The 113534-nt window shown below is 65.5% G+C and carries 103 protein-coding genes, 1 tRNA gene and 1 pseudogene (1 of these 105 running past the window's edge); 62 read left to right on the top strand and 43 right to left on the bottom strand.

What is annotated here, in order from left to right; translation table 11 throughout:
- Positions 1 to 1662, top strand: the 3' portion of a protein-coding gene (gene sppA / locus ABH900_RS04240; protein ID WP_429621613.1) for a signal peptide peptidase SppA. The gene continues 261 nt to the left of window position 1, outside the view; only the last 1662 of its 1923 coding nucleotides appear in the window; its start codon lies off the left edge, out of view; it ends in the stop codon at positions 1660 to 1662.
- Positions 1663 to 1815: 153 nt separating this feature from the next.
- On the opposite strand, the gene ABH900_RS04235 is transcribed toward sppA, so the two are convergent.
- A complete protein-coding gene (locus ABH900_RS04235; RefSeq protein ID WP_429621612.1) occupies positions 1816 to 2028 on the bottom strand; it encodes a hypothetical protein in 213 nt (70 codons plus the stop codon).
- A gap of 111 nt (positions 2029 to 2139) precedes the next feature.
- Between ABH900_RS04235 and ABH900_RS04230 the strand changes: the two genes are divergently transcribed.
- A complete protein-coding gene (locus ABH900_RS04230; RefSeq protein WP_429621610.1) occupies positions 2140 to 2916 on the top strand; it encodes an SDR family oxidoreductase in 777 nt (258 codons plus the stop codon).
- A gap of 96 nt (positions 2917 to 3012) precedes the next feature.
- Here ABH900_RS04230 and ABH900_RS04225 read toward each other — a convergent pair whose 3' ends face one another.
- The 9 genes from ABH900_RS04225 to ABH900_RS04185 all read right to left on the bottom strand — a co-directional run bounded on the left by ABH900_RS04225 (position 3013) and on the right by ABH900_RS04185 (position 12583).
- Complete coding sequence (locus tag ABH900_RS04225; protein ID WP_429621608.1) at positions 3013 to 3732, bottom strand: hypothetical protein; 720 nt, start codon at positions 3730 to 3732, stop codon at positions 3013 to 3015.
- A 34-nt stretch (positions 3733 to 3766) separates the two neighbouring features.
- Positions 3767 to 4456, bottom strand: a complete 690-nt coding sequence (locus ABH900_RS04220; protein ID WP_429621606.1) for a DUF4124 domain-containing protein — start codon at positions 4454 to 4456, stop codon at positions 3767 to 3769.
- A 43-nt stretch (positions 4457 to 4499) separates the two neighbouring features.
- Positions 4500 to 5090 carry a Sua5/YciO/YrdC/YwlC family protein gene (locus ABH900_RS04215; RefSeq protein WP_429621604.1) on the bottom strand — a complete coding sequence of 197 codons (591 nt, stop codon included), beginning with the start codon at positions 5088 to 5090 and terminating at the stop codon, positions 4500 to 4502.
- A gap of 148 nt (positions 5091 to 5238) precedes the next feature.
- Complete coding sequence (locus ABH900_RS04210) at positions 5239 to 7716, bottom strand: DNA topoisomerase I (RefSeq protein WP_429621602.1); 2478 nt, start codon at positions 7714 to 7716, stop codon at positions 5239 to 5241.
- A 192-nt stretch (positions 7717 to 7908) separates the two neighbouring features.
- Complete coding sequence (locus tag ABH900_RS04205; protein ID WP_429621600.1) at positions 7909 to 8841, bottom strand: RDD family protein; 933 nt, start codon at positions 8839 to 8841, stop codon at positions 7909 to 7911.
- 49 nt (positions 8842 to 8890) lie between these two features.
- Positions 8891 to 9655 carry a pilin gene (locus ABH900_RS04200; RefSeq protein WP_429621598.1) on the bottom strand — a complete coding sequence of 255 codons (765 nt, stop codon included), beginning with the start codon at positions 9653 to 9655 and terminating at the stop codon, positions 8891 to 8893.
- A 39-nt stretch (positions 9656 to 9694) separates the two neighbouring features.
- Positions 9695 to 10168 (bottom strand): DUF494 family protein, encoded by a 474-nt coding sequence (locus ABH900_RS04195; protein WP_005411195.1) that lies wholly within the window; start codon positions 10166 to 10168, stop codon positions 9695 to 9697.
- A 43-nt stretch (positions 10169 to 10211) separates the two neighbouring features.
- The gene (gene dprA, locus ABH900_RS04190; RefSeq protein WP_429621596.1) at positions 10212 to 11339 is read right to left on the bottom strand and encodes a DNA-processing protein DprA; all 1128 of its coding nucleotides are present in this window, start codon (positions 11337 to 11339) and stop codon (positions 10212 to 10214) included.
- 110 nt (positions 11340 to 11449) lie between these two features.
- Positions 11450 to 12583 (bottom strand): LysM peptidoglycan-binding domain-containing protein, encoded by a 1134-nt coding sequence (locus ABH900_RS04185; protein ID WP_429621594.1) that lies wholly within the window; start codon positions 12581 to 12583, stop codon positions 11450 to 11452.
- Positions 12584 to 12709: 126 nt separating this feature from the next.
- Here ABH900_RS04185 and def point away from each other — a divergent pair, with 126 nt between their 5' ends.
- From def to ABH900_RS04160, 5 genes are all read left to right on the top strand, one after another.
- Positions 12710 to 13222 (top strand): peptide deformylase, encoded by a 513-nt coding sequence (gene def / locus ABH900_RS04180; protein ID WP_429621592.1) that lies wholly within the window; start codon positions 12710 to 12712, stop codon positions 13220 to 13222.
- Between the two features lie 120 nt (positions 13223 to 13342).
- Positions 13343 to 14266: a methionyl-tRNA formyltransferase gene (gene fmt / locus ABH900_RS04175; protein ID WP_429621590.1), complete on the top strand. Its 924-nt coding sequence runs from the start codon at positions 13343 to 13345 to the stop codon at positions 14264 to 14266.
- Positions 14267 to 14269: 3 nt separating this feature from the next.
- A complete protein-coding gene (gene rsmB / locus ABH900_RS04170) occupies positions 14270 to 15601 on the top strand; it encodes a 16S rRNA (cytosine(967)-C(5))-methyltransferase RsmB (protein WP_429621588.1) in 1332 nt (443 codons plus the stop codon).
- Between the two features lie 23 nt (positions 15602 to 15624).
- Complete coding sequence (locus tag ABH900_RS04165) at positions 15625 to 17334, top strand: ArnT family glycosyltransferase (protein ID WP_429621586.1); 1710 nt, start codon at positions 15625 to 15627, stop codon at positions 17332 to 17334.
- Positions 17335 to 17485: 151 nt separating this feature from the next.
- Entirely contained in the window at positions 17486 to 18742 is a 1257-nt protein-coding gene (locus ABH900_RS04160; protein ID WP_429621982.1) for an O-antigen ligase family protein, read from the top strand.
- Between the two features lie 28 nt (positions 18743 to 18770).
- Here ABH900_RS04160 and ABH900_RS04155 read toward each other — a convergent pair whose 3' ends face one another.
- Entirely contained in the window at positions 18771 to 19577 is an 807-nt protein-coding gene (locus ABH900_RS04155) for a glycosyltransferase family 2 protein (RefSeq protein ID WP_429621585.1), read from the bottom strand.
- Between ABH900_RS04155 and ABH900_RS04150 the strand changes: the two genes are divergently transcribed.
- Positions 19576 to 20634, top strand: coding sequence for a CDP-glycerol glycerophosphotransferase family protein (locus ABH900_RS04150; protein WP_429621583.1), 1059 nt, complete (start codon positions 19576 to 19578; stop codon positions 20632 to 20634). The two genes, ABH900_RS04155 and ABH900_RS04150, sit on opposite strands and share 2 nt — an antisense overlap.
- Positions 20635 to 20734: 100 nt before the next feature.
- Here ABH900_RS04150 and ABH900_RS04145 read toward each other — a convergent pair whose 3' ends face one another.
- The 4 genes from ABH900_RS04145 to ABH900_RS04130 form a co-directional block, all read right to left on the bottom strand.
- Positions 20735 to 22273: a PH domain-containing protein gene (locus ABH900_RS04145; protein WP_429621581.1), complete on the bottom strand. Its 1539-nt coding sequence runs from the start codon at positions 22271 to 22273 to the stop codon at positions 20735 to 20737.
- Positions 22270 to 22770: a PH domain-containing protein gene (locus ABH900_RS04140; protein ID WP_429621579.1), complete on the bottom strand. Its 501-nt coding sequence runs from the start codon at positions 22768 to 22770 to the stop codon at positions 22270 to 22272. The genes ABH900_RS04145 and ABH900_RS04140 overlap by 4 nt, the downstream gene beginning before the upstream one ends.
- 75 nt (positions 22771 to 22845) lie before the next feature.
- Positions 22846 to 23979 (bottom strand): GTP cyclohydrolase II RibA, encoded by a 1134-nt coding sequence (ribA, locus tag ABH900_RS04135; protein WP_429621577.1) that lies wholly within the window; start codon positions 23977 to 23979, stop codon positions 22846 to 22848.
- Positions 23980 to 24052: 73 nt separating this feature from the next.
- On the bottom strand, positions 24053 to 24973 hold the full coding sequence (locus ABH900_RS04130) for a lauroyl acyltransferase (protein ID WP_429621575.1): 921 nt from the start codon (positions 24971 to 24973) through the stop codon (positions 24053 to 24055).
- A 62-nt stretch (positions 24974 to 25035) separates the two neighbouring features.
- Between ABH900_RS04130 and dtd the strand changes: the two genes are divergently transcribed.
- The 15 genes from dtd to ABH900_RS04055 all read left to right on the top strand — a co-directional run bounded on the left by dtd (position 25036) and on the right by ABH900_RS04055 (position 42047).
- Complete coding sequence (gene dtd, locus ABH900_RS04125; protein WP_429621573.1) at positions 25036 to 25476, top strand: D-aminoacyl-tRNA deacylase; 441 nt, start codon at positions 25036 to 25038, stop codon at positions 25474 to 25476.
- A 90-nt stretch (positions 25477 to 25566) separates the two neighbouring features.
- Positions 25567 to 27420 (top strand): RNA polymerase sigma factor RpoD, encoded by a 1854-nt coding sequence (gene rpoD / locus ABH900_RS04120; RefSeq protein ID WP_429621571.1) that lies wholly within the window; start codon positions 25567 to 25569, stop codon positions 27418 to 27420.
- Between the two features lie 578 nt (positions 27421 to 27998).
- A complete protein-coding gene (locus ABH900_RS04115) occupies positions 27999 to 28328 on the top strand; it encodes a hypothetical protein (RefSeq protein WP_429621569.1) in 330 nt (109 codons plus the stop codon).
- A 40-nt stretch (positions 28329 to 28368) separates the two neighbouring features.
- Positions 28369 to 28444, top strand: a tRNA-Ile gene (locus ABH900_RS04110).
- Positions 28445 to 28621: 177 nt separating this feature from the next.
- Positions 28622 to 29836 carry a tyrosine-type recombinase/integrase gene (locus tag ABH900_RS04105; protein WP_010481201.1) on the top strand — a complete coding sequence of 405 codons (1215 nt, stop codon included), beginning with the start codon at positions 28622 to 28624 and terminating at the stop codon, positions 29834 to 29836.
- 872 nt (positions 29837 to 30708) lie between these two features.
- On the top strand, positions 30709 to 31542 hold the full coding sequence (locus ABH900_RS04100) for a hypothetical protein (RefSeq protein ID WP_138927592.1): 834 nt from the start codon (positions 30709 to 30711) through the stop codon (positions 31540 to 31542).
- Between the two features lie 556 nt (positions 31543 to 32098).
- Positions 32099 to 32635, top strand: a complete 537-nt coding sequence (locus ABH900_RS04095; RefSeq protein WP_429621566.1) for an HNH endonuclease signature motif containing protein — start codon at positions 32099 to 32101, stop codon at positions 32633 to 32635.
- A 31-nt stretch (positions 32636 to 32666) separates the two neighbouring features.
- Entirely contained in the window at positions 32667 to 33146 is a 480-nt protein-coding gene (locus tag ABH900_RS04090) for a hypothetical protein (protein ID WP_429621564.1), read from the top strand.
- Positions 33147 to 33815: 669 nt separating this feature from the next.
- Complete coding sequence (locus tag ABH900_RS04085; protein WP_429621562.1) at positions 33816 to 34187, top strand: hypothetical protein; 372 nt, start codon at positions 33816 to 33818, stop codon at positions 34185 to 34187.
- A gap of 192 nt (positions 34188 to 34379) precedes the next feature.
- Positions 34380 to 36095 carry a transglycosylase SLT domain-containing protein gene (locus tag ABH900_RS04080; RefSeq protein WP_429621560.1) on the top strand — a complete coding sequence of 572 codons (1716 nt, stop codon included), beginning with the start codon at positions 34380 to 34382 and terminating at the stop codon, positions 36093 to 36095.
- 3 nt (positions 36096 to 36098) lie between these two features.
- On the top strand, positions 36099 to 38474 hold the full coding sequence (locus ABH900_RS04075) for a hypothetical protein (protein WP_429621558.1): 2376 nt from the start codon (positions 36099 to 36101) through the stop codon (positions 38472 to 38474).
- 255 nt (positions 38475 to 38729) lie between these two features.
- Complete coding sequence (locus ABH900_RS04070) at positions 38730 to 39389, top strand: hypothetical protein (RefSeq protein ID WP_429621556.1); 660 nt, start codon at positions 38730 to 38732, stop codon at positions 39387 to 39389.
- Between the two features lie 231 nt (positions 39390 to 39620).
- Positions 39621 to 39914: a DUF5681 domain-containing protein gene (locus ABH900_RS04065; RefSeq protein ID WP_429621554.1), complete on the top strand. Its 294-nt coding sequence runs from the start codon at positions 39621 to 39623 to the stop codon at positions 39912 to 39914.
- A 508-nt stretch (positions 39915 to 40422) separates the two neighbouring features.
- A complete protein-coding gene (locus ABH900_RS04060) occupies positions 40423 to 41205 on the top strand; it encodes a HipA family kinase (protein ID WP_429621552.1) in 783 nt (260 codons plus the stop codon).
- The gene (locus ABH900_RS04055; protein WP_429621550.1) at positions 41202 to 42047 is read left to right on the top strand and encodes a DUF3037 domain-containing protein; all 846 of its coding nucleotides are present in this window, start codon (positions 41202 to 41204) and stop codon (positions 42045 to 42047) included. The genes ABH900_RS04060 and ABH900_RS04055 overlap by 4 nt, the downstream gene beginning before the upstream one ends.
- A gap of 182 nt (positions 42048 to 42229) precedes the next feature.
- On the opposite strand, the gene ABH900_RS04050 is transcribed toward ABH900_RS04055, so the two are convergent.
- The 3 genes and pseudogenes from ABH900_RS04050 to ABH900_RS04040 all read right to left on the bottom strand — a co-directional run bounded on the left by ABH900_RS04050 (position 42230) and on the right by ABH900_RS04040 (position 44381).
- Positions 42230 to 43159 carry a tyrosine-type recombinase/integrase gene (locus tag ABH900_RS04050; protein ID WP_429621548.1) on the bottom strand — a complete coding sequence of 310 codons (930 nt, stop codon included), beginning with the start codon at positions 43157 to 43159 and terminating at the stop codon, positions 42230 to 42232.
- A 23-nt stretch (positions 43160 to 43182) separates the two neighbouring features.
- Positions 43183 to 43329: pseudogene (locus ABH900_RS04045) on the bottom strand (helix-turn-helix domain-containing protein); the annotation flags it as partial.
- 62 nt (positions 43330 to 43391) lie between these two features.
- Entirely contained in the window at positions 43392 to 44381 is a 990-nt protein-coding gene (locus tag ABH900_RS04040; RefSeq protein WP_429621546.1) for a tyrosine-type recombinase/integrase, read from the bottom strand.
- 164 nt (positions 44382 to 44545) lie between these two features.
- Here ABH900_RS04040 and ABH900_RS04035 point away from each other — a divergent pair, with 164 nt between their 5' ends.
- Positions 44546 to 45436, top strand: a complete 891-nt coding sequence (locus ABH900_RS04035) for a hypothetical protein (RefSeq protein ID WP_429621544.1) — start codon at positions 44546 to 44548, stop codon at positions 45434 to 45436.
- 239 nt (positions 45437 to 45675) lie between these two features.
- On the opposite strand, the gene ABH900_RS04030 is transcribed toward ABH900_RS04035, so the two are convergent.
- A complete protein-coding gene (locus ABH900_RS04030) occupies positions 45676 to 46074 on the bottom strand; it encodes a DoxX family protein (protein ID WP_429621542.1) in 399 nt (132 codons plus the stop codon).
- Positions 46075 to 46191: 117 nt separating this feature from the next.
- On the opposite strand from ABH900_RS04030, the gene ABH900_RS04025 reads away from it, so the two are divergent.
- Together ABH900_RS04025 and ABH900_RS04020 are read left to right on the top strand one after the other, a co-directional pair.
- Entirely contained in the window at positions 46192 to 46611 is a 420-nt protein-coding gene (locus tag ABH900_RS04025) for an H-NS family nucleoid-associated regulatory protein (protein ID WP_429621981.1), read from the top strand.
- A gap of 49 nt (positions 46612 to 46660) precedes the next feature.
- On the top strand, positions 46661 to 47068 hold the full coding sequence (locus tag ABH900_RS04020; protein ID WP_429621540.1) for a hypothetical protein: 408 nt from the start codon (positions 46661 to 46663) through the stop codon (positions 47066 to 47068).
- A gap of 22 nt (positions 47069 to 47090) precedes the next feature.
- On the opposite strand, the gene ABH900_RS04015 is transcribed toward ABH900_RS04020, so the two are convergent.
- Entirely contained in the window at positions 47091 to 47732 is a 642-nt protein-coding gene (locus ABH900_RS04015) for a glutathione S-transferase family protein (RefSeq protein ID WP_429621539.1), read from the bottom strand.
- An 85-nt stretch (positions 47733 to 47817) separates the two neighbouring features.
- A complete protein-coding gene (locus ABH900_RS04010; RefSeq protein ID WP_429621537.1) occupies positions 47818 to 48621 on the bottom strand; it encodes a helix-turn-helix domain-containing protein in 804 nt (267 codons plus the stop codon).
- Between the two features lie 7 nt (positions 48622 to 48628).
- Between ABH900_RS04010 and ABH900_RS04005 the strand changes: the two genes are divergently transcribed.
- Entirely contained in the window at positions 48629 to 49579 is a 951-nt protein-coding gene (locus ABH900_RS04005) for a DMT family transporter (protein ID WP_429621535.1), read from the top strand.
- Positions 49580 to 49991: 412 nt separating this feature from the next.
- On the top strand, positions 49992 to 50444 hold the full coding sequence (locus tag ABH900_RS04000; protein ID WP_429621533.1) for a PA2169 family four-helix-bundle protein: 453 nt from the start codon (positions 49992 to 49994) through the stop codon (positions 50442 to 50444).
- Between the two features lie 91 nt (positions 50445 to 50535).
- On the opposite strand, the gene ABH900_RS03995 is transcribed toward ABH900_RS04000, so the two are convergent.
- Both ABH900_RS03995 and ABH900_RS03990 read right to left on the bottom strand, forming a co-directional pair.
- Positions 50536 to 51207, bottom strand: a complete 672-nt coding sequence (locus ABH900_RS03995; RefSeq protein ID WP_429621531.1) for a response regulator transcription factor — start codon at positions 51205 to 51207, stop codon at positions 50536 to 50538.
- Positions 51208 to 51521: 314 nt separating this feature from the next.
- Entirely contained in the window at positions 51522 to 51623 is a 102-nt protein-coding gene (locus ABH900_RS03990) for a class III lanthipeptide (RefSeq protein WP_429621529.1), read from the bottom strand.
- Positions 51624 to 52066: 443 nt separating this feature from the next.
- Here ABH900_RS03990 and lanKC point away from each other — a divergent pair, with 443 nt between their 5' ends.
- From lanKC to ABH900_RS03965, 5 genes are read left to right on the top strand one after another with little or no spacing between them, the layout of a single operon-like run.
- A complete protein-coding gene (gene lanKC, locus ABH900_RS03985; protein WP_429621527.1) occupies positions 52067 to 54787 on the top strand; it encodes a class III lanthionine synthetase LanKC in 2721 nt (906 codons plus the stop codon).
- Positions 54784 to 56427, top strand: coding sequence for an ABC transporter transmembrane domain-containing protein (locus tag ABH900_RS03980; protein WP_429621525.1), 1644 nt, complete (start codon positions 54784 to 54786; stop codon positions 56425 to 56427). The genes lanKC and ABH900_RS03980 overlap by 4 nt, the downstream gene beginning before the upstream one ends.
- A gap of 1 nt (position 56428) precedes the next feature.
- Positions 56429 to 57790, top strand: a complete 1362-nt coding sequence (locus ABH900_RS03975) for an ABC transporter permease (protein ID WP_429621523.1) — start codon at positions 56429 to 56431, stop codon at positions 57788 to 57790.
- Between the two features lie 10 nt (positions 57791 to 57800).
- Positions 57801 to 59015: an ABC transporter permease gene (locus ABH900_RS03970; RefSeq protein WP_429621521.1), complete on the top strand. Its 1215-nt coding sequence runs from the start codon at positions 57801 to 57803 to the stop codon at positions 59013 to 59015.
- 53 nt (positions 59016 to 59068) lie between these two features.
- Positions 59069 to 59764, top strand: coding sequence for an ABC transporter ATP-binding protein (locus tag ABH900_RS03965; RefSeq protein ID WP_429621519.1), 696 nt, complete (start codon positions 59069 to 59071; stop codon positions 59762 to 59764).
- A gap of 80 nt (positions 59765 to 59844) precedes the next feature.
- Here ABH900_RS03965 and ABH900_RS03960 read toward each other — a convergent pair whose 3' ends face one another.
- Positions 59845 to 63198 carry an autotransporter domain-containing protein gene (locus ABH900_RS03960; RefSeq protein ID WP_429621517.1) on the bottom strand — a complete coding sequence of 1118 codons (3354 nt, stop codon included), beginning with the start codon at positions 63196 to 63198 and terminating at the stop codon, positions 59845 to 59847.
- 186 nt (positions 63199 to 63384) lie between these two features.
- On the opposite strand from ABH900_RS03960, the gene ABH900_RS03955 reads away from it, so the two are divergent.
- From ABH900_RS03955 to ABH900_RS03945, 3 genes are all read left to right on the top strand, one after another.
- Complete coding sequence (locus tag ABH900_RS03955; protein WP_429621515.1) at positions 63385 to 63903, top strand: Rossmann fold nucleotide-binding protein; 519 nt, start codon at positions 63385 to 63387, stop codon at positions 63901 to 63903.
- A gap of 91 nt (positions 63904 to 63994) precedes the next feature.
- Positions 63995 to 64195: a hypothetical protein gene (locus tag ABH900_RS03950; protein WP_429621513.1), complete on the top strand. Its 201-nt coding sequence runs from the start codon at positions 63995 to 63997 to the stop codon at positions 64193 to 64195.
- Positions 64196 to 64271: 76 nt separating this feature from the next.
- Entirely contained in the window at positions 64272 to 64622 is a 351-nt protein-coding gene (locus ABH900_RS03945) for a VOC family protein (RefSeq protein ID WP_429621511.1), read from the top strand.
- Between the two features lie 15 nt (positions 64623 to 64637).
- Here the strand turns inward: ABH900_RS03945 and ABH900_RS03940 are convergent, their stop codons facing one another.
- On the bottom strand, positions 64638 to 65267 hold the full coding sequence (locus ABH900_RS03940; RefSeq protein ID WP_429621510.1) for a TetR/AcrR family transcriptional regulator: 630 nt from the start codon (positions 65265 to 65267) through the stop codon (positions 64638 to 64640).
- Between the two features lie 124 nt (positions 65268 to 65391).
- On the opposite strand from ABH900_RS03940, the gene ABH900_RS03935 reads away from it, so the two are divergent.
- On the top strand, positions 65392 to 66864 hold the full coding sequence (locus ABH900_RS03935; protein WP_429621508.1) for a DHA2 family efflux MFS transporter permease subunit: 1473 nt from the start codon (positions 65392 to 65394) through the stop codon (positions 66862 to 66864).
- Positions 66865 to 66875: 11 nt separating this feature from the next.
- On the opposite strand, the gene ABH900_RS03930 is transcribed toward ABH900_RS03935, so the two are convergent.
- Complete coding sequence (locus ABH900_RS03930) at positions 66876 to 67184, bottom strand: KGG domain-containing protein (RefSeq protein WP_429621506.1); 309 nt, start codon at positions 67182 to 67184, stop codon at positions 66876 to 66878.
- A gap of 160 nt (positions 67185 to 67344) precedes the next feature.
- Positions 67345 to 67809, bottom strand: a complete 465-nt coding sequence (locus ABH900_RS03925; protein WP_429621980.1) for a MarR family winged helix-turn-helix transcriptional regulator — start codon at positions 67807 to 67809, stop codon at positions 67345 to 67347.
- 49 nt (positions 67810 to 67858) lie between these two features.
- Between ABH900_RS03925 and ABH900_RS03920 the strand changes: the two genes are divergently transcribed.
- The 3 genes from ABH900_RS03920 to ABH900_RS03910 all read left to right on the top strand — a co-directional run bounded on the left by ABH900_RS03920 (position 67859) and on the right by ABH900_RS03910 (position 72506).
- The gene (locus ABH900_RS03920; protein ID WP_429621504.1) at positions 67859 to 68770 is read left to right on the top strand and encodes a S41 family peptidase; all 912 of its coding nucleotides are present in this window, start codon (positions 67859 to 67861) and stop codon (positions 68768 to 68770) included.
- A 98-nt stretch (positions 68771 to 68868) separates the two neighbouring features.
- Complete coding sequence (locus tag ABH900_RS03915) at positions 68869 to 69762, top strand: NAD-dependent epimerase/dehydratase family protein (RefSeq protein WP_429621502.1); 894 nt, start codon at positions 68869 to 68871, stop codon at positions 69760 to 69762.
- 212 nt (positions 69763 to 69974) lie between these two features.
- Positions 69975 to 72506: a methyl-accepting chemotaxis protein gene (locus ABH900_RS03910; protein WP_429621500.1), complete on the top strand. Its 2532-nt coding sequence runs from the start codon at positions 69975 to 69977 to the stop codon at positions 72504 to 72506.
- A gap of 92 nt (positions 72507 to 72598) precedes the next feature.
- Here the strand turns inward: ABH900_RS03910 and ABH900_RS03905 are convergent, their stop codons facing one another.
- Positions 72599 to 72985, bottom strand: coding sequence for a DUF2628 domain-containing protein (locus ABH900_RS03905; RefSeq protein WP_429621498.1), 387 nt, complete (start codon positions 72983 to 72985; stop codon positions 72599 to 72601).
- 217 nt (positions 72986 to 73202) lie between these two features.
- Here ABH900_RS03905 and ABH900_RS03900 point away from each other — a divergent pair, with 217 nt between their 5' ends.
- Positions 73203 to 73373: a hypothetical protein gene (locus tag ABH900_RS03900; RefSeq protein ID WP_429621496.1), complete on the top strand. Its 171-nt coding sequence runs from the start codon at positions 73203 to 73205 to the stop codon at positions 73371 to 73373.
- A 55-nt stretch (positions 73374 to 73428) separates the two neighbouring features.
- Here ABH900_RS03900 and ABH900_RS03895 read toward each other — a convergent pair whose 3' ends face one another.
- The gene (locus ABH900_RS03895; protein ID WP_429621494.1) at positions 73429 to 75474 is read right to left on the bottom strand and encodes a TonB-dependent receptor domain-containing protein; all 2046 of its coding nucleotides are present in this window, start codon (positions 75472 to 75474) and stop codon (positions 73429 to 73431) included.
- 494 nt (positions 75475 to 75968) lie between these two features.
- On the opposite strand from ABH900_RS03895, the gene mdoH reads away from it, so the two are divergent.
- The 5 genes from mdoH (at position 75969) to hemC (ending at position 81885) form a co-directional block, all read left to right on the top strand.
- The gene (mdoH, locus tag ABH900_RS03890) at positions 75969 to 77894 is read left to right on the top strand and encodes a glucans biosynthesis glucosyltransferase MdoH (RefSeq protein ID WP_429621492.1); all 1926 of its coding nucleotides are present in this window, start codon (positions 75969 to 75971) and stop codon (positions 77892 to 77894) included.
- Between the two features lie 50 nt (positions 77895 to 77944).
- On the top strand, positions 77945 to 78604 hold the full coding sequence (locus ABH900_RS03885; protein WP_429621490.1) for an alpha/beta hydrolase: 660 nt from the start codon (positions 77945 to 77947) through the stop codon (positions 78602 to 78604).
- Between the two features lie 3 nt (positions 78605 to 78607).
- Complete coding sequence (locus ABH900_RS03880; protein WP_429621488.1) at positions 78608 to 79651, top strand: sensor histidine kinase; 1044 nt, start codon at positions 78608 to 78610, stop codon at positions 79649 to 79651.
- A gap of 10 nt (positions 79652 to 79661) precedes the next feature.
- Positions 79662 to 80393: a LytR/AlgR family response regulator transcription factor gene (locus ABH900_RS03875; RefSeq protein WP_429621486.1), complete on the top strand. Its 732-nt coding sequence runs from the start codon at positions 79662 to 79664 to the stop codon at positions 80391 to 80393.
- 580 nt (positions 80394 to 80973) lie between these two features.
- Positions 80974 to 81885: a hydroxymethylbilane synthase gene (gene hemC / locus ABH900_RS03870; protein ID WP_429621484.1), complete on the top strand. Its 912-nt coding sequence runs from the start codon at positions 80974 to 80976 to the stop codon at positions 81883 to 81885.
- Positions 81886 to 81987: 102 nt separating this feature from the next.
- On the opposite strand, the gene ABH900_RS03865 is transcribed toward hemC, so the two are convergent.
- Positions 81988 to 82764 carry a DUF481 domain-containing protein gene (locus ABH900_RS03865; RefSeq protein WP_429621482.1) on the bottom strand — a complete coding sequence of 259 codons (777 nt, stop codon included), beginning with the start codon at positions 82762 to 82764 and terminating at the stop codon, positions 81988 to 81990.
- 106 nt (positions 82765 to 82870) lie between these two features.
- Positions 82871 to 83473, bottom strand: a complete 603-nt coding sequence (locus ABH900_RS03860; RefSeq protein WP_429621480.1) for a hypothetical protein — start codon at positions 83471 to 83473, stop codon at positions 82871 to 82873.
- A gap of 81 nt (positions 83474 to 83554) precedes the next feature.
- On the opposite strand from ABH900_RS03860, the gene ABH900_RS03855 reads away from it, so the two are divergent.
- Positions 83555 to 84526 (top strand): helix-turn-helix transcriptional regulator, encoded by a 972-nt coding sequence (locus ABH900_RS03855; protein WP_429621478.1) that lies wholly within the window; start codon positions 83555 to 83557, stop codon positions 84524 to 84526.
- Positions 84527 to 84554: 28 nt separating this feature from the next.
- Complete coding sequence (locus ABH900_RS03850; RefSeq protein ID WP_429621476.1) at positions 84555 to 85349, top strand: MetQ/NlpA family ABC transporter substrate-binding protein; 795 nt, start codon at positions 84555 to 84557, stop codon at positions 85347 to 85349.
- Between the two features lie 106 nt (positions 85350 to 85455).
- On the opposite strand, the gene glpK is transcribed toward ABH900_RS03850, so the two are convergent.
- From glpK to ABH900_RS03835, 3 genes are all read right to left on the bottom strand, one after another.
- Entirely contained in the window at positions 85456 to 86955 is a 1500-nt protein-coding gene (gene glpK / locus ABH900_RS03845) for a glycerol kinase GlpK (RefSeq protein ID WP_429621474.1), read from the bottom strand.
- 93 nt (positions 86956 to 87048) lie between these two features.
- Positions 87049 to 88530 carry a glycerol-3-phosphate dehydrogenase gene (gene glpD, locus ABH900_RS03840; protein ID WP_429621472.1) on the bottom strand — a complete coding sequence of 494 codons (1482 nt, stop codon included), beginning with the start codon at positions 88528 to 88530 and terminating at the stop codon, positions 87049 to 87051.
- Between the two features lie 151 nt (positions 88531 to 88681).
- Positions 88682 to 89317 carry an OmpW/AlkL family protein gene (locus ABH900_RS03835; protein WP_429621470.1) on the bottom strand — a complete coding sequence of 212 codons (636 nt, stop codon included), beginning with the start codon at positions 89315 to 89317 and terminating at the stop codon, positions 88682 to 88684.
- 186 nt (positions 89318 to 89503) lie between these two features.
- On the opposite strand from ABH900_RS03835, the gene ABH900_RS03830 reads away from it, so the two are divergent.
- From ABH900_RS03830 to lpdA, 3 genes are all read left to right on the top strand, one after another.
- Positions 89504 to 90019: a DNA-deoxyinosine glycosylase gene (locus ABH900_RS03830; RefSeq protein WP_429621468.1), complete on the top strand. Its 516-nt coding sequence runs from the start codon at positions 89504 to 89506 to the stop codon at positions 90017 to 90019.
- A 167-nt stretch (positions 90020 to 90186) separates the two neighbouring features.
- Positions 90187 to 91884, top strand: a complete 1698-nt coding sequence (gene aceF, locus ABH900_RS03825; protein WP_429621466.1) for a dihydrolipoyllysine-residue acetyltransferase — start codon at positions 90187 to 90189, stop codon at positions 91882 to 91884.
- 108 nt (positions 91885 to 91992) lie between these two features.
- Entirely contained in the window at positions 91993 to 93801 is a 1809-nt protein-coding gene (gene lpdA / locus ABH900_RS03820) for a dihydrolipoyl dehydrogenase (protein ID WP_429621464.1), read from the top strand.
- Between the two features lie 453 nt (positions 93802 to 94254).
- Here lpdA and ABH900_RS03815 read toward each other — a convergent pair whose 3' ends face one another.
- Positions 94255 to 95073, bottom strand: coding sequence for a hypothetical protein (locus ABH900_RS03815; RefSeq protein WP_429621462.1), 819 nt, complete (start codon positions 95071 to 95073; stop codon positions 94255 to 94257).
- 459 nt (positions 95074 to 95532) lie between these two features.
- Between ABH900_RS03815 and ABH900_RS03810 the strand changes: the two genes are divergently transcribed.
- From ABH900_RS03810 to ABH900_RS03770, 9 genes are all read left to right on the top strand, one after another.
- The gene (locus ABH900_RS03810; RefSeq protein ID WP_014648497.1) at positions 95533 to 95898 is read left to right on the top strand and encodes a hypothetical protein; all 366 of its coding nucleotides are present in this window, start codon (positions 95533 to 95535) and stop codon (positions 95896 to 95898) included.
- A gap of 30 nt (positions 95899 to 95928) precedes the next feature.
- Positions 95929 to 96729 carry a F0F1 ATP synthase subunit A gene (gene atpB / locus ABH900_RS03805; RefSeq protein WP_429621460.1) on the top strand — a complete coding sequence of 267 codons (801 nt, stop codon included), beginning with the start codon at positions 95929 to 95931 and terminating at the stop codon, positions 96727 to 96729.
- A 73-nt stretch (positions 96730 to 96802) separates the two neighbouring features.
- Positions 96803 to 97108 carry a F0F1 ATP synthase subunit C gene (gene atpE / locus ABH900_RS03800; RefSeq protein ID WP_005411133.1) on the top strand — a complete coding sequence of 102 codons (306 nt, stop codon included), beginning with the start codon at positions 96803 to 96805 and terminating at the stop codon, positions 97106 to 97108.
- A gap of 106 nt (positions 97109 to 97214) precedes the next feature.
- Entirely contained in the window at positions 97215 to 97685 is a 471-nt protein-coding gene (locus ABH900_RS03795; protein WP_429621979.1) for a F0F1 ATP synthase subunit B, read from the top strand.
- A 2-nt stretch (positions 97686 to 97687) separates the two neighbouring features.
- The gene (locus ABH900_RS03790; RefSeq protein WP_197605859.1) at positions 97688 to 98215 is read left to right on the top strand and encodes a F0F1 ATP synthase subunit delta; all 528 of its coding nucleotides are present in this window, start codon (positions 97688 to 97690) and stop codon (positions 98213 to 98215) included.
- 44 nt (positions 98216 to 98259) lie between these two features.
- A complete protein-coding gene (atpA, locus tag ABH900_RS03785) occupies positions 98260 to 99807 on the top strand; it encodes a F0F1 ATP synthase subunit alpha (protein WP_429621457.1) in 1548 nt (515 codons plus the stop codon).
- Between the two features lie 97 nt (positions 99808 to 99904).
- Complete coding sequence (atpG, locus tag ABH900_RS03780; protein ID WP_049435859.1) at positions 99905 to 100768, top strand: F0F1 ATP synthase subunit gamma; 864 nt, start codon at positions 99905 to 99907, stop codon at positions 100766 to 100768.
- Positions 100769 to 100806: 38 nt separating this feature from the next.
- Positions 100807 to 102213 (top strand): F0F1 ATP synthase subunit beta, encoded by a 1407-nt coding sequence (atpD, locus tag ABH900_RS03775; protein WP_032129045.1) that lies wholly within the window; start codon positions 100807 to 100809, stop codon positions 102211 to 102213.
- A 112-nt stretch (positions 102214 to 102325) separates the two neighbouring features.
- Positions 102326 to 102748 carry a F0F1 ATP synthase subunit epsilon gene (locus ABH900_RS03770; RefSeq protein ID WP_005411127.1) on the top strand — a complete coding sequence of 141 codons (423 nt, stop codon included), beginning with the start codon at positions 102326 to 102328 and terminating at the stop codon, positions 102746 to 102748.
- Between the two features lie 164 nt (positions 102749 to 102912).
- Here ABH900_RS03770 and ABH900_RS03765 read toward each other — a convergent pair whose 3' ends face one another.
- Positions 102913 to 103299 carry a GtrA family protein gene (locus tag ABH900_RS03765; protein ID WP_429621454.1) on the bottom strand — a complete coding sequence of 129 codons (387 nt, stop codon included), beginning with the start codon at positions 103297 to 103299 and terminating at the stop codon, positions 102913 to 102915.
- 81 nt (positions 103300 to 103380) lie between these two features.
- Between ABH900_RS03765 and glmU the strand changes: the two genes are divergently transcribed.
- Positions 103381 to 104748, top strand: coding sequence for a bifunctional UDP-N-acetylglucosamine diphosphorylase/glucosamine-1-phosphate N-acetyltransferase GlmU (gene glmU / locus ABH900_RS03760; protein WP_429621452.1), 1368 nt, complete (start codon positions 103381 to 103383; stop codon positions 104746 to 104748).
- Positions 104717 to 105250 (top strand): GNAT family N-acetyltransferase, encoded by a 534-nt coding sequence (locus tag ABH900_RS03755; RefSeq protein WP_429621450.1) that lies wholly within the window; start codon positions 104717 to 104719, stop codon positions 105248 to 105250. The genes glmU and ABH900_RS03755 overlap by 32 nt, the downstream gene beginning before the upstream one ends.
- Positions 105251 to 105387: 137 nt before the next feature.
- Here ABH900_RS03755 and ABH900_RS03750 read toward each other — a convergent pair whose 3' ends face one another.
- The 7 genes from ABH900_RS03750 to ABH900_RS03720 form a co-directional block, all read right to left on the bottom strand.
- Positions 105388 to 106749, bottom strand: a complete 1362-nt coding sequence (locus ABH900_RS03750; RefSeq protein ID WP_429621448.1) for a sensor histidine kinase — start codon at positions 106747 to 106749, stop codon at positions 105388 to 105390.
- Complete coding sequence (locus ABH900_RS03745; protein ID WP_429621446.1) at positions 106746 to 108092, bottom strand: sigma-54-dependent transcriptional regulator; 1347 nt, start codon at positions 108090 to 108092, stop codon at positions 106746 to 106748. The genes ABH900_RS03750 and ABH900_RS03745 overlap by 4 nt, the downstream gene beginning before the upstream one ends.
- A gap of 123 nt (positions 108093 to 108215) precedes the next feature.
- On the bottom strand, positions 108216 to 108590 hold the full coding sequence (locus tag ABH900_RS03740; RefSeq protein ID WP_429621978.1) for a PDZ domain-containing protein: 375 nt from the start codon (positions 108588 to 108590) through the stop codon (positions 108216 to 108218).
- Between the two features lie 16 nt (positions 108591 to 108606).
- The gene (locus ABH900_RS03735; protein WP_429621444.1) at positions 108607 to 109824 is read right to left on the bottom strand and encodes an ABC transporter permease; all 1218 of its coding nucleotides are present in this window, start codon (positions 109822 to 109824) and stop codon (positions 108607 to 108609) included.
- A 20-nt stretch (positions 109825 to 109844) separates the two neighbouring features.
- Positions 109845 to 111143: an ABC transporter permease gene (locus ABH900_RS03730; protein ID WP_429621442.1), complete on the bottom strand. Its 1299-nt coding sequence runs from the start codon at positions 111141 to 111143 to the stop codon at positions 109845 to 109847.
- Between the two features lie 10 nt (positions 111144 to 111153).
- Positions 111154 to 111876 carry an ABC transporter ATP-binding protein gene (locus tag ABH900_RS03725; RefSeq protein WP_429621440.1) on the bottom strand — a complete coding sequence of 241 codons (723 nt, stop codon included), beginning with the start codon at positions 111874 to 111876 and terminating at the stop codon, positions 111154 to 111156.
- Positions 111877 to 111910: 34 nt separating this feature from the next.
- On the bottom strand, positions 111911 to 113188 hold the full coding sequence (locus tag ABH900_RS03720) for an efflux RND transporter periplasmic adaptor subunit (RefSeq protein ID WP_429621438.1): 1278 nt from the start codon (positions 113186 to 113188) through the stop codon (positions 111911 to 111913).
- Positions 113189 to 113534: the final 346 nt, after the last annotated feature.

The following is a 113534-nucleotide window of genomic DNA, read 5'->3' as shown; positions in this document are numbered from 1 at the left end:
AGCCGTGCGCTGGCCAAGGCGGTGGGCGACAACGGTGCCGAAGAGATCCAGCTGCGTGACCTGCTGCGGGTGATCGAGTCGGCCAAGGAAGACAAGAAAATCGAGCGCGTGGTGCTGGAGCTGGACAAGCTGCAGCCGTCCGGCTTCGCCTCGCTGCGTGAAGTGGCCGCAGCGCTGCAGGATCTGCGTGCCTCCGGCAAGCAGCTGGTGGCCTACAGCGAGAGCATGGGCCAGTCGCAGTACCTGCTGGCCGCGCAGGCCGACGAGGTCTACCTGGACCCGATGGGGTCGGTGGTGCTTGAAGGCCTGGGCCGCTACCGCCAGTACTTCCGTACCGGCCTGCAGGACAAGCTGGGCGTGGACGTGCACCTGTTCAAGGTGGGCGAGTACAAGTCCGCCGCCGAGCCGTACGTGCTCGACGCCGCTTCGCCGGCCTCCAAGGAAGCCGACCTGTTCTGGATGAATGACGTGTGGCAGCGCTACCTGGGCGACATCGCCAAGGCCCGCCGTCTGGATCCGGCACAGTTGGCTGCCGGCATCGATACGCTGCCGGAAGGCATCGCCGCCGCCGGTGGTGACCTGGCCAAGTTCGCCCTGCAGCAGAAGCTGGTGACCGCGCTGAAGACCCGCGAGGAATTCGAGGATCTGATGATCGAGCGCGGCGTGGCCGACGAAGATGCCGATGGCGGTTTCCGCAACGTCGACTTCGGCCGCTACCTGTCCCTGCTCGATGCTCGTCGCAACCCGGTGGACTCGCGTCCGCAGGTGGCGGTGGTGGTGGCTGCCGGCGAGATCAGCGCTGGCGACCTGCCGGCCGGACGCATTGGTGGCGAATCGACCTCGGCGCTGCTGCGCGCCGCGCGCGACGACGACAACGTCAAGTCGGTGGTGCTGCGGGTGAATTCGCCGGGCGGTGAAGTGTTCGCTTCCGAGCAGATCCGTCGCGAAGTGGTGGCCCTGCAGGCTGCCGGCAAGCCGGTGGTGGTGTCGATGGGCGACCTGGCCGCCTCCGGTGGCTACTGGATCAGCATGAATGCCGACCGCATCTATGCCGATCCGTCGACCATCACCGGTTCGATCGGCATCTTCGGCATGATCCCGAACTTCAGCCGCGCGCTGGACAAGATCGGCGTGCACACCGACGGTGTCGGTACCACCCGCTTCGCTGGTGCCTTCGACGTCACCCGCCCGATGGACCCGGCCGTGGGCCAGGTCATCCAATCGGTGATCAACAAGGGCTACGCCGATTTCACCGGTCGCGTGGCTGATGCCCGCAAGAAGCCGGTAGAGGCCGTGGACGAGGTGGCCCGTGGCCGCGTGTGGAGTGGTGCGCAGGCCAAGGAACGTGGCCTGGTCGATGCCTTCGGTGGCCTGAAGGACGCCGTGGCCGATGCTGCCAGCCGCGCCAAGCTCGGCAAGGCCGACGCCTACCGCGTGCGTTACATCGAGAAGCCGGCCACGCCGTTCGCGCAGTTCGTCAGCGGTTTCGCCGGCAGCCGTGCTGGTGCCTGGATGCTGTCCGATTCGGGCATGGCGCGGATGGTGCTGGCACGCACGATGCCGGAAGTGGATACGCAGCTGCGCTTCGTCGAGAACGCGGCCCGGGAGAAGGGCAATGGTGCACCGGTGAAGGCACTGGCGTACTGCTTCTGCGGGTTCTGAGCGGAACGCCCATCCACGCATGGCGTGGATCTACTGGAAACGCCCGGCTTCGGCCGGGCGTTTTTTTGTCTGGTAGCGCCGGGCCATGCCCGGAGGATTCTGCCGGCCGCGCTACGTGCTCGCCGCGCATGGCGCGGCGCTACCGTTGCGGGGCTACTGCGTCGCGTCGGCCTCGGCCTTGCGCTCGTGTGCGGCGGCATCTTCCACGGTCTTCTGCGTGCTCTTGGCGCGGTCCAGCGGCTCATGCATGGCTCGGGCCATGGCCTGCGGCACCGGTGGCTTTTCCGGGTTCGGTGCCGGCGGACGCTGGCAGGCGGACAGCAGCACGGTGGCCAGCAGGGACGTGGACAGGATCAGGATGCGCATGGCGGCACTCCGTGATGGACGTGCGCGCAGTGTCGCATCCCGGGCAGGGGCCTGCCGTGAGCGCGTATCCTTGCCGCATCGGAACACGACGGGCGCAGCCCGGGAGAACACATGACCCAGCAACGGTGGCGCCTGGACGGCCAGACCGCCCTGATTACCGGCGCCAGCGCCGGCATCGGCCTGGCCATCGCGCATGAACTGGCCGGCTTTGGCGCTGACCTGATGATCGTCGGGCGCGATATCGACATGCTGGAGACGGCGCGCGACGAACTGCTGGACGTGTATCCGCAGATGCAGGTGCACGCGCTGGCCGCCGATGTCTCCGATGATGAGGATCGCCGGCAGATCCTGGACTGGGTGGAAGACCACAGCGATGGCCTGCACATCCTGGTCAACAATGCCGGTGGCAACATCACCAAGGCAGCCACAGAGTATTCCGAGGACGAATGGCGCGGGATCTTCGAGACCAACCTGTTCTCGGCGTTCGAGCTGTCGCGCTATGCGCATCCGCTGCTGGCCCGGCACGCGTCGTCGTCCATCGTCAATGTGGGCAGCGTGTCCGGCCTGACCCACGTGCGCAGTGGCGTGGTCTACGGCATGAGCAAGGCGGCGATGCATCAGATGACCCGCAACCTGGCCGTCGAATGGGCCGAGGACGGTATCCGGGTCAATGCGGTGGCGCCGTGGTACATCCGCACCCGTCGCACGTCCGGTCCGCTGTCGGACCCGGACTACTACGAGGAAGTGATCAATCGCACACCGATGCGTCGCATCGGCGAGCCCGAAGAAGTGGCAGCGGCGGTGGGTTTCCTGTGCCTGCCGGCAGCCAGCTATGTCACCGGCGAATGCATCGCGGTGGATGGTGGCTTCCTGCGCTACGGGTTCTGAGAGCCGCTTTTCGCCGGGCATGGCCCGGCGCTACCAGGACTGCGCAGGGCCATGCCCGGCCGAGGTCGAGTAGATCCACGCCATGCGTGGATGCGTTCATCCCGGCACCGGGCAATTGCTGGCCGCCAGCAGACCCTGCAACCGCTCGCGTTCACCCTGCGCATTCCCGTGGTTTTCCGGCGCGGCGAAGCGCTCGCGCCCGCGCGCATCGCGGAAGCGCTGCTGCCAGCTGCTGCAGCGCTGTGCTTCCGGCAGTTCTTCGCAGCGGTCGCGCACCACCTCGCAGCCGGCGGCATTGACCGGCGTGGCGCCGCCCAGGCCCTGTACGGTCATCAATTCGCAGCGCCCGGGGGCTGGTTCGTATTCGTGCAGGTAACCACCGCCCTGGCTGTCGGTGCACTGGAAGATCGGTGGCAGCGGCGGCTTTGGCGGAGCATTGCTGTCCGGCGCGGCATCGGCCCGGCGCGGCAACGTCGCACTGTCGAGGATCTGGTCGCCGCCTTCGCGTTGGACCATGCCCGCTTCCATAATCGTACGGCCTTCACCGGGGCGGCGAGCGCTGGGCGGTGGCGATGGGGCGGGGATGGCCAACGAGGTCTCCGCGGGTGCAGGTGCAGCGGCCGGCGGGGGTGTCGCCGGCGGTGCGCTGTTTGCTGCTGGAATCCGCACTACCTGCTGCTTGCTGCCGGCGGGGCAGGGCGTACGTTGCAGGGTGGGCACATCACTGCTGCTGGAGGTGCAGCGGTAGATCACCCCGTCGTCGGCCACCGCGTTGCCGGCGAACAGGCCCAGAGCCAGCCAGATCGGATTCTTCATGCGCACAGCGTACATGCCACGGCAGGTGCCGCGCTCAGCGTTCGCAGTCCCGCGACAGGCGGGCGTCGATGCCGCGCTGCTCGTTGCTGATGGCGGTGCGTTCGCTCTGCAGCGCACTGTTGTAGCGGCGATCCAGCTCCCAGCGGCGATCACGCAGGCGCGCGCAGACTTCCTGAGGCGGCAGCGCATGGCAGCTGTCGCGGACCAGCACACTGCCGGCCGGTACCTGCACGCCGACACCCACTGCAGGCGGTCGATAGCCAGCACCTTCACCGACCGGGCTTCCTACCGGCGTGCCGAAGGCCGGACGCGGACCGGGATGGACCGGGCCGTGGTGCCCGTGCGGCAACCAGACGCTGGTCCACAACGGCACCCAGCGCGGATTGCCTTCGTTGTTGTCGCTGGTGTAGCGCCGGCCGTCGTCGCTCACGCACTCATACAGCGGCTGCGGCGGCTGGATGTAGACGTGGCGGACCTCGCGTTCGCGGATGACCGGAGGTTCGCTGGGTTCCGCTGGCGTGGCATTGCTGCGCACCACGCGGGGCGCGGGATCACGCGGGCGCTGCAGGTCGCGCACTTCCTGGCGCCCGCTGTTGCAGGGCGTGTCCTGCAGGGCCACGGCGCCGTTGCTGGCCACGCAGCGGTACACGCGGACATCGTCGGCCGCTGGGGCGGTCCATGGCAACAGCAGGCACAGGCTCAGGGCGGCGCGCAGCGGGTTCATGGCAGCAGGGTGAGTGTTTGTCCGGGGCAGTGCAATCGTCCGCTCAGGAGCGCAGCACGTTGCCGCTGAGCGCGTCGCGGATCGGGGTGGGTTGGGCCAGGCCGCCGGTCTGGCCATCAAGCAGGCCATCGAGCAGGCGCAGCAGGCGCGGGTCCAGTTCGGCGCGGCTCCGTGCCGGCGGCTCACCAGCCAGGTTGGCGCTGGTGGAGACCAGCGGGCCACCCCAGGCACGGCACAGAGCCGCCACCAGCGGATGGGCACTGATGCGCACCGCAATGCCGCTGTGCTCGCCGGTGATCCAGCGCTGGGCGCGCGGACCGGCCGGCAGGATCCAGGTGTTGGCGCCCGGCCAACTGGCCAGCACTGCGCGCTGGCGGGCGTCGGGCAGGGCCTGCAGGCGTACCCAGCCTTCCAGCTGCGACAATTCGGCGGCGACCAGGATCATGCCTTTCTCGATCGGGCGCTGTTTCAGCCGCAGCACCATATGCACTGCTGCTTCATGCGAAGGATCGCAGCCCAGGCCCCAGACCGCTTCGGTGGGGTAGGCGATCACACCGCCGGCGCGGAGCGTGGCGACAGCAGAGTCCAGGGTGAGTTCTTTCATGGCGGCGACCGGCCCGGCGTGGGCCTCCATTATCCCCCTGCTGCGTGCAGAAGGGGTGGAGCGAAGCCTGCCGGTAGTGCCGGCCGCTGGCCGGCATCAGTGGTGGGTGCGGGCCGTTGGGGTGGGTGCGGACCGTTGGTCCGCACACCTCGGCACATCATCCACGCATGGCGTGGATCTACTTGGCCGCCTTCTTTACTGCCTTCTTGGCCGGCGCCTTCTTCGCGGCCGCCTTCTTCACCGCCTTCTTGGCAGGTGCCTTCTTGGCCGCAGCCTTCTTCGGCGCCGCTTCCTTCTTCACCGCCGCCTTCTTGGCCGGGGCCTTCTTCGCAGCGGCCTTCTTGGCACCGAAGCCCTTGCGTACCGGCTTGCCGGTTTCTTCCATCAACTGCTGCACTTCGGCCAGGGTCAGCGATGCCGGCTCGCGATCCTTGGGGATCTTGCCGTTCATCTTGCCGTCGCTGATGTAGGGGCCAAAGCGGCCGTTCAGCACCTGGATGTCGCTGCCTTCGAATTCCTTGATGATCCGATTGCGCGCGATCTCTTCCTTCTCTTCGATCAGGAACACGGCGCGGGCCAGATCGATGGTGTACGGGTCGTCTTCCTTCTTCAGCGAGGCATAGGTGCTGCCACGCTTGGCGAACGGGCCGAAACGACCGATGCCGACGCTGACCGGCTCGCCCTTGTCCTCACCCAGCGCGCGCGGCATCAGGAACAGCTCGAGCGCGTCTTCCAGGGTGATGGTGTGCATCGACTGGCCCGGGCGCAGCGAGGCGAACTTGGGCTTTTCCTCGGCGTCCTCGGCAGTGCTGCCGATGGCCGCGTACGGTCCGAAACGGCCCAGGCGCACGCTGACCGGCTTGCCGGTCTTGGGGTCGGTGCCCAGTTCGCGCGCACCACTGGCTTCGGCGCGGTCGACCGATTCCTTCTTGTCTTCGACCAGTTCCTTGAACGGTTCCCAGAAGCGCGACATCAGCGGGATCCATTCTTCCTCGCCACGCGAGACGGCATCGAGCTCGTCCTCGAGCTTGGCGGTGAAGTCGTAATCCACGTACCGGGTGAAGTGGCTGGACAGGAACTTGGACACTGCACGGCCGACATCGGACGGGCGGAAACTGCGGCCCTCCATCTCCACGTACTTGCGGAACAGCAGGGTCTGGATGATCGAGGCGTAGGTCGAGGGACGGCCGATGCCGTACTCTTCCAGCGCCTTCACCAGCGCCGCTTCGGTGAAGCGCGGCGGTGGCTGGGTGAAATGCTGTTCGGCCTGGATGCGCTCCAGCGGCACGCGGTCGCCGGGCTTCATCGCAGGCAGCTTGCGGCCTTCATCCTCGTCCTCGGCGCTCTTGTTGTCCTTGCCTTCCTCGTACACGGCCAGGAAGCCGGACACGACCACGGTGGTGCCGCTGGCGCGGAACACGTGCTCGTTGCCGGCGGACAGATCGACGCTGACGGTGTTGAGCGTGGCCGGGATCATCTGGCAGGCCACCGCACGCTTCCAGATCAGCTCGTACAACCGGCGCTCGTCGTCGGTCAGGAAGCGGGCCACCTGGGCGGGCGTGCGCAGGGCCGAGGTCGGGCGCACCGCTTCGTGTGCTTCCTGGGCGTTTTTCGACTTGGTCTGGTAGGTGTTGGGCTGGTCCGGCAGCGAGGCGATGCCGTAGTCACGGGCGATCACGTCGCGGATCTCGGCCAGCGCATCCTGCGACAGGTTCACCGAGTCGGTACGCATGTACGAGATCAGGCCGACCGTACCTTCGTCACCGATCGCCACGCCTTCATACAGCTTCTGCGCCACCTGCATGGTCTTGCGGGTGGTGAAGCCGAGCTTGCGCGAGGCTTCCTGCTGCAGGGTGGAGGTGGTGAACGGCGGCGCCGGGCGACGCTTGCGCTCCTTGCTGGCCACGTCGGTGACATGCAACGAACCCTGCGCGGCCTGCTGGATGCGCAGGCGGGCGGCTTCGGCGGTGTCGCCGTCGGTGATGGTGAACTGTTCGAACTTCTGCCCGTCCAGCTTGATCAGCTTGGCGTTGAAGTGCTGCGAGGGGTGTGCGCACTCGGCGGCGATCGACCAGTACTCGCGGGCGATGAAGGCTTCAATCTCTTCCTCGCGCTCGACGATCATGCGCAGCGCCGGGCTCTGCACGCGGCCGGCGGACAGACCGCGCTGGACCTTGCGCCACAGCACCGGCGACAGGTTGAAGCCGACCAGGTAGTCCAGCGCGCGGCGTGCCTGCTGGGCGTCGACCAGATCGCTGGCGATCTCGCGTGGCTGGCTGATGGCTTCCTTGATCGCGCGCGGGGTGATCTCGGTGAAGACCACGCGCTGCATGGGCTTGTCCTTGACCAGCCCACGTTCCTTCAGGATCTCGGCGATGTGCCAGCTGATCGCTTCACCCTCGCGATCCGGGTCGGTTGCCAGCAGGATGTCGTCGGCGCCCTTGGCGGCCTTGGCGATCGCATCGACGTGCTTTTCATTCTTTTCGATCACGTCGTAGTGCATGGCGAACCCGTTGTCCGGGTCGACCGCGCCTTCCTTCGGAATCAGGTCACGCACATGCCCATACGAGGCCAGGACGGTGTAGTCCTTGCCGAGGTATTTGTTGATCGTCTTGGCCTTGGCCGGCGATTCGACGATGAGCAGGTGCTTGGGCATGGCAGCAGTGTCTGTGGGTGAGCCGCGGGGGAAGGGCCGCTAGGGTGGAGCAAACGGCCGCATTAGTGAAGCGGCCACGGGCAAATCCATAAACTGAACGCCCGGTAGTGTGCCGGGCGTTCAGGTTTCACCTTATTAGAGGAATCACGCCCGGCCAGTTCGTGTCAAGCAGCCAGGCGTGAGGATGGAGGTTCAGGAGGCCATCTTGGCGATGAAGCCGACTGCGGCCACCAGCAGCACCAGGCCTGCCAGCGACAACAGGCCGGTCAGTACCAGGATCACGATGGTGACCGTGCCCAGCTCGCGGCGCTGCAGGTGCGGCTGGTCGGTGTAGGCCCAGCGGTCGACCACCAGGGTGTCGCAGATCATGTCGTGCAGACCCTGCTTGCGCTCGGTGAACGCGGCCATCAGGAAGCCGATGCCGAGGGTGAAGCTGCTCAGCAGCATGGCCCAGTAGCGACCGAAGGCGCGGCCCTTGGTCAGGCGGTCACCGTTGCTGCGCACGACCTTGATGCCGACCGCCATCTTGCCCAGCGTGGCGCCGCCCTGCGAGGCATGGAACCAGGTGTAGTACGCCACGCCGATCGCCAGGTTGATCAGCGCGCTGACCAGCTGCGCAACAATTTCGATGGAGGTCTCGCCACTGCCCACCGCGCCCATGCTGGCGCCGAGCACCACGCCCAGGATGGCGCCGATGATGCCGCCCGGAATGGCCAGCACGAAGTAGTCGATCATGTAGGCCGCCACACGCTTCCAGAAGCCGGCGTAGACCACTTCGCCGCCCATCACCGGCTGCGCATGGCCGCCGGCACCGGCCGCGGCCGGGGCGCTGTAGGGCGAGCTGCTGAGCGCGCCGGTACCGGGCAGTGGTGCGGTGCCATTGTCGATCGCGGCGTAGTCGCCACGCAGGTCGAAGCCGCCGCTGGCGGTCGACGTGCTGGCATCGGCCAGGGTCTGCAGACCGAGCTCGTCGACCACCTGGCGCAGCGCGGCCCACTGCGCCATGCCCTCGCGCCAGACCAGGGTGTCAAGGTTCAGTTGCCCGCGCTGGAAGCGCTGGCGGATCTCCTGGACCGGCAGCGGGCCCTGGCGTTGCTGTCCTTCGGCGTAATACCACTCGGTCATTGCATGTTCCCTGTTGGGTCGTCCTTGGAGGTTCCGTCGTGCCTGCGGCTCAGCCGCGGCACGACAGCGGCAGGTACTTGTCGTCGCTTTCGCCGCTGCATTCCCAGCGGCCGCTGTCGCGATCGTATTCCAGCCACAGCAGGTCGCCATCAAGAGGCTTGCCGGGCACGGCCAGCGTGGCCTCGATGCCGCAGTGGCCGTTGTTGAAGCGGCCGATGTTCACCGCCGACAGACCGCCCTGGGCGAAGTCGCCGGGGGCCGGGAAGCCGGCATCGTTGGCGCCGGGGCAGCGGCCCTCGTCATCGGCGAAATGCTGCACCTGGGTCTTCAGCGGCTGCAGCGCGTTGACCGCGGTGGCGACCTTGGCGCGCAGTGTGTAGTCGTTGTACGCAGGCAAGGCGATGGCCGCCAGGATGGCCATGACCGGCACCAGTACCAGCAACAGCCCGCCACCGATGATCGCGGTCAGGGCGCAACCGGAAAGCTTCTTCTTCGGCGGCGGCAACACGCCGGCCGATGCCGTGGAGGCATAGGGGGTGGACGGCGGCAGCACCGGCGGCTGCGGCGCAGGCGGTGCCACCGGTTCGGGTTCCGGCTCGTGTTCGGCTTCGATGGTCGGTACGGCAACGTCCAGTGCCGGTACGATCAGGCCGAGCTCATCCACGACTGTACGCAACGGCTGCCATTGCGGCAGGCCGTCGCGCCAGACCAGGGTGTCCAGGGAGATCTGGTTGTTGCGGAACAACTCGACCAACTGTTCCGCCGGCAGCGGGCCTTGCTGCCGGTTGCCTTCTGCATGGAACCACTCGCTCACGGGGACGCTCCTGAATGCGCTATGTCCCCAAGTGTAAGGTCAGTGCAGGGGTTCTGGCTCGTCCATGAACATCTGCGTCTCCATCCAGGCATAGGCCGCTTCGGAGCCGGGCTGGTTGAACAGCACCATCAGCACGACCCATTTAAGGTCGTCCAGGTCCAGCTCGTCCTGATCCAGGGCCATCGCCCGGTCCAGCACCAGTTCACGCTGGTCGGCGTCTAGGATGCCGTGCTGCTCCAGGTACAGCAGGAAACCGCGGCATTCGACGTCCAGCTTGTCCAGCTCGGGGCCGTGATAGACGCGCACGGGGCCATCGACCCGCGCCTGGGCCACGCTCGGCCGCTGTGCGGCCAGGGCATCGAGCCAGTCGAATGCCTTGTTGATCTCGGTGGGACTGAAACCGGCCTGGATCAGGCCGTTCTGTAGCGAGTCGCGGTCACGGATCAGGTCCGCATCTTCGCTGAAATAGTGTTCAAACAGGTACAGCAGTACGTCCAGGATGCTCTCTTTCATTGCCCCTCGGCCTGCGTCGCGCGACGCTGTGGAGGTGAAGAAACTAGGGAGTTCGACAGTAGCGGCCGTGTACGCACACCACGATTCCCGCCAGTTCCATGGCCAGCAGCATGGAGGACACCTGTGACGCCGTCAATCCACAGCGCGTGATCAGTGAATCCATACCGCTTGGGTTGTGGTCCAGGGCCCGCCACAAGCTCTGGTAGTCAGGGTCGTCGGCCCAGCGCGCCGGCAGGAGCGCTGGCGGTGCCTGTTCAGTGGGGGTGGCCAGGCGCGATTGCAAGCCCGGCAACTGCAGGCGAAGAGCAGGGGCAAGCAGCTCCAGCACCTCCTCCGGGCGTTCAACCAGCGCGGCACCTTCACGGATCAGCCGGTGGCAGCCTGCCGCGCGCGGGTTGAGCACCGAGCCGGGCAGCGCACAGACCTCGCGCCCGGCCTCGGCGGCCAGGCGTGCGGTGATCAGCGCCCCCGAGCGCTGTGCGGCCTCGACCACCACGGTGGCCAGCGATAGCCCGGCCACCAGTCGATTGCGCGCCGGGAAGTGGCCGGGGCGTGCCGGCGTGCCCGGCAGGTATTCGCTGAGCACGGCGCCTTCGGCGGCGACGCGCGCCTGCAGCCGGGCATGACTGTCTGGATAGGCCCGGTCGGGGCCGGTACCGATCACCGCCACCGTGCAGCCGCCGGCATCCAGCGTCGCCAGGTGGGCCGCCGCATCGATGCCGGCGGCCAGGCCGCTGGTCACGGCCAGCCCGGCTTCGACGAAGCAGCCGGCAAAGCGTGCGGCCAGTGCGCGCCCGCCCGGCGTTGGTGACCGGCTGCCGACCAGCGCCACGGAGGGGCGCCACGCCAGGCTGGGGTCTCCGGCCACGAACAACGCCAGTGGCGGATTGGGCACTTCCAGCAACGCGGGCGGGAAGGCCGGGTCGGTGCAGGCCAACAGGTGGTGGCGGTCGCCCTCCAGCCAGTGCAGGGCGGACGTCCAGGCGCGGGTATCGGGGCGTTCCAGGGCCGCGCACTGCTCCGGTGTGCAGCCGTGCGCACGCCAGTGGGCGATGCCTTGCGCGATGGCCGCGTCGGCCGATACCGCGCCCTGTAGCAGGGCCCGTCGTGGCGCCAGTGCGCCTCCTGCCATCAACAGGCGCAGCAGCGCCTCATGTGCATGTGTGGTCATTCCCCGACTATCGGCCGCAGACAACAAAGGCGCCCTAGGGCGCCTTCGTGTGTTGATGTCAGAGGAGTCCGAATCGGTGCGGCGATCGGCTGGGCTCTAACGGGTCGACGTTATTTCGCGTCCGGATGCAGCGCGTTGTAACCCACCCTCACCGGCTTCACGCCCTGCATCACCAGCGCGTAGCTGACGTTGTCGAAGGTGCGGAACACCATCGCGTGCGCGGCATATTCGTCCGGCAGCGAGACCCGGCCAGCGCCGGTGTTGAGCGAATCGTCCATGCGTGACGAGGTCGGGTACTTCATCCGGTGTGCGACATGGCGGCCCGGGCGCCACAGCGAGAACACGGTGCCGTTGTCCACGCCCTGCGTGCGGCCTGCCGAGATCGCGATCACATCGCGCGGGCCACCGGCGGTGAACATGTCGGTCACCGCCAGCACGCGCACGTCCACACCTTCGACACCCGCGGCGGGCACGTGGGGCACGAACTGCAGGTCGTACGGCTTGGCTTCGATCGGCACCAGGCGGTCGCCGGCGCGCACTTCACGGCCGCCGACATTCTTGTCCAGTACCAGCGTGGAAGCCTCGACCTGGCCGCCGGGGACCTGGGTGATGGTGCCGGTGGCGACCTGGGCCAGCTCGTAGCCCAGCACGCCACGGCGTGCGTTGGGCGCGTTGTAGGCTTTCCACAGGTTGCCGCTGCCCGGGGTGACGTCGCCGTTGGCGGTCAGGTCCTCGGTTGGCTTGGGCTGGGCATAGCGCACGGTCGGGCGCACCACGGCCCAGCGCTGGCCCACCTGGGCGTCGGCCAGGCGCACATAGACGGTATCGCCGCCGGATACGCGCAGGCGGCTGTCTTCCAGGCCGACCACGTAGGGCAGCTGTTTGACGCTGTCGACAACGCTCAGCTGCTTCAGGAACGGCTCGACTTGCGCCAGCGGAATGGCGTCGATCGGGGCTTCCTGGCGCGGGCCGGGCTTGGACGCCACGGTCACCCGGTCCAGATAGGCCAGGCTCAGCACGTCACCTGGATAGATCAGGTGCGGGTTGGCGATCTGTGGATTGGCTTGCCAGATCTCCGGCCACAGCCAGGGCTTCTGCAGGAAACGTGCGGCAATATCCCACAACGTGTCCCCTTTTCGGACCACATAGGTGTCCGGGTGCCCGCCATTCACTTCCACGGCGGTAGCATAGGCAGCCACGGTCAGCATCGCCGCGGCGACGACCGTACGAAAACGAAGCAACATAGGTGTGAAGCCCTGATTCCCCAACAGGTCAGCGCACTATAGTCCAGAAACCGGGGCGCAAGGCAAGCGTTGGAGCTAGAATCTGCGACGTATGCCGGCGTGCCGGCCCTTTATCCGGAAACAGCCATGGCCCTCCTCCCCATTCTCGAGTTCCCCGATCCGCGCCTGCGCACCAAGGCCGCGTCGATCGACGCCGCCGAAGTCACCACGCCGGTCTTCCAGGAACTGATCGACAACATGTTCCAGACCATGTACGACGCGCCGGGCATCGGCCTGGCCGCCACCCAGGTGGACGTGCACAAGCGCTTCATGGTCATCGACGTCAGTGAAGAAAAGAATGAACCGCATGTGTTCATCAACCCGGAAATCGTCGCCAAGGACGGGGGCCGGGTGTACCAGGAAGGCTGCCTGTCGGTGCCCGGCATCTTTGCCGATGTGACCCGCGCAGACACCATCACCGTGAAGTACCTGGACCGTAACGGCCAGGAACAGCAGATCGAGGCCGGCGAAGTGCTGGCGACCTGCATCCAGCACGAGATGGACCACCTGGACGGCAAGCTGTTCATCGATTACCTGTCGCCGCTCAAGCGCGAGATGGTCCGCAAGAAGCTGGCCAAGCAGCGCAAGCACGTGGCGTGATCGCCCATCCGGGCCGCCCTTTGGGTGGCCCGTGCCTGCGCAGCGCGCGCGGGCTGTACGGCGCCGGCCGACGGCGCCGTTTTCTTTCCTGCACGAATCCATCCTGCAAGTGGGGTAGCCATGAGGATTGTCTTTGCCGGTACGCCGGAATTCGCGGTGTCGTCGCTGCGTGCCGCGGCGCGCCACCACGAGGTCGTGGCCGTCTATACCCAGCCTGACCGCCCGGCCGGCCGTGGCCGTGGCCTGGCGCCGTCGCCGGTGAAGCTGGAGGCCGTGGCCCGTGGCATCCCGGTCTACCAGCCCGAATCGCTGAAGGACGAGAAGGCCCAGCAGCAGCTGCGCGACCTGCAACCGGACCTGATGGTGGTGGTGGCCTATGGCCTGATCCTGCCCAAGGCGGTACTGGCCATTCCGACCCACGGTTGCTGGAACGTGCACGGCTCGCTGTTGCCGCGCTGGCGTGGTGCCGCGCCGATCCAGCGTGCGATCCAGGCCGGCGACGTGAAGACCGGGGTGTGCCTGATGCAGATGGAAGCGGGCCTGGATACCGGCCCGGTGCTGCTGCACCAGGAGCTGCCGATCACTGCCACCGATACCGGTGGCCAGCTGCACGACAAGCTGGCCGAGTTGGGTGCACAGGTGCTGTCCGATGGCCTGGGCCTGCTGCGGGCCGGCATCAAGCCGATCGCACGGCCGCAGCCCGAGCAGGGCGTGACCTACGCGCACAAGCTGGACAAGGCCGAAGCGAAGCTGGACTGGGCGCAGGAAGCCGACGCGCTGGCGCGCACCGTGCGCGCGTTCAATCCGTGGCCGATCGCCGAAGCAACGCTGGCCGGTGAGCGGGTGCGCATCCATGGCGCGGTTGCGCTGGATCTGGCGCACGGGCTGGCGCCGGGTACGGTGCTGGCGGCCGGTCGTGACGGTATCGACATCGCCTGCGGTGAAGGCGCACTGCGCCTGCGTGTGCTGCAGCGTGAAGGCGGCAAGGCGATCACCGCGGCCGACTACCTCAATGCCCGCCGCGACCTGCGCGTGGGGGCATAAGCGGTGTCGAAGCAGAACGATTTCTCCGTTGCCAAGGCCGCGCCAGGCGCGGCTACGCGCATGCTGGCCGCCCGTGTGCTGGCGCAGGTGTTCACCCGTGGCCGTTCGCTGAAGGCGGAACTGGCCTGGGCGCTGCCCAAGCTGGCCGACAGTCGCGACCGTGCCTTGCTGGAAGCACTGTGCTTTGCCGTCCTGCGCCGCCGCAGCACCTATGACGCCGCATTGCTGTCGTGGATGCAGAAACCGCTGTCGGCGCGCGATGCCGACCTGCGCACGCTGCTGATGGTCGGCTTCGCCCAATTGGATGTGCTGGAACTGCCGGCCCATGCGGCGCTGTCGGCTACGGTCGACGCCGCGCGCGCGCTGGGCCGCGAACGCCAGGCCGGTCTGGTCAACGCGATCCTGCGCCGTGCGCAGCGCGAGGGCTTCCCGGAGCAGCCGGCACGCGATGCATTCCCGGAATGGCTGGCCGATGCCCTCGAGCACGATTGGCCGGCCCAGGCCGAGGCGATCTTCGCCGCCAGCCTGCAGCCGGCGCCGCTGTGGCTGCGTGCCAACCAGCAGCACGGTAGCCGTGACAAGGCGCTGGCTGCGTTGGCCGAGGCCGGCATCGTCGCCGAAGCCAGCCCGCTCAGCCCCGACGCGCTGCGCCTGGCCGCGCCCATCGCGGTGAACCAGCTGCCCGGTTTCGCTGATGGTGCGCTGTCGGTGCAGGACCTGTCGGCGCAGTGCGCGGCCGACGCGCTGGCACCGGCGGCTGGTTCGCGCGTTCTGGATGCCTGCGCGGCGCCCGGCGGCAAGTCGGCACACCTGTTGGAACGTGACCCGAGTCTGCGCCTGCTGGCGCTGGACATCGATGCCCGTCGCCTGGCGCGTGCCCGCGACACCTACACGCGTACCGGTGTGGGCGAGGCGGCGCAGACCCTGGTGGCCGACGCCAGTGACCCGGGGGCCTGGTGGGATGGCACGCCGTTCGATGCCATTCTGCTGGACGCGCCCTGCTCGGCCACCGGTGTGATCCGGCGCCAGCCGGACGTGATGTTCCATCGCCGCGCCGAGGACATCGAGGCGCTGGTCGGGGTCCAGGCCCGGCTGCTGGAAGCGTGCTGGTCGATGCTGCGCCCGGGTGGCGTGCTGCTGTACGCCACCTGTTCGATCCTGCGTGCCGAGAACATCGATCAGGTGCAGGCCTTCCTGAAGTGGCACCCGGACGCCGTGGCACAGCCGCTGGGCGACGCGTTCGGCCTTGATTGTGATGGTGTCGCACGCCAGCGACTGCCGGGTGACAACGGTGCTGACGGATTCTTCTACGCGCGTCTGTTAAAAACAGCCTGACCCCCGCTGCCGTTGCGAGTCCCATGCTGAAATCCCGCGCGTCGCGCGAGACGTGGTTGTTCGTGGTGATGGCCCTGCTGGTGCTGGGGGTCGGGCTTGGCCTTCGTGACCCGTGGCCATCGGACGAACCGCGCTTCGCGCTGGTGGCCAAGCAGATGATCGACAGCGGTCACTGGTTGTTCCCGCATCGGGGTACCGAGCTTTACTCGGACAAGCCGCCGATGCTGATGTGGTGGCAGGCCACGCTGTACAGCGTGGTCGGGCACTGGCGCGTGGCGTTCCTGCTGCCGTCGCTGCTGGCGGCATTGGGCACGCTGTGGTGCGTGGTGGACCTGGGCCGCCGCCTGTGGACGCGTCGGGTGGGGTTGCTTGCCGGCTGGGCGCTGCTGTTCGCGATGCAGTTCACCTTCCAGGCGAAGAAGGCGCAGATCGACCCGCTGCTGCTGCTGTTCATCACCCTGGCCAACTACGGCCTGCTGCGCCACCTGCTGCTGGGGCCCGCCTGGCGCTGGTGGTGGCTGGGCTGGTTCTTCGCCGGTATCGGCGTGATCACCAAGGGCGTGGGCCTGCTGGCGCTGCTGATGATCGTGCCGGCGGCGATCGCCGCGGCGCTGCGGTGGCCGCGGGTGGACCTGCACGCACGTGGCGCACGCTTCTGGCTGGCGCCGCTGGCGTTCGTGCTGGCGGTGGCGCTGTGGCTGGCGCCGATGCTGCTGGCCGGCCTGGCCACAGGTTCGGATGAATACCGGGCCTACATGGATGACATCCTGTTCCGGCAGACGGCGCAGCGCTATACGCATTCCTGGGATCACCACCAGCCCGGCTGGTACTTCCTGGCGACGATGCCGCTGATGTGGATCCCGGCGTTCCTGGCGCTGCCATGGGCGATCCCGGCCTGGCGTCGCCGGCTGCATCGCCGTGATGCGCGCTACCTGTTGCCGTTGGCCTGGTGGCTGCTGGTGGTGCTGTTCTTCTCGATTCCTGACGGCAAGCGCGATGTGTACATCCTGCCGGCGCTGCCGATGTTCTGCCTGGCGCTGGCGCCGTTGTTGCCGGGGTTGTTGAGGCGACGCGATGTGCAGGCCGTGGTGGGCCTGTTCACCGGCCTGCTGGCGCTGGGACTGGCAGTGGCTGGTGCACTGGCGGTGCTGGGTGACCCAGGCTTCGAGCTGCGGCTGACCCATGGCCGCGGGCTTGCCCCTGGCGCGGTCGATACGCTGGCCTGGACGATCCTGGCGATGGGCCTGTGGGGTGGGTTGAGCCTGCTGGCCTGCGGGCGCCGCAGGCACCTCGCTCTGGTATCCACCCTGACCGCAGTGTGGGTGCTGTACAGCCTGGTCGGCTATCCACTGCTGAACGATTCCAGTTCCGCCCGCGGGCTGATGCGTGCCGTCAGTGCGCGTATCGGCCCGGATGCCGAGCTGGGGTTGGTGGCATGGAAGGAGCAGCATCTGCTGCTGGCCGATCGCCCGGCGGCAACCTTTGGTTTCCAGACGCCCTGGGACGAGCAGCTATTGGCGGCCACGCGCTGGCAGCGGCTGCTGCCTGAACGCCGTTGGCTGCTGGTCCACGAGGACGCAATGCTGTCGTGCGTCGACCGTGGTCGTTCAGAACTGGCGGGCGTGGCCAACCGGCGGCGCTGGTGGCTGGTGCCGGCGTCGGCGGTGAAGGTGCCCTGTGTGGTCACCCGGGAGGAGCGGGAACGTGAACGGCGTTTGCAGGAACATGACTAGCCGCCACGATGTTCGCTTGTCCAGTCTGCCCAAGCGCGGCCAAAGGCAGTAAAACAGCAGGCTGGGAGCGGCCCCTCCGGCCGATCCCGTTCTTTCCGCAGATTTCAGCGATACTTCCGACGTGCCAGCTTCACCGGACAACCTGAACCTCCTGGCCGGCGACCCGCTGGGTGTTCCCGTCGGTGGGCGCCACCGGGCCGCGCACGCGTTGGCCCAGCTGGGCTTGTTCTGCCTGCCGGCACTGGTGCTGGCCATACCCATCAATCTTCTTCCGTATGGCGTGCTGCTGCTGTTCAGCACCCTGCTGGCGCCGGAGCTGCTATGGCGCGCGCGCGGCATGGCCGGGCAGCCGGTCAAGGTGCTGACCTGGATGATGCTGGCCGTGCTGGTGCTGGGTGTGCTGTCCGTGCTGTTGTTCGAACAGGGGCTGCGCGATGTCGACAACCGCTCGCGGTTCGTGGTGATTCCCTGGATCGCGCTGTGGGTCTGCGCGCTGCGCCCGGATCTTCGGTGGCTCTGGTATGGCGCGCTGACCGGCCTGTTGGCTACGTTCGCGATGTCGCTGTGGCAGGTGCTGGGCGGCGCGCCACGCGCGGAACTGTTCACCAACGCCATCGTGCTGGCCGACATCGTGATGGTGCTGATGGTACTACTGGTGTTCTGCCGCCCCTCGCGGCGCTGGTCGCTGGTGATTGTCGGGATGGCTGCCGGCTGCGGCACCATCGTGCTGACCGGGAGCCGTGGCGTGTTTGCCGCGCTGCTGGCATTGCTGGTGGTGCTGGCGCTGAGCCTGCGCTGGCGGACTGGCGCGGCGCGCCTGTCGGTTCTGGCCGGCATGCTGGCCATCGGCGCCACTCTGGTGCTGTCGGTGCCGGAGCTGCGCCACCAGGTCCGCCTGAGCGAACTGCACAGCGACGTGCAGCGGATGGAACAAGGTGACAGTGATTCCTCCGCCGGTGCCCGGGTGGAGCGCCTGCAGGTGGCCTGGCAGACCTTCCTGGATCACCCGTTGACGGGTGTGGGTATCGGACATTTCGACACGGCGATGCAGCGTGTACCGGTCTGCCGCGAGAATCCGGCTGAGGCGCGTTGCCACCTGGGGCATGCGCACAACGATGTGGCCGAATGGGCGGCCACGCAGGGCCTGCCGGGTGTAGCACTGCTGCTGGCGGTCTATGGCATCCCGCTGTGGCTGTTCGTGCGACTGCACCGACGCAGTGGACGGCCGACCTTCCGCGGGCCGGCCGCCGCCGGCATCATGCTGGTGATCACCTATGCCTTGTGCGGATTGACCCAATCGATGTTCGCCCACCAGATGACGGCCAGCTTCTACGTGACCCTGGTCGGCCTGCTGACCGGCCTGTCGATCGTCGAAGGTGCGCGTCATCGGGCACGCGGCGGCGGCTGATGCCCCACCGCCGGGTCATGCTCGGCGATCAGGTGTTCGGCGGGTCGGCCACTGCCTGGCCGTTGCCCAGCATCCACAGCATGATGGTCTTCTGGCGCACGTAGTTGGCGCGCACATAGGCGTAGACCAGCCCGTGCCAGCCGTCGCGGAATCCGCCGCGGAACAGGAAACCGCGCCAGAACCGCCAGGCCGGCGCCAACACCAGCTTGCCCAGCGTGGCGCGTTTGCCGCGGGCGAACTCGTGCTCGGCCATCATCCGCGCATACTTCTCGGTCTTGGCCAGCTGCTGCTGCAAAGACCGGTAGGGGTAGTGGACCAGGTCGCCGCGCAGGGTGCCGACGGTGCCGTCGACGCTGGCGGCCTCGTGGATCTCGCGCTTGCCACGCCAGCCGCCCTGGCGGCGGTCGAACAGGCGCATGACCCGGTCCGGGTAGGCATTGCCATGGCGCAGGAACCTGCCGAAATACTCCGAGAGGCGCGCGAAGCGGTAGCCAGCATGGCCGGCGAAGCCGCTGTCGCGGGCCTGCTCGATGGCGCTGCGCAGTTCCGCGCTGATGCGCTCATCGGCATCCAGGCACAACACCCAGTCATGGCGGGCCTGCTCGACGCAGAATGCCTTCTGGCTGCGGAAGCCCTCGAACGGACGCTGCAGGACGCGCGCGCCGGCGGCCTCGGCGATGGCCACGGTGGCATCGGTGGAATACGAGTCCACCACGATGATCTCGTCGCAGAAGGCCAGTGAGGCCAGGCAGTCGCCGATGCGGCCGGCCTCGTTGAACGCGATAATGCACGCCGAGATGCGAGGCCGTTCGATGGGAGCGGTCGAGGAGGACATGATGGCCGGGTACCTGTTGTTTGCGACGGAGCGCTATGCGCTGCCTATTCTCGCCCCGTTGGCGCAGGCCTTGCACGCCTCCGGGCAGGAGGTGGCCGCCTGGTTCGAGGATGGCGCGGCTGGCAGCACCCTGCCGGGGGTGCCCAACCTCGGCCTGAAACAGGCCCTGGCGATGCGTCCTCGCGCGGTGTTCAGTGCTGCCAACTGGGTGCCGACCTTCCTGTCCGGGGCCAAGGTGCAGCTGTTCCATGGCTTCAACGTGGAAAAGCGGGACAGTGCCCGCGGTCACTTCCGGGTACGTGGCATGTTCGACCTGTACTGCACGCAGGGGCCGGCCACGACCGCGCCGTTCCGTCAGATTGCCGCACTGCAGGGCCATTTCGCGGTGGCCGAGACCGGCTGGCCGAAGCTGGACCCGCTGTTCCGCGATGATGGTGGCGAGAGCGCTGCACTGCGGGCTGCGGCGGGTGGGCGTCCGGTGATCCTGTTCGGTTCGACCTTTACCGAACGCCTGAGCGCGGCGCCGCACCTGCATTCGCAGATTGCTGCCGACATCGCCGCCGGCGACCGTTACTGGCTGCTGACCCTGCATCCGAAGTGCCCGCCGGAACTGTTCGAGCGCTATCGCGCGCTGGCAGGGAGCAATGCGCGCTTCATCGAGCCGGAGCAGGTGATGGCTGCGCAGCGCTCCGCCGATGTGCTGGTGTCGGACACCTCGTCGATCGTTTCGGAGTTCATCGTCCAGCACAAGCCGGTGGTGACCTTCCGCAACCGCGTGCCGAAGCCGCACATGATCGACTTCGACGACCCGGCGCAGTTGCCGGCAATGCTGCAGCGCGCGCTGCACCCGGAGGCTGCGCTGCAGGCGGAGATCGTGCGCTATGCCGATGCCATCCACCCGTACCGTGATGGCCTGTCCAGCGAGCGGGTGATCACGGCCACCGAGGATTTCCTGTCCGGCGAGATGGGCGCGCTGCGGCGCAAGCCGTTCGGCAGCTGGATGCGCGACCTGCAGATCCGCAAGGACCTGGGGTATTGGGGGCCATCGCAGCGCTGATCGGGGGATGTAGCGCCGAGCCCATGCTCGGCTGTGGCAAGCCGAGCATGGGCTCGGCGCTACAGTAGATCCACGCCATGCGTGGATGCACGACCCCGATTCACCAGCGCAGCTTGCGCCCGGCCAGTGCCGTGGCCAGCTGCTCCATCACCTGCTGCGCCTGCGTCCGCGGCAGGTAGCGCAGGGTCAGTGCGACGTCACCGTGTGCGCCAGCGGTGTCCAGCTGCAGACTGCTGGTGCCGAGCAGCTTGTCCAGCGGTGAGCGCTGCAGCCGCAGCCCCTGCACCTTGTCCAGTTCGGCCCAGCGCCACCAGCGCTTCCACCAGCCGCCGCGCACGGCCACGTAGTGGTCATCCAGGAACCAGCCCATGCGCGCCATCTGCCGATGCGCGACCAGCAGCGCCACCGGCAGCCAGGCCAGCACGATCAGGCCCCACGGTCCCCAACGCCAATACGCGGCCGCGGCCAGCAGCGGCACCAGCAGCAGCGTGCCCAGGCACAGCCGCCACCTGCCGCGCTGGGGGATGGCCTCCCACTGCGCGGGCGGCCACTGCAGCTGCGGCAGCAGGTACTGCACCAGCTGTTCGCACTGCACTGCCGGGGCCAGCGGCGCCAGTTCACGCAGGGCGCGGTCCTCGTCGCGCGAGGGCCCACCGGCGGCACTGTCGATGCGCAGCTGGCGCAGGCCGAACCAGCGGTGCAGGGTGCTCTCGCGCAAGGTCCACGCCTGGATGCGGCGGCGCGCAACGCTGCTGCGGGTGCGGCTGAGCAGGCCGGCCGATACGGTCAGGCGGCGGTCCTGTTCGCTGAGGGTGAAGCCGTGATAGCGCAACAGGGTCAGCACCACCGACAGTGCGCGCAGCGCCAGCCAGCCCAGCAGCAGGGCTGCGGCCAGCAACAGGAAGGCGCCCGTCACGCCGGGATGCAGATGGCTGGCAAAGCCAAAAACCTCGCGTCCCCCACGCTGGATCGCATCGTCCATCACCGGCCGCGGCACGGTCTGGAACAGCACGCCAAAGGCGGCAATCGCCAATGCCCAGCCGCGGTTGGAGAGCAGCCCCATGCGCACCACGTCCCAGCTCGACAGGTGCAGCAGTACGTGTTCGGCGTCGGTCTCGGTGATCGAGGCGGTAGCGACGGCGCCGACCGCCTGCGGCGCCTGCCCGCGCTGGCGCACCAGTCGCTCCAGTGCCAGCGCCTGGTCCAGTTTCAGCACGCGCATCTCTGCTTCGGGGCGTACGCCACCGGCGGACTCCAGGCGCAGCTCGGCCACTCCGAACATGCGATGCAGCGGGTTCTGCCTGACCTCCACGTTGTGGATGCGGGCGAATGGAATCTCGCGACGATTGCGCGCCAGCAGGCCACTGCGCACCGTGATCGCATCATTGCCGATGCGGTAGCGGTAGCTGAGGTACTGCAGCACCGACACCAGCACCAGCACGGCAATCGCCGACAACGGAATCAGCTGCGCCCACATCGGATCACGGTCGCCGCGCTGGCCGAATACCAGCAGCGCCACCAGTGGCAGGAAATAGTGGCGCAGCTGCATCAGCAGTACGAACAGCCACGACCACGGGTGCAGGCGATGGTCCTCGCCACCGGCAGGCAGCGATGCAGGCAGGGGCGGCGGCAGGCTCACAGGGCGTCGGCGTCCTGGTCGAGCTGATGGGACAGGGTGTCGCGCAGGCGCTCGGCATCGGCCTCATCCAGCCCGCTCACGGTCACCGCGCTCATGCGGGTGCCGGCAGTGTGCACGATCAGCGTAGCCAGGCCGGCGCGGCGTTCCAGCGGACCGCGGCGCAGGTCAAGATGTTGGACGCGCGAAACGGGAATGCGCGTTTCCAGCTGCCACATCAGGTCGCGGCGCAGGCCCAGACCCTGCGCATCCAGCCGCCAGCGGGTGCGGGTCAAACGCCGATGGCCGAGCCATGCTCCGAAGGCGGTACCGATCAGCAGGCCGAGGGCGGCGGTCCACAGGCTGCCGGGCAGATCGAAGAACCAACTCGCTGCGGCCAGCGGCAGGCCGGGTACGAACAGGCCACCGAACGCGCCCTCCAGTGCGGCCAGGCGGGCGGCGCGTTGCGGCAGCGATTGCCAGGCTTCGGCGGGCGGGGTGGCAAGGACGTCTTCGGTCACGCGGGCTCCGTCAGGTGGCAGGGCGGGCGATGGCGGCCGTGGCCGCACCGCGCCGACGGTAGCAGGTCGGCTGCGTTACTGCGCAGCCTGGATCAGTGCGTCGACATCCAGCATGTGGCCTGCGCGATCGGCCTTGGTGCGCAGGTAGTGCTCGTTCTCGGCGGTGATCTCGCCGGTGACCGGAATGCAGTCCAGCACTTCGATGCCGGCATTGCGCAGGCGCTGTGCCTTGGTCGGGTTGTTGCTGAGCAGGGCCACGCGGCTGATGCCCAGGCCGTGCAGCATCGCCACCGCGCTGCCGTAGCGGCGCTCGTCGGCACCGAAGCCCAGCTGCGCATCGGCATCGATGGTGTCCAGGCCGTCGTGCTGGTAGCCGTAGGCGCGCATCTTGGCGGCAATGCCGGTGCCGCGGCCCTCCTGGTCCAGGTACAACAGCACGCCGCCGCCCAGCTCCTTGAGCTTGCGCAGCCCGCGTCGCAGCTGGTCGCCGCAGTCGCATTTGAGTGAACCGAACAGATCGCCGGTCAGGCACGAGGAATGCACGCGTACCGGAACCACCGACGACAGGTCCGGCTCGCCAACAATGATCGCCACCTGGTCGCGCTGGGCCACGCCACCACGGAACACCGCGAAGGTGGTCATGCCGACATCGCGCAGCGGCACCGGTGAACGCGCGACCAGTTCGTAGTCGTGCGCGGCGTGTGCCGCACCCTCGGCCAGATCGCACAGTGCCACCTCGGCCGCGCCGTCGAACGTGCTGTCACCGGCCTCAAGGCGCACTGCAACCATCGCCGGCAGCAGCAGGCCCAGACGGGCCAGTTCCACCGCGCCGGCATCGAAGGCGTCACCGGCGGTCCAACCCTCCGGCATCGGGCCCGGCTCGCGCAGATAACCCAGCGAGGGCAGGGTATCGAAGGCGACGTCCGCCAGCGGCAGACGTGCGCCCTGCGCGGCTTCCACGCCGAGTACGCGGGCGCGGGTGGCGGTCAGGAACAGGTAGTGGCGCTGGCGTGCGGCGCTGGCGAAGGCCGCGAAACTGCTGGCGGTGGCGCTGTCCAGCGCGATCACCGCCAGGCGCTGGCCCTGGCCATCGTGGAGCAGCACCGGGCGACCGGCACGCAGTTCGGCCACCGCACGTTCGCAGCGGATCGCGGCGGGGTCGCCGAACAGGGAAGAAGCAGACATGGCAGGACCGGGGGAGGCGGACATCGCAGTCTCTATGGGGGCGCCGGCGTCGTAATCAACGTGCTGCGGCGGTCGGTCGCAGGCGACCGGGCCGCCCTCAGTGCGGATGTTCCTCGGTGGCGTACGGGTCGTCCTCGCCGCTGCCGGGGGGGCGCAACGTATAGCGTTTGTAAGTCCACTGGTACTGCGACGGGTCGCGCCGCGCGATGCGCTCGATGCCGGCATTGAGCGCGGTGGCGGCCACCAGCGGGTCCGGGTCGGCCACGGCGGGATCGGTCGGCTCGATGTGCAGGGCGAACTCCATGTCCGGCCCGATGCGCTCGCACCAGCCGTACAGCACAGTGGCGCCGGTACGCTCGGCCAGGCGGTTGACCAGGGTCATGGTCAGCGCCTGTACGCCGAAGAAGGGCACGAACACGCCGTCGCCGGCCTTGGGCTGCTGGTCGGGGAGGATGCCGGTGGCGCCGCCCTCCTTGAGTACCTTGAACAGCTGGCGCACCGCCGGGCCCTCGGCGCGTACCTGCTGCACGTTCTGGCCGCCCCGCACCAACTGCAGGAAGGCGTCGCCGGCCTCGTCCTCCGGTGGCTTGTAGACGATGGCGATCTGCCCGCGCGAGGCCAGCCACTGGTTCAGCAGCTCCCAGTTGCCGAAGTGCGGGGCCGCCACGATCACACCCTTGCCGCTGGCCAGGGCCGCGTCGTACAGAGCCTCACCATGACGCTGCTTTAGGTGCAGGCGCAGGTTGTCGGCGGGGTCCTGGCTCCACAGGCGCAGGGTCTCGATGGCCTGCAGCGCGGTGGAGCGCAGCAGCTCGCGGTGCAGGTGGTCGCGTGCGGCGCCCTCCAGCTGCGGGTAGGCCAGCTCCAGGTTGCGGCGGGTGACGCGGCTCTCACGGGCATTGAGACGGACCCAGGCCCAGGCCAGGGCGTGCGCGACCCCCCGCAGCAGCGGCCAGGGCAGGCGGGCGAACAGGGTGGTGGCGCGGTAGGCCAGCCGGGCTTTGCGGTGCGGATTCATCGGCGCCAGTTTAGCCAAGGGCGCTGCTATCGTGGCTGGCCCTGTTCAATTGGAAGCTCGCGATGCTCGTCCTGATCCAGCGTGTCAGCCAGGCCGCCGTCCATGTTGACGAGGTGGCGGTGGGGCAGATCGGCCCCGGTCTGCTGGCCCTGGTCGGCATGGAGCCGGGCGACACCGAGGCACAGCTGCGGCGCATGGCCGAGCGCCTTCTGGGCTACCGGGTGTTCGCCGACGAGGCCGGGAAGATGAACCGGTCGCTGCGCGACACCGGCGGCGGCCTGCTGCTGGTCAGCCAGTTCACCCTGGCAGCGGATACCCGCTCGGGAATGCGGCCCAGCTTCACCACCGCCGCACCGCCGGACGAGGCTGAACGCGGGTTCAATCGATTTGTCGAGATCTGCCGCGAACATCACGCACCAGGGGTGGAAACCGGCCGCTTTGGTGCCCATATGGTCGTCAGCCTGGTCAATGACGGTCCCGTGACCTTCCTTCTCAGGCCCTGAGCCTGCGGGACCACCGCCCGGCAGGCAGGGCCCCGGGCTGGTATAATGCTACGTTCCCTATTTCTCCCCAGCCGGTGGCGCGAGCACTACATGGCCAACGAACGTCCTGCCCAATCCGAAATCAAGCAACTGATCAGCAAGGGCCTGGAACAGGGCTACCTGACCTACGCCGAAGTCAATGACCATCTGCCGGACGACATGGTCGACCCGGAACAGATCGAAGACATCATCGGCATGATCAACGGCATGGGCATTGATGTCCATGAAGTTGCGCCGGATGTGGAAACCCTGCTTCTCAACGACGGCAACACGGGCAACCGTGAGGTCGACGACACGGCGGCTGAAGAAGCGGCCGCCGCGCTGAGCGCGCTCGACACCGAAGGTGGCCGTACCACCGACCCGGTGCGCATGTACATGCGCGAAATGGGTACCGTCGAGCTGCTGACCCGCGAAGGCGAAATCGCCATCGCCAAGCGCATCGAGGAAGGCCTTTCGCAGGTGCAGGCCGCACTGGGCCAGTTCCCGGTCTCGGTCGAGTCGCTGCTGACCGATTATGAAGCCCACAAGGAAGGCAAGAAGCGCCTGGCCGAAGTGATTGTCGGCTTCAACGATCTGGCCGACGAAGTGCCTGCGCCGGCCGCCGTTGCCGCTGATGACAGCGACGATGCCGATGCCGACGAGGACGAGGACGAGGAAGATGATGTCGAGGGTGGCGAGGAAGAAGCCGCTCCGACCGGTCCGGACCCGGAGGAGGTCGCCGCGCGCATGCAGGCGCTGAGCGATGCCTTCAACGCCTTCAAGAAGGCGGCGACCAAGGGCGACAAGAAGAACCTGGGCCGCCTGCGCGAAGAGATGTCGGCGGTGTTCGTCACCCTGAAGCTGCCGCTGCCGCTGACCGACGTGCTGACCAAGCAGCTGCGCGACACCATGGCGTCGATCAAGGCCCATGAGCGCCGCGTGCTGAACCTGGCGACCGTCACCGCCCGCATGCCGCGCAAGGACTTCATCCGTTCCTGGGAAGGCAACCAGACCAACCTGGAGTGGGTGGAAGACGCACTGAAGCGCAAGCAGAAGTGGTCTTCGGCCCTGCGCGAAGTGAAGGACCAGATCGTCGCCGAACAGCAGGCGACGATCGACATCGAGAAGCTGACCCAGCTGGAACTGGACGACCTGAAGGAAATCAGTCGTGCCATGGCCTATGGCGAAGCCAAGGCGCGCAAGGCCAAGAAGGAAATGGTCGAGGCCAACCTGCGCCTGGTGATCTCGATCGCCAAGAAGTACACCAACCGTGGCCTGCAGTTCCTCGACCTGATCCAGGAAGGCAACATCGGCCTGATGAAGGCCGTGGACAAGTTCGAGTACCGTCGCGGTTACAAGTTCTCGACCTATGCCACCTGGTGGATCCGCCAGGCGATCACCCGCTCGATTGCCGACCAGGCACGCACCATCCGTATTCCGGTGCACATGATCGAGACGATCAACAAGTTGAACCGCATTTCCCGCCAGATGCTCCAGCAGTACGGCCGCGAGGCCACGCCGGAGGAGCTGGCCAAGGAAATGGACATGCCGGAAGACAAGATCCGCAAGGTGATGAAGATCGCCAAGGAGCCGATCTCGATGGAAACCCCGATCGGCGACGACGAGGATTCCCATCTGGGCGACTTCATCGAGGACACCAACGTGGAGTCCCCGATCGAGAACACCACCAACATCAACTTGTCTGAAACCGTGCGCGACGTGCTGGCCGGCCTCACCCCGAGGGAAGCCAAGGTGCTGCGCATGCGCTTCGGCATCGACATGAACACCGACCACACGCTGGAAGAAGTCGGCAAGCAGTTCGACGTGACCCGCGAGCGCATCCGCCAGATCGAAGCGAAGGCCCTGCGCAAGCTGCGTCACCCGAGCCGTTCGGAGCAGCTGCGCAGCTTCCTGGATATTGATTGATATCTGGCGGTTGTTGAAGCGTTGAGAGAAACCCCGCCTGGTGCGGGGTTTTTCTTTGGTGGGTGCCTGTGCTTTGCCCGCGCTTCTGTAGAGCCGAGCCATGCTCGGCTGCTGTTCGCGATGACGTATCCGGAAGATCTTCTCAACGAGTGTCGGTTGCTTGCCGCACCTTGTGACGCAACTGGCCTGAGGATTGTTGAGGACTGCGCTGCAGAGGAGGAGACCATCCAGCGGAAATCCCAAGTGGCTCAATGCTGTGAGCTTCCTGCTGTGTGTGATTGGCATGGGCCATGTCGCATTCGCCAATTGAAGCCACTACCTTCTTTTCCACACAGTCCTCCGCAGGTGCTCAACACACCGTCGTAGGCGGACTGTCTGCCGCAATAGCAGACAATCCAAGGTCAAGCCGCATCACTCGCCACCCTGGTGGGTCAGAGGGTCATTGACCGGGTGGCGCGCAGCCATACAAGACTCCGCAAGGGGAAAAGCTGCGGGCGGCCCTACGACCGTGTTGAAGCACCCGGTCGCCTCTCTCAACAAGAGGCGCAACAGGTTCGACGAATCGTAGGAGAGTGAGCATGGAGCTGATGGAGTTTGACGGTGGGTGCGGCAGGGATGAATCGGATACGCGTAGCTGTGACTTCCCACCGCTGTTGGACTGGGAAGATGTGAAGCGCGATGAGCACGAGGACCCACTGGGATTCGCCCGGCGAGCAACGATTGCGTTGCTGACGCAGTCGGGTACCGGACTGCTGGCGGGCTTCAGCGGCGGCAACCAGAAGGGGCTGGAAGAGGCCAGAAGGACGGTGGCGCTGTTCCAGGCCTACCTGCGGCGGCAGGCGTGGTTTGCGGACGCAGCGGAGAGGCGGTTGAGGCGTGTTTCCGAGGCTCTTGCTGCTGCCGGGTAGCCGATCAAGCGCGGGCTCCACTACACTGTGGTGCTGCGCCGGGCCTATAGCTCAACGGTTAGAGCAGGGGACTCATAATCCCTTGGTTCCAGGTTCGAATCCTGGTGGGCCCACCACATTGACGTCCAGCGAAGTCCGGGGATGTCCAAGAGTGCTAGCGGGATGGGGCTTTTAGGCTGCTTGACCGTCCATCGGCATCCGTTGGCATCCACTTGCATCCGCAAAAAAAGTGAGTCAGGCTGTGAGTCGAGGGTAGGTAATTCCCGACCCCGACTCACTGGCGGATGACTCACATGCTCACCGACACCAAAGTTCGCACACTTAAGCCCAAGGCAGCGGCCTACCGGATCGCTGACTCAAATGGGCTATGCATTGAGGTGCGTCCAACGGGGTCGAAGGCTTGGCGGTACCGCTATAGGTACGCCGGTAGGGCGAGCATCGTCACCCTCGACGAGTACCCCTCAATGTCGCTGCAGGCTGCTCGCGTCGAACGTGACCGTCTACGTGCGCTGCTGCGCGGCGGAGCCAATCCCGCTCAGGTGGCGAGGGCTGAGAAGGCAGCACAAGGAGAACGGGCCGCGAACACCTTTGGCGCCATCGGCCTGGAGTTGCTCGCCAAGCGAACAAAGGAAGGCCTTTCCCCTGGATCCGTTGTGCGCGAGCGTCGGCTGATCGAGAAGGATCTGGCTGGATTGGCGGATCTGCCTGTTGGGGACATCACTGCGCCGGTTCTGCTAGCTGCGCTTAGGAAGCTGGAACAGCGAGGCGTAGTCGAGACTGCACATCGGGCTAGAGCCCACGCCGGCCGAATCTTCCGCTACGCCATCGCTACGGGTCGTGCTGATCGGAATCCCGCTCAGGACCTCACAGGAGCGCTTGAGCAGCCTCAGACCAAGCACTTTGCCAGCGTGACCGACCCTGCCGTTATAGGCAGCCTTCTGCGCGCGCTGTGGGGCTACCAAGGGGCATTGGTCACACAGGCCGCGCTAAAGCTAGCCCCGATGCTATTTGTCCGTCCCGGGGAGTTGAGGCAGGCGAAGTGGGCCGACATCGACCTCGATGCGGCGGAGTGGCGCTACGTCACCAGCAAGACCAAGACTCCGCACATCGTTCCGCTCTCGAGCCAAGCCGTGGAAGTGCTTAGGGACCTGTACCCCTATACCAAGCGCAGCGAGTTCGTGTTTCCAGGGGTCCGTAGTGCCCAAAAGCCCATGAGCGAGAACACGCTGAACGCGGCGCTGCGGAATCTTGGATTCGACTCAGACACGATGGTGGGCCATGGCTTCCGAGCGATGGCAAGAACGGTGCTGGATGAAGTGCTTGGCTATCGCCCGGACTACATCGAGCATCAGTTGGCGCACGCCGTGAAGGACCCTCTTGGGCGTGCCTACAACCGAGCGACCCACCTGCCGGAGCGCAGGAAGATGATGCAGGCCTGGTCCGACTACCTTGACCAATTGCGGGTTGCAGAACCGAACGTGTTGGCCTTCACAGCCAAGCGCGCCTGACCGCCAGAGAAAGGCCTTTAAGGAGGGCCGGTCAAAGAAGCAAAGTCGCATAAACAAAGCGGCCGAGAAAGGGGCTGGAACCCCTAGCTCGGCCTACCACCACCGACTACTGGAGAGTCGATCATGGATAGCGTGAGTATAAGTGCTGCGTCCGAGAGAGCGCATAAAGATCCCAGCGGCCGTGAGCCGGCCATTCAGGCCCGCGACCCGATTGACGAACTCTTGGCAATGGGGGTGGCTCCCCGCTTGCTCATCTCTCATCAACTCGTTTGCATGGACTGGCTGGCCGTGCACCGTCGAGACAGGTTCTGCCTGTGCTACTACGACAGCGCAGGCGCAGTCGTAACGGAAATGATGGGCGCCGATCAGCTGCTCACTCGTGCACAGGAGATCGGTTGGCGGCCTGTCGAGGACCCGATGGGACCTGGTGCGGGTTGCCACCTATTCGAAGAGGCTTCGTACAATCTTCGGCGAGGCACTCACTGGTATGCGAATGCTCACGATGACACTGACGAAATGCTTCCCCTTGGCTTTCCTGAGGTCGCGCTGATAGCGGGACGAGAGCGTCAGCGTCGGCGCGACGCGGCAGCGGATAGACGCTTCAAGCGCACACAGCAGGAGGCTGCCAAGCGGGCGCGGGAGAAGGCAAGGCGAAGTCTCGAGAGGCTTGCGGAAGACCTGCTGCGTAATCCACCTGCTGACGGCCCCGAACTTAGATCATTGGCCCAGGCGAGACGCGCGGCCCGTAAGCTCATAGAAGACACTATCGCTAGCCTGAACAGCATTCGGTAGGATACCGGCGCGAGATTCTTCCGAATTGGTCAGTAATAGTCGAGCATCTGGCAATTCGGGAGTTGGCCCTGGAGAAGCAAATGACTGCTAAAGATCCATTCGATTTTCTGGACGCCAGCCCTGTCGAGTTCTTCGATGAAGGATCGTGGGACGACAGCAACTTGCTGACTCGACACTACGATCCTGATCTGGCCTTTGGCGCGGTGAAGACGTTGATCGAGGGTGCGAGGAAGGCGCTGGCTGGGGTTCCCTCTGAAGGAGTTCGTCCGATTCTTCGTTTCGGGGATATCCTGCTACAAGCTGGCGCATGCGAGGGTCTACTGAGGAACGAGCGCGATGAGACCTTGGAATGGACCCGAGAAGTAGCCTTAAAGGTGAGTCACCTTGATCTTCTCCCCCTAATCTTGGAACCCCTGAGAAGGAATTCGTTCCTTCTTCAGGACTCCGAATTGGGCTTCGAGCCCTTCGAAGTGACTCCTGAAAGATTTTGTGCTGCTTATGTCCTGAGGGCAACGTTCTCTGCGCTCGATTTCGGTTATACCGCTGGGCTGGATGATCTCCCGATCTGCTATCTGATGCAGGCATCGGCGGTCTACGGCTATCTAACTGTACTCGCCAGTGAGCCAGCTGATCCTGTCCGTCAGATCGTGGTCAACGACGCGAAGACCCAAAGCGCTCGCTCAATGGCCTGCAATCGATGGTCGAAAGACCCACATCGCGTGATGTGGGCATCCATCTTTTCTGAGTGGTCTCGATGGCGGGGTGACCGAAGCACCATGCCAAAGCCTTCAGATTTCCGGAGAGCCATGCAGCTTCGATTCCCCGATCTTGTCGATGGGACTCTAAAGAACAAGATGTCGCTTTGGGAGCGCCAGTTCCGTAACGATGCAAGCACAGTGTCACGCTACCCGTAGTGTGACCATTTAGCTAAACGGATAATCATAAATAGCTTCACCCGCCGCGCTAGCGGCCACACGGTGCAGCTAATGGATACACATGGACATCGGGATTTCCGGCCCTTCATTCCGGAATGCGCGAAGGTAGGAATTGGCCGATCTAAGGCTTATGAGCTGGCAAAGGCCGGTCTGCTTGAGACAGTCAGCATCGGCACACGTCGATTCGTCTACCTCGATAGCCTTTACACGCTACCCGCACGGCTCGCTGCGGCCTCCACGGAGGTCGCGGCGTGAACGGGTTCAATTTTTCCTGCCTTAATCGGGAGCAGTCGAGTCTTCTCGATGCCGCTGGGTGGACGGCTGGCTGCGCTCGTCCAGCCCCTACGCGGCGCGCCGTCAGGGAACTGGTAGAGCGTGGGCTCATAGAGGCTTACCCCGCCACGCATGAGGACGACCACGGATCGTACAAGGTGGTCGAGTACTACGTCCCGCAAGACGTTCAGCGCGCCTGGCAGACCTTGAACGCCTCAAGGGAGCAGGAGATTGAGTCAGAGGACCGGGAGGAGGGGCAGCTATGACGGAGCAGGCTATTGGTCAGCTTGTGCCACACGCCTCATCTGGCCTCCTTGTCAGCCTTTCCACCGGACGAATCTTTGACCCGGATGGACTAGAAGTAGGGATCCAGACTTCGGACACCTATGTGAGGGTGATACGGCGCCAGTCAGAGGCCCGTACCCCCGTGACTTGGTACGCGCACCGACTGGTATGGGAAGCCGCGAACGGACCCATCCCTGAAGGCATGCAGATCGATCATCTCGACTCCGACGCGGGTAACAACGCGCTGTCCAACCTAGACTTGGTGACCCCCCAGGAGAACCGCGCTAGGCAGGCTAAGAACAGTTTGGCGATGTACGGCTGCAGATCACCGTACTGCAAATTGACGCCTGACCAAGTCAGCGCAATACGCGATAGCGCAGAGAGCATTCCGTCAAAGGTATGGGTCAAGCGGCTCGGGATATCTCTCCGCACGGTGAACCAAGTTCGTAGCGGACAGACCTGGGCGCACCTCCCTGGCTCGCGCGCCGCGAAGGCACGTCGCAAGAAGCCCTAGTCGGGCTCATACCTATGCCCTTGGGGGGTGTATGCACAGCACAAGTGAGGGCCGCGCGCAGCGGTCTCCAGAGGGCGGCGCCCGCTATGGGCAGGCGTTACCCAAGAAGAACACTGAAAGGCGACGGCAGAAGCTCGTGGGGCGGTCGAAGGGCGCGCCATTCCTGATGCTTGAGCACAGGATTTCCGACTCGCCGGAGTTTGGTCAACTGTCCGGTAATGCCGTCAAGCTGTTGCTGGAGCTGGCCCGCCAATACCGACCAGGCAAGAACGGCGATTTGAGCATCCCGTGGTCGATGCTGTCCCTGAGGGGATGGAGAAGCAAGGCGACGGTTCAAGCAGCGAAGCTCGAGCTTCTCGTTGCCGGCTGGATCATCGAGACGAGGAAGGGGGGCAAGAACATGTGCAGCCTTTTCGCGCTGACCTACTACCCCGTCGATGAGTCTCCCAAGCACCTCGAGCCAGCTACGACCGTCGCGCCCCATTTGTGGAGGACTCAGCGCGATGGCTAGTCGCTATGTGGGCCAACTAGGTCGCTATGTGGGCCAACTGCAGAGGGCGTTAGCCCACATACAGACCTATGAGGTCGCTATCTGGGCCAGTCGAGTGGTTATCCACACCTCTTCGAGGTCGCTATGTGTACTCCCTTTTAGATATCTACCAAGCGGAGCGCGTTCTTCGTTGCTTCCAATGCTCCTGAAGCCTTGCTCTAGGGAGGGCGCCCCTTGAGCGGTCGAGCACAGTTCAAAGCTAGCCTAAAGCAGGTACGAGCATCGGAAATTCCAGGGCTGTCAAAGCCCTGGCTGGAAGGATCGATTAACGTGGACCGAGCTTCCAAGGCGCTTGCCGCTGCGTTCGGGTGCGGGCCATGCATGTCGCTGCCAACGCAAGCGACTTGGGTGGAGGTTCTGGCTGATGAAGACGGCTCAGTTGATCCAGCGGGGCTAGCCATTCACACCAGGGGGCGAGTAGTTCAGGACGCTCGGGGATATCTGCCCAAAAGTACCCGGGCACGCACCGCCGCTCTACGCTCCTTCAGAGCTGAAGACCGGCAAGCAGCTGAGGACTTCGATCAAGTTGCGAACATGCGTGCGGACGCGTGCGCCACGCGTGTTCGACGCGTGCGGCGCTGGGAGAACCACCGTTTTGCCGGAGCGTTGGTCATCCCAACTGTGAGGCCGGTGAAACCAGTGCTGCTGGCATTGTCCGACGCGTCGCTTGATGGCCCGCTTGAGGCATGGCTGATGGTCTACGCGGCACAGAGGATGGAGCTATGGCCCAAGGTTGAGCTCTATCTGACCGTAATGGGGCATACAGCCGAAGTGGCAAGGGCGGCGGCGGCCAAGCTTCTCGGCGTCGGGCGTAGCTACAAGGATGGCGCGCGCAGTTTCGGAGTTCGAGAGGCTACCTATCGGAAGCAAGTGTCTGCCGTCGAGGCCATTCTCTGGGACTGGCTCGAGCGGGCCAGTTATGCCCTGCTGGAGGAGCTCGGAGAGAGCACAGGATGGGATGTAGGCGTGGGAAGAATCTTGAATGTGACGGCGAGTGGCTAACCAGTAAACCCAGCTCTTTCCTCTGGGTTCCTTGTCCCGTGCGCATTTGCCCGGGAGCGATTTACACCCGCCAAACGCCATAAGTAATAGGGGCTCCACTACCCAAGGGCGGGCTCCTGGGCGGCGTCATCGAGTGGTGGCGCCGCCCATTCCCATCCGGCGTATGAGACGCCCTAGAAGCACAGGAAGCAAATGAACTCCTACATTAACAATTTCTTCGGCAGGGTCACGCCGAGATGGCAAGGTCTGTCCGAGAAGGACCAGGCGGCGGTTGCTCGCCAGAGCCTGCTATCCGCTGGACTTGCCATGCTCCGGCCGACCGGAGGCAACTTTGGCGCTGCATTGGCAAATGGCATCCAGGGTGGACTTCTCTCGGCGAACCAAGGCGTGAGCGATGCCGAGAACGCCCGCTACAAGGACGAAATCCTCGCTCGGACTCGCCAGGGCTTGCTGCGGAACGCGGCTATCGAAGAGGCTCAGCGAGGCGTACTTAACCCTGACGGATCGCTCAATGAGGGCTCATGGAGTCAGTGGGCAAGTGTCGACCCCGTTGGCGCCCAGGAGTTCCGGCAGAAGGTGAGTCCGAAGGCGAAATGGGAGCCGGGCCAGATCGGCTATCGCGACCCGAAGACGGGTAAAGAGGGGTTGCTGGATGTCATCCGCAACACCGAAACCCAAGAGTACCGGGATCTCCAAGGCAACATCATCAGTGAAGGCCTGCTTGGCTCAGGAGCCGCTGCACCGCAGTTGCCGAGTGCAGGTCTTCTGTCGCCGGATGCAGCGCGGCTGCAGATGCCCAGCGGGGGGCTGCTGGGTTCCGACCTCATTCCAGGCTTGGAGCAGGCGGTGATGCAGGTTGAGTCAGGCGGCAACCCGGCTGCCGTGTCGAGCAAGGGCGCGGTAGGCACTATGCAGACCATGCCTGGCACGTTGCGCGATCCGGGGTATGGCGTCGTTCCGGCCCGCGATCAATCCCCGGCAGAGCAGGAGCGTGTGGGCAAGGACTATCTTGGCGCCATGCTCCGCCAGTACGCAGACCCGCGTGCCGCGCTGGCCGCATACAACTGGGGTCCAGGCAACGTCGATAACGCCCTGCGTGCTGCGGGCGGAAACGTTGACGCCATGCTGGCGTCTGCTCCGGCAGAGACGCGTGCCTATGTCCCGAAGGTGCTTGCGCAGGCAGGCCAGGCGAGGCCGACGAGAACTGCTGGTCTGGAAGTTGGTTTCAGACCCGATCGTTCGGCTCGTCAGGCGGAGCGTCAAGCTCCGTCTGGCTACCGCTTTAGTGCCGATGGCTCACAGCTAGAGGCTATCCCTGGCGGCCCCGCAGACCGAAAGAACAATCCTGCCCCGGGGGATCTAGCTCAGGCGGAGCAGGCCCTGCGGAAAGAGTTCATCGCTCAGATCAAGGTCCCTCAGACGGTGGTCAACTCTTACGAGCAGATCGCGCAGGCCGCGAAGAATCCGTCTGCACAGAACGATCTTGCGTTGATCTTTTCTTACATGCGCATGCTTGATCCCACTTCGGTGGTTCGCGAGGGCGAGTTCGCGAATGCTCAGAACGCTGCTGGCGTTCCGGACCGCATTCGCAACGAGTACAACAGGCTCCGAGATGGTCAGCGGCTGAACCCTGAGCAGCGAACTGGCTTTGTTAACTCCGCCAAGGGGCTGCACGACCAAGCAAAGTCTCAGATCGACGCCTATCGAGAGCAGTACTCGGGCTTGGCGCGGGAATACAACTACGCGCCGGAGCGTGTAGTGGGTAGGTCCACTGCATCTGGTGGTGCAGCAGCACGTGGGGCCTCCGCAGTTCCCCCAGCGGCGGTGGACTTCCTTCGGAAAAACCCCAACATGCGTGCCGCCTTCGAGCAGAAGTACGGTGTTAGCGCAGATGACTACCTGAGGTAGCCAATGGAAAGAAATCCATTTGATCAGTTTGATGCCCCATCGGGTGCTTCTTCGACCGGGCAGAACGTCTTTGACCAGTTCGACCAGCCCGATGAGATCGTGACGCTCCCTGCCGTACAGGCCGCCAAACCCGATTTCAGCGAGGTAGCATCTAGCTGGGATAGCACCGCCGAGGTGCCAGGCAACGCCCTAGGTCGGTGGCTGGGCCAGTATGGCGGGCGCCAGGTCCTTCAAGGCGCTGGCGGCCTTCTCGGTGCCGTTGGCGGCGACGCTTTCAATCACTATGTCGTGGACCCGATTCGGCGCCGCCTGCACGAACCTACGGAAGAGGACATCGCTACGGGGCGGGACAGCTTCGTTCCGACTGCCCCGTATCGCCAGGTCGGCGAGCAGATTGCCGATGAGTTGGGCATGCAGCGGCCCCAGACAAAGGGGCAGCGCATTGTTTCAGACATCGGCGAAGGGCTGACCGGCACCGCACTCACCTTGGGCGCAGGCTCAGCGGCTAGCGGTGGCAGAGGGCTTGTCCAGACTGCCGGCGAGTTCTTTGCCGCAAATCCTGTCCTACAGACCGCTGCCACTGTGGCAGGCACAGGCGCTAGCTCAGCCGTTCGTGAGGCGGGTGGTGGTACTGGTGCACAGGTAGCCGCTGGGCTGGCTGGTGGCTTCGCCCCGGGCGTCGCGTCGGCGCTTCCTGGCATGCGTAGCGGCATCGTTCCTCAGGTTGTCGCGGATGCTACCCGTGGAGCGCTGAGGGGCCGCAATGCTTCGGGTGAGCGCGTGACCGCCCAAGACGTGGAAAGGGCGATTTCCGATTTCGCGGCAGCAGGTACTTCACCGAGTGTGGGCCAGGCAACGGGCGGGCGGTTTGCCCAGGCTACAGAGACCATCTTGGGCAACGTTGCTGGCGGTGCTGGTCCGATTGCGCGTCTTGAGCGCAACCAAGCGGATAACGCTAACGCGGCGATTGGTCAGTACGCGGCGGAACTCTCTCCACGCGGCCGAGCAATGAGTCCAGAGCAGGCAGGACGTACCATCCTAGAAGGAATTGAGGGGAAGAGCGCGGCCGCCTTCGTGCCCAAGACAGCCAAAAAGGCAGAAGAGCTTTACGGTCGAGTTTCGAAGCAAATTGCACCGGATGCACGGGTGCCTGTGGAGAACACGCAAAGGGCGCTGGCTGATCTGAACGCCTCCATTGAAGGAGCCCCCAACGTTGCGCGCCTATTCCAGAACGCTCGCATTCGAGGAATCGGCGGTGCATTGGACGAGGACATGAGCGGGATGGAGGCAGCACTGCAGCGCCCTGATGTACAGCGGCAAGCAGAGCAGCTGAAACAGCAGCTTGAGGGGCAGGCGCAGCGGGCAGCTGCGGAGAACGCGCGCCTTCAGTCACTGGGGTTGCGTGGCTCGCTTCCCGTTCTGACGCCTCAGCAGATCGACGAGCAGGTGGTGACCGCCGTATCTGGAATGGCCGACAACCAACTGCCGTATCAGGCGCTTACCAAGCTTCGCACGCTGGTTGGGCGGGAGCTCGATAACTACTCCTTGGCTGACAGCGTTCCCCGTGACAAGTGGAAGACGCTCTATGGCGCACTTACGAAGGATATGGAGGCCGCCGCCACGACACCCGAGGCGCGGCAGGCTTGGAGTCGGGCAAATGCCTATTACGCGGCGCGTAGCAATCGAATCGACGCCGTGGCGCATGTGGTGGATAAGAGCGGCGGACCGGAGGCTGTTTACAAGGCGGCGTTTGGCAACACCCGAGAGGGTGCGACCACGTTGCGAGCGGTGATGCAGTCGTTGCCAAAGGACGCCCAGCGTGAAGTATCGGCGTCCTTCATTCGCCGCATGGGTCGGGCCACCGGCAGTCAGCAGAATGCGGACAGTGACGTCTTCAGTATGGAGACGTTCCTAACCAACTGGGCAAACATGAGCCCAGAGGCGAAGCGGGTGTTGTTTGACCGGCACGGCCTCGGTTTCCGGCAAGACATGGACAGGATCGCCAGGATGACGGATCGAATTCGGCAGGGAAGTTCGGTGTTCCGCAATCCCTCAGGATCCGCTCGCCTGATCTCCCTGATAACTCAGTCGGCTGGCACTGCGAGCAGTGCTGGTAGCGCATTGGTGGCGGGTAGTCCGCTGCTGGCTGCAGGGATTGTCTCAGGCTCGATGGCGCTGGCTGGTGGCTTGAATGGATTGGCCCGCCTTATGACCAGCCCCGGCTTCGTCCGCTGGGTTGCGCAGAACGGCGAGAAGCCAATTGGTGAGCTGATACCGCAAGCGCGTTTGCTGCGGGAAATTGCAGAGCGGGAAGACAACCCGGATCTGGATGCGTTTGCAGATCGGCTTGAGGCTACGAGGCCACAGCGAAGCCCGTAAAGGCGAGCACTACCAAGCCCGCCAGTAGAACGGGGACTGCGATTAGCAAGCTGGCAAAGGCAAGGCCGTACAGGCCGCCCTTCCGTCCATCAGAAGCGCGGTTGCTTTCCAGCAGCTGCGGCAGGGGATAGCTCGTCTTTTTCCAGGCGTCCATTTCCCGTCCATCGGAGAGGTGTGGGATCAGGATACACCTGGCCCCGCTACTCAAACACTTAAGAAAATGAATGGGCACGGCAGGTGCCCAAGGGGTAAGTAATGGCAGGTTCGAGAGTTCCCGCGTTTTTCGTTGGGGCACGCAATCGCGTTGTTAACGGGGCGGTGCCGGGAAACGTCTTTGATGCACGTGGCAACTATATGGGCAACGGCGGCAGGGCGGCCATCGCCACCGGCCTCAAGTTGCTCGCAAACGCGTTTGTTCCCGGAACCGGTTTGCTGGTGGACCGAGGGCTATCCGGCTGGGTGAACCGAGGGGCTGACTACGGTATCGGTGGCCCAGTCATGGAGCAGGTTGATATCCCGGGTGCTCCCTTGTCGAGCCGAGCATTCACTGCGCCCACGCCTTCGCAGATGACAACGCAGAACCTGGGCCTCGGCGCGCAGCGTCCTGGCGGCAGCTGGTATGGCTACACGGGCGGAGCTGGCTCTATGGGGAGCTTCGGCAACACCCAGTTTGGCAATGGCATGGCAAGCATCGGCCAGTGGAACCCACAAAGCGCATGGGGCCAGCAGGTAGCGGCTCCTACAGGGTCGAACCTGGGGCTGGGCAACAACGTGGGCGGCTTCATTGGAGGCGGCTCAGGCGGCGGTAGCGGCCAAGCAACTGGAGGCGGCATGCCAGGCATCGTAGGCGGCCGATTCGCAGGCAGTAACCCCGTGGACTACAAGCGCAGTTTCATCACGACCAAGAAGGCTTAGGAGACCGGCCATGACTGCTCCCTTGTCACCCTCAGCGGTGAAGGGCATCGCTGCAGTGATGCTTCGAGCCAACGCGGGGCAACGCGTCTACCTAGGCGGTTTGGACGTCACCGAGATGGCCGCCAGGTTCCTCCAGCGACATGTCGAGGAGGTTGGTCTGGACGCAGCGGACAAGAGCTTCCGAAAGCACGGGTTCACATTGGTAACAACTGAAAACAATAGGTGAAGGCTATGGCGTTCAAGCCAGGACAATCGGGCAACCCGAGTGGCCGGCCCAAAGTGGATTTTGAGGTTCGGCAGCTGGCGCGAGAGTACGGCCGGGAGGCCATTGAGAAGCTGGTGGCGATCATGCGGGGCGATAACGCGGCCCTCGCCAAAGCGGCCAGTGAGGCGCTGCTGGATCGCGGCTATGGCAAGCCAGTCCAGTCAGTAGGGATAGACCCTGATTCGGAGCCGGTCCGAGCCATAACGGTGCAACTTGTACCTATGACAGCTGACAATGAGCCGGAGGGTGCTCGTGGCTGATGACCTAGAGGCAGTCTCTACTGTAGAAGCGGATAGCTCCCGTGAGTCTTGGGACGGCGTGACCTATGTTGTCTTCGCTGCCGAAAGGCAATGTCTGCCGGAGGACTTCGAGGGCAGGATGCAGGTAGCTACCGCTGCCATTGGAACCCCCTGGAGGGCGTACGACCTACACGATGGGCTATGCCCCGTCCTGAGCGGTGGCAACTGCCAATGCGGGCTGGTGAGCTATTTCAGCAATGGTCGATGGATTGCGGGGGTGGACATTTTTCACTGCGTCGTAGACCAGTATTCATTGCACTAGGATCCGCTACGCCAGCCCATTCATCCCCTTGAGATCTAGCATGAAGATTCCCTGGCGAGGTCCCATCTCATCTGCCCGCCCCACCAGGCTAACCGCAAGTCTTTGATTTTAAAGGATGCATCCTTAACCAACGTCACTGGTGGGAGCGGCTTGCTCCCGCTACAATCCGCCGCTAGGCCTGAGACGCGTGAACCGCAAGGACGTGGGATGCTAGAGACTGTGGAGGCCACTCGCTTTATCAAGGAGTTGGGTAGTGGTAGGAACCTGCCATGGCTTTTGGAGGCGGAGCGCGCGAACGGAGATGTTGTCGAGGTCGTCGCAAAGTTAGGCTCTGCTGAATGTGGAGTTGGTGGCTTAGTTCGAGAGGCATACAGCTCTATGCTTGCCGCCGATCTAGGCTTGCCGGTGTCCGAGCCCTTTGTTGTGAACCTAGGCTCGGATTTTGTGAGTGAACTTACGGCAATCCAGCAGGGAAGATGCGCTGGGCACCAGACCTGTTTTGGTTGTCAGTACGTCCCACACATGCTGCAAGTGCAACCGGGCTCGACTCTTCCTGGCTATCTGTTGGAGGCTGCTGGTCACACGCTGGCCTTTGACGCTGGAGTTCTGAATGCTGATCGCTTGATGTCTAAGCCAAACTGTCTGACTGACGGGAAATCGCTGCTTCTCATCGATCATGAACTCTCACTCAATCTGCACGGCCGTGGCTTCTTGTTTCACGATCCATGGACAGACGGTGCTCTTAATGTCATGACAAGTGGCCCCTCTACCCACCTCTTCTATAACGCAGTTCGATCTAACATCCCGATGAAGTCTCAATTCTTCGATTCTTTGGGCAACGTCGCGCCCTCTCGGGTTGAGGAGTATCGCTCTGCGATTCCCTCCGAATGGGACGTTGATGGCGTGTCGAAAGGAATTTCAGACTTCCTATTGGACCTCATTGGTAACGCGAAGGGTTTGGAGTCACAGATCAAGGCCATCACCTCATGAGCAGAGCGAAGTATTCAGCCATCGTCCTGCGATATGTACACGACGCGGTCTCGGCCGAGTTCGTCAACATTGGTCTTTTGTTTGTCTGTTCTGAGCAAAATGTGATCAGGTTCTCCGTGCTCCCGAGAACCAAGAGGGTCGTCGAGTTTTTCCCCGGCGCTAAAGCCAGAGTCATTCGAGCTGCGCTAAGGCAGGCCACAGCTTCGGCTAAGCCGTGGCTCAATCGTTCAGTCCAAGCATCAGGATTGCCTGACGAAAGGGCCGAAGCCCTCAGGGAAATGGCGTACGCGGTAGTTCCTAGAGATGACAGCGCACTGCAATGGTCGGAAGTCTTTCACGGACTGTCACATGATGCGTCTGCGACTTTTGACAGACTCTTCGAAAGGTTAGTGCTTAGGTATGAGGAAGGTGCTATACAGCATAAACGTACCGACGATCAGGTATGGCGAACCTTCAGCAAGGTGCTTGAGAAGCGAAACGTTTTTGGAAGATTGCAGGAATTTGAGGTATCCGCAGAGCTGGAGTCCGTAAAGTTCAAGCATGCTCTTAAGAATGGGAAGTGGCACCTGATGGAGCCAGTGTCCTTTGATCTTGCGTCTGCCGAAAGCATTACGGACAAGGCCAAGAGGCTGTTGGGCCAGATGACTCTGTTGAAGGGGAGTGACACTGACTTCCGCCTTTATTTCCTTGTGGGGCAGCCTGAGGGGGATGAGGGCCAAGAGGCATACGCGAAAGCGCTGAGGATCCTTGGGGAAATACCCTGCGAAAAGGTAATTTATCCCGAGTCCAAAGCTGAGGAATTTGCAGCCGACCTGGTTCGGGTCGCAGCTTCAGCGCACTGAGCGTGACGACGTCTCTGACCTAAAAGCGGCAGCGCCCTATAGATCGCGTCATCTCGTCAGCCGCTCGATGATGTCCAATGCGTTCGTCATGCTTAGGTGATGCGTTCGCAATGCGTTCGCATCGATTTCGGATGCGCTCGCACTGCCTCGGGGGGCAGAAATTGCACCCCATCCCCGATGCGCTAGGCCATCTTTCGGATAGCGTCTGACAGGTGTTCCGGCGATAGATGAGCATAGCGCCGGGTCATCGCCATAGAGCTGTGCCCGAGCACCTCCGACACCGTGTGCAGCGGCACCCCAGCTTGGACAAGCCATGAGGCGCATGTGTGCCTCAAGTCGTGCCAGCGGACGTGCTGCAGGCCACACGCCTCACGTGCCTTGGCCCACGAATCCCTGACCTGATCGTCTGAGGCGCCCAGCGGAAGCCGCGCCGCAATCCCTGCCACCTTCGGGTGCAGAGGCACCAGCTGGAGCGTCCGTGTCTTGCTGGTGCGGTCCAGATGGATGAACCCGCCGCGCACGTCGTGAGCCGTCAAGCGCAGCAGGTGCCCGCGTCGGATGCCCGTATACGCTGCCAACCGCACGTAGTCGCCCACCGCAGCATTCGGGCAAGCCCTCGCCAGCGCCTCGACCTGATCGAGCGTAAGGAACGTTTCACGGGGCTTCTCCGGCAGTAGTCCGATAGCGGCGGGTCGTTCTAGCCACCCCCACTCGCGCCACGCCATCCGGCTGATCTGCCGCAGGATGCGCCCCTTGTGGTTGACCGTGGCCGGAGCCTTGCCGATCTCCGCAGCCTTCACCTCTGCCCATACCTGGGCAATTTCCCCCAGCTTCCGACCTGCGATATAGGGCAGCAGCGCCCGCACGTGGGCCTTCGTCTTGGTCGCCGAGCGCAGACGTGGCACGTGGTCTGTAAGCCAGCGCTCGACCGCATCGGCGATCACTCGTTCCGGCTCTCTACCGGCCGCAATGTCCTTGAGCGCTGAGATGTACCTGCGTTCGTACTCTTTCGCGTCTTTGAACGACCAGTGCCGAGAAGTCTTGCGATGCGTTCTTCCGCCGTGTCCGACGGTAACCTGATAGTGACCATTGGCGCGCTTGGTGATGGGCATAGTGTCTTGGCCCTGCACTTATCCAGCCATGCGGCTAGGTCTACGGGGTGGATGCGGTCTGACTTCTTTCCTTGTCCCAGCCGACACGCCGCCAGCTCGCCTATGTCTATGGCTCGCCGAAGAGTTCTGGGATGGCAGGCACAATGCTCAGCTGCCTGAGCCACGGTCATCAGCTTGTTGCTCGACTCCATTACAGCAGCTCCTTCTGATTCGCTGGACAGATTGTCGGTGGCTAGAACCTCAAAGTAGCCACGGCTGCGGCATCTCCATCCGAAGCTAGATGCGCGTAGTACTTCTCTGTAGTGGCGTAATCAGCATGTCCGGCCAGGAGCTGCACGCGCCGCAATGGCACGCCAGCCATGACCATGTGGGCGCAGAACGTGTGCCTCAGGCGGTGAAGACTCCCGCCAACACCCGCCGCCGTCGCATCATCCTTGAACCAGTCGCTCACCGTGTCCTTGTGGACGCTTACCAGCGGGTCGGGAAGGGTGGCTAGAGCTGCGGCAGCATGAGTGTTCAACGGAACCTCTCGCCACCTACCTGACTTCGTGCGTCCATCACCATCTTCGTCCGGGTCACTCTCTACCAGGAGACGCCCAGCAACCACGTTCTCGTGCCGCAGGTGCATCAGTTCGCCGCGCCGGATGCCGGTGTGGGCCATGAAACGCCATAGATTCGCTCGGCCAGCATTAGCCGCGTAGAGCTTCTGCATGGCATCGGCTGTATAAAACCGGACGGCAACGCTCCGCACCCCTCTTGGCGCCTGTATCCCCTCAAACGGGTTCGCATCCAGTTCCTTCCACTGCACCCCGCACCTTAGCGCGGCCTGCAGACGCCGAACCTCCTTCCCAACTGTCTCCGGCGCCATCTTGTCCTTCACCAGGCGCTGCGTCTTGTATGCCTCCAGCTCGATAGGGCGCAGGGTGTCGATGGGCCTATGGCCGAGATTCTGCAGGATGATCCGCAGTTCGCTCTTGGCCTTGTTGTGCGTTGTCGGATGCTCAGCCTTGTACCAGTCCAGCCACGCACCTAGGAAGTCGCGCAACAATGGCGCCCGGGAGATGATCCGGATGTCGTGCCTCAGCTCCGCTTCGCGCGCTGATCGAATCTCCTCAGCCTCGCGAGGGCTGACACGACCGATGGATGGGCGGAATCTCTTGCCGCCATCGCGCCAGTTGAGGTAGGCGACCCCGTCCCGCCAGTAGATTGTGACCTTGACCATTTCCCGTCCTGTAGCAGAACCTGACAACGATGGACATCTCCCAGGCTTGTTCCCCGGGTGCTCGCGGAGCAATCGACTTGTTTCGAGACCAACCGAATGTCCCCCTTGTCGAGTGATGTAATGTGCGGTCTTTGATACGGCGATTTTGGAATGGAGAGCGGACGGTGAGCGAGGATGGGAAGAAGGTCCGGCCGATTAGGAATTGGCGAATTGGGGCAATTGTAGTCTCTGCCGTAGCAATAACTTCAGTGGTGATCAGGGGCTTTTTCCCCAACCTCATCAAGTTGGATGCCATATCAGTGGCGCTCATCGTGATCGCTCTATTGCCGTGGATGCGCTCGGTGATCAAGTCGATTGAGCTGCCCGGAATTGGTAAGATTGAGATGCGAGAGATCGATAGGATCGCGCAGGACGCACGAGCCGCTGGCATGGCGGGCGACACCGAATCCAGCGGTGCGCACAGAGAGGGTGGGTCTTCGGAAGAAACTGCTGACTCCGTGCATTCTTACACTCGCAGAGCGTCTGAGCAGGCATCAGCTTGGCAATCGTCAAGCGATGGTGATCACTGGGCTCCGAGTGGGCCTGACGGTATGGCTGCCTCAGTGCCGGCTACTGTCAGCGATTTCCAAAAGTTTCAGAAGATGCACACTTCAGATGATCCAACTTCGCGCGCCTCGTTTGTGCTGAAGAGGAGCAGAGTACGAGCAAACGAGCTAGGAGCTTCGGGCCTTAGCGCTGTGCGTATTCAAATGGCAGACATGAGGAATGCCATCGAAGCGAAGCTCGCAGAGCTTGGTTACTTCCATAAGATCGTCTCTTGGTCGGGCGCTGCTCAGATGGTGTCTGAACTGAGGAGTGAGGGCGCTATCGATAGGATGCAAAGCAATACGTTGCTGTCCGTATTGGATGTAATAGACCGCGTCTTGGAGGGAGAAGAGATGACCATTCCAGCCGCAATGAAAGCAATCGATTTGGCGGGGGACGTCTTAGAGACACTGGATGCAATGATCAAGGCCGAAGTCGACGCCATCGAACCCGAAGACCCGTACGACTAGGTCATGGCGAAGCATTAGGACTTGGCGCGCTACGAGCAATGCATGTATCCTCACTTTTGTGAGTCTATTTGCGAGTCAGATCCTCGCGAACTATCGACATTATTGTTATTATTCAGTGGCTTGGCTTGCAAGTTCGGTTGCTGGTGGGACCATGAAAAAGGCACTTGGGCTTTCGCCCGAGCGCCTCTTTTGCTTTCTCCGCCTGACCAGCAGCATGAAACAGGCAGGGCCCATCGCTGCTACAACTGCCCGCGCCGCCCACGCCCATCAACGCTGTACCGCCCGGCTCCGGTGCAGGCCAGCAGCAGGAACCCACCCGCCAGCCCCAGGTTTTTCAGGAACATGATCTGCTGGGTCTGGTCGGCGAGGTTGTGGTGGAAGATGACAGCGGTGACCAGGCTGAAGCCCACCAGCACGATGGACACCAGCCGGGTCTGGAAGCCGAACAGGATGCACAGGCCACTGCCGATCTCGAAGGCGATGGTTGGCCACAACAGGATGCCCGGCACGCCCATCGCTTCCATGTAGCTCTGGGTGCCACCGAGGTCGCCGAGCTTGCCCAGCCCGGAAACCAGGAACAGTGCCATCAGCAGGATGCGTGCGAGCAGGTAGGCAAGCGAGTGCGATGCATGGCTCATGTCGATGTCCTCAGGGATGACCGGCGATGGCGATCGGAGCCCACCGGCGGTGAAGCCTGCGTGTATGCCCGGCCAGGACGCCTTGACAGGCGACACGCCGCAGTGGACCTTTCCAACATGACGATCGATATTGAATCGCTCAGCCTTCGCGAGCTGGGCGCCTTGGTGGTTGCCGCTGAACAGCGGAAACAGCTCATTTCCCGCCGTCGCCCGGCCAGTGCGGTGCGACGGATGTTGAAGGCCGCGGCGGCGGAAGCCGGTTACACCCTCGAAGAACTTTTCGGCGAGGGTGCCCTCACCGCCGCAGCACCCAGCCGTAAACCCGCGCGGCGCCGGACCGGGAAGGTGGCGGCCAAGTATCGCGATCCGGAGTACAAGCGACTGACCTGGTCCGGTCGCGGGCGCATGCCGCGATGGCTGGCCTCCAAGGTGCAGAAAGGCCACAAGGCCACCGACTTCCTGATTCCGGGCTTGGCCAAGCCAACCGCGCGCAAGACCAGCACCATCGGCAAGCGGACCGTCATCAAGAAGGATTGACGCTGCCACGCTGTTACCCTGCCCGGGTCCACAGGAGAAGGAGCAGGGGATGGCACACCACGGCAACATGACGATCGCGCCGAAGGCTCTGTACACCGCCGCAGGCGCCGCCATGCTGGTCAGCCTGTTGGCCTGGTCGGTGGAATGGAGTGGGCTGGCCTACGTCTGCCCGTACTGCCGCGTGCAACGCACGGTCATCGGCGTGCTGGGCGTGCTGATGCTGTTCGCACGGCCCGGTGGCGTCCTCGTGCCATGGCTGTCGTACACCACGGGCGGCTTCGCGTTCGTGGTGGTCGCGATGCAGCACTTCAACGGCTGGAAACGAATTTCCGCTGGCGACTTCAGCTTCAACGAACAGTGGTACATCGACCCGTGGCTGCTGTCGGGCTGCGCGATGCTGATCCTGGTGGCGCAGCTGATGCTGGTGCAGGCGGCGTGCCGGCGCCGTTTGCGCTGAGTTTTTCGCGCATGGCGTGGAACTACCCGTTCTGGAACACGGCCAGCTGCGCGGCAAATGCGCGTTGGTACGCAGGCCGTTGCGTTGCCCGCGTCACATAGGCGGCCAGCCGTGGGTACGCATCGACGATACCGCTGCTCTTCAGCCGCAGCAGCACCGACACCATCATCAGGTCGCCGGCGCTGAAGTCACCGTCCAGCCATGGCGCGTCGCCCAACGCCGCCGACAGTTGTGACAGGCGCGCATGCACGCGCTCATCCAGGATCACCAGGCGCTGCGCATACCAGGGCTGCTCTCGTTCCAGCACCCAGGCCATGGAGCGTTCGACGATCGGCGGCTCCACCGTGCTCAGCGCGGCGAATACCCACATGATCGCGCGCATGCGCGCATCCGGATCGCCGGGCAGCAGGCCGGGGTGCTGTTCGGCCAGGTGCAGCACGATCGCGCCGGACTCGAACAGCACCCGCTCGCCCTCCTGCCAGGTGGGAATCTGCCCGAACGGATTCCGCGCCAGGTGGGCAGGCTGTTTCATCTCGGCGAAGCTGAGCAGCTGCACGTCGTAGGCCACACCCAGCTCCTCCAGGGCCCAGCGCACGCGCATGTCGCGGGCCAGGCCCTGGCCGCGGTCCGGGGAGGTGGCGAAGGCGGTAAGGACGGGAGGCATTGGAAGGCTCCTGCAGGCCGGAGGGCCTGCCTTTCCTGATCCGACGAACGAGGGCGCGGGAAATCGACAGCCCTTGATGCGGGCCTCATCTCGCGCGATGCAGCTTCCGGTACTGGTCCGGTGTGCAGTGCGCGTGTCGTTTGAACATCTCGGCGAAGGCGCTGACTCCTGAATAGCCCAGCTCCTGGGCGATGTGGCTGATCGGGCGGCGCGTGCACAGCGCCTCGCTGGCCCTGACGAACCGCATCCGCCCGCGCCAGTCACCCAGTGACATGCCCAGTTCACTGCGCGCCAGGCGCTCCAGCTTGCGCACGCTCATGTGATGCCGTTGTGCGATGTCGGCCACCGGTTCGGCGGCGTGCAGGTGCTTCTCCATGTACGCCATCACCTGCTTCAATGCATCGCTGCTGGCGATCGGCAGAAAGCTGGGCAGTACCGCGGCGCTGACGATCTGGTCGATTACCACGGTCGCGATGCGGCGGTGTGCGGGCGTCCTGGGATCGCTCACGCCCTGGCGCGCCAGCTCGTGCAGCAGCTCGCGCAGAAGGGGCGTGACCTCCAGCGCCCGGCACTGCGCGGGCAAGCGGCGCGACAATGCTGGCGACAGGTAGGCGGATCGATAGGCCAGCACCGAGCGGTTGCGCGAGTAATGGGCCACGCCGGGTGGAATCCAGAGCGCATAGTGCGGCGGGGACACCATCCACTCGCCTTCGATCTTCATCTCCATCACACCCTGTGCGACGAAGTTGAACTGCCCCCAAGGGTGGCTGTGCGTGCCCCAGTCGGTGGGCTCCATCGCGCCCTGCCGGAAGTAGATCGGGCCGGGCAGCTGGCGGAAGGTGGGAATGGGCTCCAACGGTTGCCGCAGGCCCGGGTCGGAGTGGCGCATTTTCAGGATGTCCTTGCTATGCGCCAAGCGTACGCTGGTGCTTCCCCTGCGTACACCTGCCGTCTTGAACTATCTCTTTCCGATTCTTGCGTGCCTGCTGTGGGGCGCCAATACCATTGTCACCAAGCTCGCCGCCGGCTCGGTGGGTCCCATCGACATCGGTTTTTTCCGCTGGCTGGCGGCGGCGGTGATCCTGCTGCCGTTCGCGTGGCCGCGGTTGCGCGGCCACCTGCCGATCGTGCGCGCCAACCTGTGGCGCCTGCTGGTGCTGGGCTGCCTGGGTGGGGTGATGTACCAGTGCCTGGCGTACTACGCCGCGCACTTCACTTCGGCCACCAACATGGGGGTGATCCAGGCGCTGATTCCGTTGATCGCGCTGGCGCTGTCGCGGCTGTTCATGGGCCACCCGGTGCGCGGTGCCGCCATCGTTGGTGCGGTGATCTCCACGCTTGGCGTGGTGGCGGTGGTGTCGCAGGGCGATCTGGCGCGGTTGGCCGCGCACGGCCTCAACCGGGGGGATGCGATCATGTTGATCGGCGCACTGGCGTTTGCCGCCTACAACGTGTTGATGCAGCGCTGGAAGATTCCACTGTCGGTGCTGGAGTCGCTGTTCCTGCAGGCCACCGCTGCCTCGCTGATCCTGTTTCCGCTGCAGTTGCTGGTCGGCACCGGGGTGAACAACATGACTGCGGTCGGCTGCATCGGATTTGCCGCAGTGTGCGCCTCGATCCTCGCACCGTTGACCTGGATGACCGGTCTTTCGCGGTTGGGGGCGACACGCGTTTCAGGTTTTTTCAACCTGGTGCCGATCGTGACCGCCGCGCTGGCCGTGCTGTTGCTGGGCGAGTCCCTCAATGGCTGGGTACTGGCCGGTGGCATGCTCGCGGTGTCGGGGGTGGTGTTCGCTGAATATGCCGCCAAGCGCGCAACGGTGGTGAGCGCGGCCGGACCTGCCTGATGCGTGGGTAGGTTCTACACGAGGTATGCACGTCGTGCCGACGTTGTGCGATGCCGTTGCGCTTCAGTCTGGCAGCTCCTTTCCCGCATACACAGGAGGCCACCGATGAATACGCCTGGCAAGCCGAGACCCACCTGGAAGCAATGGCACGTGCTGCTGGTCATCCTGGCAATTGCGCTGCTGATTACCCTGATCATCGTCATCGCACCGTGGTGACACATGCCCCGGACGCTCAGATTTCGTGAACGCCGATGATGTTTGAAATGAAGAAGTCAGCACGGGTTCCGCATGGTGATGCATGCATCAATTCGTGCTCACCCGATTGGCACACGTGCCTGTCCACAGTGGGGTCGAAGGCAATGCAGACGCGTTGCCATTCTCCACTGACTTTCGAGCACACAGGAGCGACGCCATGAGCACCCAGTCCACCATCGAACATCGCCTCAACGACCTGATCGAAATTGCCCGCGATGGCAAGTCCTTCTATGAAGAAGCCGCCACCAAGGTCAAGGATGCCGAGCTGTCGGCACTGTTCACCCGCATCGCTGGCGTCAAGGGCCGCATCGTGGCGGCACTGAGCGGTTCGGTAGCCGCCAGCGGCGGCAAGCCGGCCGAACATGGCACCGTGGTCGGTACCATGCAGCAGTTCTACGGCAAGGTCCGCGCAGCGTTCGGTGATACCAATTATGGCTATGTTGCCGAACTGGAAGAATCCGAGGACCGCCTGCTGGGCGCGTTCAAGGATGTGCTGAAGGACAACGAGCTGCCGCCAGCCGTGCGCCAGGAAGTGACCCAGCTGCTGCCGGAGGTGCAGGAGTGCCACAACGTGATGCGTGCGCGCAAGCATGCGATGAAGGCCGCCTGATCGCATCGCCTGGCCCATTGAGCAGGATTCGCAGCCGGGGTGGCTTACCGCCCCGGCTGTTTCATTTCCGGCCCGCGCCGATGGCCAGGGATCAGGCCGCGTCGTCGTTCAGCATGTAGCCCAGTCCACGCTTCGACTCGATGCTGACACTTGCCGAGCGCAATGCACGGCGCAGGCGTGACACGTGCGGATCCAACACCGCAGTAGCGCCGTCGGCGCCGGTCAGGTGCACGGCAGCGCTCAGCACTTCATGCCGGACGATCCGGCCCTGGCGGGCACAGAGGGCTTCCAGCAGCAGGAGCTGGCTGCGCGGCAGGCTCAGGGGCGCACCGCCTACCAACGCCATGCGGTTGGAAAAATCGAACGTGAAATTGCCGATTCTCAGGATGTGGCCGGCATCAGCATCGAGGCGGCGGGTAATCGCGCGCAGTCGCGCGGCCAGCTCGTCGAACTCGAACGGCGTGGGCAGGTAGTCATCGGCACCGGCATCCAGGCATGCGATGCAGTCGGCAGCGTGGTTGTGGCGCCCCAACAGCAGAATGGGCAGCCAGGTACGCAAGCCGCGCACGATCTGCACCAGCTTCAGTGAATCGCCTTCGGGCAGCCAGCGGTCGAGAATGAGGGCGCGGTACTCCACGACCTGTACTGCGGCCTTGGCCAGCGACCAGGTCGCCACGAGGTCCACCAGCATGTTGCGGCTCTGCAAGACGTTGCGAAGCGCCTGTGCAAGTTCGGCGTCGTCCATGGCCACGAGGATGCGCATGCTGCGTCTTTTCCTGATTGCTGGATCCGGCGGGCGTGCAGGCGCACTGCGTAGCGTCCGTCATGGTGGTGAGGTCGCAGTGGGGTCGAGCAATGGTCACGGCTGCAGCACGTGCTGCAGCTGGCGGATCATCCCCCCCCCGGGATGCCCGTCCTGGCATTGGCAGATGCAGGACGCGCAGCGCAGGCAGCGGACGGCTGCCTGTCAAGCGATCTCTACGTCGTATGGAGACTTGCCACGTGGCGGTGCATCACGCTCGAGGCAGTTGTCGAGGTGGTGGGCGCGCACCACCACCTCAGGCAAGCCGGAGAGGCTTAGCCGTTGCAGCAGTCGTGGTCGGAGCTGCTGCAGCTGTTGCCCAGGTTTTCATGCTGGTTATCGATCATCAGGCGCTGCAGATTCAGGACGCGATTCATATCAACTCTCCTTAGTCGCACATGGGATCGGGAGGCATGCGTGCCTCCCACGCGTTACGCAATGAAACGATTCACTGCGCGATTGCACCACGCAATCTCAAAGCCCTGTTGCAGTTGTTGAAGAACCCCGGTCTATACGTGGCGGATGGAAAATGGCATTGCCGATTGGAATGAGTCAAGTCAATTATGGAATGAGAATCGCCTGCGCAATGTAGCGGCAAGGTACGGTGGCAATCATCGATCTGCAGGGACACTCCGGTTGACTGCATCGCAGTGATATCCGGCGATTTTCACGCCGTGCTTACGAATGAAGCGGGCGGGGAATCCGCATTCCGCGATGCCTGCAGGCCGGAGCGCCCGCAATGCATCCATCGCGCATGTGCGAGGCGTTCGCGGATGTGTGCACCGGGCAAACGAGCCGTGGAACCGACCAGGGAGAGACGATGTCAGCGCGTCAACGATCATTGCGTGAAGCACGCCACATGGACAAGGCCGCCTATGTGGGGGGCGACGAGCGGTTCTACGAATTGAGCTACAACCAGTACAGGCCCAGCGAGGATTTCCGCAATATCGTCGAAGCGGAGATCGAGGCGGCCGGCATAGCGTGGAAGATCCATCGCATTGGCGTCTGGTCGCACCTGGCGACGCATGGCGACCCGGTCGCCGGCAACCTGCCGCCGCAAGGCTGGAAGATCCACGTTTCAGCCACGCAGGAAAACTGCCAGCGGGTGCTGCGCACCGTCACCCGGATGGCCTTGACCGAGCGCGTGAAGTTCAAGTTCGCCAATGACATGAACACGATGCGCATGATGAGCTCCAAGCGTTGGCCACGCGGTGGCTCAGGCAAGTTCATCACGCTCTATCCGCTGGACCGTGCGGTCTTCACGCGTTTCATCGAGCAGCTGCATGGTGCGCTGAAGGATGAAGATGGCTCGTACATCCTGTCCGATCGGCGCTACAAGGATTGCCGCTGCCTGTATTACCGCTATGGCGGCATGCGCCAGGTGTACCGGCTTGATTTCATGGGCCAGAAGGTGCCCATGCTGGTCGCGCCCGACGGCAGTCATGTTCCCGACCTGCGCAATCCCTATTTCGAGGTGCCCGCCTGGGAAACGGACCCGTTCCCCGCCGAGGATGATCCCGGCGAGATGACGTTGAAGGAGGGTCGCTATCAGGTGCAGGCCGCGCTTGGATTCTCCAACACCGGCGGGGTCTACCTGGCGCTGGATCAGGTCACCGGGCAGGAAGTGGTCATCAAGGAAGCGCGGCCCCATGTGGAAATGCACGGGGAAGGGCTGGACGCCACCAGCCGCCTGGCACGCGAGCAACGCAATCTGGAACTGCTGGGCCCGGTGGGCGCCTCGCCGCGTTGCCTGGATGCATTCACCGATTGGGAGAACAGCTATCTGGTGGAAGAGCGGCTCGACGCATTCGATCTCCGCGAGCTGATGCTCAAGCATTCGCCGCTGATGAAGGCCCGTCCCAGCGCACGCGATGGTAGTGACTATTACGCGATGTGCGTGACCATCTTCACCGGTCTGCTGCGTGCGGTGGACCGCGCACACAAGGTGGGGGTGGTGATCGGTGATATCTCGCCGTCCAACATCATGGTGGACCGCAGCGACCTGCGCGTGCGCCTGATCGACCTGGAAGCCGCGTTCCTGGATGGCAGCGATGAGTGGGATGACATCCACACGCCAGGGTTCCGCCGGATCATGAAGGGCCGCAAGCGTGCCAGCTGTTTCAAGGATGACCGTTACGCGACCGCAGTGGTGATGTTCTACTGCCTGTTCCCGCTGATGGCCATGGCCTACATCCGCACCGACCTGTTCCAGAAGGTGCTGCCGGTGATGATGGAGGACATTGGCTGGCAGCACACGCCGGTGGCCGAGGTCATCCAGGCGCTGGTGGACGACCGTATCGGCCTGGAAGAGGCCGCACAGTTGTTGCAGCAACCAGCGACTCTGCAGGCGCCGTTCTCGGCGCCGCAGCGCCCACTCCCCACTCCACGCCAATGTATCCGCCGACTGCTGGCGTTCATGGACGCACACAGCCGGCTGCAGCCGGAGCGGACACTGTTCCCGCTTGATCCGTTCTCGCACTCCACCAACACGATGAGCCTCGGTCTGGGGGCCACCGGTGTGATCCACGCCTTCCATGGGGTAGGTCATCAACCGCCACCGGCGGTGATGGAGCGCTATGCGCAGGAACTGCAGGCCCTGGATCGAACGGCGCTGCCGCCGGGCTTCCTCACCGGCCTGGCCGGCATCGCGTGGTCGGCGCTGCTGCGCGGCGAGGTGGACCTTGCACGCAGCCTGCTCGACAGCGCTGACAGCAGCGGGCTGCTGCATGCGCATCACTCGCTGTATCACGGCATGGCGGGTATCGGAATGGCGCACCTGGCGATGCATCACGCGACCGGCCTGCCCGGGCATCTGGACAGGGCGCTGTCGTTGGCCCGGCACCTTGCCGGAACCGTCCACCACGGAGAGCGAGGCGCCTACTGGCAGGACGAAGGGGGTGTGCGCATCGGCATGGGTTACGGCCAGGCAGGCGTGGCGCTGTTCCTGCTGAGGCTGTCGCAGCTCAGTGGCGATCCGGCATGGCGCGCGCTTGGCGAGCAGGCACTGCGACACGATCTCTCGTACGGCTTCGAGTTGGAAACCGGGGTGACCACCTTCCCCAGCTCACCGGAAGAGGTCAATACCTACGAACCCTATCTGGAGCAGGGGACCGCGGGCATTGCCAAAGTCGCGATCCGTTATGGCCTGTGGCAGGACGTGAATCGGCTGGTGGATGACTTCCATCGCAAGTACTCCGGCTTCTGTGGCCTGTTGTATGGCCTGTCCGGCATGCTGGATGTCTTCGTTGACGCCCATCTTTACTCCGGCGATGCGAAGTACCTGCGGATGGCGGAACGGCCGTACCAGGGCATCGTCGATCTGTATCTGTTCGAGGAGGAGGACGGACTGGCTGCCGTGCCGGGCGAGAATCTGTTCCGTATCTCCTTCGACCACGGTACCGGCATCGCCGGGGTGATCCGCGCCCTGCACCGCTACGACACGCTGGCGCCGGACGAGTTCTTCCTGGATGCACTCGATGCGCATGGCCCGGTGGTGCGAGTAGTGGACGGAGCCGGGGTGGGGCAGGCGGCGGTTGCATGAATGCTCGCCCGCAGCCGACCGGACAGCCGCTGCAGCGTGAGGAGGCCGCGCAGCGGCACAGCGTGCGCGCCATCCTCGCCAGCTTTGCGATCCTGCTCGGCCCACTCCGTGGACGCTACCTTGCGGTGGCCGCCACGACAGCGATGTTCGGGGGGCTGGGCGGGCTGCTGCATCCGCTGCTGATCCGCGCGATCTTCGACGAGGCCGCGAGCCGGCAGGATTTCAACCGCTTCCTGCTGCTTACCGGCGCGTATCTGCTGCTGTGCCTGGTGACCAACCTGGGTAACTACAGTTGTGCACTGTGGCAGCAGCGTGTGGACAACCGCGTCGTGGAGCGGATCGGGACCTCGTTGCTGACCGCCTACTATGGCCGCAGCTATGACGAGGTGGTGCAGAAGGGGGCCGGCTATTATGTGGCGCGGATCCGTTCGGACGTGAAGGATGGCGTAGTGCCGATGCTGTCGGTCGCACGCACCACCCTGACCCAGGCGGTGACATTCGTCGCCTTGATCGCAGCCCTGCTGATCATCTCCTGGCGTGCGTTCCTGGTGCTGATGGCCATCATTCCCATCGCCACCACGGTCAGCGTGCTGGTCGGCCGACGCATCCGCGAGCTGACCGTGGTGGAGCGCGACCGCGAGGCCGAGCTGGTGTCATTGCTGACCCGGGCCGTGGCGGCCTTCAAGATGGTCTGTACCTTCGGCCTGGGCCCCAGGACGGTGCAGACCCATGACCGCAGCCTGGGCGAGGTGCTGGATTCGACCTACCAACGCTTCAGGGTGGTGAGGACCCTGCAGGGTGCGAGCGACCTGACGATGGTCATCTCCGATGTCTGCTCGATCTTTGTCGGCGCACTGTTCGTGTTCCGCCAGCAGATGACATTGGGCTCGTTCATCGCCTTCATGAACGCTTTCTGGCGCTCGGCCACGACGCTCATCGGCATCTTCAAGAACATTGCCGAGATGCACAGCCACGGTGTGGTGGTGGTGCGGGTGGCGGAGTTCATCACCGCGCCAGCGGCCGCTCCGCAGGCCAGGCACAGTGGTGGCGGTCTGCTGGCGACGTCGATTGGCTATGGATATGGTGCCACTCCGGTGTTCTCGGATTTCACCCTGGCCCTTTCGCCCGGTGAACACGCACTGGTTATCGGAGACAACGGCAGCGGCAAGACGACCTTGGCCAACGTTCTGGCCGGGTATTTCCAGCCCGTCAGCGGCCAGTTGCTGCGACCGGCGCGTATCCGCGCCATCACGCTTCCTTTGCAGTTCCCGCCGCTGAAGGTGCGCGAACTCGGGGCCGATCCGGCGCTGCTGGCGCGACTGGGGATGGACGGAGAGGGAATCGCCGACAGCCTGCCGGAAACTCTTTCAGCAGGGCAACAGCAGAAGATCGCCCTGGCGATGGTGCTGGCGGAGGACGCCGATCTCTACATTCTCGATGAGCCGGTCGCCAACCTCGATACCGCCAGCCGCGAGATTGCGATGGACGCGATCTTCGCACGCAGCCATGGCCGCATGCTGGTGATGATCATGCACGGCGCCGAGGCCTACCGCGGCCGATTCGATCACGTACACGAACTTGGCAGGTCCATGTGGCAACCGGCACGGGCTACGCCCGTGCACGTTCCGGGAGAGGCATGACATGAAGTCGATACAGGGTGCAGAAAAGGGCGCGGGCATGCGCAGGCTGGTCTACTGCGCGCAGGTGGCGCTGCACAATACGCTGCGGAGCAAGGCCATCACCGCCTTGATGGTGCTGGCCATCGCGGTGGGAATTGGAGCCAGCATGACCACCTTGACCGTGGTCTACCTGCTTTCGGGCGATCCTTTGCCCGGGCGCAGCGGTGACATCTACTACCCCCAGCTTGACGCCAATCCGAATTCGAAGGGCCGGGAGCCGTACGACGTGCTCGACTATCGCTCGGCCTTCGACCTGTGGTCGTCCGGGCGCGCGGACCAGCAGACACTGGTGGTCACCAATCCGGTCAAGCTGCGGGCGGATCAGGGCAGTGCGCCGCCGGTCATCCGCTCATCGATCTCCACCACCACCGACTTCGCGACGATGTTTGCGGTGCCGCTGGCCCACGGGCGCTGGTGGTCGCGCGAGGAGGATGACGCGCGCGCACGTGTGGTGGTGATCTCGTCGGAACTCAACGAGCAGATGTTCGGTGGGCGCGACAGTGTGGGGCAGACGCTGCGGGTCAAGGACACCGCGATGCGCATCGTGGGCGTGCTCGCGCCGTGGCGGCCCTCCCCGCTGTTCTACAAGGTGCGAGGCGGCCGCTTCAGTGGCGGCAATACGTCGGGCTTCTTCGCCTCGGCCGATGATCTGTTCATGCCGCTGACCTCCAGCCTGGAGATCAACGACGGCGACTTCGTGCCGTTCACCTGCTGGTCCACGCCGGAGGAGCGCGGCCGGCTGCAGACTGCACCGTGTGTCTGGGTACACCTGTGGGTCAAGCTGGACAGCGCAGCGAAGGTGGCTGCTTATCAACGGTTCCTGCAGAACTATGCCGCCGAACAGAAGGCCCTGGGCCGGATCAGCCATGCCGACAACACGCGCCTGCGTTCATTGATGCAGTGGCTCGACTTCAACCAGGTGGTACCCAGCGACGTGAAGCTGCAGGCCATCCTGGCCTTCGCCTTCCTCGGGATCTGCATTGCCAATGTGGTCGGCCTGCTGCTGGCGAAATTCCTTCGCTACAGCGGCGAAATCGGGCTGCGTCGTGCGCTCGGCGCGAGCCGCGCTGCGATCTTCCTGCAATGCGTGGTCGAGGCCGCCCTGGTGGGCGCACTCGGTGGCGCGCTGGGCCTGTTGCTGACCTGGTTCGGCCTGAGCGCGGTGCGTAGCCAGCCGGTGGCCTATGCGGACCTGGCGCGGCTTGATACCACCATGCTGCTGTTCACCCTGGCGCTGTCGGTGCTGGCCAGCCTGCTGGCGAGCCTGATTCCCGCGATCCGTGCCAGCGCGGTCCAGCCCATCGCCCAACTGAAGCTTCTGTAGAGGAACCATCATGCAGATCGGCATCGTACTTTCGGCCCTGCGCCGGCACCGCCTGGCGACCTTCCTCATCGCGATGGAGATCGCACTGGCCTGCGCCGTGCTGTGCAACGCGATCTTTCTGATGATCGAGCGGAACGCTGCAATGGAGCTGGTCAGCGGCCTGGATGAATCGCGCCTGGGGGTCATCCAGCTCGACGGCATCGACGCCGAGCGCGCCAACGATGTCAACGCGCGGGTCATTGGCGCATTGCGGGGCTTGAGTGGCGTGACGGCGGCCGGGCTTGTCAGTGCCATGCCGTTCGGCAGCTCGGGCGTGCGCGCCGGCGTCAACCTGGACGAGGACCAGCAGGTGCCCGGTGGTGTTCTGGATTTCTACCTGGCCGATGCCGTGGCCCTGGACGCGCTGCAGCTGCACCTGGTGGGTGGACGCATGCCCGGTGCGGACGAGTTCGCACCGACCGATGAGCTGGTGCCGGCCAATCCCCCGGCGCTGATCACCCAGGAGCTGGCCCAGCGTTACTGGCCCGGTGAAAGCGCCGTGGGCAAGAGCCTGTGGGCGATGGATACCCGGCTGCGGGTGATCGGCGTGGTCGAGCACATGGCCGTGTCCCGACCCGGCCGCGGCGAGGCCAAGGGGTCGGACTGGTCGGTGATCGTGCCCGCATCGCAGGGGCCGCGTCTGACCGGCCGCTATCTGGTGCGTGCCGAGGCCGGCGACATGAACCGCGTGATGCGCGATGCGCAGGAAGCAATCCGCCGTGTCGCGCCGGACGTGGTGTTCGATGTCGAAGGCAGCCGGCGCATCTCCGAGTTGCGCGAACGCCATTTCGAAGGTGACCGGGTCATGATGGGGTTGCTGGCCGGCGTCATCATCGCACTGCTGGCCGCCACCGCGCTGGGTATTGTCGGACTGGCCAGCTACTGGGTGGAGCAGCGTCGCAAGCAGATCGGCATCCGCCGCGCGCTGGGTGCCACACGCACCGATGTGATGCGCTATTTCCAGATCGAGAACCTGCTGATCGTCTCCATCGGCATCGCCGCCGGGGCGCTGCTGGCCTATGCGATGAACCTGACCCTGATGCGCTTCTACGAACTGCCGCGCCTGCCACTGCTGTATCTGCCAGTCAGTGCGGTGATCCTGTTGCTGCTGGGTCAGGCGGCGGTGCTGGTGCCGGCGCTGCGCGCAGCAGCAATCGCGCCGGTGTCGGCCATCCGTTCGTTGTGAGTCCTGCAGCGGCCCTTGCCGGTCGCTGCTTCCATCTGCAAGCGAGAATTCCCATGCTCAGGATGCAAGGCGTCAGCAAAGTGTTCCAGGTGGGTGAGGTCATGACCCATGCATTGCGCTCCATCGACCTGTCGGTGCAGGAGGGCGATTTCCTGTCGATTACCGGCCCTTCCGGCTCCGGCAAGTCCACACTGCTGAACATCCTCGGTCTGCTCGAGGGCTTTTCCGGTGGCCACTACGCGATCGGCGGCGTGGATGTCGGTGGCATGCGTGACGCGGCGCTCAGCGCACTGCGCAACGAGAAGATCGGCTTCGTGTTCCAGGCGTTCAACCTGATTCCGGATCTGACCATCCAGGCCAATGTGGAGGTGCCGCTGCGCTACCGCGGCATGGCGGCGGCCGCATGCAGGCAGCGTGTGGTCTCGGCGCTGGCCCAGGTCGGACTGGGCAGCCGCATGTCGCACTATCCTGGCGAACTGTCAGGTGGGCAGCAGCAGCGCGTGGCGATCGCCCGCGCCATCGCGGGTACTCCGGCCCTGCTGCTGGCCGACGAACCGACCGGCAACCTGGACTCGCAGATGTCGCAGGGTGTCATGGAGATCCTGCGTGAGCTCAACCAGGGGGGCATGACCATCATCATGGTGACGCATGACAAGGCGCTGGCGGCCTGCGCTGGCCGCAGCATCCACATCGTGGATGGGCAGATCGTCGAGGTCACGGCGCAGGCCATGCAGGCGATGTGCGCCTGAGCTGAAAACGGGATTACCCGGAAGCAGAAGGGGCGGCCGAATGGCCGCCCCTTCTGTTTTCATCCCGCTGCAGGCACAGATCAGAAACGCACCGACCAGCGTGCATTGGCACCATGGTCACGGCTCTCGCTGCCGAACTGGCCGCTGTAGCCCAGTTCCAGCTGCTGGCGCGGGGTCAGCCATGCCGACAGGCCCAGCTCGGCCACCACCGCGTTGTCGGCAATCGGTGCACCGTTGACCGCGAAGGTGGTGGCACCGCCATTGGCGAAGGCAAGGTTGGCGACCTGGCTGCGATCACCGGAGGCGCGACGATAGCCGACGCCGCCCCGCAGGTGCAGCCAGCTGTCCTGCTGGAACGAGGCCTTCAGGCCCTTGTCGAAGCGCACGCCGGCAGTGGCCACCGTGGTGCCGGTGTCGTCGACCTTGCCCTGCAGGGCTGCGGCACCGCCACGCTCGTTGATGCGCTTGAGGTCCACTTCCACGCGTGCAACCTGCAGGTACGGCTCCAGCCCGGCTTCGGGACCGCCGAAGCGGTAGCCGGCTTCGATGAAGGCCTGGCGGGTGCGGGCGTCGTAACGTGCGCTCAGGCTGTCGCTGAAGCCAGCGAAGGCGACATCACGCGTGCTCTTTACCTCGTGCGTGCTCCAGGCGACACCGCCGCGCAGGCCGAAGCCACCCCAGCTGTGGCTGGCGTAGGCACCAAAGTGCGTGTTGTTGATCTTCGATTTGGCGCGACGATCCCGCTGCTTCACGTCGGTACGTCCGGTGCCGGCCAGCACGCCCAGCTGCCAACCGGAGACCTCGCGGTCGATACCGACCAGCAGGCCGTTGCTGTTGGCTTCTGTACGGGCGGTGTTGAAGTCACCGTCCAGCTTGCTGTTGCCACCGATCGCCTGCACCCAGGCACCGGTCGCATCACCGGTCTCCGCACCGGGCGCGGCCGCACCGGCGCGACGTGACAGTGCAGCATCGCGCACATAGCGGCTGCCTTCGACCAGAGCCAGGGCCGTGGCCGGATGCAGCTCACCACTGAGGCCGTCGAGCACGCCGCCGACCTGCTGCGGGAACAGCTGGGTCAGTGGCTTGGGCAGGCCCTGGGCGATCGGCAGCTGATCGGCGGCAGCGGCGACCGCGCGCTGGTTGGGGGTGTTGGCCGCGGTGGTCAGCGATGCGCCACGGGCGACGTAGATACGCGTGCCGTTGGCACCGTAGGCCAGGCTGAACTGCAGGAAGGGCGAGAATGCGCTGAAGTCGGTCTTGGCGAACTGGCCGCTGACGCCACCGTCGGCGCGCAGGAAATTGAACTGCTCGCCGAGGTAGTACACGCCCGGTTCCGGCAATGCGACCAGGGTGCCGCCGAGGGTGGCGGTACCGGTGACATGCAACTGGTCGCTGCGGCCACCGGGCGCCAGCTCCGCCGCATAGACGCCGGTGGCGCCCTGCACGTAGTTGCCGTTGATGGTCAGCGTGCCGATCGAGTTGCCCGGCGCGATGATGCCGTCCACGCGCGTATTGCCCAGCGTGCCGACGCCCTTGAGCAGGCCATTGGTGCCCACCGTGGTGGTGCCGCCGGTCTGCGTACCGTTGAACGACACCACGCCGCCGTTGACCGCCAGGTTGCTGTTCTTCAGCGTACCGCTGGCGCTGACCGTGCTGACGCCACCGGTGGTGGTCAGTGCGGTGGACACCAGGCTGCCATTGAGCAGGAACTGGCCGCCCTGCACATCGACCGCCGAGGCCAGGGTATTGCTGCCGTTCAATTCCAGCGTGCCTTCGCGCAGCACCGCGCCATTGAAGCTGTTGTTGCCACTCAGGCGCAGCCAGCCCGCGCCGGACTTGGTCAGCTTGCCGGGGCCGCCGATGTCGTTGGTCCAGTTGTCCCAGGCATCGCCTTCCCAGACTTTCAGGCCGCCGGCCTTCTGGTTCATCACCACGTTGGTGTCCACGCGCAGCGAACCGTAGCCTTCGATGGCCTTGCGCAGGTCCACCATGCCCCAGCCGTAGATCGGGTCGATGCCGGGCGCGCCGAGGTCACGCGCGGTGGTCAGCAGCACGTCGCGGACCTGTGCATTGTCCAGGTACGGGAAGCGCTCCATCAGCAGACCGAGGGCACCGGTGATGTGCGGCGCAGCCATCGAGGTACCGGTCTTGGTGCCGTAGACGTACTGGGTGTTCTCGCTGTCGATGATCAGTCGAGTGTAAGTAGAGGTGTTCTCGACGCGGCCCTTGATGTCGCCGGACACGATGGTGCTGAGGATGTCGGTGCCCGGGGCCGAGATGCACCAGTTGGCGGCAACACCGCAGATGCTGGAACTGCCATCGATCACATAGTCGGTTTCGCCGGCAGCCGCATTCGGCCGGCGTACGTTGGCCACGGCCAGCCAGTACGGCTCCAGCTCAGGCTTCCAGCGCGGCATTGCGGCGGTGATGCCAGCCACCGCGCCGCTGCCATTGCCGGCCGACCACACCTGGATGAGCGTGGAACCGGGGGTATCGCCCTGGGCGGCGTAGATGCTGCCATACACGCCGTAGCCGGCACCGATGCTGGCGTACTGCAGGTCCAGTGCGGCAGCGGTCATGTTGCGCGTGGAAATGCCCCAGCTGTGGTTGATGGCGCGTACGCCCTGCGCCTGGATCTGCGCGTACATGTCCAGCGTCGCGGCGTCGTCCGGATCGGTGCGGTACACCGCGCGTGGGCGGTAGTAGTTGTCCGGGTCCAGGCGCCACTCGTAGTAGGTGTCGCCGAACACGCGGGCGGCGGTCAGGTTCGAACCGAATGCCACGCCGTGCATACCCTTGCCGTCGCGGTTGGCGCCGATGGTGCCCAGTACGTGGGTGCCGTGGTCGGCGTAGCTGAAACCGTAAGGCTGGCCGGCGGCGATCAGGCGTGCAGCAAGTGAGGCCGGAACGCCGGCACCCAGGCCGTAGTAGTTGTAGCCGGGCTGCTCGCCGCGGGTCTGTTCGCAGGCGCCTGCACCGGCGACCACACCGGGCGTCGCACAGTTCGGCCCGATGGTGATGCTGGAGGTGTTGCGCCCTGCGAACTCGGGGTGGGCCAGTGCCGAGCCCGAGTCGAACAGTGCCAGGCGTACGCCCTTGCCGGTCAGGCCACGCGCATAGGCGTAGTCCGCGCCCATCGCGCCCAGGCCCCAGTCGGCATTGAACTCATCGCTGCGCCAACTGGCCGGATCGCCAGGGTTGCCGAGAATGGCGGTGCTGCTGGCGGCAGGCGCGCTGGCCGTCGCTGCCGGCGCGGTGCTGGCGGCAGGCAGTGCCCACGCCGCCTGCAGCTGGCGCTGCTGTTGCCAGGCATCGAGTGATTCGCTGGCCAGGGCAGGCAGCGCGGTGGCCAGCAGCAGCGAGCTGGCGACGGCAAGCGCCAGCGGGCGCTGCGACAGGGAGCGGGACGAACGGCCGTACAGCGGGTGATTCATCGGACAACTTCCTTGGTTGACGGACATCAAGGCCGTTAACGCCAAGAGGTGGCGATATCCCCCAGTTATGTGAAGGGAATTTTATGAACCTGTTAATCTTGCGTGACAGTCTGACGCCACGACGCGCGCCGCGAAGCACTACCTCACCTCCACCCCGTTCTCTCTTCCGATCAACCGGGACCGTCGATGACCACCGCAATCCGTAAACCGCAGTTGGCGATACTGGGTAGTGCAGACCCTGGCAGTGACGCATTCGAGCGCGCCGCGGAGGCAGGGCGGTTCCTGGCCTCGCAGGGCATCACCGTGGTCAGTGGTTGTGGAAGCGCCGCCACCCGCGTGGCCGCCGAGCAGGCGATCGCCGCTGGCGGCCAGGTGTTGAGTGTCGTTCCGGAGGGCAGCATGCCGCCGGCCGATTGGCCCGCCACGGTGGTGGTGCCCTGCGGCATGGGCGATGCGCGCAACCTGATCATGGCGCTGGCCGGTGATGCCTGCATCGTCATCGGTGGCCGCGCGGGCACCATTTCCGAAGTGTGCCTGGCGTGGCTGCACAAGCGTCCGCTGCTGCCGCTGGTGGGGGCAGGTGGCTGGTCCGACGGATTGCCGGACAATCCGCCGGACGAACGTGGCAACTCGCCGATTCTGCCGTGGCGCAACATCGATGAGCTGGCCCAGCAGCTGCGTGTGCTGGGGTTGCTGCAGCACTGAGGCCATCACCCTGCGCCTTCACTCCGCGTCCCGTGTGCAGCGCTAAGGTGACCCGGCCTGGGCTCACCAGGCTTATCAAGGAGTGATGTCGATGCGTGCTTTCAGGAAGGTAATCGCAGGTGCGGTGTTTGCGTTGGCCTGCAGCGGTTCGGTCGCGGTGGCCGGTCCTGTCGAACCCTGTGACAAGCCGTGCTGGAGGGCTTACCAGATGTGCCTGGCCAGTGGCGGTGACGCCACCGAATGCCAGCAGGCGTACAACACCTGCGTGGTCGATATGTGCATGGGCGTGTGAGTCGCGCCGATTGAAGTTCGCCCGATGTGGGGCCCCGTCCTCGACGGGGCTCTTCTGTTTCCGATGCGGGAGTGCCATGGCTGTCAAGCGCGTCGTTGCCAACATCGCTACACCGGATCCTTCGCGTGCCGCCGCCTTCTACGGCGACCTGCTCGGCATGCCGGTGGTGATGGACCACGGCTGGATCATTACCCATGGCGGTCAGGGCAGTGCGCTGGCCCAGCTCAGTTTCGCCAGCGAAGGTGGCGCCGGCATGCCGGTGCCGGATCTGTCGATTGAAGTGGACAACCTGCAGGAGGTGCTGGAGCGCATGCGCGCAGCTGGCATCGCGTTGGAATACGGACCGGCCGACGAGCCATGGGGCGTGCGCCGCTTCTTCGTGCGCGATCCGTTCGGGCGGTTGCTCAACATCCTCGCCCACGCCTGAGCGCTGGATCGGGCCTCAGTGGCGTCTGCGGCCGCGTGCAGGCAGCGGTGACACACCGACCATTCGCAGGCAATCAGCCACCACGGCCGCGATGAAAGCCTCCGCGTCCTGCGCTGGCATGGCGATCAGATCGTCGGTGGCGCCGTGCACGCCGGCATAGATCAGCGAGGCGGTCACCTGCGGTGTGGGCAGCTGCCACAGGCCTGCGCGGATGCCATCTTCAAGGATGTCCAGCAGTTGCTGCTGGATCGCAGTGCGTTCGGCGTTGCCGCGCTGCCGGTGATGGTGGTTGGCGTACACCACATCGTGCAGGGCATGGGTGCGTACATAGATCTCGATGTTGGCGCGGATCCAGGCGTGCAGGCGCGCCACGCCATCGTCGGCAGGATGCCGCTGCACGGCCTGCCCGACCTCGGCCATGAACTGCCGTGTGTAGCGTTGCGCCAGCGCCTGCAGGATCTCGGTGCGCGAGGCGAAGTAGGTATAGAACGTGCCCTTGGCCACATCGGCGGCGACGACGATGTCGCTGATGGTGGTTGCTTCCACGCCCTGTGACAGGAACAGCGCCTGGGCGGCGTCCATCAGTTCTTCCTGGCGCGTTTCCGCGGGCTTGGTACGGGGCCTGGCGACTGCGGGGATCTGCATGGTGGGCGGGGTCCGGGTGCGACGGCCCTCATTCTAGCGGCCCTTTGACACTGACTGACCGTCGGTCATTGACCGACGGTCAGTCAGTAGCTACGATGCGCGCAGTTCTTTCCGGGGTACGCGCATGCAACGCTTCCGACGCCCGGCGCTGGTACTGGCGGCCTATCTGGGCACGTTCCTCGCCTCGCTGGACATCAGCATCGTCAACGTCGCCCTGCCGACGCTGCAGCAGGCGCTGCACACCGACATGGCGGGCCTGCAGTGGGTGATCAACGCCTATGCGATCGCGCTGTCGGCGGTGATGTTGTCGGCGGGACCGCTGGGAGACCGCCATGGCCATCGCCGCATGTGGTTGCTGAGCGTGGCCACCTTCATCCTGGGCTCGTTGCTGTGCGCCGGCGCGGCCACTCTGTCCACGCTGGTGGCTGGGCGTGCGGTACAGGGCGTGGCCGGCGCGCTGTTGATTCCCAGCGCCATGCCGATCCTCAGTCATGCGTTTCCCGAGCCTCGCCAGCGTGCCCGCGCGATCGGCGGCTGGTCGGCCTTCAGCGCATTGGCGCTGGTGCTGGGGCCGTTGCTGGGAGGGGTGCTGGTGCAACGGGTGGGCTGGCCCAGCATCTTCCTCATCAATGTACCGTTGGGCGTGCTGGCACTGGCACTGGGTGCCTGGGGCATTCCGGAGCGGCGGCATCCGCAGCATGCAGCGCTGGACCCGGCCGGCCAGTTGCTCAGCATCATCGCGCTGGGCGCGCTCAGCTACGGGTTGATCGCGATCGGCGAGCATGGACTGCTGGCATCCCGGACGACGCTTGCGCTGGGCGTCGCGGCGCTGGGCCTGCTGGCGTTCGCGTGGGTGGAACGTCGCGTTGCGCGCCCGCTGCTGCCGCTGGATCTGTTCATCGACCGGCGATTCCGCATGTTGAACCTGGCGTCGTTCGTGCTTGGCTTCACCGCCTATGCCAGCCTGTTCTTCCTGTCGCTGTTCTTCCAGCAGGCGCAGGGACGCGATGCCGCGCAGGCGGGCGTGCAGCTGGTTCCACAGTTCCTGCTGATGGGGGGCGTGTCATTGCTGTTCGGTCGCCTGGTTGCACGCATCGGCCTGCACACCGCGCTGACGCTGGGCTATGCGCTGACCGGTGTGGCGTTGTGTGCGATGACCTCGTTCGAGCCGGCAACGTCGCGTGGATATGTCTGCGCATTGCTGATGCTGCTCGGCATCGGAATGGGCCTGGCGGTCCCGGCGACCGGCATGGCGGTCATGGCCTGCGTGCCTGCCGAACGCACCGGCATCGCCTCGGCGACGATGAACGCGTTGCGCCAGGCCGGCATGAGCCTGGGGATCGCGTTGCTCGGCAGCCTGATGAGCCTGCGCGCGGTGCAGCAGTTCTCCGTCTCCGCGCGCGCCGCCGGCCAGCCCGTTCTGATCCAACACGCGCGTGCGCTGATTCTGCAGCCGCCGCTGATGCCGCCTGCGTCGGAGATGCTGGCCTGGTATCGCAGCGCGATGGCCAGCGGGTTTGGATGGGCGATGGCGCTGGCCGGTGCGCTGGCGATCGCTGTTTCTGCGGGCCTGCATCGGCAGCGCATGGGGCGGTGACCGTTCTGCATTCAGCCCTGTTGGCGGGGCGGGATGTCCGGCGTGGAATCGGCGACCTGCTGCTGTTGTTGCGATGGTTGCCGTGCATTGGCGTGGCGCGCATGCCCACCTTCGCGACCGATCGCCGCCATGTGCTGGCGGTTGCGGCTGATGGCCTCGCCTCCCTTGCGGCCAGCGACGCGCGCCTCGGCAGGACTGAACTCGTGCGCGTTGCCCGATGCATGTGCCGCACGTCCACCCTTGGCGGCGATGGCACGCTGCTTGTCCTGGTCCATCGCGGCAAAGCCGCGCTGGGACGTGCTGTGTTCCCGGTCTGCCATGTGAATGCTCCCTTTGTTGCAGGTGGCTGCCATCGTCGCCGTTGTCCGGCTAAAACGATGTACGCGCCGGCCGCATGACCTTCACACGGCACGGTACTTTCGTTCACGGGTTGCTACGGTGCCTGTCGGTGCGGTGCGACGGATCGCGACCGCCAGGGCGTCAGCGCTTGCGGGCTTCTCGCAGGCGATCCGCGAACGGACGCTGTTCGAGCGCCTGCATTGCCTGGCGCAGGACCTGTTCGAGCGGCAACCCGAGATCGGCATCGAGGCTGCGCGCGGCGTGCGCGGTGGCCAGCCATTGCGCCTGCAGGGCAGGCAGCGTCTGCTGTGCATGCGGGGTCAGTTGAAGGATACGCTCGCGCCCGTCCTCGCCGTTCGCGGTGTGCAGCCAGCCGTCGCGCACCATCGCCGCAACCGTCTGGCTGAGTGCCGAATGGCTCAGCCCGCAGGCGATGGCCAGGTCCTTGATCCGGCAGGGGCCCTGCGCCATCAGCGTGCGCAGCACCGGCGTGTAGCGGGGGCGATAGTCCAGCTGCAGATCGCGGTAGGCCTGTTCGACGGCAGGATCGAGCTGGTCGAGCAGGGCGCGCAGCAGGGTACCCAGCGTGGCGTGTTGGAGATCCATATCGGTGATGATATATAAGCACTTACATATCATCAACGTGGGGCGGGTCATGATGGTCTCCTGGATGTTCGGTGCGCTGCTGGCGGCGGCCTGCCCGGCGCAGGACGCCGTGCTGCAGGCGGCGGCCTCGGCGGTACAGGCGCAGTACCTGGATGAAGGCGAGGGCGCACGCATCGCCGAGGCCCTGCGCAGCTGGGCGAAGCAGCAGCGCTACGCCGCCAGCTGCGCCGACCCGGCCGCCTTCAGTGCGCGCCTGAACCAGGATCTGGACAGCTTCGATGGTCACTTCCATGTCGAGCGGGTGGACGCGGCGGCCGGCCAGGACGATTGGCTGATGGCCTGGCGTGCCGACGCCTACCGCAACGGCGCCGGCGTGCGCGAGGTGCGCGTGCTGGAAGGCAACATCGGCTACCTGCGGGTGAGCACGTTCTACCCGCTCGAGCTGGCGCAACCAAAACTGGCTGCGGCCTTTGCCTTGCTGGCCGACACCGATGGCCTGGTGCTGGACCTGCGCCAGAACGGTGGTGGCGACGATGGCAGCGCGGACCTGCTGGTGCGTACCCTGCTGGAAGCAAAGAACGTCGCGGTGCAGCAGTTGGAGCAGCGCGGCCGGCGCAGCGAGGTGCCGCTGCCGCCGGCGAGTCTGCCCGCTTACCTGAAGCCATTGGTGGTGCTGGTCGACCGTCGTACCGCCTCGGCGGCCGAGTTCGTCGCCTATTCGCTGCAGGCGCTGGGCCGCGCGCGCATCGTTGGCACGCGCAGTGGTGGCGCCGCGCATATGTTCGGCGATCCTGTGCTGCTGCCGGATGGCTATCAGATCAGTATTCCCGACCGTCAGCCGATCAACCTGCGCACCGGTGGCAACTGGGAAGGCACCGGTGTCGTGCCCGATGCAGCCGGTGGCGACGATCCGTTGTTCGTCGCCCGGCAGCTGCTGACCCCGCCCGAGTCGTCAAGATGAACGCACATCGGAAGCACGCTCCTATCGCAGACGCGGCGATGCATGCCTAGAATCGAAGCATCCCGGTAATTCCCGGGCGCTTCGAGTGAATGGACTCAATGAAGATTCTGTTGACCGGCAGTTCCGGGCGCATCGGGCGTGCGATCTTCGGTGCGCTGGCGGCTGCCCACGAAGTGGTGGGGCTGGATCGCAGCCCGTTTGCCACCACCCGCATCATCGCCGATGTCACCGATCGCCAGGCGATCGCGCGCGCAGTGCAGGGCGTCGACGCGGTCATCCATACCGCGGCGCTGCATGCCCCACACGTCGGGCTGGTGCCGGACGCGGTGTTCCAGCAGATCAACGTGGACGCCACCGCGCACCTGCTGCAGGCCGCACGCGAAGCCGGTGCACAGCGCTTCGTGCTGACCAGCACCACCGCGCTGTACGGTCACGCCGTGGTGGCCGGTGGCTGCCGTTGGATCGACGAAGACACCGAGCCGCTGCCGCGCACGGTCTATCACCGTACCAAGCTGCAGGCCGAAGCGCTGGCCGAAGCTGCGGCCACCGTGGATTTCAGCGTGCGCGTGCTGCGCATGGGCCGCTGCTTCCCCGAGCCTCCCGAGCGCATGGCGATGTTCCGCCTGCACCGTGGCATCGACGCACGCGATGTGGCCAGCGCACACGCCGCCTTGCTGCTGGACCAGGGCGCCGCGTTCGCGCGCTATGTCGCCTGTGCGCCGACCCCGTTCCGGCGTGAGGACTGCCTGCAGCTGGCCAGCCAGCCGCGCACTGTGCTGGCCCGCCGTGCGCCGCAGCTGTTGGCTGAGTTCGAGCGCCGCGGCTGGCCGTTGCCGCTCAGCATCGATCGCGTCTACGACAGTGCCCGCATCCGCAGTGTGCTGGGCTGGCAGCCGCGCTTCGGGCCGGACGATGTGCTGCAGCAGTACGCCGTGGGCAGCATCGAAGTGCTGCCGCGCGCGCAATGGATCAAGGACCGCGTGGCCGAATGAGGAGGGCCGGCCGGACGGTTGGCTGACCCGTCCCTGAGCAGGTTCAGGAAAGTGCGGATGCGACGCCTCAACCTCGTTGGCGGCCGGCCGCTAACCCGGTGCGCTTCCAGCGCCGGGCTGGTCCCGGCGGCCGGTGGCCTGCGCGACGGATCGCGCGCCTGCGCGGTGCCCTCGCGGTACCGGTCGTCCTGAACTGCCTTGCGGACCCTTCCATGCCCCCTTCCCGTTCCGCCGCTGCCCGCCGTCCGGGCAGCATCGCCCACAAGCTGATGCTGGGCACCGCCGTGATCGCACTGCTGTGCTTCGGCCTGACCGCGTTCCTGATCTACCGCCAGGCCAGCGCCAGCCTGATCAATGCCTCGCGCCAGACCATGTCCAGCGAGGCCACTGCCGAGGCGCGCCAGGTCTCGGCCGACCTCGGCACCGCCTTCGCCAGCAACGACGCCATGGTGGAAACCGTGCTGGCCCAGCGCGCGCGCGGTGATGTGCCCGATCGTGCCAGCCTGGCCGCTGTGCTCGGCGAGCAGCTGCGCACCCATCCGGAGTGGCTGGGCAAGAGCACCATGTGGGAAGCCGATGCCTTCGATGGCAAGGATGCCGCGTTCGTCGATACCGACGCACACGATGCCAGCGGCCGTTTCATGAGCTACTGGGCCTGGCATGACGGCAAGCCGCAGCAATCGCCGATGACCGACTACACCGAGACCGCCAGTGGCTCCGGTGACTGGTACGTCGTGCCCAGCCGCGACAAGCTGGCCAAGGTCAGCGAACCCTACGCCTACGACATCGCCGGCCAGCAAGTGCTGATGAGCACGCTGAGCACGCCGATCGTTGAAAACGGCAGGTTCCTGGGCGTGTTCACCGTTGACTTCTCGCTGGCTGCCCTGCAGAAGCATCTGGCCACGTTGAAGCCGATGGGCGCCGGCCGCGTCGAACTGCTCTCGCCCAAGGGCGTGGTGCTGGCGTCGGCCACCGCCGCCGAAATCGGCAAGCCGCGCAGCGATGCGCTGACCCGCAGCATGCTGGCCGACATCGCCGCCGATCGTCCGTTCGAAGCCTTTATCCCGGATGCGGACGGCAACGTACGCGTCTATGTGCCGCTGCGCGTGGGCGATGCCCCGCAGCGCTTCGCGCTGGGTGTGGTGATGCCGCACGCGGTGATCGTGGCTGAAGCGCGCCAGCTGCTGTGGCTGACCCTGCTGGTCGGTGTGGTCGCTGCACTGACCCTCAGCGCGGGTGTCTACGTGCTGCTGCGCCGCCTGGCCATCCGCCCATTGGCCGAAGCGGTGCGCGTGGCCGGTGACGTTGCTGCCGGCAAGCTGGACAGTACGCTGCCGGCACGCAGCAACGACGAAGTGGGGCGCCTGCTGGAGGCGATGCAGGGTATGCGCGGCCAGCTGCAGGCGGTGATGGTTGCACAGGCGGAGATGGCGCGTCGCCACGACGCCGGCGAAATCAGCTACCGGATGGATGCGGCGGCATTCCCGGGTGAGTACGGGCGCATGGTGGCCGACAGCAACCAGCTGGTCGCCTCCAGCAATGCCGTCACCCAGCGCCTGGTGGAAGTGATGCAGCGCTACGCGGTGGGTGACCTCAGCGTGGACATGGAAGCCCTGCCGGGCGAGAAGGCGGTGTTCACCTCCGCCATGGCCACCACCAAACACAATCTGGCGGCGATCAACGAACAGATCCAGCAGCTGGCGGCTGCCGCTGCCGACGGCGACTTCGCGGTGCGTGGTGATGCCCTGCGCTTCGACCATGATTTCCGCCGCATGGTGGACACCCTCAACACCATGATGCAGGTGAGCGATCACAACCTGGCCGAGCTCTCGACGCTGCTGCGCGCGATCGCTGCTGGCGACCTCAGTGCACGCATGCAGGGCGACTTCCATGGCGTGTTCGCGGTGATGCGCGACGATGCCAACAGCACCGTGCAGCAGCTGACCCGGATCGTCGGCCAGATCCAGCAGTCGGCGGCCAGCATCCGCCTTGCCGCAGGCGAAATCGCCGCCGGCAACAGCGATCTGTCGCGTCGCACCGAGCAGCAGGCCGCGAACCTGGAAGAGACCGCCGCGTCGATGGAGGAGTTGACCTCCACCGTGCGCCAGAACGCCGACCATGCGCTGCAGGCCAACACCCTGGCCGGTTCCGCCGCGGGCGTCGCCAGCGAGGGCGGCCAGGTGGTCAGCCAGGTGGTGCAGACCATGGAGCAGATCGAGGCGTCATCGCAGCGCATCGCCGAGATCATTTCGGTGATCGATGGCATCGCCTTCCAGACCAACATCCTGGCACTGAACGCGGCGGTGGAAGCAGCACGTGCCGGCGAGCAGGGCCGTGGTTTCGCCGTCGTCGCCAGTGAAGTGCGCGCGCTGGCACAGCGCTCGGCCGGTGCGGCCAAGGAGATCAAGGAGCTGATCGATGCCTCGGTGGCGCAGGTCGGCACCGGTGCGCAGCTGGTGCATGGCGCCGGCCGCACCATGCAGGAAATCGTCGGCCAGGTCGGGCGTGTGAACGAGATCATGGCCGAGATCTCGGCGGCTTCGCGCGAGCAGTCGGCGGGCATCGAACAAGTCAACCAGACCGTGGTGCAGATGGACGAGACCACCCAGCAGAACGCCGCCTTGGTGGAAGAAGCCAGTGCTGCCGCGCGCGCGATGGAAGAGCAGGCCGAGCAGCTGGCGGTGGCGGTATCGCGCTTCCGCCTGCAGGCCGAACCGGTGGCCGCTGCCCGCCACGCGGCCTGAGCTTCCGGCTCCCACAAACGACGACGCCCGGCCGAAGCCGGGCGTCGTCGTTTCCGCGCAGTGGCCGGATCAGGTCCGGCCAGCGCAGGGGTTCAGAACATGCCTTCGAAGGGGTTCCAGCTGGCCTTGCCCTTCACCTGCTCCAGGTAGTAGCTGTAGTTGGTGCTGGAGGCGACCAGGAAGTTCATGGCGATGAACAGGGGGCGCGCGACGACATCCGGCAGGAACAGGGAGACGATGGTGAGCACGATGCCGATACCGATCACCACCAGTGCCTTGCGCCACATGCCCAGGATGAGCAGGTAGATGAAGCCGAAGAAGAAGGCGAAGAAGTTGATGTTGACCTTCAGGCGGTCGCCGAAGGACAGCGCCTTCCAGGCCTGCTTGAAGCCCGGCTCCTTGGGAGCGCCGTGCTGCTGGAAGAAGGTGAAGCGGAACTGCCACTTCGGGCTGAAGCGGGAAAGATCGACGGCATTCATTGACGGATACGTCCTTGTAGGAAAACGGTTACATCGTAATGGCGGAGCGGTTCAGGAAGCCAGCCCCTGGCGTCAAAAATGTGACGCCGGCGCACGCACGGGGCTGCGGCCGGCCGCCGCACCGTCACCCGCCCGCCTTGTTTTTAGGATAGGGTGCGCAGTTCCGCCGCCGCCCCTGCTTGGATCCGTGTGGTGGCGGGATGTCCATGGAGGTTGCATGACCACACCTGCTACACCGGAAAACGCACCGGGACCGGTGCTCCTGCCGACACCTGAAGTGGTGCAGGCGCAACAACTGCTCGCGCGCCAGCAACTGGCAATGGCGATGGACCGTGCACGCACGGCCGCCACACGGGATGCGGCACCGGCCGCGTTGGAAAGCGAGTAAACCGCAACACCGCCGATCGCGCTGGCTTGCCGCCAGCGCGATCGCGGCACGCGCATCAGAAGCGTGCGGTCATGCTGAGGAAGTAGCTGCGCCCGGCCACGAAGTAGTCGGTGGAGCCTTCTGCATACAGCTTCTTGTCGGCCAGGTTGCTGACGCCGCCGCGCAGGGTCAGCACCTCGTTGACGTTCCATGCCGCGGTCAGGTCATACAGGGTGTAGGCCTTGAGGAAGGTCGTGGCGATGCCGGTCTGCTTGCCGGTGTACTGCGCCGACAGGCTGCTGGAGAACACCGTGCCGGGCGTCCAGTCCAGCGACGAATAGCCGGAGAACTCCGGCGTATCGATCAGGTTGCGGCCGGTGGTCAGGTTCTTCGCTTCCTTCATCCAGGTCGCCGAGGTGCGCCAGCGCCAATGCTCGCCGAAGCGGACGTTGAAATTGCCTTCCATGCCGCTGGTACGGGCGCGCTGTACGTTGCTCATGCGCGTCCACCAGATGCCATTGAACCGCCCCAGTGGTGCGTACTCGATCTTGTTCCTGAAGTCGGTATGGAAGTAGGTCAGGCCGGCATCGACCAGGTCGTTGTCGAAGCTGATGCCGATCTCACGGTTGGTGCTGGTTTCCGGATCCAGGTCCGGGTTGCCGGCCATGTAGCAACCGCCGCGGGTATAGCCCAGCGGAATCAGCGAGGTGCAGCCACGGCCACCGGACTGGGTGGCGGCGGTCGCCGAATTCTCGGTCAGGCTGGGCGCACGGAAGCCCTTGGAGACGCCACCACGGATCGTCCACTGCTCGGCCGGGTGCCAGACCAGATAGGCGCGCGGGCTGACATGGCCACCGAACTTTTCGTGGTGGTCCAGGCGCGCGCCCAGGGTCAGGGCCAGGGTGCGGTGTAGTTTCAGTTCGTCCTCGACGAACAGCGCCCAGGTATCGACCTGCAGATCGGAGCCGCTGACTGCATTGCCGGCGTAGTCGATCGGCGTCTGGCCGATGGTGTCGGTGTTGGTGAGCTCCTGGCGCTTCCACTGGCCACCCACGGCGAACTGGTGCTCGACGCCGAGGGTGAACGGCGTGCTCAGGCTGCCTTCGATGATCGTATCGGTGGCCTCGGAACGACCGGTGGGGCCGATGTCGTTCTTGTACTCGGTCCAGTAGGCGCTGAGCTTGGAAGTGCCAAAACGCCAGGTGCCGTCATGGTTGAGCGCCAGCGAGCTGCGCTTGAGTTCGCTGGCGCCCCAGGCGCCCTCGTCCTGCTTCTCCAGCGAGGCATCGATGAAGGCCTGCTGCACGCCGTGGCCGGCCTCCAGCGAAAGGTTCTGCGCATCGCTCAGCTTCCACTGCAGCAATGCATCGACGTTGCGATCCTTCTCGCCCGCATACGCATTGCCGTAGACACCGCCATTGGACTGGTCGGAGTCGCGGCGCATGCTGTTGGCGCCGATGCGCAGGCCGAAGCGCTCGCCCAGCGGGCCGGAGAACGTCGCACCGATCTGCTGGGTGTCGCCGCGCTTGCTGTCAGAGGGGCGGGTGTAGCTGTGGGTGGCGCTGCCGTTCCATTCGTCGCCGATCCGCTTGGTGATGATGTTGATCACCCCGCCCATGGCATCGGAGCCATACAGCGAAGACATCGGCCCACGCACGACTTCGATGCGCTCGATCTGGTCGGGCGAGATCCAGTTCAGGTCCTGGCGGCCGAGGTCGGGGCGGTAGTTGGTCGAGGCCGAGCTGCCCATGCGCTTGCCATCCACCAGTACCAGCGTGTAGTTGGACGGCATGCCGCGCAGCTTGATCTTGGACTGTTCACCGCTGGCGCTGAGGCCGCCGGTGACGCCTGGCACGCGGCTGAGCAGGCTGGCCAGATCGTGCACCGGCTGGCGCTCGATGTCCTCGCGGCTGATCACGCTGATGCTGGCCGGGGCATCCTTGATCCATTGCTGGTTGCCCGAAGCGGTGACCACCACGGTATCCAGGTCCTTGGTGGAGGCATCGGCGCTGGCCTCGGCGGCGGCCAGGCCGGGCAGGGCCAGCAGGCAGGTAGTGGCCAGCGCAGTGGCCAGGCGGGTGCGCGACAGGCGCGCGGAACGGAAATGGGACGGCAGGGACATGACGGCTTCCAAGGGGAGATGGGGGACCCGGTGGAAGCAGCAGGCGCAGGCAGACAGCAGGCAGCCCCCTTCCATGGGTCGTCGGGCGCACGGTGCGGACCGGCGCAGCTGGGTGGGTTGCAGCCGTGCGGAGGACGGTGACCTGCCTGGTTAATGAAATGATAACCGTTCGCGTTTGTTACGATCCAGTACCCCGTGTAACGCAATGACACCCGGCCGTCTCCTGGCGGCATCGCCTGCTGCATGCTGAATGGGGATAAATCCCGGCGTAGACCTTCGCACGCGGCTTACATCCGGCGGCCTAGACTGAGCCGCATTTTCGATTCCGCCCCGTTGGAGATCGTGTGGGTTCCGGTAGTGATAGACATCGACTGTGCGGCCTGAGGCCGACACAGCCAGGACAAGTGCGGGCGCCGGGAAAGCGCACCGGGAACCTTCGTGCATGCAGCCCGGCCGGGATGGCCGGCCGTGCCGACTGCGTGGAGTAGGCGGTGATGGGGGGTCAAACCATCCACGCGGAAACGGATGCGCCCCGGCTCGACGCCGGCTGGGCGTTGCTGCCCGCTGAATCTCCGTTGCAGATGCCCGAGCAGACCTTGCGCGAAGGCGCGCTGAAGGTCCGCCGGCATCGTACGTCGCCGCGCCTGATCGGCCTGCGTCGGCTCTACATCTTCGGTGGCACGCTCGGCATGACCGCCGTGGCCACGCGGATGATGTGGCGGGTGCTGTCGGCCAATGGCATCAGCGTGCTCGAAGCATGTCTGCTGGTGCTGTTCGTCGGCCTGTTCGCCTGGATCGCGCTGTCCTTCGCCAGCGCCCTGGCCGGCTTCCTGACCGCCGTGTTCGACCGTGGCTATCGCCTTGGCATCGACCCGGACAAGCCGTTGCCGACCGTACACAGCCGCACCGCGCTGCTGATGCCGACCTACAACGAAGATCCGCGCCGGCTGCTGGCCGGCCTGCAGGCGATCTACGAGTCGGTGGCCGCCACCGGTCAGCTCGATCGCTTCGACTTCTTCGTACTCAGCGATACCCGTCGCGAGGACATCGCCGGCGCCGAGGAGCAGGTGTTCTCCGAGCTGCGCGAGCGGGTTCCGGACGGGCAGACGCGGCTGTTCTATCGCCGCCGTGGCGACAATACCGGGCGCAAGGCCGGCAACATCGCCGACTGGGTGCGGCGCTTCGGCGGGGCCTACCCGCAGATGCTGATCCTCGACGCCGACAGCCTGATGACCGGCGACAGCATCGTGCGGCTGGTGGCCGGCATGGAGCACAACGCCGACGTCGGCCTGATCCAGACCCTGCCATCGGTGATCGGCGGTCGCACCCTGTTCGCGCGCATGCAGCAGTTCGGTGGCCGCGTGTATGGACCGGTCATCGCCCGCGGCGTGGCCTGGTGGCACGGTGCCGAGAGCAACTATTGGGGCCACAACGCGATCATCCGCACCCGTGCCTTCGCCGACCACGCCGGCCTGCCGGCACTGCCGGGGCGCAAGCCGTTCGGCGGCCACGTGCTCAGCCATGACTTCGTCGAAGCCGCGCTGATGCGCCGCGGCGGCTGGGCCGCGCACATGGTGCCGTACCTGGGCGGCAGCTACGAGGAAGGCCCGCCAACCCTGACCGACCTGCTGGTGCGCGACCGTCGCTGGTGCCAGGGCAACCTGCAGCACGGCAAGGTGGTGGGCAGTGGCGGTCTGCACTGGATCAGCCGTACGCACATGCTGATCGGCATCGGTCATTACTTCACCGCGCCGATGTGGGCGATGCTGATGCTGATCGGCATCGCGATTCCGCTGTTCCAGGAGGGCATCGATTTCAACGCCCTGCTGCACCTGTCGCCCAGCGTGTACTGGCGCGCACAGGACGAGGAGCAAGTGGTGCGCCTGTTCGCCGCCACCATGGCGGTGCTGCTGCTGCCCAAGGTGCTGGGTTATCTGGCGATGCTGCTCGACCCGGTCGACCGTCGCGGCTGTGGCGGCGCGATCCGTGCCTTCGTGTCGATGCTGGTGGAAACGGTGCTGGCGGCGCTGATGGCGCCGGTGGTGATGTACGTGCAGTCGCGCGGCGTGGCCGAAGTGTTGTCCGGCCGCGATTCTGGCTGGGACGCGCAGCAGCGTGATGATGGTGGCATCTCGTGGATGGCACTGATCCGCGGTTACGGCGGCCTCGGCGTGTTCGGTGCCTTCATGGGCGTGCTGGCCTGGGCGGTGTCGCCGTCGCTGGCGGCATGGATGGCGCCGGTGGTGATCGGCATGGTGCTGGCCATTCCGGTGGTGGCGTTGACCTCCTCGCGGGGACCGGGCGCCTTCCTGCATCGCCTGGGCCTGCTCGATATTCCCGAGGAGAACATCCCGCCGCCGGTGCTGGTACGGGCCGCGCAGCTGCGCCGGGAAGCGGCCGAGCAACCGCCGCTGTACTGATCGCCCCGTGCCAGCGGCATAATGCGGCTTGAACTTGAAGGAGCCGCATCATGCTGCAAACGGTGGAACAGGAAACCGGCGCCTCGCCGCAGTGGTCGGTGATCTGGCTACATGGCCTTGGCGCCGACGGCCACGATTTCGCGCCGATCGTGCCCGAGCTGGTGCGGCCGCACTGGCCGGCACTGCGCTTCGTGTTCCCGCATGCACCGGTGCGGCCGATCACGATCAACAACGGCGTGCCGATGCGCGGCTGGTACGACATCGTCGGCATGGACTTCCGTTCGCGTGCCGACATGGCCGGGGTGCGGGAATCGGTGCAGCAACTGGATGCACTGATCGCACGCGAGATCGAGCGTGGCGTCGCACCGGAGCGGATCTTCCTGGCCGGTTTCTCGCAGGGCGGTGCGATCATCCTCAGCGCCGCGCTGTCGCGTACTGCGCCGCTGGCCGGCCTGATCGCCCTGTCCACTTACCTGCCCGATGCCGACAGCGCCCAGCGCGCGGAAGGCGCCGTGCAGGTGCCGGTGTTCATGGCCCACGGCAGCGCCGACCCGGTGATTCCGCAGGCGGTGGCCGCGCACAGCGCGCAGGCACTGCAGGCGTTGGGCCTGCAGGTGGAATGGCACAGCTACCCGATGGCCCACCAGGTCTGCGCCGAAGAGATCCAGGCACTGGGCGACTGGCTGCAGGAACGCCTGGGCACGGCCTGAGCCATGTCGCCGGCCAGTTCACCGCCGTGGATGCCGGAACTGTGTCGCCTGCCACGGTTGGCGGCGATGCTGGGCCTGGCCGAGCTGGTGGTGGTGGTACTGGCCTTGGCGCCCGATGGCAGTCGTCACTGGACCGTGGGCGAACTGCTGTCGGCCAGCGGTTTCGCGCTGTGGCTGGCACTGGCGGTCACGGCCAGCCTGTGTCTGCTGCGGCAGGGCTTGTCCCGGCTGCCACCGATGCTGGGCGCGGTCGCAGCGATCGCACTGGCGGCCCTGATCGCGGTGGTCTGCGCCGGTATCGTGCATGCGCTGTACGCGGTGCTCGGTGACAGTTTCGCCAGTGGCATCAGCTTCTGGCGCTTCACCCTCGGCAGCGCCGCCACCACGGTACTGATCACCGCACTGGCACTGCGCTACTTCTATGTCAGCGATCGCTGGGCCGCGCAGGTGCAGGCCAACGCGCGCGCGCAGGCCGACGCGCTGCAGGCGCGGATACGGCCGCATTTCCTGTTCAACAGCATGAACCTGATCGCCAGCCTGCTGCATCGCGACCCGGCGGTCGCCGAGCGCGCGGTGCTGGACCTGTCTGATCTGTTCCGTGCTGCGTTGGGCGCGGGCGAGGGCGATTCGACCCTGCGCGACGAATGCGAGTTGGCCGAACGCTACCTGTCGATTGAATCGCTGCGCCTGGGCGAACGCCTGCAGGTGCGCTGGCAACGTGATGAGCCGCTGCCGTGGGATCTGCCGTTGCCCAGGCTGGTATTGCAGCCGCTGGTGGAAAACGCAGTACTGCATGGGATCTCGCGTCTGCCCGAGGGCGGCACGATTGAACTGCAGCTGGCCCGTGAGGGCAATGAGCTGCAGATCCGCGTGCGTAATCCGGCGCCGGATCCGCAGGCCCCCGGATTGGCGCTGGCGCGGGGCGCCGGCCATGCCCAGCACAGCATCGGCCATCGCCTTGCCTGGCGCTTCGGCAACGCTGCGCGGATGACGGCCGGCTGGAGCGAGGGCTACTATGCCTGCCAGGTGACAGTGCCGATCCAGTGAGGGAACGATCGTGAGGGTAGTCATCGCCGATGACGAACCGCTGGCGCGCGAGCGCCTGCGCAGCCTGTTGGCGGCGCAGGACGGCGTGGACGTGGTGGCCGAGGCCGGCAACGGCGAGCAGGCCCTGCACGCGTGCGCGGAACTGCAGCCGGACCTGGTCCTGCTGGATATCGCGATGCCCGGGCTGGACGGCCTGGAAGCGGCCCGCCATCTGGCCAGCTTCGAGCCGCGGCCGGCGGTAGTGTTCTGCACCGCGTACGACGCGCATGCGCTGTCGGCCTTCGAAGCGGCGGCGATCGATTACCTGATGAAGCCGGTCCGCGCCGAGCGACTGGCGGCGGCGATCGCACGTGCGCGTACTTTCCTGGCCGGCCGCGATGGTCAACCACAGGACCACGGCGGGCAGCAGGCCCGCAGCATGCTGTGCGCGCGCCTGCGTGGCAGCCTGCGGCTGATCCCGCTGGACGATATCCACTACCTGCAGGCCGAAGAAAAGTATGTGGTGGTACACCACGCGCGCGGCGAGGACCTGATCGAGGAATCGCTGAAGTCGCTGGAGGAGGAGTTCGCCAGCCGCTTCGTCCGCATCCATCGCAACTGCCTGGTGGCGCGCCACGAGCTGGTCGAACTGCGCCGTGGCACTGGCGGGCAGGTGCAGGCGGTGCTGCGGCATGGCAAGCAACCGCTGGAGGTCAGCCGCCGCTGCGTGGCGACGCTGAAGCAGGAATTGCGGCATCTGTGAGTTGTCCGCGCGGCCTGCGGCCGCGACTGCTTGCGAGCAACGTCGAAAGCAACAGCAACAGCAACAGCAACAGCGGGCCATGGTTCGGTGTTGCTACGTGCTGGGTCGGACCGGGGTGGGGGCGCGGGACACGCCGTAAACCCATCCTTGGGGGCTCGATGGCGCCATCCATTGCGCCAACGGTCCCGCGCCCCCACCCCGGCCCGACCCTCTCGTTGTCCACTGCGTCGGACGGCAAAGGCGTTGGTGTTATCGGCTTGGAAAGAGGGGGCAGATCCCTTTTCCTGCGGAAAAGGGATTTGACCCCGGAAGCCGCCGGCTGTTGCCTTTGCTTCTGCTCTTTTCTTTTGATCTTCCGTGGCCGGCGCGCACGGAAGCTGTCAGAGGTCGGGCGGGGTGGGCTGCGCAGGGGCGTGAGCCGCATGGATGCAGCGACCGAGCTTACATGGACGTACTTGCAGCGGCCCCTGCGCAGTCCACCCCGCCCGGCCAAGCACGGCTGTTGCTTCAACCTACCCCACCCAGCCACGAGGGGCTCCGCCGTTGGCCGTATCCCCGCCGAAGGCGCGATAATGCCGCGATGGAAACCGTCCGCATCGCCACCCGCAAGAGCCCGCTCGCCCTCTGGCAGAGCGAACACGTCGCCGACCGCCTGCGCCAGGCCCATCCCGGCCTGCATGTGGAACTGGTGCCGATGAGCACCCGTGGCGACGAAGTGCTCGACCGCTCGCTGGCGGCCATCGGTGGCAAGGGCCTGTTCCTGAAGGAACTGGAGCTGGCCATGCTGCGTGGCGAGGCCGATTGCGCCGTGCACTCGCTGAAGGATGTGCCGATGGAACTGGACGCGCCCTTCGCGCTGCCGGCCATGCTGACCCGCCATGACCCCGCCGATGGCTTCGTTTCCAATCTGTATGCCTCGCTGGATGCGCTGCCGATCGGCGCGCGGGTCGGCACCTCGTCGCTGCGCCGTCAGGCCCAGCTGCGTGCGCTGCGCCCAGACCTGGAACTGCTCGACCTGCGCGGCAACGTCAACACCCGCCTGGCCAAGCTCGACAACGGCGGCTACGACGCCATCGTGCTGGCCGTGGCTGGTTTGGAGCGGTTGGGACTGGGCGATCGCATCGTCGCGCGCCTGCAGCCGCCGCAGTGGCTGCCGGCGCCGGCGCAGGGCGCGGTGGCGGTGGAATGCGATGGCGGCAATGCGCGTCTGATGGCACTGTTCGCCGGGCTCGACGACGCGGCCACGCGTGCCTGCGTGGAAGCCGAGCGGGCGATGAATCGTGCGCTGCATGGCAGCTGCCATGTGCCGGTGGCGGCCATCGCGCAGTGGCAGGGCGATGATCTGCACCTGCAGGGACTGGTCGGCAGTGCCAGCGATGGCCGCGCGGTGCGCGCCGGGGCGGTGGGCCCGGCCATCGACCCGGAAACGCTGGGGAAGCGGGTGGCGAAGCTGCTGCTGGACGACGGCGCCGGCGAGCTGCTGAATGTCTGAGCCAACCCGCGTAGCGTCGAGCTTGCTCGACTGCGGTTGGCACGGCAGTCGAGCAAGCTCGACTCTACAAAAACGAAACGGGCGCCTTGGCGCCCGTTCTGTTTATTTGAACTTGTAGACCACGTTCATCGTGGTCAGCGTATCGGTCTTGCGCTTGTCCTCGGCAACGTCACTGTTGTAACGCGCCTGCCAGCCGGCCTTCAGCGCCAGGTGCTCGTTCATGCTCACCGAGACACCGAAGTCGTTCTGGCCGAAGGTGTTGTACGAGCCGGATTCGACCAGCAGGGTGTTGACCAGGTCGGTGTTGTCGGTCAGCGAGTACTTCATGTCGAACAGGCCACGGCCGATCAGGCCGGTGCGGGTGCGGTCGTCCTCGGTGCTGTGGGTGCGGCGCACACCGGGGCCGATCTGCGCATCGAAAGAGAAGCGCTCGGTGTTCCACAGGCGGGTGCCGTAACCCAGACCGAACGAACTCTGGCGGTCATAGGTGGCGAAGTCATCGCGCTCGGTACGCACCGTAGCGGTCAGCTGGCGGTGCTCGCCCAGCTGCAGCGCGCTGCCGGCGCTGCCGGTGTAGCGGTTGGCGGTGGTGTTGTCGCGGCGGGTGGTGGTGCCGTCGTCGTTGGTTTCGGTGATCTTGGAGCTGGAGCGCAGGCCGAACAGGTCCATGCTGTGTACCCAGTCGCCGTCGGTGTAGCGCAGGCGCAGGCGGCCGTTGAAGCTCTCGGTGCTGCTGTTGCCACGCGCCGAGGCGAAGCCGAGCTCGCCGCCGCTGCCACTCCACGGCGAGGACATCGCCGCCAGTTCGGAGGCATCCTGCGCATACGCGAGCGGCGCGCACAGCAGCAAGGGGATCAGCAGGGACACGCGCAGGGACATCGAGGCTTCTCCGAAGCGGTTAACAGCCGGTGATGATACTGGAAGCGTGATGGCGGTCCGAATCGATCCAATGTGCGCTTCAGCAAGCGTTGCTGCGATTGCCTATTCAGGGCAGATCGACGCGCAACGCCGGGTCGTTGAATCGGGAATAGCGCAAGCGCAGCTGGAAGCTGCGGCCGTTGCTGCTGCCGCTGCGCACGATCTGCCGCGGCAGGCCCTGGGCGTCCACCCAGTACTCCAGGCGCTCGCCCGGTTGGGCGCCGCGCAGGCGGTAGTGGCGGGTCTGGACCCCGTCCAGCGGCTGGCTGCCGAGGTCCTCGGCCTGCAGGTCGGCGGGCAGGGCATCGGCCGGCAGCGGGTTGCGCCACTGCTCGAGCAGGCCCGGCGGGGTCGGCACCTGGCGGATCGCGCCCTCGGCCTGCAGGAACAGGGTATCGCCGATGATGATCTGCGCACCGGCCGGGGTCTGTACCTGGAAACGGTCGGGGGCGACGAAGTCCATGGCGCTGCGGACCGGCTGCGGCGCGCCCAGCACCTCCAGCTCGGCGTGGAAGCTGCGCAGGGCCGCGAAACGCCGGCTGGCGTCCAGCACCGCCTGCGCCGGGTCGGCGGCGGGCACGGGGGCTTCGGTGCGCTCCGGTGCCGGCATGCGATCGCAGGCGGCCAGCAGCAGGCAGGCCAGCAGGGGCAGGGCAGGCAACCGGCGCATCGGGCGTTCCATGGGGGTGGGGGCGACAACGATAGCCCAAACGTCCCACACAAGACCCGCGACTCGGACATAATCGGGGGTATGGACCGATACGAACGCATCACCGCCCTGCATCGTCTGCTCAAGTCCGCGCGCTATCCGGTGACGGTGGCGACCCTGCAGGACAAGCTCGGTTGTTCCCGCGCCACCGTCTACCGCGACCTGGCCTTCCTGCGCGATGCGCTGATGGCGCCGATCGAGGGTGACGGCGAAGCGGGCTTCCGCTACCAGGCTGACGAGAGCGATCGCTTCGAGCTGCCCGGCCTGTGGCTGAGCTCGGAGGAGCTGCACGCGCTGCTGGCCTCGCAGCATCTGCTGGCACGCACCGGCGGCGGCGTGCTGTCTTCGGTGCTGGCGCCGTTGCAGCAGCGCATCGAGAGCCTGCTGGCGGCCCAGGCCGGCGTTTCCAGCTGGCCGGTCGACCGCGTGCGGGTGATCCCCCATCGTGGCCGCAAGTTCGATGAGGGCAGCTTCCGCAGCGTGGCCTCGGCCGTGCTGGAACGCCGCCAGCTGGCATTCGAATACCGCGCCCGTTCCACCGACGAGTCGACCCGGCGCACCGTCTCGCCGCAGCGACTGACCCACTACCGCGACAACTGGTACCTCGATGCCTGGGACCATGATCGCGAGGCGCTGCGCAGTTTCGCCGTCGACCGTATCAACAAGGCGCGGGTGATCGACAGCACCGCGCGCGACGTCGCCGACAGCGAGCTGGACGAGCAGCTGGGCGCCAGCTATGGCATCTTCTCCGGTGCGCCGAAGGGCTGGGCGACCATCCTGTTCAGCGCCAAGGCCGCACGCTGGGTGGCCGACGAACACTGGCATTCCAAGCAGCAGGGCCGGTTCCTGGCCGATGGCCGCTATGAGCTGAAGGTGCCGTACAGCGTCTCGCGCGAGTTGCTGATGGACGTGCTGCACTACGGCTCGGACGCCGAAATCGTCGAGCCGGTGATGCTGCGTGAGCAGGCCAAGGCGCTGCTTGGCCTGGCCCTGACCAACTACGAAAACTCCTGAACCTCCCCCCGAGAGACCCTTTTCCCCCATGAAGAAGACCCTGTTGCTGCCCCTGCTCGCCGCTGCGCTGGCCCTGACCGCCTGCGGCAAGTCCGGTGAGCCCTCGCAGAAGCTGGTGGTGGCCGCCACGGCCGTGCCGCACGCCGAGATCCTCGAGGTGGTCAAGCCGATCCTCAAGCAGGAGGGCGTGGACCTGGACGTGCGCGTATTCAATGACTACGTGCAGCCCAACGACCAGCTGGTGCAGAAGCAGGTAGACGCCAACTACTTCCAGACCGAGCCGTACCTGGATGCCTACAACCGCGACCGCAAGACCGACCTGGTGAAGGTGGTCGGGGTGCACATCGAGCCGTTCGGTGCGTACTCGCGCAAGATCAAGTCGCTGGCCGAGCTGCGCGAAGGCGCCGACGTGGTGATCCCGAACGACCCGAGCAACAACAGCCGCGCGCTGATCCTGCTGCACAAGGCCGGCGTGATCGAGCTGAAGGATCCGACCAATGCGCTGGCGACCCAGCGTGACATCATCGCCAACCCGAAGAACCTGAAGTTCCGCGAGCTGGACTCGGCGATGCTGCCGCGCGTGCTGGACCAGGTCGACCTGGCGCTGATCAACACCAACTATGCGCTGGATGCCGGCCTCAACCCGACCCAGGACGCACTGGCGATCGAGAGCAAGGATTCGCCGTACGTGAACTTCCTGGTGGCGCGCCCTGACAACAAGGACGACGCCCGCGTGCAGAAGCTGGCCAAGGCCCTGACCAGCCCGCAGGTGAAGACCTTCATCGAAACCAAGTACAAGGGCGCGGTGCTGCCGGCGTTCTGATCCGGGCTGCGGACGTTCTGGCCGTGCGGTAGTGCCGGCCGCTGGCCGGCAATCTGCAAACGCCGCCAGAGATCATGGGGTTGCCGGCCAGCGGCCGGCACTACCCTCAATCGACGTGGAAGGCGAGGGTGGCGGCCACGGCCTGCTGCCACCCCGCATACAGCGTCTCGCGCCGGGCCACGTCCATCTGCGGCTCGAAGCGCTGGTCCAGGCCCCATTGCGCGGCGATCTGCTCGCGGCTGGTCCAGAAGCCCACGGCGAGCCCCGCCAGATAGGCCGCGCCCAGCGCGGTGGTTTCGGTCAGTCGCGGCCGCAGCAAGGGGACACCGAGGATGTCGGCCTGGAAACCGGCCAGGAAGTCATTGCCGATCGCGCCGCCGTCGGCGCGCAGTTCGGTCAGTGCGATGCCCGCATCGGTCTGCATCGCATCGAGCACGTCGCGGGTCTGGTAGGCCATCGCTTCCAGTGCCGCGCGCACGAAGTGTGCCTTGCGGGTGCCCCGGGTCAGGCCGAACATCGCACCGCGCACATCGCTGCGCCAATACGGTGCGCCCAGGCCGACGAAGGCCGGCACCAGATACACGCCGCCGCTGTCGGGCACCTGCGCGGCCAGCGCCTGGCTGTCGCTGGCACGCCCGATCATGCCCAGTCCATCGCGCAGCCACTGCACCACCGAGCCGGCGATGAAGATCGAGCCCTCCAGCGCGTACTCCACGCGCCCGTCCAGGCCCCAGGCGATGGTGGTCAGCAGGCCGTTGCGCGAACGTACCGCCTGCGCGCCGGTATGCATGAGCATGAAGCAGCCGGTGCCATAGGTGTTCTTGACCATGCCGGGCTGGAAGCAGGCCTGGCCGAACAGTGCGGCCTGCTGGTCACCGGCGATACCAGCGATCGGGATCGGGTGGTCGAAGAAAAACTGCGGTCGCGTGTGCGCATACACCGCACTGGAATCGCGCACCTGCGGCAGCATCGCGCGCGGGATATCCAGCAGCGCCAGCAGATCGTCATCCCAGTCCAGTGTGTGGATGTTGAACAGCAGCGTGCGCGCGGCGTTGCTGTAGTCGGTCACATGCGCCTGGCCGCCGCTGAGGTTCCACACCAGCCAGCTGTCGATGGTGCCGAACAGCAGTTCGCCGCGCTCGGCACGCTGCTGCGCGCCTTCCACGTGGTCGAGGATCCAGCGGATCTTGGTCGCGGAGAAATAGGCGTCGATCAGCAGGCCGGTCCGTTCGCGGACCAGGGCGTCATGCCCTTCGGATTTCAGCCGCTCGCAGATGGCGTGGCTTTGCCGCGACTGCCAGACGATGGCGTTGTGGATCGGCTGGCCGGTAGTGCGATCCCAGACCACGGTGGTCTCGCGCTGGTTGGTGATGCCCAGCGCGGCGATATGACGCGGGTCGATCTGCCCACGGCTGAGCAGCTCGGTCAGGGTGGCGTAGACGCTGGTGAGGATTTCGCGCGGGTCATGCTCGACCCAGCCGGGCTGCGGGAAGATCTGCGCGAACTCGCGCTGCGCGCTGCCCACGATGTCGCCGGCCCGGTCGAACAGGATCGCGCGCGAACTGGTGGTGCCCTGGTCGATGGCCAGCACGTAGCGGGGCGTCATGCAGCGTCTCCGGTAGCGATGGGGAAATCCTAAAGCATCAGTAGCGCCGGGCCATGCCCGGCGTCGCCGCGAACCGCCGGGCATGGCCCGGCGCTACCGTTGCGACATCCACGCCTGCAGCCGCGCCACCTGCGAAGGCTCCAGCCGCAGGCCCAGCTTGCTGCGTCGCCACAGGACATCGTCGGCGTCATGCGCCCACTCGTGCTCGCGCAGGAACGCCACTTCACGCACATGCAGGCCGCCGCCGAAGTCTTCACCCAGATCGTCCATGCCCTGCATACCGTGCAGCAGCCCCGCGCTGCGGCTGCCGTAGGTCTCGGCCCAGCGTCGTGCGATTTCCGCAGGCAACCAGGGTGCCAGTACCCGCAACCGCGAGCACGCCTGCGCGGCATCGCCCCAGTCGCTGCCCGGCAGCGGGTCACCGCTTGCCGTCCACGCCGGGCCCATCTGCGGCAGGGCAGGGCGCAGCAGGTCCAGTGCTTCCTCGGCCAGCACCCGGTACGTGGTCAGCTTGCCGCCCAGCACATGCAGCGCCGGTGCCGGGGCCCCCTGCAGCTGCAGGCGGTAATCGCGGCTCAGCTTTGCCGCGCACGGGTCGGGGTCGGCCAGCAGTGGACGTACGCCAGCAAACTGCCAGATCACATCGTCCGCGGCGATGGGTTCACGCAGGTAACGGTTGGCGGCCTCGCACAGGTAGGTCACCTCGGAAGGCAGCACGCTGCAGCGTGCCGGGTCGCCGCGATAGTCGGTGTCGGTGGTGCCGACCAGCAGATGGTCGTGGGCGAACGGCAGCAGGAACACCACGCGGCCGTCAGGCTGTTGCAGCAGGCAGGCGCTGTCATCAGGCCAGGGCCGGCGCAGCACGATGTGGCTGCCCTGCACCAGGCGCAGGGCGGGGCCGCCGCTGCGCGCCTGCATCCGTTCCAACAGGCCGCCGGCCCAAGGGCCAGCTGCATTGGCGACTGCGCGCGCATTCACGTGGTGCGACTGGCCGTCATCGGATTCCAGCACGGCCTGCCAGCGGCCCTGCGCGGCGCGCAGATCGGTGCAGCGGCTGCGTACCCGCACCTGCGCGCCGCGTTGCGCGGCATCCAGTGCGTTGAGCAGTACCAGGCGTGCATCGTCGACCTGCGCATCGGCATAGCTGAAGGCCTGCCGCAGTGTCGGCGAGAGCCAGCCGCCGAGCGGATCACGCTGCAGGTCCAGCGCGTGCGACGCCGGGAACGCCGCGCTGCGTCGGCCCAGGTGGTCATACAGCCACAGCCCCATGCGCAGCATCCAGCGCGGGCGCAGATGCGGCTCCCAGGGCAGGACGAAGCGCAGTGGGTGGACCAGATGGGGCGCCTGCCGGCGTACCACCTCTCGTTCGCCGAGAGCCTTGCGTACCAGGCCGACGTCGCCCTGTTCCAGATAGCGCAGGCCGCCATGGATCAGTTTGCTGCTGGCACTGGAGGTGTGCGCGGCCAGGTCATGCTGTTCGCACAGCAGCACGCGCAGTCCGCGGCCGCTGGCATCACGGGCGATGCCGGCGCCATTGATGCCGCCACCGATCACCAGCAGGTCGACTTCGTCCATCGCGCCTCCGCCTCCTGTCTGTAGAGTCGAGCCTGCTCGACCATCGGCAAATCAGTCGAGCAGGCTCGACTCTACAGAACGCCGGTGACGGAAACGACGACGGGCCCCGAAGGGCCCGTCGCGTTGCATCATTGAAGCGGTGCTGCCTGGATCAGAAGCGGGCGCCGATGCCGAAGCCGACGGTCCACGGATCCATCTTGGCTTCGCCGATCGTCTCGCCGCCGACCTTGATGTCCGGGCGGGCGCGCATGTAGCGGGCGTCGGCACGGGCGAACCAGGTGGAGTTGATGTTCATGTCGACGCCGACGGTGCCGATCACGCCCTTGGCATCCTTGAAGCGGATGTCGGTGTCAGCGCCGTTGCCCAGCTTCTCGTTGCTGAAGCTGGACTGGTAGTAGCCGACGCCCACGAACGGACGGAACACGTTGTCAGCCTGGCCGAAGTGGTACTGGCCGCTCAGGGCGACCGGCTGCTGCTCGACCGAGCCCAGGCGGGCGTTGTTCGGGCCCTTGAACTTGTTGTCGAACTTGTCGGCAGCGCCCCACAGCTCAACGGCCCAGTTGTCGTTGATGTAGTAGCTGAAGCTGACGGTCGGCGCCGGGCCACCATCGGTCTTCTTCACGCCGGTGATCGGGTCGTTCTTCGGCTGCAGCAGCGAGATGCCGCCAACCACGGCAAAATGCTTGCCCGAAGCGGTATCGGTGGTGCTGCTGTCCTGGGCGAAAGCGGCCGGCGCGAACGCGGCGGAGGTCAGCAGGGCGAGACTCAGGATACGGATGGAGCGCATGGGGGTATCTCCTAATGTTTCTTGTTTTGGGCCCCCGGTTGCGGGGCGAGCACACCGTAGTCGCCTCAACATGAATCGAATCCGACGCGCGTTAAAAAATAGTTTTCCTTGTTCAGCGTTCAGCGCGAAAAGCCTGTTTTCATGGGCTTTTTCACATGTGGCGACATTCATTCAGTTGGAGAAGATGTGAGCATCGCGACGCTGTGCATCGGCCTGCAAGCGCAGGTGAATGTGGATTGCAGGGTGCTGCTGCTCGGCTCGATGCCGGGCGTGGCGTCATTGCAGGAGCAGCGTTACTACGCGCATCCACGCAATCGCTTCTGGCCGGTTGTGGCTGGAATCTGCGGCTTTGATGCAGGGCTGGCCTATGAGCAGCGACTGCAGGCACTGACTTCGCAGGGCATCGGCCTGTGGGATGTGATCGGCCGGTGCGAACGACGCGGCAGCCTGGACGCGGACATCGTGCGTGGTACGGAAGTGCCCAATGCACTGCCGGAACTGATCGCCACGCTTCCTGAGCTGGAGCTGATCGGTTGCAACGGTGGCGCAGCGCTGCACGCGTTCCAGCGCTGGGTACTGCCGCGCCTGGACACGCCGCCGCGCGTGCTGGCACTGCCCTCCACCAGCCCGGCCAATGCAGCGTGGTCGCTGCCGCGCCTGCGCCAGGCCTGGCAGCCGGTGGCCGACGCGCTGGCGACATGAAGCGGACATCGTCCGGACAATACGCTACCCACTGGTCGCGTCGGCAGCCAATGGGCAACAGCCTGTCCCGGCTGCGTGCGTACTGAAAACACCTGTAACGGTTGGCGCAGGCCCCCGCTGGCCGCACAATAGACGTTTCCCTACACCAGATTGCCGGAGTTATCCCCATGGCCGAAATCAAGGAAGCACTTGTCCCCGATATCGGTGACTACAGCGATATCCCGGTAATCGAGGTGCTTGTCGCCGTCGGCGACACGGTCAAGAAGGACCAGGGCCTGGTGACGCTGGAAAGCGACAAGGCGACCATGGAAGTGCCGTCCTCGGTGGCCGGCGTGGTCAAGGAACTGAAGGTCAAGGTCGGCGACAGCCTGTCCGAGGGCAAGGTCGTGGCGCTGATCGAAGTGGCCGCAGGCGAAGCCGCTGCGCCGGCCGCTGCAGCACCGGCACCGGCCAAGGCCGCCGCCCCGGCAGCTGCCACCCAGAGCGCCCCGGCCCCGGCCGCTGCTGCGCCGGCCGCTGTGGCCGCCAGTGCGGCTGCGGTTGAAGCCCGTGTGCCGGATATCGGCGACTACTCCGGCATCCCGGTCATTGAAGTGCTGGTCGCTGTCGGCGACACGGTGAAGAAGGACCAGGGCCTGGTGACGCTGGAAAGCGACAAGGCGACCATGGAAGTGCCGTCCTCGGTGGCCGGCGTGGTCAAGGAACTGAAGGTCAAGATGGGCGACAGCCTGTCGCAGGGTGATGTGGTTGCCATCATCGAGGCCGAAGGCGCTGCCGCCCCGGCCCCGGCCCCGGCTGCTGCGCCGGCAGCGGTTGCCGCACCGGCTCCGGCTCCGGCTCCGGCCCAGGTCAGTGCCCCGACCCCGGCCGCTGCGGCGCCGTCGGCCGGTTCGCCGGCCAGCCCGCCGGTGCAGTTCAACGCCGAGGGCGTGCTGCCGGCCAAGGTGCCGTACGCCACCCCGGCGGTGCGCGTGTTCGCCCGTGAGCTGGGCGTGGACCTGCTGCAGATCAACGGCACCGAGAAGGGCGGCCGCATCACCAAGGGTGACGTGCAGAAGTTCGTCAAGGCCGCGCTCAGCGGTGGCGTGCCGGCGGCTGCCGGTGGCGCCGTTGCCGCTGGCGGTGGCCTGAACCTGCTGCCGTGGCCGAAGGTCGACTTCAGCAAGTTCGGCGAGATCGAAGTACAGCCGCTGTCGCGTATCAAGAAGATCTCCGGTGCGAACCTGGCCCGCAACTGGGCGATGATCCCGCACGTCACCCAGTTCGAACAGGCCGACATCACCGACCTGGAAGGCCTGCGCGTGGCCCTGAACAAGGAGAACGAGAAGGCCGGCATCAAGCTGACCATGCTCGCCTTCCTGATCAAGGCCAGCGCCGCGGCGCTGAAGCAGTTCCCCGAGTTCAACGCCTCGCTCGATGCCAGCGGCGAGAACCTGACCCTGAAGAAGTACTTCAACATCGGGTTCGCTGCCGATACTCCGAACGGCCTGGTCGTGCCGGTGATCCGCGACGTGGACAAGAAGGGTGTGGTGCAGATCGCGCAGGAAACCGGCGAACTGGCCAAGAAGGCACGCGACGGCAAGCTCGGCCCGGCCGACATGAGCGGCGGCTGCTTCTCGATCAGCTCGCTGGGCGGCATCGGCGGCACCGCGTTCACCCCGATCGTCAACGCACCGGAAGTGGCCATCCTCGGCGTTTCCAAGTCGTCCATCCAGCCGGTCTGGAACGGCAAGGAATTCGCACCGAAGCTGATGCTGCCGCTGTCGCTGAGCTACGACCACCGCGTCATCGATGGCGCCCTGGCCGCACGCTTCACCACGTACCTGTCGCAGGTACTGGCCGACATGCGCCGCGTGCTGCTGTAAGGCACCGCTTCGCCCCCCACCGTGCGGCCGCTGCCCTTGGCGCGGCCGCGTGAACAGATGCAGTGACAGCCCGCCGGCCACGCCGGCCGGGCACGAGGAAAGCCCACCATGGCCACGATTGAAATCAAGGTTCCCGACATCGGCGATTACAGCGATGTACCGGTGATCGAAGTGCTGGTCGCCGTTGGCGATACGGTGAAGAAGGACCAGGGTCTGGTGACCCTGGAATCGGACAAGGCCACCCTGGAAGTGCCGTCTTCGGCCGCCGGCGTGGTCAAGGACATCAAGGTCAAGCTGGGCGACACCCTGTCCGAAGGCGCGGTCGTCGTGCTGCTGGAGACCGAGGGCGCCGCTGAAGCCCCGGCCAAGGCCGCTGCGCCAGCCCCGGCTGCGGCCGCGCCGGCCAGCAAGCCGCCGGTGACCCCGTCGCACCGCGCCCCGGCCGAACCTGCAGCGCCGAAGCCGGCGCTGGCCAGTGGCAAGGCCGCCGACATCGAATGCGAAATGGTCGTGCTGGGCTCCGGCCCGGGCGGCTACACCGCCGCTTTCCGCGCCGCCGACGTCGGCCTGGATACTGTGCTCGTCGAGCGCTACGCCAGCCTCGGCGGCGTCTGCCTCAACGTCGGCTGCATCCCGTCCAAGGCGCTGCTGCATGCCGCAGCGGTGATCGATGAGGTTGCCCACGCCGGCGATTTCGGCGTCGAGTTCGGCAAGCCGACCATCACCCTGGACAAGCTGCGCCAGTACAAGGAAAAGGTCGTCAACCAGCTGACCAAGGGCCTGGCTGGAATGGCCAAGCAGCGCAAGGTCCGCAATGTGCAGGGCGTGGGCAAGTTCATTTCGGCCAACGAGCTGGAAATCACCGCGGCCGATGGCAGCACCCAGCTGCTGCGCTTCCAGAAGTGCATCATCGCTGCCGGTTCGCAGGCGGTGAAGCTGCCGAACTTCCCGTGGGACGACAAGCGCGTGATGGATTCCACCGACGCGCTGGAACTGGCCGACGTGCCGGGCTCGCTGCTGGTCGTCGGCGGCGGCATCATCGGCCTGGAAATGGCTACCGTGTATGGTGCGCTGGGCAGCAAGGTCACCGTGGTCGAGTTCATGGACCAGCTGATGCCGGGCGCCGACAAGGACCTGGTCAAGCCGCTGGCCGACCGCCTGAAGAAGCAGGGCATCGAGGTGCATCTGAAGACCAAGGCGTCGGGCGTCACCGCCGATGCCAAGGGCATCACCGTGACCTTCGAGGCCGCTGAGGAAGGTCAGGCGCCGGCCCTGGCGCAGGGCACCTTCGACCGCGTGCTGGTGGCCGTGGGCCGTTCGCCGAACGGCAGGAAGATCGATGCCGAGAAGGCCGGCGTGCAGGTCACCGATCGCGGCTTCATCCCGGTCGATCGCCAGATGCGCACCAACGTGCCGCACATCTTTGCCATCGGTGACATCGTCGGCAACCCGATGCTGGCCCACAAGGCCACGCACGAGGGCAAGCTCGCTGCCGAAGTGGCGGCTGGCCACAAGAAGGAGTGGGTGGCCCGCGTGATTCCGTCGGTGGCCTACACCAATCCGGAAATCGCCTGGGTCGGCGTCACCGAGACCGAAGCCAAGGCCAAGGGCCTGAAGGTCGGTGTGGCCAAGTTCCCGTGGGCCGCCAGCGGCCGCGCGATCGGCATCGGCCGTACCGAGGGCTTCACCAAGCTGATCTTCGACGAAGAGACCCACCGCATCATCGGTGGTGCGATCGTCGGCGTGCATGCCGGTGACCTGCTGGCCGAGATCGGCCTGGCGATCGAGATGGGTGCGGAAGCCGAGGACATCGGCCACACCATCCACGCCCACCCGACGCTGAGCGAATCGGTGGCGATGGCCTCGGAAATCTACGACGGCACGATCACCGACCTGTACATGCCGAAGAAGAAGTAAGGCGCCCGCGCGATGTAGACGAAAAGCCCGGCGATAGCCGGGCTTTTTTGTTGGCTGCGGGGATGTCTTCGGTAGTACATCGCGAGGGTCTTGGCCGCTGCGCGGGTGGCAGGCATTTCGACAAATGTCCCCCGTCGCCCGCCTGCGGCGGTCGCCTCCTCCTTTACTTTGTCGAAACGCCCGCCACCCGCGGAGCGGCTCGGCTTGCGGAAAGTAGAGCCACTGCCACTGCAAAGGCGGCGTGGCTGCCTGACACGCGGGGGGAGAGGGGGGTGCGTGCGAAGTAAAGGAGGAGGTGACGGCCGCAGGCCGGCGCCGGGGGACATTCGCACGCACCCCCCTCTCCCCCAGCGCTCGACCAACCTGCTTCTCTGCTCGACGATGCAAAGAAAAAACGCGGCCCCGATATTCCGGAGGCCGCGCCAGGAGAGAGCGTGTGGAAGGGGCGGGGGATCAGAACACGAAGCTGATGCCGGCCACCGGGCCCTTGAATTCCTGCTTCAGACCGACGGTGCCATCGCTGCCCTTCTTGTCCACGTCCAGCTTGAACCAGTCGTAGCCGGCAAACACGCCGAAGTTCTTGGTGAGGCGGTAATCGACGATGGCGTTGGCGCGGCTCAGGTCGCCCTTGTAGTCATCGAAGCTGCCCCAACGCGTATTCAGATACTGGCCCTGCAGCGTGATCATCCAGCGCTCGGACGGGGTGAAGGTCATGCGTGCGCCCACCACCGGTGCGATGCCATCGGCCTTCTCGTTGAGGAACTGGCCTTCGTAGACGGTGCCCAGGTCGGCGTAGCCCTTGGTGCTGACCTTGGCGTACTCACCACCGATCTGCAGGCCGAGGTCGAAGGTGTCGGTATCAACGACCGAGTAGTCGTAGACCAGGCTGGCCACCTGGTACTTCAGTTCACCCTTCACGAAGCTGCCGGCCGGCACGTTCTCACCGCCGAAGGAAATGCCTTGGTCCAGCGTCTCGCGACGGTCCTTGTCGTACTTGAAGTAGTTGAACAGCAGGCGCTGGCGGTTGCTGATGCGGAACATGCCGTCAATGCGCGGCTCCCATTCCTTGCCGCCCAGCTTGAAGTCCTGGTTCAGCGCGATGTCCTGGCCTGCCACGTTGGTCTTGCCGCGGATCGTGTTGTCCGAGTCGATGTTCATCGCACCCAGGCGGATCGCGAAGCGGTCATCGCCTTCGGCGGCGTGGGCGGCAGTGGCGAACGAAGCGCCGGCGGCGAGCAGGGAGAGGGCGAGCAGAGTGGGAACGGAGCGCATCGAAGAGTCCTTGCAGTGGTTCATCAGAATGAAAACCACTGTGCCGGACGCCGCCGTCCACCATCCGTGAACGTATGGTCCATGGGGTGTGTACGGTTCAGCGCTGTTACGACCCTGTAAAGAGATGGCCCCGGAGCCGGGCTTCGGGGCCATCGTGGGACCTGCGGGGCGGAGCGTCGACGAGGTTGCTGCAGGCAGGTCGAGAGGTGGGACCGGTGGCTGCGGCGAAAGTTCCGCGGCCTGCGACCAAAGTCCAATGCTGTGCCGCAACATCACGCGGACGTCATTGTCCCCCCGGTGGAACGCAAAAATGTAACCGTTACCGCAACTTGCGCCTCCGCGTGATGAACAGGCAGCGGTTGTCTCGCAAATTGTCCCATTGCTATAATTTGGCGGCTCGATGAGGCCCCCCTGCTGTAGCCGCCTCAGCCCTTCACTTGCAACCACGCGGGACGTCCTGTGCTGAACTCCGTTGATGCGGGTCGGCGACTGATGCTGCGCGCCGCGGTCTACCCGCTGGCCGCAGTGGCTGTCCTGGCCCTGGCCTTCCTGCTGGTGGGTCCGAAATATGCCCTCGGTGCACTGGCGTCCGGTGTGGCGATTTCCGCGGGTGGCTGGGTGGCGGCACGGATGGCACTGGGCGGGGGAGCGGTGGCCGCAGGATCGGCGATGGCTCGCCTGATCATTGCGATCGTGGCCAAGTGGGTCGTGGTTTTCGGCGTCCTGCTGGTGGGGTTCCTGGTCTTCAAGCTGCCTGCGTTGGCGCTGTTGGCCGGTATCGCCGTCGGCTTGATGTTCCAGGTCCTGGCGATGGCCAGGCGTTGACAGAATTCAATTAACTAAGGTTCCGGACACATGGCGGGCGAGGCTCTAACCCCTACCAGCTACATCCAGCATCACCTGCAGAACCTGACCGCTCCGGTCGGCAAGGGCGAGGGTATGTTCTGGCATATCCACGTCGATACCTTCCTCACCGCGGTCCTGATGGGCCTGGTGGTCGTTGTCGCGTTCTGGCTGGGCACCCGCAAGGCCACCGCCGGTGTGCCGGGCAAGTGGCAGGCCTTCGTGGAAATCTGCCTGGAGTTCGTCGACCGCCAGGCCAAGGACACCTACCACGGCAAGAGCAAGCTGGTCACGCCGATCGCCATCACCATCTTCTTCTGGATTCTGCTGATGAATCTGCTGAAGATGATCCCGGCCGATTTCATCGCCAAGCCGCTGGAATGGGCGGGCGTGCACTACTGGAAGCCGGTGCCGACCGCTGACGTCAATGCCACCCTGGGCATGGCCATCAGCGTGTTCTTCCTGATGCTGTTCTTCGCGCTGAAGTCCAAGGGCCTGGTCGGCTTCATCAAGGAATTCCTGACGGCGCCGTTCGGCAAGTGGATGATGCCGTTCAACCTGATCCTCAACATCGTCGAGTGGCTGAGCAAGCCGATCTCGCTGGCGATGCGACTGTTCGGCAACATGTTCGGCGGCGAAATCGTGTTCCTGCTGATCTGGGTGCTGGGTGGTGCCGGTTTCTTCGGTGCCATTGCCGGTGGTGTGTTCGGCCTCGGCTGGATGCTGTTCCACCTGCTGGTGATCCCGCTGCAGGCCTTCATCTTCATGATGCTGTCGATCGTGTACCTGAGCCTGTCGGAAGACGCTCACTGAGTTTCAAGCTTCAACGCGTTTCAACCTTCATCCGTTTCATCACCCTTAGCAACTTAAGTTCCTGGAGATAACCATGTACTTCGCCGTCCTGACCAACTTCGCGCAGATTCAGAGCTCCACCGCCCTTGCCGTCGGCATCATGATCGGCCTGGCCGCGCTGGGCGCGGGTCTGGGTCTGGCCATCATGGCTGGTAAGTTCCTGGAGTCGGCCGCCCGCCAGCCGGAACTGATCCCGGTCCTGCAGGTCCGCATGTTCATCACCGCCGGCCTGATCGACGCCGCGTTCATCATCTCGGTCGCCGTGGGCCTGCTGCTGGCCTTCGCCAACCCGCTGTCGGCTGCCTTCGCTGGCGCCGTCACCAAGGCTCTGGCCGGCTGATACAGCGGTTTGAGACGACCGGGTGCTGATGCACCCGGTTTCGGATGAAGGCCGGATGCGCCGCTACGGCGGCGCGTCCACCCCGAAACCAGCGATCGAGCTAACCATGAATATCAATTTCACCCTTCTCGCGCAGGCGCTCGCCTTCGCTGGTCTGATCTGGATCATCGCGACCAAGATCTGGCCGCCGTTGATGAACGCGATCGAAGAGCGCCAGCAGAAGATTGCTGAAGGCCTCGCTGCTGCCGACCGCAGCCAGAAAGATCTGGCCCAGGCGCAGGAGAAGGTCAACGAAGCGCTGAAGGAAGCCCGCACCAAGGCCAACGAGATCATCGATCAGGCCCACGCGCGTGCCAACCAGATCGTTGACGCTGCCCGCAACGAAGCGATCACCGAAGCCAACCGTCAGAAGGAACTGGCCCAGGCTGAAATCGACGCCGCCGCCAACCGTGCCCGTGAAGATCTGCGCAAGCAGGTGTCCGCGCTGGCCGTGACCGGTGCTGAAAAGCTGCTCAAGCGCGAAATCGACGCCAACGCCCACAAGGCGCTGCTCGACGAGCTGGCCTCGGAGATCTGAGGATGAGCCAGGCCCTCACGCTTGCCCGCCCGTACGCCCGCGCCGCGTTCGCGACCGCGCGCGACGAAGGTGCGTTCGCGCCGTGGTCGGACGCCCTGGCGTTCTCCGCCCACGTCGCCGCCGACCCGCGCGTGGCGGCCCTGCTCGCCAACCCGGAGCTGGGCCGTGACGACGCCGTCGCCCTGCTGGCGCCGGTGACCCACGGCGAGACCTACTCGCGCTTCCTGGCCATCCTGGCCGACTCGCATCGTCTGCCGCTGCTGCCGGAAATCTCCGGCATGTTCGATGCACTGCGCGCCGAAGCCGAACACGTGGTCAAGGCCACCGTGACCTCGGCCGCCGAATTGTCGGCCGGTGAGCTGGATGCGATCAAGGTTGCGCTGCGCAAGCGCTTCAACCGCGAGGTCGAAGTGACCACCGCGGTGGATGCCTCGCTGATCGGCGGCGCCGTGATCGACGCCGGCGACGTGGTCATCGATGGTTCGCTGAAGGGCAAGCTGGCCCGTCTGCAGACCGCGCTCGCTAACTGAATTCATTTAACGTCCGGCCCCGCTGCCGGCACTAGGACTTGACGATGGCAACCACGCTCAACCCCTCCGAAATCAGCGAACTGATCAAGAACCGCATCGAGAAGGTCAAGCTGGCCGCGGAATCGCGCAACGAAGGCACCGTGACCAGCGTGTCCGACGGCATCGTGCGCATCTTCGGTCTGGCCGACGTGATGCAGGGCGAAATGATCGAACTGCCGAACAACACCTTCGCCCTGGCCCTGAACCTGGAGCGCGACTCGGTCGGCGCCGTGGTCCTGGGTGACTACGAGAACCTGCGCGAAGGTGACGTCGCCAAGACCACCGGCCGCATCCTGGAAGTGCCGGTCGGTCCGGAGCTGCTGGGTCGCGTTGTCAACGCACTGGGCGAGCCGATCGACGGCAAGGGCCCGCTGGGCACCGACCTGACCGCTCCGGTGGAGCGCGTTGCTCCGGGCGTGATCTGGCGCAAGTCGGTCGACCAGCCGGTGCAGACCGGTTACAAGTCGGTCGACTCGATGATCCCGATCGGCCGTGGCCAGCGCGAGCTGATCATCGGTGACCGCCAGACCGGCAAGACCGCCATGGCGATCGACGCGGTGATCAACCAGAAGGGCACCGGCATCAAGTGCGTGTACGTCGCGATCGGCCAGAAGGCTTCGACCATCGCCAACATCGTGCGCAAGCTGGAAGAGAACGGCGCGCTGGCCCACACCATCGTGGTGGCCGCGACCGCTTCCGAATCGGCTGCCATGCAGTACATCAGCGCCTACTCGGGCTGCACCATGGGTGAGTACTTCATGGACCGCGGCGAAGACGCGCTGATCGTGTACGACGATCTGTCCAAGCAGGCTGTCGCCTACCGCCAGATTTCGCTGCTGCTGAAGCGCCCGCCGGGCCGTGAAGCCTACCCGGGTGACGTGTTCTACCTGCACTCGCGCCTGCTGGAACGTGCAGCCCGCGTGTCCGAGGAGTACGTCGAGAAGTTCACCGAAGGCAAGGTCACCGGCAAGACCGGTTCGCTGACCGCGCTGCCGATCATCGAAACCCAGGCCGGCGACGTGTCCGCCTTCGTTCCGACCAACGTGATCTCGATCACCGACGGCCAGATCTTCCTGGAAACCGACCTGTTCAACGCCGGCATCCGCCCGGCCGTGAACGCCGGTATCTCGGTGTCGCGCGTCGGTGGTTCGGCCCAGACCAAGATCATCAAGAAGCTGTCGGGCGGCATCCGTATCTCGCTGGCCCAGTACCGTGAGCTGGCTGCGTTCGCGCAGTTCGCCTCGGACCTGGACGAAGCGACCCGCAAGCAGCTGGAGCGTGGCCAGCGCGTCACCGAGCTGATGAAGCAGAAGCAGTACGCGCCGATGTCGATCGCCAACCAGGCGCTGTCGATCTACGCCGTCAACGAGGGTTACCTCGACGACGTGCCGGTCAACAAGCTGCTGGCGTTCGAAGAGGGCCTGCACGCCCACTTCGCCAACACCCAGGGCGAGCTGATCGGCAAGGTCAACGCCACCGGCGGTTGGGACAACGACATCGAAGGTGCCTTCAAGAAGGGCATCGCCGAGTTCAAGACCACCGGCAGCTGGTAATCGCGGTCCTGTAGAGCGGAGCCGCTGGCTGCGCTGGACCAGATGACAAACGGTTGAACAACGCGGGGCATCAGCCCCGCGCCACGGGAAACAAGAGATGGCAAGCGGACGCGAAATCAAAACCAAGATCAAGAGCGTGCAGAACACCCGCAAGGTGACGCGCGCCCTGGAAATGGTCTCGGCCTCCAAGATCCGCAAGGCGCAGGATCGGATGAAGACCTCGCGTCCGTACGCGCAGGCGATGAAGCAGGTGATCGGCCACCTGGCCCAGGCCAGTACCGATTACCAGCATCCGTTCCTGGTCGAGCGCGAGCAGGTCAAGCGGGTCGGCTTCATCGTGATCTCCTCCGATCGCGGTCTGGCCGGCGGCCTGAACAACAACCTGTTCCGCAAGATGCTGGGCGAAGCCAAGGCATGGCAGGACAAGGGTGCTGAAGTGGACCTGGTGACCATCGGCCAGAAGGCATCGACCTTCTTCCGCCGCGTCAAGGTCAACATGGTCGGCAGCGTGACCCACATCGGCGACGTGCCGAAGCTGGAATCGCTGATCGGTGTGATCAAGGTCATGCTCGACGCCTTCACCGAGGGCAAGGTCGACCGCGTGTACCTGGTCTACAACCGCTTCGTGAACACCATGACGCAGAAGGCCAGCTTCGATCAGCTGCTGCCGCTGCCGCCAGCTGAGAAGCAGGTCGCTCACCACGACTGGGATTACCTGTACGAACCCGATGCCGCGACCGTGCTGGAGCACGTGATGACGCGTTACATCGAATCGCTGGTGTACCAGGCACTGCTGGAAAACGTGGCCTCCGAACATGCCGCACGCATGGTCGCGATGAAGGCGGCGAGCGACAACGCCAACAAGCTGATCGGTGAGCTGCAGCTCGTCTACAACAAGGCGCGCCAGGCAGCGATCACCCAGGAAATCTCCGAAATCGTCGGCGGCGCGGCAGCAGTCTGACCGCGTTCGTTCAAAGCACACATTTAGAGGATGCAGCAATGAGTCAGGGCAAGATCGTTCAGATCATCGGCGCGGTCGTCGACGTCGAATTCCCGCGTGAGTCGGTGCCGAAGGTGTATGACGCACTGAAGGTCGACAACACCGAAATCACCCTCGAAGTCCAGCAGCAGCTGGGCGACGGCGTGGTGCGTACCATCGCCCTCGGTTCCACCGACGGCCTGAAGCGCAACCTGGTGGCCACCAACACCGATCGCGGCATCTCCGTGCCGGTCGGCGCTGGCACCCTGGGCCGCATCATGGACGTGCTCGGCCGTCCGATCGACGAAGCCGGCCCGGTGGCCGCCAGCGACAGCTGGGAAATCCACCGTGCGGCCCCGTCGTACGAAGACCAGTCCCCGGCCACCGAGCTGCTGGAAACCGGCATCAAGGTCATCGATCTGATGTGCCCGTTCGCCAAGGGTGGCAAGGTCGGCCTGTTCGGCGGCGCCGGCGTCGGCAAGACCGTCAACATGATGGAACTGATCAACAACATCGCCAAGGCGCACAGCGGTCTGTCCGTGTTCGCCGGCGTGGGTGAGCGTACCCGTGAGGGCAACGACTTCTACCACGAAATGAAGGACTCCAACGTCCTGGACAAGGTGGCGATGGTGTACGGCCAGATGAACGAGCCGCCGGGCAACCGCCTGCGCGTCGCCCTGACCGGCCTGACCATGGCCGAGTACTTCCGCGATGAGAAGGACGAAAATGGCAAGGGCAAGGACGTCCTGCTGTTCGTCGACAACATCTACCGCTACACCCTGGCCGGTACCGAAGTGTCGGCACTGCTGGGCCGTATGCCGTCGGCCGTGGGTTACCAGCCGACCCTGGCCGAGGAAATGGGCGTCCTGCAGGAGCGCATCACCTCGACCAAGAATGGTTCGATCACCTCGATCCAGGCCGTCTACGTTCCCGCGGACGACCTGACCGACCCGTCGCCGGCGACCACCTTCGCCCACCTGGACTCGACCGTCACCCTGTCGCGTTCGATCGCCTCGCTGGGTATCTACCCGGCCGTCGATCCGCTGGATTCCACCAGCCGCCAGATGGACCCGCTGGTCATCGGCCACGAGCACTACGACACCGCCCAGCGCGTCCAGCAGACCCTGCAGAAGTACAAGGAACTGAAGGACATCATCGCGATCCTGGGCATGGACGAGCTGTCCGAAGAGGACAAGCAGGCCGTGTCGCGCGCCCGTAAGATCGAGCGCTTCTTCAGCCAGCCGTTCCACGTGGCCGAAGTGTTCACCGGCTCGCCGGGCAAGTACGTGCCGCTGAAGGACACCATCCGTGGCTTCAAGGCCATCGTTGATGGCGAGTACGACCACCTGCCGGAGCAGGCGTTCTACATGGTCGGTGGCATCGAAGAAGCGGTCGAGAAGGCCAAGAAGATGGCTGAGAAGGCCTGATGCGGCAGGGACGGGCACACGCCCGTCCCGACCGTGACACGGGGTGGGCCGATGCCCACCGCTGCGGAATCCCTGCGGTGGGTTCAACCCGCCCCCTAGCGAAGAGAGTTACATGAGCACCATCCGTTGCGACATCGTCAGCGCCGAGCAGGAAATCTTCCGTGGCGAAGCGACCCTGGTCGTGGCCACCGGTGAGCTGGGCGAACTGGGCATTGCGCCCAAGCACGCGCCGCTGATCACCCGCCTGAAGCCGGGCAAGGTGGTAGTGACCACGCCGAACGGCGAGCAGCTGGATTTCGCCATCTCCGGCGGCATCCTGGAAGTGCAGCCGCAGGTGGTGACCGTGCTGGCCGACACCGCGATCCGCGCACAGGACATCGACGAAGCCTCGGTCCGCAAGGCCAAGGAAGAAGCCGAGCGCATCCTGGCCAACCGCGGTGAGGCGATGGAAGTGGCTGAAGCCCAGCAGAAGCTGGCCGAAGCCGTTGTCCAGCTGCAGGCCCTGGAGCGCCTGCGCAAGACCCTCAAGCACTGAGGTTCACGCGCTGCATCCACGAGAACGCCGGCCCTGTGCCGGCGTTTTTTTTGGGGGGGGTAGGGCCGATTGGGTAGAGTCGACTATCGCGCGCAACGCGGGATTTTGCGCACTGGTGGGAGAGCAGTAGACCAACAGTCGACTCTACCGTTCCCGATGCCGTGTCAGCGGTAGACCACATGCCGCAGCAGCAGGAACGACACCACGGCCAAGCCACCTTCCACCAAGGGCTTGGCCAGCCACGCGTACTGCAGGCCCAGCGCGTGATCGGCGACGGCGACCAGCAGCGTGCTGGCGGTGGTGAGCAGCAGCCACAGTGGCAGGAAGCGCGCGAAGCGCCGCCAGCCCAGCCGTTGCTGCCCATCGGCGGTCGCGAAGGTGATCCGCCCGTTCAACCAGAAGCCGAGCAGCATGCCGGCCAGTCGCCCGGCGAGATTGCCGGGTACCACCGGCAGGCCGGCGGCTGTGACGAGCACGAACACTGCCCAGTCGAGCAGCAGTTGCAACACGCCGATGATGAGGTAGGCGCTTCCCTGGCGGAGCAGGCTCATGATCGGGGAGTGGGTGGGCAGGCTCCCATGTTAACGGCCCAGACTCTAGAATCACCGGCAACGAACCACGGACTGCTGCCCATGACCCAAGCCTTGCACGTCATCATCCTCGCCGCCGGTGCCGGCAAGCGCATGAAGTCGGTGTTGCCGAAGGTGCTGCAGCCGATTGCCGGGCAGCCGATGCTGGCGCATGTGATCGCTGCGGCCCGTGAGCTGGAACCGGCCGCCATCCATGTGGTCTACGGCCATGGTGGCGAAGCGGTGCAGCAGTATTTTGCCGACCAGACCGACCTGCAGTGGGCCGAGCAGGCGCAGCAGCTGGGTACCGGCCATGCGGTCGCACAGGCGATGCCGCAGGTGCCCGATCCCGCGCAGGTGCTGGTGCTGTACGGCGACGTGCCGCTGATCCGCGCGCAGACCTTGCGTGACCTGCTGGCGCAGCCGGGCCGGTTGGCGGTTCTGGTGGCCGAGGTCGATGACCCTAGCGGCTATGGTCGCGTGCTGCGCGATGCCGAAGGCAAGGTCGGCGCGATCGTCGAGCAGAAGGATGCCACCGACGATCAGCTGCGGGTGCGCACGATCAATACCGGCATCATCGCCGCCGAGTCGACCGCGCTGCGCCGCTGGCTGTCCCAGCTTTCCAACAGCAATGCACAGGGTGAGTACTACCTCACCGACGTGTTCGCTTTCGCGGCCCATGAGTACACCCCGGCCGAGATGGCGCTGGTGGCCGACGCGCAGGAAGCGGAAGGGGCAAACGATCCTTGGCAGCTGTCGCAGCTGGAGCGCGCCTGGCAGCGTCGCGCGGTGCGGGCGCTGTGCGCGCAGGGCGCGCGCGTGCGTGATCCGGCGCGGCTGGACATCCGCGGGACCGTCACCGTCGGCAGCGACGTGCTGATCGATGTCGACGTTGTGCTGGAAGGCAACATCGTGCTCGGTGACGGCGTCACCGTCGGTCCGTTCAATCGCCTCAAGGACGTCAACCTCGGGCCGGGCACCGAAGTGCGCGCGCATTGCGATCTGGAAGGCGTGGTCACCGAAGGCGCCGCACAGATCGGCCCGTTCGCGCGCCTGCGACCGGGCACCGTGCTGGCCGATGGCGTGCACGTCGGCAACTTCGTCGAGACCAAGAAGGTCACGCTGGGCGTGGGCAGCAAGGCCAATCATCTGACCTACCTGGGCGATGCGGTGATCGGCAGCAAGGTGAACATCGGCGCCGGCACCATCACCTGCAACTACGACGGGGTGAACAAGTTCACCACCACCATCGGTGACAACACGTTCATCGGCTCCAACAGTTCGCTGGTGGCGCCGGTGACCATTGGCGATGGCGCGACCATCGCCGCCGGTTCGGTCATTACCCGCAACGCGCCGGATGGCAAGCTGACGTTGGCACGCGCACGACAGGAAACGATCGATGGCTGGAAGCGCCCGTTCAAGAAGTCCTGAGCCCCGCATTCCGCACGCCGGGGAACTCGGCGTGCTGCCGGGTATCGAGCAGCGCGCCGGCGAAGTGTTGAAGGGCCATGAGGCCTATCCGGTGTTCGCCGGTCATGGCCTGGACCTGCCTGCCCTGCACGAAGCGCTGCGACGCCGGCAGTTGTGGGTGGCCGACGCGGCCGGAGGCAGCATCGCTGGCTATCTGCTGGCGGGCGAACTGGACGGTGAATTCCACGTGCTGCAGATGGACGTGGACCCTGCGCATGCGCGGCAAGGCCATGGGCGCGCATTGTTGCGCCACGCGTTGGCGCAGGGCCGGGCAGGTGGCTATCGCTCGGCTGTGCTGACCACCTTGTCCGACGTGCCGTGGAACGCGGCCTTCTATGCCAGCGAAGGATTCATCGTGGTGCCGGAAGCGGAATGGGGCGCAGGGTTGCAGGCGGTGATGGCCGAAGAAGCCGCGCTGGGGTTCCCAATGCATCTGCGGGTGGCGATGCGGCAGGTCTGGTAGGTGCCGACCTTGGTCGGCACATCCACGCATGGCGTGGATCTACCAACGTGCCGACCAAGGGCGGCATATCCACGCATGGCGCGGATCTACTGACAGGCCGAGCAAGGTCGGTAACTACCGGGGTTCGATCGGCCCGTTCAACCAGCCGGCAACAGGATCGACACGCACAATCCGCCGTCGACGCGGTTCTGCAACGACACCCGGCCGCCGTGCGCCTCCACGATTTCGCGGGTCAGTGCCAGGCCCAGGCCGGTGCCGTTGCGCTTGGTCGAATAGAACGGCATCAATGCGTTCTGCAGCACCTGCTCGTTCATGCCCTTGCCGCGATCAAGCACATCCAGGCGCAGCCATTGCGGCAGCCGCGTCAGTTGTACCTGCACGTCGTCGTTGGGCGGATCGGCTTCGGCGCAGGCCTCGTGTGCGTTCTTCAACAGGTTCAGCAGCGCCTGCCCGAACTGGGCGATGTCGATGCGGCTGCTCAGTTCCTCGTCGGGTTCGTGCTCCATGCCGAACGGAATCTGCTGGCGCAGACTCGACAGGAACGGCGCCCAGTGCACGGTCTGCAGCAGTGGCTGCGGCAGCTTGGCAAAGCGCGCGTAGCCGCGGATGAAACCCTCAAGGTGGCGCGCGCGGTCCTCGATGGTGGTGAAGATCTCCGGCAAACGGTCGAAGCGTTCGCGCTGCACCAGTACGCCGCCGGAATGGGCCAGCGAGGCGATCGGTGCCAGCGAATTGTTGAGTTCGTGGCTGATGACCCGGATCACCTTTTTCCATGTCTGTACTTCCTGGCGGCGCAGTTCGGCGGTGAGCAGGCGCACCAGCAGCAGGTCGTGCGGACGGCCATTGAGCTGGAAAGCGCGCCGCGACAGGTGGTAGACCTGCTCGTCATCCTCATCGCCCTCCTGCCCCTCTTCACCCTCGGCACGTACTGCAAACAGGCTGTCGCCACCGCGTGCGATGGCATCGCGCAGCTCCACAGGCACCTGCTCCAGCACGTCCTCCAGGCGCTGGCCTTCCAGCTTCCATCCACCGTGCAGCAGCTTGCGCGCGGCGAGATTGGAGAACACCACGCGGGCAATGCCATCGCCGCCAGAGGCGATCAGCAGCATCGCCACCGGGGTGTTCTGCACCATCGTGTCCAGCAGCAGCTCGCGCTGCACCAGGCCCTGCCGCTGTGCGCGCAGCACATCGCCCAGCTCGCGATGTGCCTGTACCAGATCGCCCAGCTCGTCGTTGCCCGGCCAGTGCACGCCGAAGTTGTACTCGCCGTCGCGGTAGCTGCTGGTGGTGCCCGACAGTGCACGCATCAGTGACCGCACCGGTGCAGTCGCGCGGAGCAGGGTCCACCACATCAGCGACAGCAGGATCAGCGCCGACACGGCGGTCACGACCCAGCCGTGGTCCATCCAGTACGCCAGCAGCCACGGCAGTGCGGCGGCCAGCGCCAGCACCGGCAGCAGGCGCAGGAACAGGCGGAAGGTGAACGAACGACGTTTCATTCGCGTGGAATGCCGTGGCGGTCCATGCGCCGGTACAGTGCCTGCCGGCTCAGGCCCAGCTCGGCGGCGGCCTGGGCGATGACGCCATGATTGCGGGCCAGTACGTCCTCGATGCGCGTGCGGTCGGGATCATTGCCGGTGCTGGGAGCGGGGCGCGCCGCCGCCGTCGAGCGAGGCAGATTGAGGTCGGCCACTTCGATGCGGTTGCCGCTGGCCAGCAGCTCGGCGCGCTGGATCACGTTGCGCAGTTCGCGCACGTTGCCCGGCCATGGGTGCCGTTGCAGTGCGGCGGCGGCGGCGCTGGACAGCGGCTTGCCGGCGGCCAGGAAGCGTTCGGCCAGGGGCACGATGTCACCGGCGCGCTCGGCCAGCGGTGGCAGCACCAGTTCCACCGTGTTGAGGCGGTAATACAGATCTTCGCGGAAGGTGCCGTCGCGGATCATCGCCGGCAGGTCGGCGTTGGTGGCGCTGACCACGCGCACCTTGACCTGGCGTTCGCGATTGGAGCCCAGGCGTTCGAAGCGCCCGGTTTCCAGCACGCGCAGCAGCTTCATCTGGCCGCCCAGCGACAGGTTGCCGATTTCATCCAGGAACAGCGTGCCGCCATCGGCGGCCTCGAACTTGCCCTCGCGGGCCTTGTTGGCGCCGGTGTAGGCACCGGCCTCGGCCCCGAACAATTCGGCCTCGATCAGTTCCGACGGCAGCGCGCCGCAGTTGACCGCGACGAATGGACCCTTGGCCACCAGCGAATTGGCCTGGATGATCTGTGCGATCTTTTCCTTGCCGGCGCCGTTGGGTCCGGTGATCAGCACCGGGAGCTCCGAACGCGCGACCTGGCAGGCCAGGGCGATCACGCGCTCGCTGGCCGGATCGCCGAACACCGCGCCGCACAGGTCGTATTTTTCTTCCAGTGCATTGCGCTGGCGCAGCTCGCGGCTGCGGCGCCGCTCCAGTTCGCGACGTGCCTCGGACAGTTCCAGCAGGTTGTTGACCGTGGTCAGCAGCTTGCGGTCGTCCCAGGGCTTGGCCAGGTAGTCGGCGGCGCCGGCCTTGACCAGGTCCACCGCACTACTCAGATGGGTCCATGCGGTAAGCAGGATCACCGGCAGGTCGGGATGGCGCGCGCGGATCTGGGCGAACAGCGCTTCGCCTTCCTCACCGGAGGTGGTGTCCTCGCTGAAGTTCATGTCCTGGATGACCAGGTCGACCGGCTGCGATTCGAGCAGCGCCAGCCCGTCGGACGGGCTCTGCGCCTGCAGGGTGTCGATGTCATGCAGGGAGAACAGCACGTCCAGCGCGGTGCCCACGCTGGCGTTGTCGTCGATGATCAGGATCGCAGGCATCAAGCGGTTCTGCAGAAAGGGATGGGCGGCGCCGATGGAGCCGTTCGTGTCCATGCGCCGGGAGAGCCCGGCGCCACCCATCAAGCATAGCCAAACCGATGGCCGTACAGGGGCTGCCGATGCTCAGCGCAGGGGCGGTGGTGGCGGCGGTGGTGGTGGAGGCGGCGGTGCGACCAGTGCGAGGCGCCAGGCGGCCGCGTCCACCGGCACGGTCAGTTCGCGCTTGTCGCGCCGCAGCAACAGGTACACGGTCGGCGCCGTAGCCTGGCGCAGGGCCTCGGTCAGGTGCTCGACCCGGCGCACCGCGGTGTCGTTCACACGCAGGATGCGGTCACCGCGGCGCACGCCGAAGCGAGCTTCTGGTTTCGCCGCCTCGACATGCACCTGGCCCTCGGTCGAGCGCAACGACAGCCGTGCATCGTCCTGGCGCCACTCCAGCGTCTGCGCGCTGCCACCGCCGGCCAGTGCCGGCAGTGGCAGAAGCAGCATCAACACCATCGTGCAGGCGCGCATCTCATGCCCCTCGGGTGGCGACCGCGGGCGGCACCGCCGCTGCACGCCGGGCCGGCCCGAACACCGCGATCTGGCCCAGCACCCACAGCAGCAGCGCGCCCAGCGGCAGGTAGTACAGCGGCATGCGCGGCAGCTCGTACAGGTTCATCAGTGCCAGGTTGATCGCGTAAGCGGCCAGCATGCCCAGCACGATGCCCAGCGTGGCCAGCAGGAAGTTCTCGGTCTGGAAGTAGCGCAGGATCTGCCCACGGGTCGCGCCCAGCGCACGGCGGATGCCGATCTGCTTGCTGCGCTGCTGCACCCAGAAGCTGGCCAGGCCGATGATGCCCAGCGCGGTGACCACCAGCAGCGAGATGCTGACGGTGATCAGCAGGCCGACCATCGCGCGGTCGTTCTTGAAGAAATCCTTGCGCTGGTCTTCATAGGTCAGCTTGTCGCGCATCAGGCGGTTGGGGTCGTTGCGTTCCAGCGCGGCGGCGCCGGCGTCGAGCACCTCCTGGCGACGTTCAGGCGAGGTGCGCAGCACATACGTGCCGCCTTTGTCGAAGGTGCTGCGGATCGGCAGCAGCATCGAGTTGGTCCAGTTGTCACTCCAGCCATTGGGCGTGCTGAGCGTGTCGACGATGCCGACCACATGCAGCGGTTGCTTGCCCATGTAGTAGGTCTTGCCCAGCGCGCTGCCGTTGGGTTCCATCTTGGCCGCGGTGGCCTGGGTGAGGATGATGGGGATGGCCTTTTCCTTGGCGCCGCTCTTGTTGACGTCTTCGAAGTTCTGGTACTCGTCGGGCAGGAAATCCCGGCCTGCGATCAGGTTGATGCCCATCGTGGCCAGCCCGTTCTCGGACAGGGTGTACATCGAGGCATTGGTGGTCGGCCGTTCCTGGTCGACTTGACGCGAGATGCTGCTGCTGGAGGAGCCGTTGCGGAAGGGAACCTGGTTGATGATGGTGACGTTGCTGACGCCGGGGATCGCACGCAGCGACGCCAGGTCCTCGCGGGTGCGCGCCAGGGCGTCGGTCTGCTTGCCGATGCCACTGACGCGCAGCATCACCAGCTCATTCTCGGTGATGCCGCTGGGCATGCTGATCTTCTCCACGCGCTGGCTGACCAGGAACAGCGCGTTGCAGACGATGGCGCAGGTCAGTGCGACTTCCAGCACGATCAGGGCGGCAGCGGTCTTGTGCCGGCGCAGCGTGCTGAGGATGGGGCGGATGTCCATGGGAGTCCTCGTTCGGGTGCTTACTGCGACTTGAGCTGGATGGCCGGAGTGACCTGCATGGCGCGCCAGGCGGGCAGGAAACCGGCGGCGAGGCTGGCGAGCAGGGTCAGGCCCAGTGCGAGCAGCAGCATGTTGCCGTCCAGGTGGGCCAGCTTGGCGTACTCCACCGGTTGCTGGCGCACCGCGAACAGGCCGAGCAGGGCCAGGCCGATGCCCAGCGCGCCACCGACCACGCCGACCGCGCCGGCTTCCACCAGGCACTGCAGGAAGATCTGGCCGCGGCTGGCGCCGAGGGCACGGCGCACGCCGATCTCACCGCTGCGGCGCAGGAACTTGGCCAGCAGCAGGCCTACCGTGTTGACCAGGCAGACACCGAGGAAGCCCAGCGCCAGCCACAGCTGCAGGCGCACGTCGCTCGGCACTGCGCCGTTGAAGTCCAGCCATTCCATCACGGTGCGCAGGCGCACGTTCGGCGGGTGCTTGAAGCGGCCGGCCTCGCGCTGCTGGGTCGAATAGTTCTCCAGGTAACGGCGGTAGTCGCCGGCCTTGGCCGGGTCCATCTCCACCCAGTACTGCAGCCAGGCGCAGGGGGCATTGAGCGAGTAGCTGTTGCCGTCGGGATTTTCGCCGAAGCAGTTCATGTTGCCGTTGTTGCCGAGCTTCAGGTCGAACGAGGTGGAGATCGGCAGCAGCAGGTCTTCGTTCTTGCCGTAGCTGCCCGTGGTCAGGTCATAGAAGTGCGGCTCCGGGCTCCATTCCTTCATCACGCCGACGATGCGGTAACTCTGGCCCTCCATGCGCAGGTCGCGGCCCACGCTGTTGGCGCCCTGGTACAGCTTGTCATTGAGCGCCTCGGAGATGACCACCACGCGCGCACGGCCTTCATCGTCCGCGCGCGTCCAGGGGCGGCCGTACTGCATGGGCACCTCGAACATCGGGAAGAAATCGGCCGAGGTCCAGCGGGTGTCGATGTTGAAGGGCTTGAGGGTGCTGTTGTCCGGCTCGATGGTGCCGCCGCCGCCACTCATCAGCGCCTGTCGTTCGCCTTTGGCTTCGCGCAGCAGTGCTTCACCGTCGAAGCGGGTCAACTGGGTTTCCGGCTCTTCGCCGGCGACGTAGGCACCGGTCGCGGCGTCGAGCTGCACGTAGAACAGTCGGTCGCTCTTGCCGGGAATCGGATCGCCGGACAGCACGTGGAATACGGTCAACGTGGTCATCGAGGCACCGATGCCGAGCGCGATGGCGACCACCATCAGTGCGGTCAGTACCTTGTTGCGGCGGAAGCTGCGGACCGCCAATCGGGCGTAGTAGGCGAACATGGGCGGGCCCTCACTCGTTGACGGCGACGATGTGGCGCGGCGTGGCCAGCACCGGCTCGCGTACCAGGTCGGTCACCTGGCCGTCGACGATGTGCACGTTGCGCTGCGCACGCGCGGCCAGCTCCGGATCATGGGTGACCATGACGATGGTGGTGCCGGCGGCGTTGATTTCCTCCAGCAGTTCCATCACCCCGCGGGCCATCTGCGTATCCAGGTTGCCGGTCGGTTCGTCGGCCAGCAGCAGGCGCGGGCTGCCCGCCAGGGCACGCGCGATCGCCGCGCGCTGCTGCTGGCCGCCGGACAGTTCGTTCGGGTAATGCTTCATGCGTGAGCCGAGGCCGACCTGGCTCAGTGCCTTCTCGATGCGCTCGCGGCGTTCGCCGGCGCTCATCCTGCGGTAGCGCAGCGGCACGTCGACGTTGTCGAACAGGTTCAGGTCGGGGATCAGGTTGAAGCCCTGGAAGATGAAACCGATCTTCTGGTTGCGCATGCGGCTGCGGGCATCGTCGCCCAGCGTGCTCACGTCCTGGCCGTCGAGCATATAGGTGCCACTGGTGAAGGTTTCCAGCAGGCCGGCGATGTTGAGGAAGGTGGTCTTGCCGGAACCGGACGGGCCGGTGACGGCGACGAACTCGCCTTCCTTGACCTGCAGTTCCAGCGAGCGCAACGCGTGGGTTTCCACCTGTTCGGTGCGGAAGACCTTGGCGACCGAACGCATTTCGAGCATGTACATGGGTGTCCTCTCTCCAGGATTCAGGTATCAGGTATCAGTTGACGGAGACGCGTTCGGCGTCCTTGAACAGGTCGCTGCCGGAGACCACGATGCGGTCGCCTGGTTGCACACCCGACTTGATTTCCACCTCGCCCAGGCTGCTGGCGCCCAGTTCCAGCGGGCGGCGCACCGCAGTGCGGCCATCCATCACGTAGGCCACGCCGTTGCCCTGTTCGACGAACGGGCCGCGCTCGACCTTCAGCACGTTCTTGCGGGTATCGAGCAGCACGCGTACCGACATCCGCTGGCTCTGGCGCAGGCCTTCCGGCTGCGCGCTGGCGAAACGCACGCGGGCGTTGACCTCGCCGTTGACCACTTCCGGCGACACCGCGCTGATCTCGCCCGGGAACGGCTGGCCGTTGCCGCCGGTCAGCTGCGCCGGCATGCCGATCGCCAGGTCGCGGGCAAAGCTTTCCGGCACCTTGATCTCGACCTCGAACTTGGACAGGTCGACCACGCCCAGCACCGGCGCGTTGGCGGCCAGGTTGGTGGACTGGATGGCCTGCACCTGGCCGACCTGGCCATCGAACGGCGCGCGCAGGGTCAACGCGTCGACCTGGCGTTGCACTTCGGCTACCACTGCCTTCTGGCGATCAGCCAGCAGGCGCTTGTTGCGGGCATCCAGGTCGGCACCCTGGCTCTGCAGACGTGCATCGGTGGTGGCGTTGGCCAACGTGATATCGGCCTTCTTCAGCGAATCCTTGGCTTTGGCCAGGTCGATCTGGGGTACCGCGCCGCCGTCGTAGCCGCGCTGGTAGCGCTGCAGGTCACGATCGGCGGCCTGCCGTTCGATGGTGGCCTGGTCGGTTTCCTTGCGCGACTTGGCGCGGGCCAGCGTGGCGTCCAGCGCCGCACGGCTGGCCTCGGCCTCCAGGCCGGCCAGGGTGGCCAGCTCCTGGGCCAGCTTGCTGCGCAGCTCGGGGCTGTCGATGATCGCCAGTTCCTGGCCCTTCTTGACCACGTCGCCGGCCACCACCTTCAGGTCCACGGTGCCGGCGGAGATCGCATACAGCACCGGGCTGTTGGCAGCGATCACCCGGCCGTCGGCGGCGATGTCACGGACCAGGTCGCCACGCTTCACTTCGGCAATGCGCACACGGCTGCTGTCGAAGGAACGGCTGGCGTTGGACCAGGCATGCACGGCCCAGCCGATACCGGCCAGCAGTGCGATGGTGCCCAGCGCCGGCCAGCGATAGCGCTGCCAGCTGCCGCGGGTGGTGCCGGCCGGAGCGGAGGAAACGATCTGGTCCTGTGCGGAAGTGTCGCGGATCATCGGGTGCGTGCCTGACGGTGGTGCCAAATACCAAGCACGTAGCGTGCCAACTTTATTTCCTTGCAGATCAATGTTTTGGGGAAGTCATTCGAGTGTCCGGGTGTCCGCGGACACCTTTCCGGACACTTTCATTAAGCGGACAGGAGGGGGAGGCCGGACACGCAGGCTAGAATGCGCCGATCGTCTTGAAGGAATCGCGTGACATGTGTGGAATCGTGGGTGCAATCGCCGATCGCGATGTGGTGCCGGTACTGATCGAGGGCCTGAAGCGGCTTGAGTACCGTGGTTACGATTCCTCGGGTATCGCGGTGATCGACCACGCCGAACGGCCCGAGGTGCGCCGCGT

Source organism: Stenotrophomonas sp. AN71, from assembly GCF_050435725.1.
In the GTDB taxonomy this organism is placed as follows: Bacteria; Pseudomonadota; Gammaproteobacteria; order Xanthomonadales; family Xanthomonadaceae; genus Stenotrophomonas.
This window is presented reverse-complemented; position numbering and strand designations above follow the sequence as displayed.

Coding starts and splice junctions, on each gene's coding strand:
- ABH900_RS04235 (WP_429621612.1), bottom strand. CDS start 2,028: ATGCGCATCCTGATCCTGTCCACGTCCCTGCTGGCCACCGTGCTGCTG.
- ABH900_RS04230 (WP_429621610.1), top strand. CDS start 2,140: ATGACCCAGCAACGGTGGCGCCTGGACGGCCAGACCGCCCTGATTACC.
- ABH900_RS04225 (WP_429621608.1), bottom strand. CDS start 3,732: ATGAAGAATCCGATCTGGCTGGCTCTGGGCCTGTTCGCCGGCAACGCG.
- ABH900_RS04220 (WP_429621606.1), bottom strand. CDS start 4,456: ATGAACCCGCTGCGCGCCGCCCTGAGCCTGTGCCTGCTGTTGCCATGG.
- ABH900_RS04215 (WP_429621604.1), bottom strand. CDS start 5,090: ATGGAGGCCCACGCCGGGCCGGTCGCCGCCATGAAAGAACTCACCCTG.
- ABH900_RS04210 (WP_429621602.1), bottom strand. CDS start 7,716: ATGCCCAAGCACCTGCTCATCGTCGAATCGCCGGCCAAGGCCAAGACG.
- ABH900_RS04205 (WP_429621600.1), bottom strand. CDS start 8,841: ATGACCGAGTGGTATTACGCCGAAGGACAGCAACGCCAGGGCCCGCTG.
- ABH900_RS04195 (WP_005411195.1), bottom strand. CDS start 10,168: ATGAAAGAGAGCATCCTGGACGTACTGCTGTACCTGTTTGAACACTAT.
- dprA (WP_429621596.1), bottom strand. CDS start 11,339: ATGACCACACATGCACATGAGGCGCTGCTGCGCCTGTTGATGGCAGGA.
- ABH900_RS04185 (WP_429621594.1), bottom strand. CDS start 12,583: ATGTTGCTTCGTTTTCGTACGGTCGTCGCCGCGGCGATGCTGACCGTG.
- def (WP_429621592.1), top strand. CDS start 12,710: ATGGCCCTCCTCCCCATTCTCGAGTTCCCCGATCCGCGCCTGCGCACC.
- fmt (WP_429621590.1), top strand. CDS start 13,343: ATGAGGATTGTCTTTGCCGGTACGCCGGAATTCGCGGTGTCGTCGCTG.
- ABH900_RS04165 (WP_429621586.1), top strand. CDS start 15,625: ATGCTGAAATCCCGCGCGTCGCGCGAGACGTGGTTGTTCGTGGTGATG.
- ABH900_RS04150 (WP_429621583.1), top strand. CDS start 19,576: ATGATGGCCGGGTACCTGTTGTTTGCGACGGAGCGCTATGCGCTGCCT.
- ABH900_RS04155 (WP_429621585.1), bottom strand. CDS start 19,577: ATGTCCTCCTCGACCGCTCCCATCGAACGGCCTCGCATCTCGGCGTGC.
- ribA (WP_429621577.1), bottom strand. CDS start 23,979: ATGTCCGCCTCCCCCGGTCCTGCCATGTCTGCTTCTTCCCTGTTCGGC.
- ABH900_RS04130 (WP_429621575.1), bottom strand. CDS start 24,973: ATGAATCCGCACCGCAAAGCCCGGCTGGCCTACCGCGCCACCACCCTG.
- dtd (WP_429621573.1), top strand. CDS start 25,036: ATGCTCGTCCTGATCCAGCGTGTCAGCCAGGCCGCCGTCCATGTTGAC.
- rpoD (WP_429621571.1), top strand. CDS start 25,567: ATGGCCAACGAACGTCCTGCCCAATCCGAAATCAAGCAACTGATCAGC.
- ABH900_RS04115 (WP_429621569.1), top strand. CDS start 27,999: ATGGAGCTGATGGAGTTTGACGGTGGGTGCGGCAGGGATGAATCGGAT.
- ABH900_RS04105 (WP_010481201.1), top strand. CDS start 28,622: ATGCTCACCGACACCAAAGTTCGCACACTTAAGCCCAAGGCAGCGGCC.
- ABH900_RS04100 (WP_138927592.1), top strand. CDS start 30,709: ATGACTGCTAAAGATCCATTCGATTTTCTGGACGCCAGCCCTGTCGAG.
- ABH900_RS04095 (WP_429621566.1), top strand. CDS start 32,099: ATGACGGAGCAGGCTATTGGTCAGCTTGTGCCACACGCCTCATCTGGC.
- ABH900_RS04090 (WP_429621564.1), top strand. CDS start 32,667: ATGCACAGCACAAGTGAGGGCCGCGCGCAGCGGTCTCCAGAGGGCGGC.
- ABH900_RS04080 (WP_429621560.1), top strand. CDS start 34,380: ATGAACTCCTACATTAACAATTTCTTCGGCAGGGTCACGCCGAGATGG.
- ABH900_RS04075 (WP_429621558.1), top strand. CDS start 36,099: ATGGAAAGAAATCCATTTGATCAGTTTGATGCCCCATCGGGTGCTTCT.
- ABH900_RS04070 (WP_429621556.1), top strand. CDS start 38,730: ATGGCAGGTTCGAGAGTTCCCGCGTTTTTCGTTGGGGCACGCAATCGC.
- ABH900_RS04065 (WP_429621554.1), top strand. CDS start 39,621: ATGGCGTTCAAGCCAGGACAATCGGGCAACCCGAGTGGCCGGCCCAAA.
- ABH900_RS04060 (WP_429621552.1), top strand. CDS start 40,423: ATGCTAGAGACTGTGGAGGCCACTCGCTTTATCAAGGAGTTGGGTAGT.
- ABH900_RS04055 (WP_429621550.1), top strand. CDS start 41,202: ATGAGCAGAGCGAAGTATTCAGCCATCGTCCTGCGATATGTACACGAC.
- ABH900_RS04050 (WP_429621548.1), bottom strand. CDS start 43,159: ATGCCCATCACCAAGCGCGCCAATGGTCACTATCAGGTTACCGTCGGA.
- ABH900_RS04040 (WP_429621546.1), bottom strand. CDS start 44,381: ATGGTCAAGGTCACAATCTACTGGCGGGACGGGGTCGCCTACCTCAAC.
- ABH900_RS04030 (WP_429621542.1), bottom strand. CDS start 46,074: ATGAGCCATGCATCGCACTCGCTTGCCTACCTGCTCGCACGCATCCTG.
- ABH900_RS04025 (WP_429621981.1), top strand. CDS start 46,192: ATGACGATCGATATTGAATCGCTCAGCCTTCGCGAGCTGGGCGCCTTG.
- ABH900_RS04020 (WP_429621540.1), top strand. CDS start 46,661: ATGGCACACCACGGCAACATGACGATCGCGCCGAAGGCTCTGTACACC.
- ABH900_RS04015 (WP_429621539.1), bottom strand. CDS start 47,732: ATGCCTCCCGTCCTTACCGCCTTCGCCACCTCCCCGGACCGCGGCCAG.
- ABH900_RS04010 (WP_429621537.1), bottom strand. CDS start 48,621: ATGCGCCACTCCGACCCGGGCCTGCGGCAACCGTTGGAGCCCATTCCC.
- ABH900_RS04005 (WP_429621535.1), top strand. CDS start 48,629: ATGTCCTTGCTATGCGCCAAGCGTACGCTGGTGCTTCCCCTGCGTACA.
- ABH900_RS04000 (WP_429621533.1), top strand. CDS start 49,992: ATGAGCACCCAGTCCACCATCGAACATCGCCTCAACGACCTGATCGAA.
- ABH900_RS03995 (WP_429621531.1), bottom strand. CDS start 51,207: ATGCGCATCCTCGTGGCCATGGACGACGCCGAACTTGCACAGGCGCTT.
- ABH900_RS03990 (WP_429621529.1), bottom strand. CDS start 51,623: ATGAATCGCGTCCTGAATCTGCAGCGCCTGATGATCGATAACCAGCAT.
- lanKC (WP_429621527.1), top strand. CDS start 52,067: ATGTCAGCGCGTCAACGATCATTGCGTGAAGCACGCCACATGGACAAG.
- ABH900_RS03980 (WP_429621525.1), top strand. CDS start 54,784: ATGAATGCTCGCCCGCAGCCGACCGGACAGCCGCTGCAGCGTGAGGAG.
- ABH900_RS03975 (WP_429621523.1), top strand. CDS start 56,429: ATGAAGTCGATACAGGGTGCAGAAAAGGGCGCGGGCATGCGCAGGCTG.
- ABH900_RS03970 (WP_429621521.1), top strand. CDS start 57,801: ATGCAGATCGGCATCGTACTTTCGGCCCTGCGCCGGCACCGCCTGGCG.
- ABH900_RS03965 (WP_429621519.1), top strand. CDS start 59,069: ATGCTCAGGATGCAAGGCGTCAGCAAAGTGTTCCAGGTGGGTGAGGTC.
- ABH900_RS03960 (WP_429621517.1), bottom strand. CDS start 63,198: ATGAATCACCCGCTGTACGGCCGTTCGTCCCGCTCCCTGTCGCAGCGC.
- ABH900_RS03955 (WP_429621515.1), top strand. CDS start 63,385: ATGACCACCGCAATCCGTAAACCGCAGTTGGCGATACTGGGTAGTGCA.
- ABH900_RS03950 (WP_429621513.1), top strand. CDS start 63,995: ATGCGTGCTTTCAGGAAGGTAATCGCAGGTGCGGTGTTTGCGTTGGCC.
- ABH900_RS03945 (WP_429621511.1), top strand. CDS start 64,272: ATGGCTGTCAAGCGCGTCGTTGCCAACATCGCTACACCGGATCCTTCG.
- ABH900_RS03940 (WP_429621510.1), bottom strand. CDS start 65,267: ATGCAGATCCCCGCAGTCGCCAGGCCCCGTACCAAGCCCGCGGAAACG.
- ABH900_RS03935 (WP_429621508.1), top strand. CDS start 65,392: ATGCAACGCTTCCGACGCCCGGCGCTGGTACTGGCGGCCTATCTGGGC.
- ABH900_RS03930 (WP_429621506.1), bottom strand. CDS start 67,184: ATGGCAGACCGGGAACACAGCACGTCCCAGCGCGGCTTTGCCGCGATG.
- ABH900_RS03925 (WP_429621980.1), bottom strand. CDS start 67,809: ATGGATCTCCAACACGCCACGCTGGGTACCCTGCTGCGCGCCCTGCTC.
- ABH900_RS03920 (WP_429621504.1), top strand. CDS start 67,859: ATGATGGTCTCCTGGATGTTCGGTGCGCTGCTGGCGGCGGCCTGCCCG.
- ABH900_RS03915 (WP_429621502.1), top strand. CDS start 68,869: ATGAAGATTCTGTTGACCGGCAGTTCCGGGCGCATCGGGCGTGCGATC.
- ABH900_RS03910 (WP_429621500.1), top strand. CDS start 69,975: ATGCCCCCTTCCCGTTCCGCCGCTGCCCGCCGTCCGGGCAGCATCGCC.
- ABH900_RS03905 (WP_429621498.1), bottom strand. CDS start 72,985: ATGAATGCCGTCGATCTTTCCCGCTTCAGCCCGAAGTGGCAGTTCCGC.
- ABH900_RS03900 (WP_429621496.1), top strand. CDS start 73,203: ATGACCACACCTGCTACACCGGAAAACGCACCGGGACCGGTGCTCCTG.
- ABH900_RS03895 (WP_429621494.1), bottom strand. CDS start 75,474: ATGTCCCTGCCGTCCCATTTCCGTTCCGCGCGCCTGTCGCGCACCCGC.
- mdoH (WP_429621492.1), top strand. CDS start 75,969: ATGGGGGGTCAAACCATCCACGCGGAAACGGATGCGCCCCGGCTCGAC.
- ABH900_RS03885 (WP_429621490.1), top strand. CDS start 77,945: ATGCTGCAAACGGTGGAACAGGAAACCGGCGCCTCGCCGCAGTGGTCG.
- ABH900_RS03880 (WP_429621488.1), top strand. CDS start 78,608: ATGTCGCCGGCCAGTTCACCGCCGTGGATGCCGGAACTGTGTCGCCTG.
- hemC (WP_429621484.1), top strand. CDS start 80,974: ATGGAAACCGTCCGCATCGCCACCCGCAAGAGCCCGCTCGCCCTCTGG.
- ABH900_RS03865 (WP_429621482.1), bottom strand. CDS start 82,764: ATGTCCCTGCGCGTGTCCCTGCTGATCCCCTTGCTGCTGTGCGCGCCG.
- ABH900_RS03860 (WP_429621480.1), bottom strand. CDS start 83,473: ATGCGCCGGTTGCCTGCCCTGCCCCTGCTGGCCTGCCTGCTGCTGGCC.
- ABH900_RS03855 (WP_429621478.1), top strand. CDS start 83,555: ATGGACCGATACGAACGCATCACCGCCCTGCATCGTCTGCTCAAGTCC.
- ABH900_RS03850 (WP_429621476.1), top strand. CDS start 84,555: ATGAAGAAGACCCTGTTGCTGCCCCTGCTCGCCGCTGCGCTGGCCCTG.
- glpK (WP_429621474.1), bottom strand. CDS start 86,955: ATGACGCCCCGCTACGTGCTGGCCATCGACCAGGGCACCACCAGTTCG.
- glpD (WP_429621472.1), bottom strand. CDS start 88,530: ATGGACGAAGTCGACCTGCTGGTGATCGGTGGCGGCATCAATGGCGCC.
- ABH900_RS03835 (WP_429621470.1), bottom strand. CDS start 89,317: ATGCGCTCCATCCGTATCCTGAGTCTCGCCCTGCTGACCTCCGCCGCG.
- aceF (WP_429621466.1), top strand. CDS start 90,187: ATGGCCGAAATCAAGGAAGCACTTGTCCCCGATATCGGTGACTACAGC.
- lpdA (WP_429621464.1), top strand. CDS start 91,993: ATGGCCACGATTGAAATCAAGGTTCCCGACATCGGCGATTACAGCGAT.
- ABH900_RS03815 (WP_429621462.1), bottom strand. CDS start 95,073: ATGCGCTCCGTTCCCACTCTGCTCGCCCTCTCCCTGCTCGCCGCCGGC.
- atpB (WP_429621460.1), top strand. CDS start 95,929: ATGGCGGGCGAGGCTCTAACCCCTACCAGCTACATCCAGCATCACCTG.
- atpE (WP_005411133.1), top strand. CDS start 96,803: ATGTACTTCGCCGTCCTGACCAACTTCGCGCAGATTCAGAGCTCCACC.
- ABH900_RS03795 (WP_429621979.1), top strand. CDS start 97,215: ATGAATATCAATTTCACCCTTCTCGCGCAGGCGCTCGCCTTCGCTGGT.
- ABH900_RS03790 (WP_197605859.1), top strand. CDS start 97,688: ATGAGCCAGGCCCTCACGCTTGCCCGCCCGTACGCCCGCGCCGCGTTC.
- atpA (WP_429621457.1), top strand. CDS start 98,260: ATGGCAACCACGCTCAACCCCTCCGAAATCAGCGAACTGATCAAGAAC.
- atpG (WP_049435859.1), top strand. CDS start 99,905: ATGGCAAGCGGACGCGAAATCAAAACCAAGATCAAGAGCGTGCAGAAC.
- atpD (WP_032129045.1), top strand. CDS start 100,807: ATGAGTCAGGGCAAGATCGTTCAGATCATCGGCGCGGTCGTCGACGTC.
- ABH900_RS03770 (WP_005411127.1), top strand. CDS start 102,326: ATGAGCACCATCCGTTGCGACATCGTCAGCGCCGAGCAGGAAATCTTC.
- ABH900_RS03765 (WP_429621454.1), bottom strand. CDS start 103,299: ATGAGCCTGCTCCGCCAGGGAAGCGCCTACCTCATCATCGGCGTGTTG.
- glmU (WP_429621452.1), top strand. CDS start 103,381: ATGACCCAAGCCTTGCACGTCATCATCCTCGCCGCCGGTGCCGGCAAG.
- ABH900_RS03755 (WP_429621450.1), top strand. CDS start 104,717: ATGGCTGGAAGCGCCCGTTCAAGAAGTCCTGAGCCCCGCATTCCGCAC.
- ABH900_RS03750 (WP_429621448.1), bottom strand. CDS start 106,749: ATGAAACGTCGTTCGTTCACCTTCCGCCTGTTCCTGCGCCTGCTGCCG.
- ABH900_RS03745 (WP_429621446.1), bottom strand. CDS start 108,092: ATGCCTGCGATCCTGATCATCGACGACAACGCCAGCGTGGGCACCGCG.
- ABH900_RS03740 (WP_429621978.1), bottom strand. CDS start 108,590: ATGGTGTTGATGCTGCTTCTGCCACTGCCGGCACTGGCCGGCGGTGGC.
- ABH900_RS03735 (WP_429621444.1), bottom strand. CDS start 109,824: ATGGACATCCGCCCCATCCTCAGCACGCTGCGCCGGCACAAGACCGCT.
- ABH900_RS03730 (WP_429621442.1), bottom strand. CDS start 111,143: ATGTTCGCCTACTACGCCCGATTGGCGGTCCGCAGCTTCCGCCGCAAC.
- ABH900_RS03725 (WP_429621440.1), bottom strand. CDS start 111,876: ATGTACATGCTCGAAATGCGTTCGGTCGCCAAGGTCTTCCGCACCGAA.
- ABH900_RS03720 (WP_429621438.1), bottom strand. CDS start 113,188: ATGATCCGCGACACTTCCGCACAGGACCAGATCGTTTCCTCCGCTCCG.